At 70.7% G+C, this 92,713-nt stretch carries 79 protein-coding genes, 1 tRNA gene and 4 pseudogenes; 35 read left to right on the top strand and 49 right to left on the bottom strand.

What is annotated here, in order from left to right; translation table 11 throughout:
- Positions 1–216 precede the first annotated feature (216 nt).
- Both EST54_RS11065 and EST54_RS11060 read right to left on the bottom strand, forming a co-directional pair.
- Positions 217–1,014 carry an SDR family NAD(P)-dependent oxidoreductase gene (locus EST54_RS11065; protein WP_129247429.1) on the bottom strand — a complete coding sequence of 266 codons (798 nt, stop codon included), beginning with the start codon at positions 1,012–1,014 and terminating at the stop codon, positions 217–219.
- Positions 1,011–2,354: an enolase C-terminal domain-like protein gene (locus tag EST54_RS11060; protein WP_129247428.1), complete on the bottom strand. Its 1,344-nt coding sequence runs from the start codon at positions 2,352–2,354 to the stop codon at positions 1,011–1,013. Before EST54_RS11060 ends, EST54_RS11065 begins: the two co-directional genes overlap by 4 nt.
- 271 nt (positions 2,355–2,625) lie before the next feature.
- Between EST54_RS11060 and EST54_RS11055 the strand changes: the two genes are divergently transcribed.
- Positions 2,626–3,753 (top strand): PAC2 family protein, encoded by a 1,128-nt coding sequence (locus tag EST54_RS11055; RefSeq protein WP_129247427.1) that lies wholly within the window; start codon positions 2,626–2,628, stop codon positions 3,751–3,753.
- Between the two features lie 77 nt (positions 3,754–3,830).
- Here the strand turns inward: EST54_RS11055 and EST54_RS11050 are convergent, their stop codons facing one another.
- The 5 genes from EST54_RS11050 to EST54_RS11030 form a co-directional block, all read right to left on the bottom strand.
- On the bottom strand, positions 3,831–6,887 hold the full coding sequence (locus EST54_RS11050) for an NPCBM/NEW2 domain-containing protein (RefSeq protein ID WP_129247426.1): 3,057 nt from the start codon (positions 6,885–6,887) through the stop codon (positions 3,831–3,833).
- Between the two features lie 141 nt (positions 6,888–7,028).
- Positions 7,029–8,258, bottom strand: a complete 1,230-nt coding sequence (gene mshC / locus EST54_RS11045; RefSeq protein WP_129247425.1) for a cysteine--1-D-myo-inosityl 2-amino-2-deoxy-alpha-D-glucopyranoside ligase — start codon at positions 8,256–8,258, stop codon at positions 7,029–7,031.
- 148 nt (positions 8,259–8,406) lie between these two features.
- The gene (locus EST54_RS11040; RefSeq protein WP_129247424.1) at positions 8,407–9,321 is read right to left on the bottom strand and encodes an SCO1664 family protein; all 915 of its coding nucleotides are present in this window, start codon (positions 9,319–9,321) and stop codon (positions 8,407–8,409) included.
- Positions 9,285–9,875: a DUF3090 domain-containing protein gene (locus EST54_RS11035; RefSeq protein WP_129247423.1), complete on the bottom strand. Its 591-nt coding sequence runs from the start codon at positions 9,873–9,875 to the stop codon at positions 9,285–9,287. Before EST54_RS11035 ends, EST54_RS11040 begins: the two co-directional genes overlap by 37 nt.
- Positions 9,876–9,995: 120 nt before the next feature.
- Positions 9,996–10,694: a histidine phosphatase family protein gene (locus tag EST54_RS11030; RefSeq protein WP_129247422.1), complete on the bottom strand. Its 699-nt coding sequence runs from the start codon at positions 10,692–10,694 to the stop codon at positions 9,996–9,998.
- 59 nt (positions 10,695–10,753) lie between these two features.
- On the opposite strand from EST54_RS11030, the gene corA reads away from it, so the two are divergent.
- Entirely contained in the window at positions 10,754–11,749 is a 996-nt protein-coding gene (gene corA / locus EST54_RS11025) for a magnesium/cobalt transporter CorA (RefSeq protein ID WP_129247421.1), read from the top strand.
- 36 nt (positions 11,750–11,785) lie between these two features.
- On the opposite strand, the gene EST54_RS11020 is transcribed toward corA, so the two are convergent.
- Together EST54_RS11020 and EST54_RS11015 are read right to left on the bottom strand one after the other, a co-directional pair.
- Positions 11,786–12,574, bottom strand: coding sequence for a ferritin family protein (locus EST54_RS11020; protein WP_129247420.1), 789 nt, complete (start codon positions 12,572–12,574; stop codon positions 11,786–11,788).
- Between the two features lie 311 nt (positions 12,575–12,885).
- Positions 12,886–13,941 carry an LLM class F420-dependent oxidoreductase gene (locus EST54_RS11015; protein WP_129247419.1) on the bottom strand — a complete coding sequence of 352 codons (1,056 nt, stop codon included), beginning with the start codon at positions 13,939–13,941 and terminating at the stop codon, positions 12,886–12,888.
- A 127-nt stretch (positions 13,942–14,068) separates the two neighbouring features.
- On the opposite strand from EST54_RS11015, the gene EST54_RS11010 reads away from it, so the two are divergent.
- Positions 14,069–15,052 (top strand): aldo/keto reductase, encoded by a 984-nt coding sequence (locus EST54_RS11010; RefSeq protein WP_129247418.1) that lies wholly within the window; start codon positions 14,069–14,071, stop codon positions 15,050–15,052.
- Positions 15,049–17,622, top strand: coding sequence for a helix-hairpin-helix domain-containing protein (locus tag EST54_RS11005; protein WP_129247417.1), 2,574 nt, complete (start codon positions 15,049–15,051; stop codon positions 17,620–17,622). Before EST54_RS11010 ends, EST54_RS11005 begins: the two co-directional genes overlap by 4 nt.
- A 135-nt stretch (positions 17,623–17,757) precedes the next feature.
- Here the strand turns inward: EST54_RS11005 and EST54_RS11000 are convergent, their stop codons facing one another.
- On the bottom strand, positions 17,758–18,432 hold the full coding sequence (locus EST54_RS11000; protein WP_093482372.1) for a hypothetical protein: 675 nt from the start codon (positions 18,430–18,432) through the stop codon (positions 17,758–17,760).
- Between the two features lie 47 nt (positions 18,433–18,479).
- Between EST54_RS11000 and EST54_RS10995 the strand changes: the two genes are divergently transcribed.
- Positions 18,480–18,668 (top strand): DUF5703 family protein, encoded by a 189-nt coding sequence (locus EST54_RS10995; protein WP_006607658.1) that lies wholly within the window; start codon positions 18,480–18,482, stop codon positions 18,666–18,668.
- Between the two features lie 87 nt (positions 18,669–18,755).
- On the opposite strand, the gene EST54_RS10990 is transcribed toward EST54_RS10995, so the two are convergent.
- The 3 genes from EST54_RS10990 to EST54_RS10980 form a co-directional block, all read right to left on the bottom strand.
- Positions 18,756–19,559 (bottom strand): chaplin, encoded by an 804-nt coding sequence (locus EST54_RS10990; protein WP_129247416.1) that lies wholly within the window; start codon positions 19,557–19,559, stop codon positions 18,756–18,758.
- A gap of 173 nt (positions 19,560–19,732) precedes the next feature.
- Positions 19,733–19,966, bottom strand: a complete 234-nt coding sequence (locus EST54_RS10985) for a chaplin (RefSeq protein WP_129247415.1) — start codon at positions 19,964–19,966, stop codon at positions 19,733–19,735.
- A 142-nt stretch (positions 19,967–20,108) separates the two neighbouring features.
- Positions 20,109–21,434: a M20/M25/M40 family metallo-hydrolase gene (locus tag EST54_RS10980; RefSeq protein WP_129247414.1), complete on the bottom strand. Its 1,326-nt coding sequence runs from the start codon at positions 21,432–21,434 to the stop codon at positions 20,109–20,111.
- A gap of 231 nt (positions 21,435–21,665) precedes the next feature.
- On the opposite strand from EST54_RS10980, the gene EST54_RS10975 reads away from it, so the two are divergent.
- Both EST54_RS10975 and EST54_RS35335 read left to right on the top strand, forming a co-directional pair.
- A tRNA-Leu gene (locus EST54_RS10975) sits at positions 21,666–21,750 on the top strand.
- A gap of 49 nt (positions 21,751–21,799) precedes the next feature.
- Entirely contained in the window at positions 21,800–22,720 is a 921-nt protein-coding gene (locus EST54_RS35335; RefSeq protein WP_239012195.1) for a DUF1003 domain-containing protein, read from the top strand.
- A 310-nt stretch (positions 22,721–23,030) separates the two neighbouring features.
- Here the strand turns inward: EST54_RS35335 and EST54_RS35330 are convergent.
- The 4 genes and pseudogenes from EST54_RS35330 to EST54_RS10950 all read right to left on the bottom strand — a co-directional run.
- A pseudogene (locus EST54_RS35330) lies at positions 23,031–23,234 on the bottom strand (hypothetical protein); the annotation flags it as partial.
- A gap of 338 nt (positions 23,235–23,572) precedes the next feature.
- Positions 23,573–24,598 (bottom strand): alcohol dehydrogenase, encoded by a 1,026-nt coding sequence (locus EST54_RS10960; RefSeq protein WP_129247413.1) that lies wholly within the window; start codon positions 24,596–24,598, stop codon positions 23,573–23,575.
- A 492-nt stretch (positions 24,599–25,090) separates the two neighbouring features.
- Entirely contained in the window at positions 25,091–25,804 is a 714-nt protein-coding gene (locus EST54_RS10955; RefSeq protein WP_129247412.1) for an SDR family NAD(P)-dependent oxidoreductase, read from the bottom strand.
- Positions 25,805–25,939: 135 nt separating this feature from the next.
- Complete coding sequence (locus EST54_RS10950) at positions 25,940–26,932, bottom strand: alpha/beta fold hydrolase (protein ID WP_372448087.1); 993 nt, start codon at positions 26,930–26,932, stop codon at positions 25,940–25,942.
- An 850-nt stretch (positions 26,933–27,782) separates the two neighbouring features.
- On the opposite strand from EST54_RS10950, the gene EST54_RS10945 reads away from it, so the two are divergent.
- Positions 27,783–28,847, top strand: coding sequence for an NAD(+)/NADH kinase (locus EST54_RS10945; RefSeq protein WP_129247411.1), 1,065 nt, complete (start codon positions 27,783–27,785; stop codon positions 28,845–28,847).
- A gap of 305 nt (positions 28,848–29,152) precedes the next feature.
- Here EST54_RS10945 and EST54_RS35325 read toward each other — a convergent pair whose 3' ends face one another.
- From EST54_RS35325 to EST54_RS10925, 4 genes and pseudogenes are all read right to left on the bottom strand, one after another.
- Positions 29,153–29,428, bottom strand: coding sequence for an SDR family oxidoreductase (locus EST54_RS35325; RefSeq protein WP_244942493.1), 276 nt, complete (start codon positions 29,426–29,428; stop codon positions 29,153–29,155).
- 25 nt (positions 29,429–29,453) lie between these two features.
- Positions 29,454–29,618 (bottom strand): annotated as a pseudogene (locus EST54_RS35320) (SDR family NAD(P)-dependent oxidoreductase); the annotation flags it as partial.
- A gap of 461 nt (positions 29,619–30,079) precedes the next feature.
- Entirely contained in the window at positions 30,080–30,763 is a 684-nt protein-coding gene (locus EST54_RS10930) for an HdeD family acid-resistance protein (protein WP_129247409.1), read from the bottom strand.
- A 299-nt stretch (positions 30,764–31,062) separates the two neighbouring features.
- Entirely contained in the window at positions 31,063–31,251 is a 189-nt protein-coding gene (locus EST54_RS10925; RefSeq protein ID WP_239012197.1) for a hypothetical protein, read from the bottom strand.
- A 201-nt stretch (positions 31,252–31,452) separates the two neighbouring features.
- Here EST54_RS10925 and rpmF point away from each other — a divergent pair, with 201 nt between their 5' ends.
- Entirely contained in the window at positions 31,453–31,623 is a 171-nt protein-coding gene (gene rpmF / locus EST54_RS10920) for a 50S ribosomal protein L32 (RefSeq protein ID WP_129247408.1), read from the top strand.
- A gap of 9 nt (positions 31,624–31,632) precedes the next feature.
- On the top strand, positions 31,633–32,802 hold the full coding sequence (locus EST54_RS10915; RefSeq protein WP_129247407.1) for a GTP-binding protein: 1,170 nt from the start codon (positions 31,633–31,635) through the stop codon (positions 32,800–32,802).
- Between the two features lie 237 nt (positions 32,803–33,039).
- Here EST54_RS10915 and EST54_RS10910 read toward each other — a convergent pair whose 3' ends face one another.
- Positions 33,040–33,666, bottom strand: a complete 627-nt coding sequence (locus EST54_RS10910) for a TetR/AcrR family transcriptional regulator (protein WP_129247406.1) — start codon at positions 33,664–33,666, stop codon at positions 33,040–33,042.
- 146 nt (positions 33,667–33,812) lie between these two features.
- Here EST54_RS10910 and EST54_RS34840 point away from each other — a divergent pair.
- From EST54_RS34840 to EST54_RS10890, 4 genes and pseudogenes are all read left to right on the top strand, one after another.
- Positions 33,813–34,028, top strand: a pseudogene (locus EST54_RS34840) (MFS transporter); the annotation flags it as partial.
- A gap of 53 nt (positions 34,029–34,081) precedes the next feature.
- Positions 34,082–34,471 carry a hypothetical protein gene (locus EST54_RS10900; protein ID WP_129247404.1) on the top strand — a complete coding sequence of 130 codons (390 nt, stop codon included), beginning with the start codon at positions 34,082–34,084 and terminating at the stop codon, positions 34,469–34,471.
- Positions 34,468–35,595, top strand: a complete 1,128-nt coding sequence (locus tag EST54_RS10895) for an FAD-dependent oxidoreductase (RefSeq protein ID WP_129247403.1) — start codon at positions 34,468–34,470, stop codon at positions 35,593–35,595. Before EST54_RS10900 ends, EST54_RS10895 begins: the two co-directional genes overlap by 4 nt.
- A 247-nt stretch (positions 35,596–35,842) precedes the next feature.
- Positions 35,843–36,574, top strand: a complete 732-nt coding sequence (locus EST54_RS10890) for an SDR family oxidoreductase (RefSeq protein WP_129247402.1) — start codon at positions 35,843–35,845, stop codon at positions 36,572–36,574.
- 191 nt (positions 36,575–36,765) lie between these two features.
- On the opposite strand, the gene EST54_RS10885 is transcribed toward EST54_RS10890, so the two are convergent.
- The 8 genes from EST54_RS10885 to EST54_RS10850 form a co-directional block, all read right to left on the bottom strand.
- Positions 36,766–37,734, bottom strand: coding sequence for an alpha/beta hydrolase (locus EST54_RS10885; protein WP_129247401.1), 969 nt, complete (start codon positions 37,732–37,734; stop codon positions 36,766–36,768).
- 384 nt (positions 37,735–38,118) lie between these two features.
- Positions 38,119–38,703 (bottom strand): ATP-binding protein, encoded by a 585-nt coding sequence (locus EST54_RS10880; protein WP_161989273.1) that lies wholly within the window; start codon positions 38,701–38,703, stop codon positions 38,119–38,121.
- 95 nt (positions 38,704–38,798) lie between these two features.
- A complete protein-coding gene (locus tag EST54_RS10875; protein WP_129247399.1) occupies positions 38,799–39,560 on the bottom strand; it encodes a DeoR/GlpR family DNA-binding transcription regulator in 762 nt (253 codons plus the stop codon).
- 253 nt (positions 39,561–39,813) lie between these two features.
- Complete coding sequence (locus tag EST54_RS10870; RefSeq protein WP_129247398.1) at positions 39,814–41,313, bottom strand: FGGY-family carbohydrate kinase; 1,500 nt, start codon at positions 41,311–41,313, stop codon at positions 39,814–39,816.
- A gap of 6 nt (positions 41,314–41,319) precedes the next feature.
- Positions 41,320–42,366, bottom strand: a complete 1,047-nt coding sequence (locus EST54_RS10865; protein ID WP_129247397.1) for a 2-hydroxyacid dehydrogenase — start codon at positions 42,364–42,366, stop codon at positions 41,320–41,322.
- A 24-nt stretch (positions 42,367–42,390) separates the two neighbouring features.
- A complete protein-coding gene (locus tag EST54_RS10860) occupies positions 42,391–43,233 on the bottom strand; it encodes a carbohydrate ABC transporter permease (protein WP_129247396.1) in 843 nt (280 codons plus the stop codon).
- A complete protein-coding gene (locus EST54_RS10855; RefSeq protein WP_129247395.1) occupies positions 43,230–44,162 on the bottom strand; it encodes a carbohydrate ABC transporter permease in 933 nt (310 codons plus the stop codon). The genes EST54_RS10860 and EST54_RS10855 overlap by 4 nt, the downstream gene beginning before the upstream one ends.
- Positions 44,152–45,546 (bottom strand): ABC transporter substrate-binding protein, encoded by a 1,395-nt coding sequence (locus EST54_RS10850; protein ID WP_129247394.1) that lies wholly within the window; start codon positions 45,544–45,546, stop codon positions 44,152–44,154. Before EST54_RS10850 ends, EST54_RS10855 begins: the two co-directional genes overlap by 11 nt.
- Before the next feature lie 946 nt (positions 45,547–46,492).
- Here EST54_RS10850 and EST54_RS10845 point away from each other — a divergent pair.
- The 5 genes from EST54_RS10845 (at position 46,493) to EST54_RS10825 (ending at position 51,746) form a co-directional block, all read left to right on the top strand.
- Positions 46,493–47,800 carry an ABC transporter substrate-binding protein gene (locus EST54_RS10845; protein WP_129247436.1) on the top strand — a complete coding sequence of 436 codons (1,308 nt, stop codon included), beginning with the start codon at positions 46,493–46,495 and terminating at the stop codon, positions 47,798–47,800.
- A gap of 87 nt (positions 47,801–47,887) precedes the next feature.
- Positions 47,888–48,859: a carbohydrate ABC transporter permease gene (locus tag EST54_RS10840; protein WP_129247435.1), complete on the top strand. Its 972-nt coding sequence runs from the start codon at positions 47,888–47,890 to the stop codon at positions 48,857–48,859.
- Positions 48,856–49,767: a carbohydrate ABC transporter permease gene (locus EST54_RS10835; protein ID WP_129247393.1), complete on the top strand. Its 912-nt coding sequence runs from the start codon at positions 48,856–48,858 to the stop codon at positions 49,765–49,767. Before EST54_RS10840 ends, EST54_RS10835 begins: the two co-directional genes overlap by 4 nt.
- 96 nt (positions 49,768–49,863) lie before the next feature.
- Positions 49,864–50,913: an NAD(P)-dependent alcohol dehydrogenase gene (locus EST54_RS10830; RefSeq protein ID WP_244942491.1), complete on the top strand. Its 1,050-nt coding sequence runs from the start codon at positions 49,864–49,866 to the stop codon at positions 50,911–50,913.
- 35 nt (positions 50,914–50,948) lie between these two features.
- A complete protein-coding gene (locus tag EST54_RS10825) occupies positions 50,949–51,746 on the top strand; it encodes a DeoR/GlpR family DNA-binding transcription regulator (protein WP_129247392.1) in 798 nt (265 codons plus the stop codon).
- Between the two features lie 102 nt (positions 51,747–51,848).
- Here EST54_RS10825 and allB read toward each other — a convergent pair whose 3' ends face one another.
- The 5 genes from allB to EST54_RS10800 form a co-directional block, all read right to left on the bottom strand.
- Complete coding sequence (gene allB, locus EST54_RS10820) at positions 51,849–53,189, bottom strand: allantoinase AllB (protein ID WP_129247391.1); 1,341 nt, start codon at positions 53,187–53,189, stop codon at positions 51,849–51,851.
- A 106-nt stretch (positions 53,190–53,295) separates the two neighbouring features.
- Entirely contained in the window at positions 53,296–54,816 is a 1,521-nt protein-coding gene (locus EST54_RS10815; protein WP_129247390.1) for an NCS1 family nucleobase:cation symporter-1, read from the bottom strand.
- Positions 54,817–54,892: 76 nt separating this feature from the next.
- Positions 54,893–55,633 carry an aspartate/glutamate racemase family protein gene (locus tag EST54_RS10810; RefSeq protein ID WP_129247389.1) on the bottom strand — a complete coding sequence of 247 codons (741 nt, stop codon included), beginning with the start codon at positions 55,631–55,633 and terminating at the stop codon, positions 54,893–54,895.
- 295 nt (positions 55,634–55,928) lie between these two features.
- Positions 55,929–56,690, bottom strand: coding sequence for an aspartate/glutamate racemase family protein (locus EST54_RS10805; protein ID WP_129247433.1), 762 nt, complete (start codon positions 56,688–56,690; stop codon positions 55,929–55,931).
- 4 nt (positions 56,691–56,694) lie between these two features.
- The gene (locus tag EST54_RS10800) at positions 56,695–58,188 is read right to left on the bottom strand and encodes an NCS1 family nucleobase:cation symporter-1 (RefSeq protein ID WP_129247432.1); all 1,494 of its coding nucleotides are present in this window, start codon (positions 58,186–58,188) and stop codon (positions 56,695–56,697) included.
- 229 nt (positions 58,189–58,417) lie between these two features.
- Between EST54_RS10800 and EST54_RS10795 the strand changes: the two genes are divergently transcribed.
- Complete coding sequence (locus EST54_RS10795; RefSeq protein WP_129247388.1) at positions 58,418–59,113, top strand: GntR family transcriptional regulator; 696 nt, start codon at positions 58,418–58,420, stop codon at positions 59,111–59,113.
- 144 nt (positions 59,114–59,257) lie between these two features.
- Here EST54_RS10795 and EST54_RS10790 read toward each other — a convergent pair whose 3' ends face one another.
- The gene (locus tag EST54_RS10790; protein WP_129247387.1) at positions 59,258–61,654 is read right to left on the bottom strand and encodes a SpoIIE family protein phosphatase; all 2,397 of its coding nucleotides are present in this window, start codon (positions 61,652–61,654) and stop codon (positions 59,258–59,260) included.
- A gap of 184 nt (positions 61,655–61,838) precedes the next feature.
- Between EST54_RS10790 and EST54_RS10785 the strand changes: the two genes are divergently transcribed.
- The 4 genes from EST54_RS10785 (at position 61,839) to EST54_RS10770 (ending at position 65,701) form a co-directional block, all read left to right on the top strand.
- Positions 61,839–63,329 carry an NCS1 family nucleobase:cation symporter-1 gene (locus EST54_RS10785; RefSeq protein WP_129247386.1) on the top strand — a complete coding sequence of 497 codons (1,491 nt, stop codon included), beginning with the start codon at positions 61,839–61,841 and terminating at the stop codon, positions 63,327–63,329.
- A 153-nt stretch (positions 63,330–63,482) separates the two neighbouring features.
- A complete protein-coding gene (locus EST54_RS10780) occupies positions 63,483–64,430 on the top strand; it encodes a pseudouridine synthase (protein ID WP_129247385.1) in 948 nt (315 codons plus the stop codon).
- Positions 64,431–64,556: 126 nt separating this feature from the next.
- Positions 64,557–65,240 carry an HAD family hydrolase gene (locus tag EST54_RS10775; RefSeq protein WP_129247384.1) on the top strand — a complete coding sequence of 228 codons (684 nt, stop codon included), beginning with the start codon at positions 64,557–64,559 and terminating at the stop codon, positions 65,238–65,240.
- Positions 65,241–65,254: 14 nt separating this feature from the next.
- The gene (locus tag EST54_RS10770) at positions 65,255–65,701 is read left to right on the top strand and encodes an NUDIX hydrolase (RefSeq protein ID WP_244942489.1); all 447 of its coding nucleotides are present in this window, start codon (positions 65,255–65,257) and stop codon (positions 65,699–65,701) included.
- A 136-nt stretch (positions 65,702–65,837) separates the two neighbouring features.
- Here the strand turns inward: EST54_RS10770 and EST54_RS10765 are convergent, their stop codons facing one another.
- A complete protein-coding gene (locus tag EST54_RS10765; RefSeq protein WP_129247382.1) occupies positions 65,838–67,454 on the bottom strand; it encodes an ABC-F family ATP-binding cassette domain-containing protein in 1,617 nt (538 codons plus the stop codon).
- 353 nt (positions 67,455–67,807) lie between these two features.
- On the opposite strand from EST54_RS10765, the gene EST54_RS10760 reads away from it, so the two are divergent.
- The 3 genes from EST54_RS10760 (at position 67,808) to EST54_RS10750 (ending at position 70,389) form a co-directional block, all read left to right on the top strand.
- On the top strand, positions 67,808–68,209 hold the full coding sequence (locus tag EST54_RS10760; RefSeq protein ID WP_174857428.1) for a (2Fe-2S) ferredoxin domain-containing protein: 402 nt from the start codon (positions 67,808–67,810) through the stop codon (positions 68,207–68,209).
- 219 nt (positions 68,210–68,428) lie between these two features.
- Complete coding sequence (locus tag EST54_RS10755) at positions 68,429–69,229, top strand: response regulator transcription factor (RefSeq protein ID WP_129247381.1); 801 nt, start codon at positions 68,429–68,431, stop codon at positions 69,227–69,229.
- Positions 69,226–70,389 (top strand): sensor histidine kinase, encoded by a 1,164-nt coding sequence (locus EST54_RS10750; RefSeq protein ID WP_129247380.1) that lies wholly within the window; start codon positions 69,226–69,228, stop codon positions 70,387–70,389. Before EST54_RS10755 ends, EST54_RS10750 begins: the two co-directional genes overlap by 4 nt.
- An 85-nt stretch (positions 70,390–70,474) precedes the next feature.
- Here EST54_RS10750 and EST54_RS10745 read toward each other — a convergent pair whose 3' ends face one another.
- The 6 genes from EST54_RS10745 to EST54_RS10720 form a co-directional block, all read right to left on the bottom strand.
- Positions 70,475–71,791 (bottom strand): MFS transporter, encoded by a 1,317-nt coding sequence (locus EST54_RS10745; RefSeq protein ID WP_129247379.1) that lies wholly within the window; start codon positions 71,789–71,791, stop codon positions 70,475–70,477.
- Complete coding sequence (locus EST54_RS10740) at positions 71,788–71,964, bottom strand: hypothetical protein (RefSeq protein WP_307825341.1); 177 nt, start codon at positions 71,962–71,964, stop codon at positions 71,788–71,790. Before EST54_RS10740 ends, EST54_RS10745 begins: the two co-directional genes overlap by 4 nt.
- Positions 71,965–72,062: 98 nt before the next feature.
- Positions 72,063–72,833 (bottom strand): cytochrome b/b6 domain-containing protein, encoded by a 771-nt coding sequence (locus tag EST54_RS10735; protein ID WP_239012200.1) that lies wholly within the window; start codon positions 72,831–72,833, stop codon positions 72,063–72,065.
- Positions 72,817–73,569: a molybdopterin-dependent oxidoreductase gene (locus EST54_RS10730; protein ID WP_129247378.1), complete on the bottom strand. Its 753-nt coding sequence runs from the start codon at positions 73,567–73,569 to the stop codon at positions 72,817–72,819. The genes EST54_RS10735 and EST54_RS10730 overlap by 17 nt, the downstream gene beginning before the upstream one ends.
- A gap of 52 nt (positions 73,570–73,621) precedes the next feature.
- Complete coding sequence (locus EST54_RS10725; protein ID WP_244942488.1) at positions 73,622–74,650, bottom strand: hypothetical protein; 1,029 nt, start codon at positions 74,648–74,650, stop codon at positions 73,622–73,624.
- Positions 74,651–74,946: 296 nt separating this feature from the next.
- A complete protein-coding gene (locus EST54_RS10720) occupies positions 74,947–76,602 on the bottom strand; it encodes an FAD-binding dehydrogenase (protein ID WP_129247377.1) in 1,656 nt (551 codons plus the stop codon).
- Between the two features lie 209 nt (positions 76,603–76,811).
- On the opposite strand from EST54_RS10720, the gene EST54_RS10715 reads away from it, so the two are divergent.
- The 7 genes from EST54_RS10715 to EST54_RS10685 all read left to right on the top strand — a co-directional run bounded on the left by EST54_RS10715 (position 76,812) and on the right by EST54_RS10685 (position 82,895).
- The gene (locus EST54_RS10715; protein ID WP_129247376.1) at positions 76,812–77,705 is read left to right on the top strand and encodes a DMT family transporter; all 894 of its coding nucleotides are present in this window, start codon (positions 76,812–76,814) and stop codon (positions 77,703–77,705) included.
- A gap of 238 nt (positions 77,706–77,943) precedes the next feature.
- The gene (locus tag EST54_RS10710) at positions 77,944–78,477 is read left to right on the top strand and encodes an NUDIX domain-containing protein (RefSeq protein WP_129247375.1); all 534 of its coding nucleotides are present in this window, start codon (positions 77,944–77,946) and stop codon (positions 78,475–78,477) included.
- Positions 78,478–78,520: 43 nt separating this feature from the next.
- Positions 78,521–78,928 (top strand): YidH family protein, encoded by a 408-nt coding sequence (locus tag EST54_RS10705; protein ID WP_129247374.1) that lies wholly within the window; start codon positions 78,521–78,523, stop codon positions 78,926–78,928.
- A 3-nt stretch (positions 78,929–78,931) separates the two neighbouring features.
- Positions 78,932–79,291, top strand: coding sequence for a DUF202 domain-containing protein (locus EST54_RS10700; protein WP_129247373.1), 360 nt, complete (start codon positions 78,932–78,934; stop codon positions 79,289–79,291).
- Between the two features lie 132 nt (positions 79,292–79,423).
- On the top strand, positions 79,424–80,452 hold the full coding sequence (locus tag EST54_RS10695) for an MBL fold metallo-hydrolase (protein ID WP_129247372.1): 1,029 nt from the start codon (positions 79,424–79,426) through the stop codon (positions 80,450–80,452).
- Between the two features lie 168 nt (positions 80,453–80,620).
- The gene (locus EST54_RS10690) at positions 80,621–81,673 is read left to right on the top strand and encodes a phosphotransferase family protein (RefSeq protein ID WP_129247371.1); all 1,053 of its coding nucleotides are present in this window, start codon (positions 80,621–80,623) and stop codon (positions 81,671–81,673) included.
- Between the two features lie 7 nt (positions 81,674–81,680).
- On the top strand, positions 81,681–82,895 hold the full coding sequence (locus EST54_RS10685; protein ID WP_129247370.1) for an acyl-CoA dehydrogenase family protein: 1,215 nt from the start codon (positions 81,681–81,683) through the stop codon (positions 82,893–82,895).
- A gap of 62 nt (positions 82,896–82,957) precedes the next feature.
- Here EST54_RS10685 and EST54_RS10680 read toward each other — a convergent pair whose 3' ends face one another.
- From EST54_RS10680 to EST54_RS10670, 3 genes are all read right to left on the bottom strand, one after another.
- On the bottom strand, positions 82,958–83,563 hold the full coding sequence (locus EST54_RS10680; RefSeq protein ID WP_006607683.1) for a TetR/AcrR family transcriptional regulator: 606 nt from the start codon (positions 83,561–83,563) through the stop codon (positions 82,958–82,960).
- A gap of 27 nt (positions 83,564–83,590) precedes the next feature.
- Positions 83,591–85,252 carry an AMP-binding protein gene (locus tag EST54_RS10675; RefSeq protein WP_129247369.1) on the bottom strand — a complete coding sequence of 554 codons (1,662 nt, stop codon included), beginning with the start codon at positions 85,250–85,252 and terminating at the stop codon, positions 83,591–83,593.
- 130 nt (positions 85,253–85,382) lie between these two features.
- On the bottom strand, positions 85,383–86,153 hold the full coding sequence (locus tag EST54_RS10670) for an SDR family oxidoreductase (RefSeq protein ID WP_129247368.1): 771 nt from the start codon (positions 86,151–86,153) through the stop codon (positions 85,383–85,385).
- A 219-nt stretch (positions 86,154–86,372) separates the two neighbouring features.
- Here EST54_RS10670 and EST54_RS10665 point away from each other — a divergent pair, with 219 nt between their 5' ends.
- On the top strand, positions 86,373–87,638 hold the full coding sequence (locus EST54_RS10665) for an exo-beta-N-acetylmuramidase NamZ family protein (protein ID WP_129247367.1): 1,266 nt from the start codon (positions 86,373–86,375) through the stop codon (positions 87,636–87,638).
- Here the strand turns inward: EST54_RS10665 and lspA are convergent.
- From lspA to EST54_RS10650, 3 genes and pseudogenes are all read right to left on the bottom strand, one after another.
- Positions 87,629–88,219 (bottom strand): signal peptidase II, encoded by a 591-nt coding sequence (gene lspA, locus EST54_RS10660; RefSeq protein ID WP_129247366.1) that lies wholly within the window; start codon positions 88,217–88,219, stop codon positions 87,629–87,631. The genes EST54_RS10665 and lspA overlap by 10 nt on opposite strands.
- A 130-nt stretch (positions 88,220–88,349) precedes the next feature.
- Positions 88,350–89,372 carry a LysR family transcriptional regulator gene (locus EST54_RS10655; protein ID WP_129247365.1) on the bottom strand — a complete coding sequence of 341 codons (1,023 nt, stop codon included), beginning with the start codon at positions 89,370–89,372 and terminating at the stop codon, positions 88,350–88,352.
- Between the two features lie 295 nt (positions 89,373–89,667).
- Positions 89,668–92,486: pseudogene (locus EST54_RS10650) on the bottom strand (penicillin acylase family protein).
- Positions 92,487–92,713: the final 227 nt, after the last annotated feature.

The raw sequence follows: 92,713 nt of genomic DNA, 5'->3' as shown, positions 1-92,713 counted from the left end.
CCCCCGAAGGTGGAGGAGGGGGAGGGGGCGGGGGAAGCCCTGCGGGGTCGAAGCGGACGAGGCAATTCAGGTACGAGACGGTTCAAGCAGCGGACGCGGCGGCTCAGGTGACGAGGCGGTTCCGGCAGCGGACGAGCCGATCCAGGGAACGAAGCGGTTCGGCAGCGGACGAGGCGATCCAGGCGACAAAGCAGTTCACGCACCGGACGAGGCGATTCAGGTACCAGGCCGCAACCGCACCCCCTGCATCCCCCCGTCCACGGCGAGGGCCGTCCCCGTGATGCCGGAGGCCGCCGGGGACGCCAACGAGGCGATGGCGGCGGCCACTTCGCCCGCGGTGACCATCCGGCCCATCGGCTGGCGGGCGTGCAGGGCGGCGCGTTCGGCGGCCGGGTCGTCGGCCGCGGCCAGCAGCCGGTCGATCCACGGGGTGTCGGCGGTGCCCGGATTGACGCAGTTGACGCGGATGCCCTCGCGGAGGTGGTCGGCGGCCATGGCGAGGGTCAGCGAGAGGACCGCGCCCTTGCCGGCGGCGTACAGCGCGCGCTGCGGCAGCCCCGCGGTGGCGGCGATGGAACAGGTGTGGGTGATGGACACCCGGCCCGGGGCCCCGGCGGCGGTGCGGCGCAGCGCCGGGAGCGCGGCGCGGGCGCAGCGCACCAGGCCCAGCACGTTCACGTCCAGGACCCGGTGCCACTCCGCGTCGTCGTTGTCCTCGACGGTGCCCACGGCGCCGATGCCGGCGTTGCCGACGAGGGTGTGCAGGGCGCCGAGTTCGGCCACCGCCCGGGCGACGGCGGCCCGTACCGCGCCGTCGTCGGTGACATCGGCCCGGACCGGGATCGTCCCGGCGGGCGCCCCGGAGGGGTCCCGGTCCAGGACGGCGACCCGGGCGCCGCGGTCCCGTAGGAGCGCGGCGGTGGCCGCTCCGATGCCGGAGGCGCCGCCGGTGACGAGGGCGGCCATGCCCGTGAAGTCGGCCGGTGGTGGGCCGGTGTGCGGTGCGGCACTCATGCGGTGACCTCCTGTGCGTCGGGCCGGTCCGGCTGCGTGCGGCGGGCGCGCCACACGGGCCCGTCGGGAAAGCGGTAAGCGGTGAGCGAGGCGGGTTTCATCCGGGCCGAGAAGCCGGGCGCGGCCGGGGCGCGGTAGCGGCCGCGCTCGATGACGACCGGATCGCTGAAGTGGTCGTGCAGATGGTCGACGTACTCGATCACCCGGTCCTCGCGGGTTCCGGAGACCGCCACGTAGTCGAACATCGCCAGGTGCTGCACCAGCTCGCACAGCCCCACCCCGCCCGCGTGCGGGCAGACCGGTACGCCGTACTTCGCGGCCAGCAGCAGGATCGCGAGGTTCTCGTTGACCCCGGCCACCCGCGCCGCGTCGATCTGCACGAAGTCCACGGCGCCGGCCTGCAACAGCTGCTTGAAGACCACCCGGTTGGCGATGTGCTCCCCGGTGGCGACCTTCACGGGCTGGCCGGAGCGCACCGCGGCGTGCCCCAGGACGTCGTCCGGGCTGGTCGGTTCCTCGATCCAGTACGGGGCGTACGGCGCCAGCGCGGTCATCCAGCGGACCGACTCGGCCACGTCCCAGCGCTGGTTGGCGTCGACGGCGATCCGTACGCCGGGGCCGACCGCGTCCCGTGCGAGCCGCAGCCGCCGCCGGTCGTCGTCGAGGTTCGCGCCCACCTTCAGCTTGATCTGTCCGAAGCCGGCGGCCACCGCTTCGCGTGCCAGCCGCACCAGCGTGCGGTCGTCGTAGCCGAGCCAGCCCGGCGAGGTGGTGTAGGCGGGGTAGCCCTCGGCCTTGAGGCGGGCGGTGCGCTCGGCGCGGCCCGGTTCGGCGGCGCGCAGCAGGGCGAGGGCCTCGCCGGGGGTCAGGGCGTCGGAGAGGTAGCGGAAGTCGACGAGCGAGACGAGTTCCTCGGGGGTCAGGGTGGCCAGGAACTGCCACACCGGCAGTCCGGCGCGGCGGGCGGCCAGGTCCCAGGCGGCGTTGACCACCGCGCCGGCCGCCATCTGCATCACGCCCTTTTCGGGACCGAGCCAGCGCAGCTGCGAGTCATGGGTGAGGTCGTGGTGGAGTGCGGCGAGATCGGCGGCGGTGGCGGGCGCGGGGCGGCCGGTGAGGTGCGGTGCGAGCGACCGGATCGCGGCGGCCATGACCTCGTTGCCGCGTCCTATGGTGAAACAGAGGCCGTGCCCCTGCGGGCCGCCCGTGGTGCGGAGCACGACGTAGGCGGCGGAGTAGTCGGGGTCCGGGTTCATGGCGTCCGAGCCGTCGAGCCGGTCCGAGGTGGGGAAGCGGATGTCGTGGCAGTCGAGCGCGGTGAGGGTATCGGAACCGGCCATGCGCATGCCCCCTGAGATGTTGGGGAAGAACATCGGACCTTTCCGGGTCATCCGATGTATAGCCCTTCGCGCGAGACGACGTCCAGCCCCCGTACGGAAGTTGGACCGGCGGAGGGCAACGGACGCGCAAACAGATCGGATGAATCACTACCCCTTGCTGGAAAGGGGCTGCATACCGGCACCACAGAAGCCGTAGTCTTGGGATCGCACGCAAAGGAACTGCTGCCGGCGGCCGCCCCAGGCGGCCGGACCGGTCGGAAGGAGGCGCTGGGTGATCGAGCTCGAGGGGGTGCCCGAGCTGATCGACCCGGTCATGGTGGCCGCGTTCGAGGGCTGGAACGACGCCGGCGACGCCGCCTCCGCCGCGGTCGCGCATCTGGACCGGGAGTGGAAGGGCGAGGTCTTCGCCGCGCTCGACGCCGAGGACTATTACGACTTCCAGGTGAACCGTCCCACCGTCTTCCTGGACGGCGGCGTACGCAAGATCACGTGGCCCACGACCCGGCTCTCCGTCGTCCGCGTGGGCGACGCGAACGGCAAGGGGCGGGCGCGGGACCTCGTCCTGGTCCGCGGCATCGAGCCGAGCATGCGCTGGCGCTCGTTCTGCAACGAAATCCTGGGATTTGCCCATGAGTTGGGTGTGGAGATGCTGGTGGTGCTGGGCTCGCTGCTCGGCGACACCCCGCACACCCGCCCGGTCCCGGTCAGCGGCGTCACCTCCGACGCGGAACTCGCGCGCCGCATGGACCTGGAGGAGTCCCGCTACGAGGGCCCGACGGGCATCGTCGGCATCCTCCAGGAGGCGTGCACCCATGCCGGCGTCCCCGCGGTGAGCCTGTGGGCCGCGGTACCGCACTATGTGTCGCAGCCGCCCAACCCGAAGGCCAGCCTCGCCCTGCTCAACCGCCTGGAGGACCTCCTCGACGTCCGTATCCCGCTCGGCGAGCTGAGCGAGGACGCACGCGCCTGGCAGCTGGGCGTGGACCAGCTCGCCGCCGAGGACAGCGAGGTCGCCGAGTACGTCCAGTCCCTGGAGGAGGCGCGGGACACCGCGGATCTGCCGGAGGCGTCCGGCGAGGCCATCGCCCGCGAATTCGAGCGCTATCTGCGCCGCCGTGACCCGCAGTCCGGTCCCGGTGTGGCGACCGAGGGCGGGCTCGCCGACGGCCGCGACGGCTCCTTCCACCGCGATACCCCGAGCGGCCGCACCCGCCCGCCCCGCCCGGTGCCCAAGGAGCCGCGCGAGCCCCGACCCGGCGACGACCCGGGCAGCGGCCCCACGGACCCGGGCCACGACAAGAACGCCATGGACTCCGCGGACGAGTCCGATCCGTCCGGCGGTGCGGGCTCCGCCGACTCCGCGAAGCCGGAGGACGGCCCGGAGGACAGCGGGCGCTGACCGGTTCGCCAGGGCGCCGGACCGGCCGTCACGCCGGTCCGGCGCCCTGCGTGCGCTCCCCCGGACGGGGGCCGCGCTCACCGCGCGCAGTGGAAGCGCGCCCCCGCCCAGTCGCCGTGATCACCGGACTTCTTGCCGTCCGTATCGGTCACCTTGAGCCGGACGTGCCGGGCGCCGCCGAGCGGTACGTCCACCGGCACCGGCGCCGACGCCCCGGTCAGCTTCGGTGAGGTCCACAGCACCTTGCCGTCCGCCTCCACCGAGAAGGCGACCTCGCCGTAGTCGGCGATCTCGTCGTCGATGCCCACGTCCGCGGTGACGGACATGCAGCGCCCGCCGGTGAAGAACTCCAGGTCCGAGTCGGCGTGCGCGCCGATGCCCTTGGCGTAGGTCTTTCCGGCGAGGGTGAGCGGAGCGCCGTCCGTCGCCCCCGACTCGCCGTTGCTGCGGTCGCGTTCGGCCGGACCGTAGCCGTTGGCCGCGCTCAGCCACTCCAGATCGCTCGCCCAGGTGTCCCCGGCGGGCGCCGGCGGCACGGCCCGTACCTCGAACCGGTGCACCGCCGTCCGCCACGCACCGGCCGCGCGGTAGCGGACGGTCGCGGTGACGGTGACCGGGTCCGCGCCGGCGGCGTCCCGGGGCGCGGTCAGGGTCAGCGTCTCGTGCTGGGTGGCACCGGCCGCAATCCGCCGGTGGTGCACCGGCGCCGAGGTGGTCCAGCCCCTGGGTGCGGACAGCGTCACCGAGACGTCCTGGGCGTCCCGGGTGCCGGCGGTGACGGCGGCCCGTACGGCCGTCGGTGCGCCCTTGGTCACCTCCTGGCCGCCGGGCGTGGCAACGACGGCCGGGGCGCCCGGGGTTCTGCCGCCGACGGCGCTCGCGCCCTTGAGCGTCAGGGCGAAGGCGCGACCGGTGGTGCGGGAGGCGGTCTTGACCTGTACGACGCCCGCGCGGTCCGCGGGGTCGTAGCGCCACCCCTCGTCCGCCGCCCGGAACGCCCGCGCGGACGGGAGCCGCTTCAGCGGCCGCCCGGCCAGCTCGACGGCGCGCGGGGCGTCGCCGGTGTGCACGGTGAAGCGGTAGGGCCGGGCGGTCTGCTTGCCGTGGAATTCACCCCGCAGGGCGCCGACGTCGATCCGCACGTCGCCGCCGCCGGAGCGCGGCGCCGCCACCCGCACCTGCTGGGTGGCGCTGCCGCCCCGCCGGTGCGCGCGGGTGACGCCGTCGTCCTCGTAGAGCGTGAACGAGGAACGGCCCTGCGGATAGACGTCCCAGGCGAGCGGCGAGTGTGCGGTGCGGTCCTGATACGACCTGATGCCCGGCCACATGGGGACGGCGGCCCCGGCCTTGACGAACAGCGGCAGGGTGTCCAGCGGAGCGCTGTAGCCGTTGACGGTCGTCGGGCCCCGGTAGGTGCGCCCGGACCAGTAGTCGACCCAGGTGCCCTTCGGCAGATAGATGCCGTCGCGGGTGTCGCTGTCCCGGTAGACGGGCGCGACGAGGAAATCCTGCCCGGAGAGGAATTCGTACTTCGCGGCGTCGGTGCCGGCTTTCGGGTCACCGGGATATTCGAGCGCCAGCGGACGCACCGGACCGACGCCGGTGCGGGTCGCCTCCGCCGCGTACGAGTACATGTAGGGCAGCAGCGATTCCTTCAGTTTCAGATATCTGCGGTTGATGGAGGTGTAGGGCTCGCCCTGGCGATAGGGCTGTTTGTCACTGGCGGCCCAGCCGTCCATCGTCATCATCGCCGGGAGGAAGGATTTCCACTGCAGATCGCGGACGTAGGTTTTGGGGCTGCCGCCGAAGATGCCGTCCACATCGCCGGTCGTATAGGCGAGTCCGGACATGGTGGCGCCGGCATAGGTCGGAATCTGCCAGCGGATGTAGTCCCAGCTGCCGCTCTGGTCACCGGACCACTGGACGCCGCAGCGCTGGGCGCCCGACCAGCTCTCCGGGGCCCAGGTGAAGCCCCGCGCGTCGCTGTTGTCCTCGATGCCTCGGTAGGCGTCCTTGCAGCCGTCCAGGGCGAATTTGTAGCCGTCACCGACCCAGGCGACGTCGAGTTTCGCGATCCGCTGGCCCGCCTTCACCTGGTCGGCGAGTTTGGCGATACCGTCCTCGGTCCACAGCCCGAGCTTCATCTTCCTCTCGCCCAGCCCCTGTGAGGTCTCGGCGAGATGCTCATAGCCGCAGCCGTAACCGTCGTTGACCAGCATCCAGCCATTGGGCAGATCGTTCTGCGGATAGCCGTCGGCGACCTTCAGGGCGTCGAGAGTATGCCGCTCACCCCGGTTGGCATTGTGCAGATAGCAGTCCGAATCGCCGATCTCCAGCCCGTACAACGGTGGCAGAAAGGGCTTTCCGGTCAGTGCGGTGTACTGGCCGATGACGTCCTTGGCACTCGGCCCGGCGAAGTAATAGGCGTCGAAGCGCCGTTCCTGCGCGCTGGTCGTCACCGGGTCCTGGAAGGCGTAGGTGTTGGGCGCGTAGGTGTTGCGGAAGACGCCGTAGCCGGCGGAGGAAAGGTAGAAGGGGACCGAGTTGGGGTGACCGCCGTCGTCCCAGTGGTAGTCCACCCCGACCTCGGTGGTGTGGCCGCGGTGGGAGGTGTTGCCGCGGCCGTTCTGCATGCCGGCGCCGTAGAACTGCTCACCGGCGCCGCGCGCGAGGGTCTGGGTGGTGGTCTTGTCGTCCCAGCTCAGCCCCTTCGTCTCGGACCACACCAGCGAGCCGTCGGCCCGCCGCAGCTCGAAGCGCAGCGGCGCCTTGAAGGCCTTCAGGGTGACCTGGGAGGTGCTGAGTTCGTAGGCGTCGCCGGTGTCCCGCCAGCGGGTGGCGGGCGGCGCGCCCTGGGGCAGCACGATGTCCTTGCCGGTGGGGTCGGAGAAGGTGCCATCGGGGGCGAGTTCGAGCCGGAAGGTACGGGGGGTGACGAAGCTGACGCGGGCCTCGGCCCGGCCGGCGTGCAGATGGTAGACGGGCCCGTCCGCCGCGAAGCCGGTGATGTCGCCGACGGTCTGTGCGGGCGCCCGGCCGTCGGCCCGTACGCTGCCCGCCGGCCCCGCGACCGTCATCGCGAGCCCGAGCAGCGCGGCAACGACCGCCGCCCGCAGTCCTGTTGGTGTCCTCATGACCGCAAGCTCTAGTCCGCCCGCGGGGCGCGCCACCATGGACTCTTGCGGCGGGCTGCTGGATTTCCGGGCGCGCCGCAGATGAGCAGGGGCGCTTTCACCGGTCGGCGAAAGCGCCCCTGAGGACGGAGCGGACGGGTGTTACAGGGCCACGCCGAGGAGGGCGTCGACCGCACGGGAGACGAGGCCGGGTGCGCCCTCGTCCGTGCCGCCGTCGGCCTGCTGGGCGGCGACCCAGCGGTCCACGGCTGCCAGCGCGGCCGGGGAGTCCAGGTCGTCGGCGAGCGCCGTACGGATCTCCTCGACCAGGGCGTCGGCGGACGGGCCGTCGGGACGGGAGACGGCGGCACGCCAGCGCGCCAGCCGCTCCACGGCCTGCTCCAGCACGGCGTCGGTCCACTCCCAGTCGGCGCGGTAGTGGTGGGCGAGCAGCGCCAGCCGGATCGCGGCCGGGTCGGTGCCGTCGCGCCGCACCGTGGAGACGAAGACGAGGTTGCCCTTGGACTTGGACATCTTCTGGCCGTTCAGGGCCACCATCCCGGCGTGCACGTACGCCTTGGCGAACGGGTGCTCACCGGTGAGCGCCTGGGCGTGCGAGGCGCCCATCTCGTGGTGCGGGAAGGCGAGATCGGAGCCGCCGCCCTGGACGTCGAAGCCCATGCCGAGGTGGTCCAGGGCGATGGCGACGCACTCGATGTGCCAGCCGGGCCGGCCGCGGCCCAGCGAGGCGCCGTCCCAGCTCGGCTCGCCGTCGCGGGCCGCCATCCACAGCATCGGGTCGAGCGGGTTCTTCTTGCCCTCCCGCTCCGGGTCGCCGCCGCGCTCGGCGGACAGCAGCCGCATCGCCGCGGCGTCCAGCCCGGAGACCTCGCCGAAGTGCGGGTCGGACGCGACGGAGAAGTAGATGTCACCGTCCAGCTCGTAGGCGGCACCGGCGTCGCGCAGCCGCTCCACCAGCGGGACGATGCCGGGTATCGACTCGACCGCGCCGATGTAGTGGCGGGGCGGCAGCATCCGCAGGGCCGTCATGTCCTCGCGGAAGAGGGCGGTCTCGCGCTCGGCGAGCGCCGTCCAGTCGTCGCCGGTGGCCACGGCCCGCTCCAGCAGCGGATCGTCGACATCGGTGACGTTCTGCACGTAGTGCACCTGACGCTTCGTGTCGAGCCACACGCGCTGAACCAGGTCGAACGCGTTGTAGGTCGCCGCGTGCCCCATGTGGGTGGCGTCGTACGGCGTGATGCCGCAGACGTAGATACGGGCGACGGGACCGGGGTCGAGGGTTACCCGTCCGCCGGTCGCGGTGTCGTGGATCCTCAGGTCGCGGCCCTGGCCGGGCAGGGCGGGGACCTCAGAAGCGGGCCATGCATGCATGCCATGAGCGTAACCGGACGCAAGTTCCGCATACGAACCGACCAGGACTCTTGGCCGGAAAGGCGGTCTTGTGTTCGACGGACGGACGTGCAAGCCGGACGGACGGGCACAGGAGAGGCCCGGCGTCACCGCCCGGTGGCCGCCCGGTTCAGACGGGCGGCCAGGGGATGGCGGGCCAGTCACCGCTCGGCTCCGGGTGCCGGCCGCCGCGCAGCAGCCCGGCCACCCGCGCGCGCAGCGCCGCGGCCTCGCGGTCCGTGATCAGTTCGGCCAGTCGGGCGGCGAGCGGCCGGCCGTCCGCCAGCGCCGTGTCCAGCTCCCGCAGCGCCGCCAGCGCCTCCTCGGTCAGCGGCTCCCCCGCCCACCCCCACAGCAGCGTGCGCAGCTTGTCCTCGGCATGGAACGTCACGCCGTGGTCGATGGCGAAGAACTCCCCGCCGGCGCCGGGCAGCAGGTGTCCGCCCTTGCGGTCCCCGTTGTTGATCACCGCGTCGAGCACCGCGAGCCGCCGCAGCCGCGGATCGTCGGCGTGCACCAGCAGCGCCGTACGGCCCTCGCCGGTCTGCGCGAAGCCGACCGCCTTCCAGCCCGGCCCCGGCTCCTCGTCCTCGATCAGGGCGAGCAGCTCGGGCACCTCGTCGTCGCTCTCCGGCGGCTCGATCCACTCCTGGACCATGCCGGTGCCGTACGGGCCGTCCCGCAGCACCGTCGGAGGGATCAGGTCCCAGCCGCAGGCCCGGGAGATCTCGTACGCGGCCACCTCACGCTGGGCGAGCGTGCCGTCGGGGAAGTCCCACAGCGGGCGCTCGCCGGCGACCGGCTTGTAGACACACGCGGCGGCGGTGCCGTCGTACGCGACCGTGCAGTAGAGCACGGCGTTGGACGCCTCCTGGATGCGGCCGCGCACGGTCAGCTCCCCCTCGGCGAGGAGGACGTCGCGCGGGCCCGTGACCGGTGGCGGCGCGGCCTGCGGAGCGGCGGGAGAGGGCAGCGGGGCGGCCGGGTGGGCGGCGGGCTCCATGGCGCTCAGGCGTCCCGTCGGTATCCGTTCTGGCGCGGGCATACGTGTCCCTCCGGGTCGAGCGGCAGGCTGCACAGCGGGCACGGCGGGCGGCCGGCGTTGACGACCTCCAGCGCCCGCTTGGCGAATGCCCTGGCCATGGTGCCGGTGAGGCGGACCCGCAGCATCGGCGGGCCGTTCTCGTCGTCCTGGAGCAGCCGCTCCTCGGCGTCGGCGAGGTCCTCGTCGCTGTCCGCGTCCAGCTCGACCAGGGCCTGGGCCTCGACGATCATCCGCTCGTCCTCGCCGTCCCAGGCCAGCGCCATCGTGCCGACCCGGAATTCCTCTTCGACCGGCGATTCCAACGGGGCGGTGTCGGACAGCTCGGCGGGCGACACCGCGGGCACCGGCGCGTTGCCGCCGCTGCGCCGTACGACCTCGTCCAGCAGCTCGTCGATCCGCTCGGCGAGGGCTGCGACCTGGGTCTTCTCCAGGGCGACGCTGGTCGTGCGGCCGGCCGCGGTGGCCTGGAGGTAGAAGCTACGGCGGCCAGGCAGCCCGACCGTACCGGCCACGAAGCGGTCCGGCGCGTCGTAGAAGAACACCTGACGGGACAACGTCCTGCTCCGATTGCTCGACTGCGGGGTCACTGCGGTCGCTGCACGTCCTGCGGTCACTGCGCGGATCGCAGGGGCGTGGCGGGCAGCGCCGTCGCACCACCCTACTGCGCCGACTGATCACGCTGCTCCCGCACCACCACCGACGGCCGCGTCCCGGTAGGCCGCCGCGCTGCCCCCGTCCTCCCGGGGCGCGAGCGATCCGAAGTCACCGGTGTCCCCGAGCCGTACGAGGTAGGGGCGCAGCCGCGTGTAGCGGATCGCGGTGACCGAGCAGGGCTCCACGGAGATCCGCTGGAACAGGTCGAGGTGCATGCCCAGGGCGTCGGCGACCAGCGCCTTGATGATGTCACCGTGCGCACACATGGCGTAGGTCGCCTCGGGGCCGTGCGCCTCCTCGATCCGGGCGTTCCAGTCGCGTACCGCGTCCACCGCCCGCGCCTGCATGGCGCGCAGCGACTCGCCGCCGGGGAAGGCCGCCGCGGACGGGTGCCGCTGGACGACCTCCATCAGCGGCTCGTCGCTCAGCTCGGCGAGTTTGCGGCCCGACCAGTCGCCGTAGTCGCACTCGTTGATCCGGTCCTCGATGTGCAGGGTGAGCCACGGCCGGGCGTCCAGCAGCGGCCCCATGGTCTCCCGGCAGCGCTGCAGCGGGCTGGAGACGACGGCGGTCAGCGGCACCTGCGCGAGGCGGGCGGGCAGCGCGGCGGACTGGGCGGCGCCGCGCTCGTCGAGGGCGACTCCGGGCGCCCGCCCGGCGAGCACCCCGGCGGTGTTGGCGGTGGAGCGGCCGTGCCGCACCAGGATCAGCGTGGGCATGACCGCCAGCCTACGTTCCGCGGTCGCCTTTCTGGCAGGTGGCCGGGCGAGGGGCGAGAATGCCAGATGTGATCGTGGACTGCGCCATCTACCGGGAAGGCCGTCGCAACGAGTGCGCGACGGACTTCTCCGATGCCCTGCATGCGGCGCGGGCCGAGGGACATTCCTTCCTGTGGCTGGGGATGTACGAGCCGACGGAGGAGGAGTTCGCACTCGTCAGGTCCGAGTTCGCGCTGCATCCGCTGGCGGTCGAGGACGCCCTCAAGGCACACCAGCGGCCCAAGCTGGAGGTCTACGACGATTCCCTGTTCATGGTGCTGAAGCCGGTCACCTACGACGACCGGGCGGACACGGTGACCGCTTCGGAGCTGATGGTCTTCGTCGGCGACTCGTTCGTGGTGACCGTCCGCCACGGGGAGGCCAGCCCCCTGACCGCGGTACGGCACCGGCTGGAGGAGCACCCGGAGATCCTGCGGCACGGCCCGGGAGCGGTGCTGTACGCGGTCAGCGACGCGGTGGTGGACCACTACATCGAGGTGGCGGCCGAACTCCAGGTGGACCTGGAGGAGTTGGAGGCGGAGGTGTTCGCTCCGGTGCGCGGCCAGGACACCCGGAACACCGCCGCCGAGATCTACGCCTTCAAGCGCGAGGTGCTCGAATTCCGCCGGGCGACCGGCCCGTTGGCGGAGCCGATGGCCCGGCTGCAGAACCCCGGGGTGCCGTTCGTCCATGACCACGCCCGCCCGTTCTTCCGCGATGTCGAGGACCACCTCACCCGCGCCAACGAGTCGGTGGAGGGCCTGGACCGGCTGCTCTCGGACATTCTCGCCGCCCATCTCGCGCAGATGGGCGTACGGCAGAACGACGACATGCGCAAGATCTCTTCCTGGGCGGCGCTGGCGGCCGTCCCCACGCTGATCGCCGGCATCTACGGCATGAACTTCCACGACATGCCGGAGCTGCAGTGGCACCTGGGGTATCCGGTGATCCTGGGGCTGATGGTCGTCATCGAGGTGTCGCTGTACCGGCTGTTCAAGCGCCGCGGCTGGCTGTGACGCCGGGGAGCCTCCCGGCGCCTCCGGGCGGGAGGCTCAGGCGAATTCCGGTGCCGAGGCCGCCGGCCCGCCCAGCGCGTCTCGCTGCTCGGGCATCTGGAGGCTGACCATCCGCCGCCAGCCGCCCAGCCGCTCATAGGCGTACATCGCCCGGATCCCGGTGGCGAGCGCGGCGGACTTCGCCTTCGGCCACGACAAGATGCGGCCCATGTGGTCCATCACGGCCAGGCTGACGTCCCGGTAGATGGCGATCTCGGCACGGGCACACTCGTGCAGGATGCGCTGGATGGTCCGGCCGTGCCCGGCGCCGGCCAGCCGCAGCAGCTCCTCGTGGCAGTAGGCGAGGTGGTTCGCCTCGTCATGGCCGATCATCCGGATCGCCTTGCCCACCTCGGGGTGGTCGCCGAAGTACCGGGTGAGCATCTCCATCTGGTCGGCGGCGCGCTGTTCGGTGACCCGGCTGTGGGCGAGGTAGGTGATGATGTCGTGCTCGGTGAGCGGCTCGTTGCGGCGCAGCTTGTCGTGCGCCAGACCGATGCCGTGCCGCTCCAGCAGGGCGGTGTAGTCGGTCTCTTCGGGGACCGTGGTGGGCGTCAGGCCGCGCCGGCGCATCAGGGCGTGGAAGATCCGGCCGTGTTTGTCCTCGTCGGCGCCGTGCCGGCTGACCTTGGGCGCCAGCGCGCGCATGGAGACCGGGATCAGCGCGGCGATCCGGCCGTTCTCCCAGCCGCCCTGGGCCTCGCCGCTCGCCGCGATGGAACAGAACAGTCGGTAGGAGTCGTCGTTGTCGACGATCTCCTGGAACAGGCTTCGGGCCGAGAACATCTGCGCCACCTCCGAACGGACACACCCGCAAAGAACGAGTCAAGTGGGGTGTTCCGTGGGCGGCAACCGCAGTCACGGGCCCTTGGCCCGTTCGGGCGGCAGCCGCCCCCGTGGCGGGCGTAACCAGCCTGCCCGCCACCGCGTTGTGCAGCGCGACGGTCGTGGCGGGGAGGTTCCCCCGAGCCCCCACCACGGCCGCTGCGTATGTCCGGTCCGGCGTCATGGCGCCGGACCGTGACGGGACGGGCCGAGCGGCCCCCGCGCAGACCCGGCGCCCCTGAGGGACCAAGGCCTGATCCAAACGACAGACCCTACGCCAGTCCGGCGCGCTCCAGGGCCTCGATGCCCGCCCGCAGCGACGCCAGCCGGTCCTCCAGGGCGAAGCCCGCCGGGGCCAGCGACAGTGTGGTCACGCCCGCCGCCGCGTAGGCCTGCATCCGCTCCGCGATCCGCTCGACGGAACCGAGCAGCGTGGTCTGGTCGATCAGCCGCTCCGGGATCGCGGCGGCGGCGCCCTCCTTGTCGCCGGACAGGTACCTGTCCTGGATCTCGGCGGCTTCCTTCTCGTACCCCATGCGCCGGGCCAGCTGGTTGTAGAAGTTCTGCTTCGGGCTGCCCATGCCGCCGACGTACAGGGCGGTGTACGGGCGGAAGATGTCGGCCAGCGCGCTGACGTCCTTGTCCGCGCCCACGGCCAGCGGCAGCGTCGGACAGATGTCGAACCCGTCCAGCGTCTTGCCCGCCTTCTCGCGGCCGGCGCGGAGGTGGGTGAGCGCGGTCTCCTCCAGATGCTCGACGGCGGGGAAGATCAGCAGCGCGCCGTCGGCGATCTCGCCGGTCTGCTCCAGGTTCTTCGGACCGATCGCGGCGATGTAGAGCGGGATGTGCTCGCGCTGCGGGTGCACGGTGAGCTTCAGCGGCTTGCCGGGGCCACCGGGCAGCGGCAGGGTCCAGTGCTCGCCCTCGTAGGACAGCCGCTCGCGGGTCATGGCCTTGCGGACGATGTCCACGTACTCCCGGGTGCGGGCCAGCGGCTTGTCGAACTTGACGCCGTACCAGCCCTCGGAGACCTGCGGCCCGGAGACGCCCAGGCCCAGCCGGAAGCGGCCGCCGGAGAGCGAGTCCAGGGTCGCGGCCGTCATCGCGGTCATGGCGGGCGCGCGCGCCGGGATCTGGAAGATCGCCGAACCGATGTCGATGCGCTCGGTCTGGGCGGCGACCCAGGAGAGGACCGTTGCGGCGTCGGAGCCGTAGGCCTCGGCGGCCCAGCAGACGGAGTATCCGAGGCGGTCGGCTTCCTGCGCCACCGCGAGATTGTCGGAATCCATCCCGGCGCCCCAGTAGCCGAGGTTGATGCCAAGCCTCATGCCGCTCCCCTTACCGATCGGTAACGTCGCTGTTCCGGGGACTGTAGCGCGCGCCTGCGCCGGCCGTCATCGGCGGGTTGTCCACAGGTCCCCTGATCCTCGCGCGCGGCCAGTAATCTCAAGGCTCATGGAGCAAAGGCACCTCGGCCGTACGGGCCTGCGCGTGACCCGCCTCGGGCTCGGCACCCTGAACTGGGCCCGCGACACGGACGAGCAGGAAGCCGCCGACCAGCTCAAGGCGTTCTGGGAGGCCGGCGGCACCCTCGTGGACACCGCCGACATCTACGCGGACGGCGCTGCCGAATACCTCCTGGGCCGGCTGATGGAAGAGCTCGTGCCGCGCGCCGATCTGGTGATCGCGACCAAGGCCGGCAGCGTCCTGGAGGCGGACCGCCGGGTCGACTGCTCCCGGCGCCATCTCCTCGCCGCCCTGGACGCGTCCCTGGAGCGGCTGGGCACGGACTACGTCGACCTCTGGCAGCTGCACGCGTTCGATCCGCACACGCCGCTGGAGGAGACCCTGGCCGCCCTCGACCTCGCCGTCAGCAGCGGCCGGGCGCGCTATGTGGGGGTGTCGAACTTCTCCGGCTGGCAGCTCGCCAAGGCCGGCACCTGGCAGCTCGCGGTGCCCGGTGGGCGCCACCGCCTGGCGAGCACACAGATGGAGTACTCCCTGCTCCAGCGCGGCGTGGAGCGGGAGGTGCTGCCCGCGGCGCTCGATCTCGGCATCGGCCTGCTGCCGTCGTCGCCGCTGGGCCGCGGTGTGCTGACCGCCAAGTACCGCCATGGGACCCCGGCCGATTCGCGCGGCGGCTCGGATCACATGGCGCCGTTCGTCGCGCCGTATCTCGACGAGACGGCCCGCCGGGTCGTGGACGCGGTCGCCACCGCCGCCGACGGACTGGCCGTCACCCCGCTCCAGGTCGCGCTCTCCTGGGTCCGCGACCGTCCCGGAGTGACCGCGCCGATCCTCGGCGCCCGCACAGCACAGCAGCTCAGCGCGGCATTGTCAGTGGAGGCCCTTAGTCTTCCTGACGAGATCCGCCGGGCGCTGGACGATGTATCGGCTCCGGTGCACCACTACCCCGATCAGGACTGGAGCACGCTGTGAGTACCGACCGCCCCGCCGGCGACACCCCGCCCGAGCAGGAGGCCGCGCCCGGGACCGCGGATGCCCAGACGCCCGGCGCCGCGGCGGCGCCGGGCGGGAAGACGGAGGCCGCGGCTCCGAGCGGAGAAGCCCCGGCCGGTGCGGCGCGGGACACCGCGGCGTCCGGATCTGCCCAGGCGACCGCCGCGGCGCTGGCCGCGGCGGTGCGGGCCGTGGAGAGCGGCGAGCGCTCGGCCGCCTCGTTCTTCAACGACGCCCCGCGCCCGGCCAAGCCGGCCGCGCCCGCCGGCCGGGGGCCCGCCCAGGGCGCCCCGTCGCCCGGCAGCCCTGCCCCCCAGGCTCCCCAGGGCCGCCCGGCCGGCCCGGCCCCGGAAGGGGCCCGGCAGCAGCCCGCCCCCGAGGCCGGCGTCCCGGCCCGTCCTCCCGTCGTGGACGGCGGCGCCACCGGACCGGCCGCCGGGGCAGCCGCCCGCACCGGCCCCACCGGCCCCGCAGCGGCCCCCGGCCCGGCGGCGTACGCGCCCGGAGCCGAGGGCGTACGGCAGGTCCTCGCGGCCGGCGGCGCCCCCGAGACGTTGGCGGACCGGGCCGCCGAGGTGCTCGGGGAGCGGGCCGCCGAGGCGCTGCGCGAGGACCCCTGGCAGCTGCTCGCCGTGCCCGGGGTCCGCCCCGAGCAGGCCGACGGCTTTGCCCGCGCACTGCTCGGCCCCGCCTGCGGGCCGGGCGACGAGCGGCGCGCCCAGGCCCTGGTCGGCTGGCTGTTGGAGCAGGCCGCCGTCGCGGGGCACTCCGCGCTGGAGGCATCCGCGCTGCGCGCGTCGCTCGCCCAGCGCGCGGTGCCCGACCCCGATGACGCCCTGCAGACCGCCATCGCGGACGGTGCCGTGCTGGTCTTCCAGGACGCCATCGAGGAACCGGGCAGGCCACGTCCCGTCACGGACGAGGACGGGGAGGAAGCGCAGCCGGTCCGGATCCTGCTCGGCCTGGACCGGTTCGCGATGGCCGAGGAGAGCGTCGCCGACGGGCTGGCGCGGCTGCTGAACACCTTCGCAGCGGCTGCCGGGCCGGAGGACCGCCCGGCGGACGGCCCGGCTCCGGACGAGGACGCCACGGCTGAGGACGCCACAACTGCCGAGGACACCACGGCCGAACCGGAACCGGCACCGGCACCGGCAGCCGACGAGGAGCGCCCGGCCGCGCCGACCGACACCACCCCGGCTGCCGACACCGACAACGGCACCGGGGCCGGGGCGGCGGCCGTCCGTCCCTCCGACCACGCCAACGGCACCCCACACGACACCACCGACGACACCACCACCGCCGCCCGCCCCGTCCGTCCCTCCGCCGCCGAGTGGGAGGCCGCGGCGGCCGCCGCACCGTCGCCCTCCGCCGCGGAGCTCATCCGCTCCGCCGCCCACAGCGGCCTGGTGGCACACACGGGCGCCGAGGCGGCCCGCGCCGAACCGGCCGCGCTGCTCGCCGCGGCCCGCTCGCTGGGCCTGCGGGCCTTCGGCGCCACGCATACCGAGAACGGCCGCCGGCGCCTGGCCGGCGACCTCACCGAGTGCGCGCCCGGCGCCACGGCCGTCGACACGGCCGCCGTGACCGTGTCCGCCCTGCTGTCCGGGCAGCAGGGCCCCGGGCGGGACGCGGACGGCGCCCTCGCGCTCGATCTGCTGGTGGTGCTGGACGCCCCGCAGCTGGATCTGGAGACCGCCGCGCTGCTCGTCGAGTCGCTGCCCGACGGGACCCGGCTGGTGCTCAGCGGCGACCCGGGCGTCCTGTGGTCGGCCGGTCCCGGCCGGCTGTTCGCCGATCTGCTCGCGGCCCGCTTCTGCCCCCAGGTCGCCTCCCGTACCCCGGACTTCGGCCCGATCGGCGAGCTGGTGTCCGGCATCGGCATCGGCGAGTTGAGCCAGGTCGAAGCGCCCGGCAAGGAGGTGGTGATCGTCCCGGCACGGGATGCCGGGGAGGCGGTGCACCGCACCGTCCAGCTGGTCGCGGACTCCGTGCCCCGGGCGCTGGGTGTCCCCGCGGACCGGACCCAGGTCATCACGGTCGGCCACGGCGGCGCGGCCGGCACCCGTGCGCTGAACGCCGCCCTCAAGGAGCGGCTCAACCCCGGCCCCGGCCGGTTCGGCGGCTTCGACCCCGGCGACCGCGTGGCCTACGCCCCCGCACCCGGCCGTACGGTGCCCGGCACGGTCACCGGCGCGGACGCGGCCGGGCTGCGGCTCGACTGCGACGGCGCCGCGGTCGTGGTGCCGCGCGAGCAGGTCGGCGCGGGAGCCGTACGCCACGGCTGGGCGCTCACCGCGCACCAGGCGGCCGGGATGCGCTGGCCCGCCGCGGTGGTCGTGCTCCCCGGGGATGCCGCCGGCGGCCTGACCCGCGCCTGGGTCTACACCGCCTTCAGCCGCGGCGAGCGCCATCTGTCGGTGGTCCAGGGCGTCGACCAGGCCCTGCCCAGGGCGGTCGCCGAGGTGCCCGTCAAGGAGCGCACCACCCGGCTGCGCACCCTGCTCCAGCAGAGCGTGCAGACCACGCAGGAGCCGTCGGCGGCCGACTGAGCCCGGCCCGCCGGCGCCCCGTACGCCCACTGCCCCGGCGGTCGGCAGGATTCCGCCGACCGCCGGGGCAGCGTCGTACCCGGGGTCGTACCCGGGTCGGAGTGCGGCGCCACGGCAGCGCACCCCGACCCGGACTCACCGCTCGTGGTCGAGCGGCTCCATCAGATCGTCGTCGCCGAGTTCCTCGTCGAAGACCGCGCTGACATCGAAGCGGCAGACGACCCGCTGGGGATCCGCCTGGTCGAAGGGGGCGGACAGCCACTCCCCCGGCTCGGCCGGGTCGTCGCCGGCCGCCACCCACAAGGTGGAATCGCCCTCCTCCAGGCCGAACTCCTTGTGCCGGGAGGCGATCTCGTCCGGTTCGAACTCGCCGAACAGCACACCGAGCGCGGCATGCACGCTGGTGCCGACGACCGCGGCGGCGTCGGCACCCCCGCCCGCGGCCTCGTCGGCGGCGTCCGGATCAAGATCGGCGATGCGCTGTGCCTGGTGCAGCAGCCGCTGCGGTTCGGCGACGGTGTAGTCGCGCCGGATCAGCACGCTCAGCGCACTTGGCTCCTCCGGGCCCGCATAGGCGGGCAGCGCGTCGCTTCCGGGGATCTCGAAGGGGGTGACCTCGTCGTAGGTGTCGTACAGCAGCTCGTCATAGACCTCAGCCGCCGCGGCGAGCTCGTCGAACGCGGCGTAGACAGCCGGATCATCCTGCCCCGAGCGGCGTTCGACCGCGTCGAGGTGACGGTCCAGCGCGGCTTTGACCGCCTCGGCGGCGGCACGTACCTCGGCAGCGGAAGGCTGCGCAGCATCAGACATAGTGCAGACGCTATCCGTACCGGGGCCGGTCCCGCACAATAGATGCGATGCCGGAATACGAATTCTGCGATGTGTATGTGCCCCGGGGAGTGTCCCGGAAGGCCGCCACACGCCTGCTGACCGACCATGCCGAGTACGGACACTGGGAGTTGGACCGCCTGCGTCTGAATCCCGACGGGAGCCGCAAGGTACGCCTGCGCCGCCGGATCATCCGGCAGCTCCGCGCCACGTGGTGACCGCCGGCGGCGGATGAGGACAGCAGAGCGGGCCCCGCCGAGGCGGGGCCCGCTCCGTCGTGCGCCTGGTGCGCTATCCGCGGCCGGTCACCGGCGTGCGGCGCGCGCCCGACGGTAGAGCACGGCGCCCCCGAGCAGCAGCCCGGCGCTGGCCGGCACCGCGTACCCGATCGACCCCGCGCCGGTGTGCGCGAGGTGCCCGACGGGCTTGGCGGGCTTGGCCGGCGTCACGTGCGGGGTGTGACCCTCGGTCGGCGGGTGGACACCCGGCGTGTGCGGGGTGTGCTGGCCCGGGGTGTGCGGCGTCGACGGGTGCTCCGGCGTGCCCGGGTGATGGGGCCTGCCCGGGTGCTCCGGCGTGCCGGGGTGGTGCGGCTTCCCCGGGTGGTGCGGCTTGCCCGGGTGGTGGGGCCTGCCGGGGTGCTGCGGTACACCCGGTCCGGTCGGCGTCTCATTGGCGCAGTGGTTGCCGAAGGCCGGGTTCAGCGCCCCGCCTCCCGAGACCTGGTTGCCGCAGGCGTTCACCGGAACGTCGACCGGGGCCTGGACGTTGTTGCCCGACACGATGCCCGGCGAGTTCGACGCCTGGCCGGCCGCGCCGGCACCGCCGCCGCCACCGTGGTGGTGGACGCCGTGGTGGGCGCCACCGCCGCCGTTGGCGCAGCGGTTGCCGAACGCGGGGTTGAGCAGCCCGACGACATTGACGGTGTTACCGCAGGCGTTCACCGGTACATGGACCGGGACCTGAACATTGTTGCCGGATCCCACACCGGGCGAGTTGGCCGCGCCTCCGGCGGCTCCCGCGTCGGCGTGTGCATAGCCGGCGGCCAGGGCGAGTACGCCACTGGCGGCCGCCGCGGTGATCAGGCCCTTTCGTGCGACCTGTCTCATAGGTTGTTCCCCTGCCTAGTGCCTTACAGGAATACGGACGAGTGGCGAACCTCGAAAAGGTTCACCCGTCCGCCTAAATCCTCAGCGGCTCCGGAATACGGGAAACGCCTTCCGGAACTGGACTGAGTCGGACCCTTACGGGTGCAAGTACAACGCCAAAGGACGTCGGAAAGTCACTTGTTGACGCAGTTCTCGCCGAAGGAGGGGTTCATCAGGCCGACCACGGAGACCGTGTTGCCGCAGGCGTTCACCGGAACGTGCACCGGCACCTGGACGGTGTTGCCGGACACCACGCCAGGGGAGTTCAGCGCCGCACCCTGCGCACCCGAGTCCGCAACGGCCAGGCCCGCACCGGCGAGCACGACACCACCGGCCAGTGCCGCAGCAGCGGCGACCTTCTTGATCATTAGTCCTCCTTGTAGGCAATACGATCCCAGCCGCGGACCGCACACACTGCAACGAAGAAAAGGCCGTTGAAGCTACGAACACATCAGTGCGTTCACTCGTTTCAGCGAACGCGGCGCGAAAGGCGGGAAATCCGCGCCGAATTCAGCTCTGGTCGATGAATCGATCGAGCACCCGCACCCCGAACTTCAGTCCGTCCACCGGCACCCGCTCATCGACACCGTGGAACATTCCCGCGAAGTCCAGCTCCGGCGGCAGCTTCAGCGGGGCGAAGCCGAATCCGCGGATTCCGAGATCGTCGAAGGACTTGGCGTCCGTGCCCGCGGAGAGCATGTACGGCACGGCCCGTGCGATCGGGTCCTCGGCCTGCAGCGCCGACTGCATCGCCTCGACCAGCGCACCGTCGAAGGTGGTCTCCAGCGCCTTGTCGGCGTGCACGTCCTCGCGCTTGACCCGCGGGCCCAGGATCCGGTCCAGGTCGGCCAGGAACTCCTCCTCGTAGCCCGGCAGGAACCGGCCGTCGACATGCGCGGTGGCCTGTCCGGGGATGACGTTGACCTTGTAGCCGGCGCCCAGCTGGGTCGGGTTGGCGGTGTTCTTGAGCGAGGCGCCGATCAGCTTGGCGATGCCGCCGAGCTTGGCCAGGGTCTCGTCCATGTTCTCCGGGTCGAGTTCGGTGCCCAGCGCGTCCCCGAGCTGGTCGAGGAAGGACCGCAGCGTCTTGGTCACCCGGACCGGGAACTCGTACCGGCCCAACCGGCCGACCGCCTCGGACAGTTCGGTGATGGCGTTGTCCTTGTGGATCATCGAACCGTGACCGGCGTTGCCGTCCACGGTCAGCTTCATCCAGTGCATGCCCTTCTGGGCCGTCTCGATGAGATAGAGCCGCACCTGCTCGTTGACGGTGAAGGAGAAGCCGCCGACCTCGCTGATCGCCTCCGTGACGCCCTCGAAGAGGTGCGGGTGGTGATCGACGAGATAGCGCGCGCCGTAGGTGCCGCCCGCCTCCTCGTCCGCGAGGAACGCCAGCACGATGTCACGCGGGGGCTTGCGCCCGGTGCGCAGCCGGTCGCGGACGACGGCGAGCGTCATCGCGTCCATGTCCTTCATGTCGACCGCGCCACGGCCCCAGACGCACCCGTCGGCGATCTCGCCGGAGAAGGGGTGGTGGGTCCAGTCGTCGGCGTTGGCCGGTACGACGTCGGTGTGGCCGTGGATGAGCAGCGCGGGCCGCGAGCGGTCCTCGCCCTCGATGCGGGCGACGGTCGAGGCGCGGCCCTTGTGGGACTCGAAGATCTGCGGCTCCAGGCCGACCTCGGCGAGCTTCTCCGCGACGTACTCGGCGGCGGCCCGCTCACCCGGGCCCGAGTGGTCGCCGTAGTTGCTGGTGTCGATCCTGATCAGATCGCGGCACAGATCGACGACCTCGTCCTCGCCGGTGACCGTACGGCCCGACTGCGACTCGCTCACGCTGCCTCCTAAGGGTTCACGGCCGCGTCACGCGCCCCCGGAGAGCGCGGCCCGCGGCGGGGTCCACCGCCATCCTCCACCCGCCACCGTCTGTGCCCAAGGGCGCAATACTCCCGACATGCCCTGGTCACAGCCCCGCGGCCGGCCAACAGTGCGGGTGATCGACCACCCGCCAGGGTTTGCTATTGTTTTCCACGTCGGAACGGCCGAGGCCGCACCGGCAGACACCTTGTCCGGGTGGCGGAATGGCAGACGCGCTAGCTTGAGGTGCTAGTGCCCTTTATCGGGCGTGGGGGTTCAAGTCCCCCCTCGGACACTCGAATACGCACATCAGCGGGTTGTGACCGTACGGTCACAACCCGCTGATGTGCGTGGTACTCCAGCTCAAGGCCGAAATCGGCGTAGAGCGGGGCTTCGTCTTCCGGGACGGCGGCCGGGAGCCGGTCGGCCATGTCTCCGACGGTCTTGATCATGTGGTGGACCTGTTCCTCGGTGAGGACGTCCCGCTGAGCGTCCGACGCGGCGGCGAGCCGTTAGCGGGCGGCTGTCTGCTCGTTCTGGGCGGCGGTGATCCAGCCGGCCACGACCGCGGGGTCGGCTCCGCCATCCAGCGCGGCGCGGTATCGGTCGATGCGTCCATTTGTCTCGGTGATGGTCCGCCGTGCGGCTTCCAGGGCGGGGGCGTGAGGAACCTCGGGGCGGGTCCTCAATCCACCGGCCCCGATGTCAACTCGCCGAGGCGATCGCTCTTCCGTCGACGCCGCCCGCAGCGCGTGCAGGATGACGGCATGACGTCCCATCACGGCGGTCCGACGGGCGGTCCTTGGCCTCGCCCCGTCATCCGTCTCCCCCATGAGCAGGACCTCTTCGCCCGTGGGCGCGGTGCGCAGGACCACATCGCGGACGCGATCACCGCTTTCGCGGGGTCCATGGCCTTTGTGTATGTGCACATGGTGTGGTTCGCCGGCTGGATCATGATCAACGAAGGGCTCTTCGGCCAGGCCGCGGTCTTCGACCCCTACCCCTTCGGGCTACTCACCATGATCGTCAGTCTTGAGGCGATCTTCCTGTCGACGTTCGTCATGGTCAGCCAGAACCGTCAGGCCGCGCGCGACACGATCCGCGCCGATCTCAACTTCGAAGCCAGCGTGCGTTCGGAGGTCTGGTCGACGAACTTGGGGCGCGCCCTGGGCCTGAACCCCGAAGAAATCGAGCGGCAGACACAGGAGCTCATCGCGACAAGCCGGGTCAAGATGAACGACGAGATGGGACGACCTCAGGCCTGAGCGTTCGTACGCGGCAGGAGCACGTACGCGCGTGATAGAGCCCGGCAGTGCATTGGGGAGTGCCGCTGCTTGAGGCGGCTGGTGCAGCGCAGCACGATGAACAGCCGTACCCATGCCCCGTCGACGCCCACGTGCGCAGCTGGTTGTACACGCGCCACCAGTTGACGCATTGGCGGGCAGGCTTCCCGTGGCCGGCCGGTCTGGAGTTCCAGACGATTGCGTCGATCACCTGATGGTGATGACGTCAGCCCGCTCCGCTTCGGTATCCGATCCAGAAGCAACGACTCTTCATGCCCTTTGCGCAGAGCAGTCAGCTCTCCGGAATGCGTGGGGCGCTCGTCCCCTCACCTGACCCACGGCGCGCTCGGACACTTTGCGCGAGTGCCTCGCTCTTCCGATGCGCCCGGGCCGTGGCCATCAGACCGTCCAACGCGGCCCGGGTCCGCACGAGTTCGTCGATGTGCTCGGAGAGCCGGTTGCGTTTCTGTGCCATCCGCTCAAGAGCGGCATCGAAGGGCGCGGGCAAGCAACACCTGTACGAGGTGCCGCCCCTGGCCGTCGGCGGATGGCCGAGTCGGATTCCGAGGGCGGCCCGCTGGCGACGACTCTCTCTCCCCCCCGACTCCGAGGTCCCCACTCTGCAACTGTCGTGGAACGAACCCCGTGACGCCGTCTGGGACCACCGGGCGAACGTGGTGGTGGCCCGGCTCGCCGACCCGCCCAGCCCTGACAGGTACTCCGCGGAAGGTCAGTTGCCACCCCTGAGCTGAGTGGGGCGGCAACGAAACGAGAGGCGCCGGGGCTCCGGGCCGTGTGGCTCCGCGGTGCACGGCCGGACGTGGGTCGGGGACGTCAGCGGGTGGTGAGCACCATCCGGAAGCGGGCGGCGCCGGACAACATCTTCTGGTAGGCCTCGTCGGCCTGGTCGAGCGGCACGGCCTCGATCATGGGGCGGATCCCGTGCAAGGCGCTGAACGCCAAGGTGTCCTGCACGTCCTGCGCGGTGCCGGACGGGTGGCCGCGGACGGTCCTGCCGCTCATGATCAGCTGAGCCGGGCTGATGCCCAGCGGGGCAGGGTCCACGCCGATGACCACCAGTTCGCCGCGGTGGGAGAGCCCGTCCACGGTCGCCGTGATGGCGTCGGAGTCGGGGGCGGTGGCCAGGACAACCCTGGCGCCGCCGAGGGCCTGCAGAGCGTCGGCAAGAGGAATGTCCGCCGTGCTGTCGATGTAGTGGTGCGCGCCGAGTTGCTTGGCGAAATCGGCCTTGGCGGCTCCGCGGGCGATGGCCACGGTCTCGAAGCCCATCGCGGCCGCATACTGCACCCCCAGGTGGCCGAGGCCGCCGATGCCGAGTACGGCGACCAGGTCGCCCGACCGTGCGGAGCTGCGCCGAAGCCCGTTGTACGTGGTCACTCCCGCGCATGCCAGGGGCGCCGCATCGGTCGCGGTCAGCCCGTCGGGGATCCGAGCCAGGGCATCCGCCGGCGCGATCACGGACTCGGCGTACCCGCCGTCGTACGCCCATCCGGGGACCTTGAGGTTCTCGCACACGATGAAGTCGCCCTGTCTGCACGGCGTGCAGTGGTGGCAGCTGCCGCCGAACCAGCCCACCGCCACCCGGTCACCCACCTGCCGGCCGTGGTCCTGCATTCCCTCGCCGAGCGCCTCGATGCGGCCGGCGATCTCATGCCCGGGAACCAGAGGAAACCGCACACCGGGGAACGCATCGTTCACGAAGTAGACGTCGCTGTGGCAGATCCCGCAGGCGTCCACGGCCACCCGTACGTGCCCGGCACCCGGCCGCTGCACCTCACGGTCGACGATCTCGAACGGACTGCCGGCAGCAGGGACCTGAGCGACTCGGTAGGTGCTCATCTCGATCTCTCCGGGGTATCTGTACGAGGGCCCCTCCACCCAGCACACCAGCTCCGGCCGCATCACGCACGCCGAAAGAGATCAGGTGAACGCCCAGCGACGCCGGGTAATCAAACCCTCCCTCACCAGTGCGTTCTCGGGGATGGAGGTCTCTGTGGCGCATGGCGAACCTGCGCCGGGGAAACGCCCCGTGGGCCTTGTTCATCGTCCAGACTCTCGGAGCCTGCCGTGCCCTGCGTGCCCCAACTCGCGGAAACCTTCTGACCAGAGGGGCATTGGCATTCCACGCAAGGCACCCGAGTGCGGATGATCCTCGAATGGCGAGACGTGTTTCCTTGGACACGCGTCACCAGCTGGCCATTACTGCGTGAATTCGCGCCCCTGAAGGGGTGGTTGGACCGACCAATGGCGCGGTGAAGGATGCTGTCGGAGGCAGAGGGCACTGTCAGGTGAGGGCGGGTCAGCGGTTCGCCGCCTGGACGCCGGCACCGTTCAGTGTCCAGCGCTCTGACCGCCGTCGACATGCAGGATCTCACCGGTGACGAACGAAGCGTTCTCAAGGTAGAGGATCGCTTCGACAACGTCGTCGATCTCGCCCAACCGGCCGATCGGGTGCAGCTCAGCGAGGGCCTCGTACGTCGCGGCGGGGTGCATCGGTGTGCGGATGATGCCGAGCGCGACGGTGTTGACCCTGATGCCGCGGGCCGCGTACTCGATCGCCAGTGCCTTGGTGACCGCGTTCAATCCGCCTTTGGTCAGCGACGTGAGCGCTGAGGGATGCTGCGAGTCGGCATGGTCGACCAGACTGGTCGAGATGTTTACCAGGTGGCCCCCGTCATCCCGGGAGAGCATGGCGGCGACGGCGCTACGGGATACCTCGAAGAAACCCCGTAGATTCACCCCGGCCACGATGTCGTAGTCCTCATCGGTGTATTCGGTGAACGGCTTGGCGATGAAGAGACCGGCATTGTTGATCAGCGTATCGATCCGGCCGAACCGCGACAGAGCCGCATGGACAACACGGGCTCCGACGCCCGGCTCGGCCACGTCGCCACGCACGGTCAGTACCTTGGGATCGCTGGATTCACCGATGGAGCGGGAGACCGCGGTGACCGCGTATCCGAGCTCACGGTAGGCGGTGACCAGGGCGGCGCCAATCCCTTGGGAGGCACCGGTGATGACGGCTACCTTCTGCACGGTATTCATAGTCTGCACGGGATTCATGAGGAGAGGACCACTTACTTTCCCTCAGCAGTATGCGCACAATACGCGACCCGAATCCGGATCCGCACCACCGTGCGCGGGAAGTGTCCTGGCCGGGCCGCGGCCACGACTCCGGCGTCACGTGGATGAGAGCCGCCCGGCCGCGCGAAACCCATCGACTTCCACAACGGCGCGCGCGAAGGCTTCGGGCGCCTCCTGGGGCACATTGTGACCGATACCCTTCAGAGTTCGGTGCGAGTATTGCCCCGTGAACTTGTCGCGATAGGACGAGCCACCGCCCGCAGGTGTGAAGGGATCGGCCTCGCCGTCAAGGGTGACCGTGGGCACCGTGATGACAGGACTCTTGGCGAGTTGCCTTTCGAGGCCGTCGTAGCGAGGGTCCCCCTTGGTCAGGCTCAGCCGCCAGCGGTAATTGTGGATCACGATGCTGACATAATCCGGATTGCTGAATGCCGCCGCGGTACGATCGAACGTGGCGTCATCAAAATTCCATGTCGGGGAGTTGAATTTCCAGATCAGCTTCGTCAATTCGCGCCGATTCCGCTCAAGGCCGAGCCGGCCTCTCTCCGTGGCGAAGTAGAACTGGTACCACCATGCCCATTCGAGCTTCGGCGGCAACGGCTCCTTGTTGGCTTCAAGGTTCGTGATCAGGTAGCCGGTCACGGAGACCAGGCCCTTGACTCGTTCCGGCCAGAGCGTCGCGATGATGTCTGCCGTCCGCGATCCCCAGTCATAGCCGGCGAGGATCGCCTTGTCGATCCTCAATGCGTCCATCAAAGCGATGATGTCGAGGGCAAACACCGACTGCTGCGCGTTCCGGAAAGTCTTGCTCGAAAGAAATCGCGTCGTGCCATGGCCACGCAGATACGGGACGATGACCCGGTAACCCTTGTCCGCCAGCAAAGGCGTGACTGCGACGTAGCTGTGAATGTCGTAGGGCCAGCCGTGCAGAAGAATGACCACAGGTCCATGGGCCGGACCCGCTTCGACGTATCCAACATTCAGGACGCCAGCCCTGACCTGCCTCAATGAGCCAAAAGGCGGTTTCTTCGCTGATTGCTCCTTTCCACGGTCGGTGGCCTGTGGGGCCTGGTTGTTGTCGCCGGACATGGCCGTGGAGCATGCCGAGGAAAGGACGGCTGCCGACGCCACGGCCGCTCCCCTGCCGACGGTCTTCCCGAAGGTTCGTCTGCTGATCATCTCCATACTTCCCGTGAACCGGGGCCGATCAGGCACTCGGGTTTCGTCGATGCTGAATGCACGAATTCCCCTACCCGGTGCGGCATCCGTCACCTCATCGGTTACGGGAACACCAGGCCATCGGCCGAAGCTGCGCGGCTTCTCGAAGGGGGCTGGCGGTGCCCGTTCACGCGACTGTCGCCCCTGACATGTCTCGGGTAATCGGCGGGAGAGGAGTTGCATGGGGGGAGCCCCGGACGCCCGCACGGCCACCGCTCGGCACACCCGACGACCTGGCACGAGCCGGCACCGGTTGCCGCCGGGCAGGTGGGCGGGGCACAGGGAATGGCGGGTCAACACAGTGCGCGGTCGAGGCTGAAGGCGACGCTGATGAGGGCGAGGTGGGTGGCATGCGCTTGAAAGGAGTACCAGTGGGAGTGGGGGTGGCCACAGCGCGATTGCGGGATTCCAGATGGGAAATTACGCCGCTTGGCGTGGCTGCCGCCCGAATGGAGACCAGGGGCGCCCGCTAAGATGCCCCGGGAATGCAAACATCCCCATATGCGAGCTATCGGCCTTCGGGTCGCTGATATCCGGGATGGTGCGTCAGCGCGGGGTCCGGTCCGCTCACGGGGTGGGCGTTCATGGTCGGGCCCGTGCGGTGATGGTGCTCGTGGCACATGGTCGCCAGACGGGACGCGAAGCCCTCGACCGTCCGGACCGGGTACCGGGTGCTCCCACAGCAGCGAGCGAACCGGACACCCGGAGGGAAAGACGCTGTGTGAGCGTGCAACGGGTGGGCATCGTCGTCCACGGGGGCCGTCCCGGCGCCGTGGCGGCCGCCGACGCCGTCCGACGGTGGTGCGAACGCCAGGATGTCGGCTGCGTCGCCATCGACGTGTGGAGTCAGGACGAACAACGGCGCGATGCGCGGGAAGAGGTCGGGGCTGCCGGCAGCCCCGACCTGATCGTCACGCTCGGAGGAGACGGCACCTTCCTGCGCGGAGCACGCCTGGCCGCACAGAACGACGCGCTTGTCCTCGGTGTCGACCTGGGCACCCTCGGCTTTCTGACCGAGGTCCCGGCCGACGACGTCGAGTGTGCGCTGGACACCATCCATCGCGGCCAAGTGAACGTCGAGACCCGCCTGATGCTGACGATGCGGGCGTCCTGTCCGCTGCAACTCCCCGAGGGTATGGAGGCCCTCCTGCGCTACGGCCGGGGTCCCGCGCTGCCGCCTCCGCCGGTGCGCACCGAGTGTGCCGTCGCCCGGGACTGGGGGGTGGCCCTGAACGTGACAGCCCTCAACGACATCGTCCTGGAGAAACTGGCACGCGACCGGCAGGTCTCCCTCGGCGTGTACCTCGCGGGCCGACTGCTCGCCTCCTACTCCGCCGACGCCGTCTTGGTCGCCACCCCCACCGGATCCACCGCCTACAGCTTCGCCGCCGGCGGCCCGGTCATCTCCCCCCGAGCCGACGCCATCGTCTTCACCCCTGTCGCTCCGCACATGACCTTCAACCGCTCGGTAGTTGCCGCACCCGACGAAGCCGTCGCCCTACGCGTCCTAGGACATTCCGGCCGCGCGGCGGTGAGCGTCGACGGTCAGTTGCGCGGCGTCCTGGATCCAGGGGACTGGATCGGTGTCTACGCGGCTCCGCAGCGCCTGCGCGTCGTGCGGCTCGGGCCAACTGACTTCTACGGCAGGCTACGTGAGCGCATGCGCCTGACCGATGCCCCCGCGACCGCCGACGCCGACATCACCCCCATGTGGCCCCACACCAGCCCACCCCCCGATGACCTCGCACACCTGCGCCTTCCGCCCCTGCCCGCGGACGTCGACTGACCTGACTCTCCCGGCAGAGGGGTCCGCAGAAACCGGCGGACCAGCGCGGGCTTTCATGGACGAGACCGTCCATGCGGAAGCGCTCGCGCCGGCAGCCAGTTCCCTCGCTCCCGGCGGCGACCAGCCGTGGGAGGGGGCTGTGTCCAGCACCTCGCAGACGGCATCCGACAGGGATTCCGCCTGTTCGTGGAGATCCAGGCTCATCCAGCGACGGGGGCCAAGCCAAGTTACCCCGCACACGCGGGAGAGCCCCGCCCCCTGGTGACAACAGACCTGCCCCCAGGCCCGGTTCGCTTGAGCCCGTGTCAGGTGGTCTTGATCTGGCCTCCATCGATGACGAATTCGGCACCGGTGATGTTGCCGGCTCGCGGGGAGGCCAGGAAGGCAACGAGGTCAGCCACCTCATGGGGTTCGGTGATGCGTCCGGTGGAGATGCCCATCTGCTGGGGTACGACCTGGTCCAGGGCCTCCTGTGCCGTGCTGCCCGCACTGGCCGCGACGGTTTCGGCAAAGGCGCCGGGGGCGGTCCAGAACGGGGTGCGTACGGGGCCGGGGGGCGACGGCGTTGACGCGGACACCACGGGGAGCGAACTCCTCCGACAAAGCCTTGGTGAGGTTGCTCAGGGCGGCTTTGGCCGCTGAATAGTCCACCACCATGGGGAAGGGCAGTCGGGCGTTGACCGAGCTGATGTTGACGATCGCGCCCTCGCCGTGGGCCAGCAAGTGTGGCAACGACGCACGGCTGGCGCGCACCGCGCTCAGGAATGTCATGTTGAGGCATGCATCCATGCTGCGTCATCGACGTCGAGGAAGCTGGAGCGTGGGCTGGTGGCACCGACGTTGTTGACCAGCCTGATGCCGTGCTGGACGGTGAAGCCGTCACCCTGCCGACTCCCGTGCGGTGCCGGATCAGCCCCGGGACGCTACGGGTACGGGTTCCCCGCCATCGGCCAGGTGCCCCAGCCCGCCGGGCGGCCGCCGGGCTGGGGCACCATCCGGCGGGTGGCCTCGGCTGTCGGGCGAGCTGTTCACGGCCGTCATCACACCGGCTGACCGAAGCCGAACCGGGCAGAGCGCGGACTCCCCCGGTCAGCGATCGTTGCCGCCGTCGCAGCGCGTTCGCTTCGCGGTCGTCCGCGCCGTGCGGCGTCGGCACCGGCCGAGGCGTCTGCCCGGTCCGAGGGGGCGGCCCTTCGCTGTTCGCCGGTGGCCGGCCGATCCGACCCCGGTGATCAGTGCTGGGGGTGCGGACGGTGCGGACGGTGGAACAGGGGGCGCCGCTGGGCGGCGGGGGCCGGAGCGAGACGGCCGACTTCGATGCGGAGCATGATGGCCCGGATCACCTCGGTCAGCCCCAGGACGATGGCCATGACGCCCACCACCAGGGTGAGTGCCGCGATCGAGGCGAACGGCGAGACGATCAGCACGATGCCCGCCAGAGCGCTGATGATCCCGAAGGCCACGTGCCAGCCTCGGGCCGGCATGTCCTGGGCGGAGGCCGCCGCGGCCGTCTCCATGGTGCCGCGCAGCAGCCAGCTGAAGCCGATCCACAGGGCGAGCAGCAGAATCGACTCCATGGTGCCCCGGAAGCAGATCAACCCCAGCAGGATCAAGAGCGCGCCTGTGAGGAAGTGCAACACCCGAAGATGCCGGGGCACGTGCGTGCCGAAGGCGCCGGCCAGCTGGAAAACGCCGGTCGCCAGCAGATAGACGCCGAAGAGCACGCCGAGGACCCGCAGCGTTGCGCCCGGCCAGACCAGGGCGATGACGCCCAGGGCGGTGGTGGCCAGGCCCATGGTGAGCAGGATCTGCCAGCCCTTGTTCGCCAGGAAGGCCATGCCTTCGGCCAGGGGCGTGTCCTGTGGCTCGGTGCTGCGCGGGGGAACGGGGCCTGGGGACTCGGAAGGGGATGCCATGACGTCTGCCTCCTTCTGGGAGCAGCGTGATCACGTCAGTACACGTCCATCGTCACCCGATCGGCTCCGCGTCGCTCGGCGGAGACGGAGGTTGCGGCAGTGATCCGCTGCGGGCAATGGTGGGGTTCGTCCGAATCCGAGGCCCCCGCCGACAGCGGACATGTGGAAGAGGGAACCTGGTGGTCGACCAGCACCACGGCTGCGACTCCACCCATCAGTGGTCGACATCGCACCGACCCTCGCCGCGGCCCAGGAGGGGGCGAACGACGTCCTGGGGACGAGCCGGCCGCGTGATCACCCTAGGTGAAGGCGTCCCGCTCCGCGCTCGCGGAAAAGTGCTGGTGGGCGGCCGAGATCTGGCCGGCCAGGACGGCGAACGGCATGTCCAGCGCGGCACAGACCGCATCGGCCGCGGGATCCGCGTTGTCGGCGTGTGTCTTCACCATGAGCGTGGCGCAGTCGCTGACGATGACTCCGGACTGTTGCATGCGCAGCAGGCCCGCCTCCCGCTTGGGCAACGATCAACCCCGATGCCACGCACGCTCCTTGAGGTGGCGGAGGAGCCGACTGACGGCCCGGGGGAGTTCAGGTTCTTGTGCGGCAGTCGAACCGCTCCACCATCACCAATTTGGAAATGGCATCCATTTTCATATAGCGTGGGGTGTCGCCTAGTCACGCAGGAGGTCGCCATGGCCGTATCCAAGCGCAAGATGTCCCGCAGCAACACCCGCCACCGCCGCGCCCAGTGGAAGGCCAGCACCCCCCAGCTCGTGCCCGTCACCGTCGACGGCACCCCCTACCTCGTACCGCAGCGGCTGGCCAAGGCGTACGAGCGCGGGCTGCTGCGCCCCGATGGCTGAAACGACGACATGACGCACAACCGACTGCCCGTCACGGTCCTGTCCGGTTTCCTCGGAGCGGGCAAGACCACCCTGCTCAATCACGTCCTGGGCAACCGGGAGGGCCTGCGTGTCGCGGTCATCGTCAATGACATGAGTGAGATCAACATTGACGCGACCCTGGTCCGCGGCGGTGAAGCCGCGCTCTCCCGCACCGAGGAACGCCTGGTCGAGATGACCAACGGGTGCATCTGCTGCACGCTGCGCGATGATCTCCTCGAAGAGGTCGACCGGTTGGCCCGTGAGGGCCGCTTCGACTATCTCCTCATCGAGTCCAGCGGCATCTCGGAACCGATGCCCGTCGCGGCCACCTTCGCCTTCCCCCGCGACGACGGAGCGACCCTGGGCGATCTCGCCAGGCTCGACACGATGGTCACCGTCGTCGACGCCGCCAACTTTCTGCCGGAGCTGGCCGGCGGCGACGGGCTGGCCGAGCGGGGGCTGGACCAGTACGAGGAGGACGAACGCACCGTCAGCGACCTGCTGATGGACCAGATCGAGTTCGCCGACGTCATCGTCCTCAACAAGACCGACCTCGTCGATGCGGCCGGCGCCGAACGCCTTCAGGCCGCGCTCACCCGCCTCAACCCGGCCGCCCGCATCGTGCCCGCCCGGCACGGTCGGGTGAACTCCCGCGAGATCCTCGGCACCGGACTCTTCAACCTGGAGCGGGCTCAGCAGGCCCCCGGCTGGGTGCAGGAACTCAACGGCGACCACATTCCGGAGACCGAGGAGTACGGCATCTCCAGCACGGTCTTCCGCGCCGGTGTGCCGTTCCATCCCGGCCGGCTGTGGACCTTCGTCACCGAGGGGCTCGACAGCAGCGCCTACGGTCAGATCCTCCGTTCCAAGGGCTTCTTCTGGCTGGCCAGCCGCCCGGGTGTCACGGGGTTGTGGTCACAAGCCGGGGCCGTCGCGCGCTTCGAGCCTTCCGGGGCTCGTGATGCCGACGACAGCCAGGGCCAGGAACTGGTCTTCATCGGCACCGGGTTGCGCACCGAGGCACTGCAAGCGGCCCTGGCCGACTGCCTCCTGGCCGCGGGGGAACGGCTCACCGGCGACCCGTTCCCCGAATGGGAAACATACGGCCTCGACGACGCCTGCGAACACGAGCACCCGGATCTGGTGCCGCAGACCTGACAAGCTCCGGGTTGGGCAGTGGTCGCAGCCACGGCACTGCCCAACCCGGCACTCACACGAAGGTGCACACGCCGGTGCCCCCGTGCTCACGCGGAGCGCGGGGGCGCCGGTGCATCGGCATGTCAGCGCTAGTGCACCTGCAGCGGCAGAACATCAGGGCGTCACCGGCCGTCCCGGCGAGCAATGTCGTCGCGCGCATGCGTGGTCGTATGCAGGCCCCGGACCCGGCGTTCCTGGTCAACGCGGGAGATCGCCGAGCAGAGGATCAAGGGTGTGCCAGCCGCTTTCGAGGAGGTCGAAGGCGCGGGTGATGGCCTGACGAGGATCGTCGTGGCCACGGGCGGCGCGCGGGGCTTCGAGGGTGAAGTGAGCCAGAGCGGTGCAGGCGGGATCGGCTTCGGACAGGCCGCTCTCCTCCGCGATGACCTGGGCAAGGGCGGCAGAGTGGCGCAGCCACATGCCCTGTAGGTAGTCCCGCAGCGCCGGAGCGTTGTTCACCAGGTCGGCGAAGGCGGTGAAGCGGGCGTCGCCGTCCGCGGCGGGGATGCGGTATCGCAGCGCGTGCTCGCGCAGTGCTGCAGGGATCGACTGGCCCTGTGGGCGTTCGCGGACGGCGGCGAGCAGTCGGGCCTCCTGGTCGGCGTCCTCGTCGAAGACCAGGGCCTCCTTGACCGGGAAGTGCTTGAACAACGTGGTGGTGGACACGTCGGCGGCATCCGCGATCTCGCGGATGCCCACATCGTCGTATCCGCGCTCCAGGAACAGGCGCATGGCGGCATCGGCGATGGCCTGGCGGGTGGCGGCCTTCTTGCGCTCACGGCGCCCCATCTGCGCCGGCGCGGGGCCTGTCTCGGTGTCGGTCATACCCAAGAGCCTATCCTTCGGTTGCACAACTTCAAAAGTGCATCAGTTGCACTTATTGAGTTGGTGTGCTCTTCTGGAGCAGCGGTCGTGGGGTACTCCCCCGCCTCTCCCCTCTCTTCCTCCCTGCCCGAAGGGGGTGATCAGTCATGTCCGCGTCTACATCTGTCCCCTCTACTGGCCCTGCGGCCGTGCCGAAGAACGCGCGCTGGGTCCTGCTCGGCGTCATGCTCGCGATGCTGCTCTCGATGCTCGACAACATGGTCGTCAGCACCGCGATGCCCACGATCGTCTCCGACCTGGGCGGCCTGGAGCACATCTCCTGGGTCGTGACCGCTTACACGCTGGTCACCGCCGTCACCACCTGTCGTCCACCATCGCGCAGAACAGCGTCGCGCTACGGGACATGGGCGCCGCCATGAGCTCGGTCAACGTCTTCCGCACCCTGGGCGGCTCCCTCGGCGTCGCCGTCTTCGGCTCCCTGTTCACCCGCGCCATCCAGTCCCACCTGCCCGGCACCGGCGGCACCGACACCGACCCGAACGTCCTGCAAAAGCTCCCTGCAGGAGCCAGGTACGCCTACCTCCACCCAATCACCCAGGGCACGAGTCACATCTTCCTCACCGGCGCGGGCTTGTGCGTCCTCGCCTTCGTCGCCGCGCTCTTCGTCATCGAAGTCCCACTGAAGACGGCCGGCCGACCGCACCCGCCGACAGCGCCAAGAACACCCCCGTCGGCACCGCCAACTGACACAACCCCCGTGCACGCCAGCACAGTGCCGTGCGACACGAACGGAGCACCACCATGAACACCACTCCCCGCATCACGATCATCGGTGCCGGTCCCGGCGGACTGACCTGCGCCCGCATCCTCCAGCAGCACGGCATCACCGCCACCGTCTACGACCACGAAACCGGTCCCGACGCCCGCAACCAGGGCGGCACCCTCGACCTCCACGAGGACAACGGCCAGATCGCCCTGCGCGAAGCCGGACTGCTGGAGGAGTTCTTCCAACTGTCCCGCCCCGAGGGGCAGGAGATGCGCCAGCTGGACCCGGCCGGCACGATCCTCTTCCACCACACCCCGGAAGAGGGCGAACGCTTCAAGCCGGAGATCGACCGCGGCCAGCTGCGCGACCTCCTCCTGGGCTCTCTTCAGCCTGGCACCGTGCGCTGGGGCCACACCCTCCAGGCTGTCGACGGCCCCGCGGAGGGGCCCCGGCAACTGCGCTTCACCGACGGCACCACCATCGAAGCCGACCTCGTCATCGGCGCCGACGGCGCTTGGTCCAAGGTCCGCCGCGCCGTCTCACCGGCCGCCCCCCAGTACAGCGGCGTCAGCTTCCTCGAAGCCTGGTTCCACGACGTCGAAAGCCAGCACCCCGACGTAGCCGAACTCGTCGGCCAGGGCGGCGCTGCCGCGGCCGACGGCGAGCGTGGTCTGTTCGCCCAGCGCAACAGCGGCGACCACATCCGCGTCTACATCATCCAGCGCGTCCCCGCTGACTGGATCACCGCCCACGGCCTGACCCTTCAGGACACCGACGGCATCCGCTCAATCCTCCTCGCGCAGTACCGCGACTGGTCCCCCCGCCTGCGCCAGCTGATCACCAACAACGACGGCCTCTACGTCGACCGCCCTCTCTACGCCCTGCCTGTCCCCCACACCTGGGAGCACAACCCCACCGTCACCCTGCTCGGCGACGCCGCCCACCTCATGCCTCCGCTGGGCGTCGGCGTCAACCTCGCCATGCTCGACGCCTGCGAACTCGCCCTCGCCATCGCGAACAACAACACCATTGACGACGCCATCCACGCCTACGAGAAGACCATGCTGCCCCGCTCCCACCAGATGCAAAAGCTCCTCGACCACGGCGCCGAGGAGCTGCTGTCCACCGAACTGCCCGACTTCGCCACCGACGACACCCACTGACCACCGCAGCGTCCCTCGGCGCCGGGGGCTCCTTCGAGCGGCACCAGGGGTATCTCGTCGATCATGGAAGAGGGTCGCAGCAACCGCCGGCGTTCCCAGCGATGACGCTTGCGTCGACTGCCATCCGCGATGCCGTAAGCACGCAGCGCCGCCGGCATACCCGGGAGCGCACCGGCCACCGTGCGCCGTGCACGGTATCGCCGCAATCTGGACGTATGGCCTATCGGTGTGCGACGAAGGGTGAGCAATGAAGTTCGCAGTCATCGGCGGTACCGGTCTGATCGGGTCGCAGGTCGTGAAGAAGCTGAACGCCGCCGGGCACGAGGCCGTGCCGCACTCGCCGTCCACAGGTGTCGACGTGATCACCGGCCAGGGCGTGGAGGAGGCGGTGGCCGGAGCAGACTGCATCGTCAATCTGACGAATTCCCCGACCTTCGACGATGCCTCTCCCGCCTTCTTCCAGACCTCGATGGACAACCTCCTGGCCGCCGGCCACAAAGCCGGGGTGGGGCACTTCGTCATCCTCTCGATCGTCGGCGCGGACCAGGTGCCCGACCTCGCCTATTACCGCGCCAAGGTCTTGCAGGAAGACATCCTCAAGGCCGGACCGATCCCCTATTCGATCGTCCACGCCACCCAGTTCATGGAGTTCATCAACGCCTTCATGTCCTGGACCACCGAGGGCGACACCGTCCGCCTGCCCACCACCCCACTCCAGCCGATCGCCGCCCAGGACGTCTCCGACACCGTCGCCGAAGTCGCCGCCGGTACCCCTCTGAACGGAACCCTCAATGTCGGCGGACCCGACGTTCATCCCCTCGACGAACTCGGCCGGATCACCCTGAGCGCCCGACCCGACGGCCGCACGGTCATCACCGACGACACCGCCGGCATGTTCGCCGCCGTCCACGGCGATGTGCTCACCACCAAGGGCGACGCACGCATCGCCCCCACCCACTACACCGACTGGCTCACCTGACCCGGCACGGCCCAGCACTGGAGATCTCGCCATGTCGAAGGACGAACAGGCGGCAGGCAGCGCAGGGTGAGGCAGCGCAGCACCGCTTCCCCTGAGACATTGCAGGAATGGCCGTTCTACGTCCCCAACACGCAGATCTTGGCCTGCCTCTCACGCACCCGGCTCATGGCTCCCTTGCCCTTCGATGCCCACTAGACCTGGGCGGTTCCGAGGGCGTTGCGCAGGAACGCCGTTGCCTGGTCGATGGCTCCGCGGGCGGCTTTGGACTGGCTCAGTGAGTTGAGCAGCATGAAGTCGTGGACCGTGCCGTCGTAGCGCACCGTGGTGACCGGAACGTCGGCTGCTCGGAGCTTGGCGGCGTACGCCTCGCCCTCATCGCGCAGCACGTCGGCCTCGTCGACGATCAGCAGGGCGGGGGGCAGGCCGGAGAGTTGGTCGATGGTGGCGTGGTTGGGAGATGCGGTGATCTCCGCGCGTTGGTTCGGGTCGGTCGTGTAGGCGTCCCAGAACCATTCCATCAGCTTGCGGCTCAGGTAGTAGCCGGTGGCGAACTGGTCGTAGGAACCGGTGTTCATGGCCGCATCCGTGACCGGGTAGTACATCGACTGCTGTATGAACGTGACGTCACCGCGCTCCTTGGCCATGAGGGCGAGTGCGGCGGTCATGTTCCCGCCGACCGATTCCCCGGCCACTGCCATGCGCTGTGCATCCAGCCCCTTGGACGCACCCTCGCGGACGATCCACTGCGCGGTGGCGTAGCCCTGCTCGATGGCCACGGGGTAGTGCGCCTCGGGCGACGGCGTGTACTCCACGAAGGCCACTGCCGTACGGGCGCCGACCGCCAACTCGCGCACCAGGCGGTCGTGGGTACCGGCATTGCCCAGCACCCAGCCACCGCCGTGCATGTACAACACGACGGGCAGCGTTCCGGTGGCGCCCTGCGGCTTGACGATGCGTACCCGAACATCGCCCACGGCCACCGGAACGGTGACCCACTCCTCGTCGACCGGCGGCTTGTCGACCGGCGCGGCCTGGAGGTCGTCGAGCACCTTGCGCGCTGCGGTCGGATCCAGCTCGTACAGGAACGGATGTTGTGAGGTTGCGTCGGCGAGCTCCTGTGCCTCGGGCTCGAGGACGATGGAGGCGGTTTGACCAGCCATGGGAGTGCTCCCTGCGAAATCCGAGAAGCGCAGCGCATGGTGACGAGCGCGGGGCGCTGAAGAGCGCCGCGCTGGGCCCGGGCTGCGGAGCGGTCGGCAGAGCCTCCGCCCTCGCACAAGCCCCTGATGGGTATATATGTCCAGTGTAATTGCCCATCCTCCGCAGATGCATTCCAAGGAACGGCCTCATCCGTGCCGCGGCGCGTGCGCGGCTCGGTGACGACACGGCCCCCAAGGCGACATGCTCACCATCTCGTTCGCCCCTCATCGAGGAATCGAGCCAGCGCAGGGCGGCCCAGTGCCGAGAAGCGCAATCACCACATCAGCCGACCCGCGTCTTCAGCAGACGTGCCGACAGGGTCACTGCGAGCGAATCTCCCCAGGTCACCAGCGGTGTGGCACGACCAGCCCTTGATTGCGGCTCCTGCCCAGGGCTCGCGGGTCGCTTCCGTCGGGAGCGTGACGGGGATGGGTGTCGTCTGCGGCGGCCGGTTGCGGGTGGGTGATTCGCAGGCTGGCGTGGACCTGCCGCCCGGCGCTGCCCTGGTGGATGTCGAGCCGGGCCGTGAGGGCGTGCACGATGTGCAGTCCGCGGCCGTGCTCGTCGGGGTCGTCGTCCGAGTGCGACAGCGTCGGCGGGTCGACATCCCCGTGGTCGGCCACCGCAATGTGCAGCATGTCCGGGGCGAGGGTCAGGCGGATCGTCATGTCGCGGTGTCCGTGCCGAGCCGCGTTGGTCGTCAGTTCGCTCACGATGAGCACTGCGGTGTCCTGATCGTCGGCAGACAGGGCCCACCAGGCGAGCAGGGCGGCGGCGAAGCGTCGGGCGCTGCGAACGCAGGCCTCCTGTGCGGGCAGGACCAGCATGGCGTACTGCGCGGACGGCGACGTGCGGGCGGGCGGCAGCGTGCCGTGTGTCGTGACGCCTTGCCTGCTGGTGCCCCTGGGGCCGGGCACGGTGTCGGACATGATGTCACTTCCATGGTCAGGGGCCGCGGCGGGGACCGAACGCGCTCCGGGACCTGCCGTATGTGGCCGAGCTTGGCCGGTGGGCAGTGCGGTACTCATACGCGCACCACCCGGGGGCCGGCAGCGGCCAGGTCGTCGGCGAGGGTGGAATCCAGACCCGAGTCGCTGATGACCACGTCGACCTCGTCCAGATGGCCGAAGCAGGCGAAGTGGTCGAGGGAGAACTTCGTGTGGTCGGCGAGGACGGCGACGCGCCGGGCGCTGGCCATCATGCACCGCTTGACGGCTGCCTCCGTGGTGTCGGGGGTCGTCAGCCCCCGTTCCACCGAGATGCCGTTCGTGCCCATGAAAGCGACGTCTACGCAGGTGTCGGCGAGGGGGGCACGGGTCCAGTCGCCGACCGTGGCCTGCGTGCGGGTGCGCACGTGGCCACCGATGAGGAAGAGGTTGATGTGGGGGTGGGGTGCCAATTGGACCGCGATGGCCAAGCCGTTGGTGACGACGGTCAGCTCGCGGTCGGTGGGCAGCAGGCCGGCCAGGTGTCCGGTGGTGGTGCCGGCATCGAGCAGGATGGCGCCTGACTCGGGGACCTCGGCAAGCGCCGCTGTGGCGATGCGTTCCTTCTCCTCGGCCAGCATGGTCGCGCGATGGGCGAGTGCGGGCTCGAATCCGAAGCGCTCGACCGGGATGGCTCCGCCGTGCACCCGGCGGAGCTGACCGTGACGCTCCAGCATGGTCAGGTCGCGCCGGATGGTCTCAGGGGTGACGTCGAGCTCAGCCGCCAGCGTGGTGACCTCGACCCGGCCGTCATGCCGGGCCCGCTCCACGATGAGTCGTTGACGCTCTTCCGCGTACATGTTGTTTCACCGCCGTTAGAGGCTCCTTGGCTCCGGTTTACGCCTGCAGGTGGGGAGAATCAAGACATTCGGGCAATAGATTTCACAAATTGCGTGATTTTAGCCTGAAATCCTTGTTAAATTGCTCCGGCCGTGGGCGCGGGAACCGTCGGTGTGGAGGCGCCGGAGCGGCACCCGGCCGCAGCTGGGCCCGTCCGTGAATGCCCGGCCCTCGCTCTCCGTAAGTGAGGCGACACCGGAACGTCACGGGGGTTCAGCCGCCGGCGAGCCGGCTCCACACCGGGCCAAGGGCATCAACGGCTGCCAGGTATGCCTGGTAGGCCTCGCCCAGTACCGCGACCCGGCCGGCGTCCGGTTCGTAGGAGCGGCCGCCCGTGGTGAGGGCGCGGGTGTCATCGATGCCGGTGAACATGCCGATGGCGGTTCCGGCGAGCAGAGCGGCACCGCGGGCCGCACTCTCGTCGACACGGGGTACCTCGATCGGCCGGTTCAGGGCGTCGGAGAACATCTGCGCCCAGGTCTCGCTGCGTGCCGCGCCGCCGGTCAGCCGCGTCGCCCCGGTGATGGGAAGGGCCGAGGACAGGGCGTCGACGTGCCATCGGTGGTTCAGCACGACGCCCTCCAGAAGCGCCCTCAGCAGGTGGCCTCGGGTGTGCCAGCCGCGCAGGCCCAGGAACGTCCCGGAGGCGGGCCAGCTGTGTGGAGAGCCGTAGATGAAGGGGTGGAACAGCACCTCCGACGGTCCGGCAAGGTGGGCGCCGACCTCTTCGGCAATCACGTCGTGCACGCTCTCGCCGGGCGCCGTGGGCACGCCGACCACGCGCAGGAACCACTCAAGGTTGGCCACCGAGGCAGGCGAGGTGGACATGCTCATCCACTGGTGCGGCCGGACGAAGTTGCGTACCTGCCAGCGAGGGTCGATCACCACGCGATCGCTGACCACCTGGTTGACGCTGAACGTCCCGGCGATCAGGCAGAGATCGCCGGGAGTGATGCCGCCGATGCCGATCGCCGCCGCGTCGACATCATGCGCACCTGTGACGATCGGCGTACCCACGCTGAGACCGGTCGCCGCGGCAGCCTCGGCGGTGACCCGCCCGGCCACGGCCTCGCAGGGCAGGACGGGCGGCAGTTTCCCGGCCAGTTCACCGAGTCCGTACAGATCGAGCAGCGGCCGGGAGTAGGCATGGGTATGCACATCGGTGAATGAGGCACTCGCCTCCGTGGGATCGGTGGCGACCTCGCCGGTCAGCTTGAGGCGTAGCCAGTCCTTGCAGAACATCAGCCATCGGGACCGCTCCAGCACGGTCGGTTCGTGGCTCTTCAACCAGGCGAGCACGGCCGCCGGAGACGCGGCGAACGGCACCTGACCGGACCATGCCAGTGCCTGCGGCCAGACGGGGGTGTCCCGCCAGCCGTCGAGCACCGTGTGGGCGCGGGTGTCCATGGCGCTGATCGCCGCCCGTACGGGTTCATGGCGCGCATCGACCGCGTACAGCCCGTCGTTGTGGCCCGAAAGACCGACCGCCGCCACCTCCCGGCCGGTCGTGACCCCGCCGTCGGCCAGGCACCTCCGGATGGCCTGCTGCGCGGCCTCCCACACCTGGTTCATGTCGCGTTCCACCCAGCAGGGACGGGGGGTGTGCAGCGGGACCTTGATGCTGCCCTTCGCCACCTGCCGTCCGGCGGCGTCGAACAGCACCGCCTTGGTCACGGTCTGGCCGGCGTCCAGCCCGAGCAACAGCTTCCGCACCTCCGATTACCCCCATTCCAACGCGCGCGCGTTGACCGCTTCGAGGCATCGACCGGTGCGCGCCAACTCGTCGATGGCCCGCGCGACCAGGCGCGCCGAACGCAGGTTCGTGGTCACGGTGTCACCCGCGTAGTGGGTGGTGAGCGTGACATTGTCCAGTGCGCGCCAGGGGCTGTCGGCGGGCAGCGGTTCCTGGTCGTGCACGTCCAGGCCCGCTCCGGCGATGCTGCCCGTGGCCAGCGCCTCGTACAGGGCGTCGGTGTCGACCAGCCGGCTGCGGGCCGTGTTGATGAAGAAGGCCGTATGTTTCATCAGCGCGAACTGCCGGCGTCCGATGAACCTTTCGGTCTCGGGTGTCAGCCGCGCGAGGACCTGCACGAAGTCGGACTCCAGGAAGACGGTGTCCATATCGGCTCGCAGCGCCCCGTGCTCGGCGATCACCGCGTCGGGCAGGTACGGATCGTGGACCAGGATGCGAGCGCCGAAACCTCGCAGGAGACGGGCCAGTTCCCGCCCTACGTGACCCATGCCGACCAGTCCGATGGTGCTGCCGCCGATCTCGTGACCGGGGCCGCCGAAGTCCTTGCGCCACCCACCGGCCTTGACCGACGCGTCCGCGCGGGCGATGTCGCGGGCTTCGGTGAGCATGAGTCCCAGCGCCAGTTCCGCGACGGCCGAGGCGTTGCGGCCGAACACCGGTACCACTGCAATGCCCCGCTCGGTGGCGGCGGGCAGGTCGACGTTCTCCAGCCCGGTACGTGCCACGCACACCGCACGCAGCTTCGGTGCGGCCGCCAGTACCGCCCGGGAGACCGGAGCGAAGTGCACGGCGAGCACTTCCGCATCACCGAGCGCCGCTACGATCTCGCCGGGCACCGGCACGGCAGCAGGCCCCTCCCGCTCCATGGTCTGCTGGGCCGAGTGCTGGTCGGCCTTGGTACCGGACCAGTCGACGGTACGCACGGGGCCGAAGCTTGTGCCGCACACCTCGGCCAGCGCGTCGATGTAGAGGGCGGCGGGGACGAACTCGTCACCGACGATGAGGGTGTGCATAGGAACCTCCTGAATGTGGCGCCCTCACTTGACGGCACCCATGGACAGGCCGCGCACGAGTTGCCGCTGGGCGGTCCAGCCGGCGAGCAGGACCGGAAGGCAGGCCAGCGTGGCGGCGGCGGACAGCTTCGCCCAGTACAGGCCCTCGCTCGTGATGAAGCCGACGAGGAACACCGGGATGGTGGCGGCGCGGAACGAGGTCAGATTGAGCGCGAGGAAGAATTCGTTCCAGGAGAAGATCAGGCAGATCAGGGAGGTCGCGGCGATCCCCGGCAGGACCATGGGGAGCAGCACCGCGGTCAGTTCCTGGCGCGTGGTGGCACCGTCCACCCGGGCGGCTTCCAGCACTTCGCGGGGGACTTCGAGGAAGAAGGAACGCAGCATCCACACCGCGATGGGCAGGTTCATGGCCGCGTACAAGATGATCAGTGTGCCGATGCCGTCCAGCGCCCCGAGGTCGCGCACGGCCAGGTAGATGGGGATGATCGCGGCCACGACCGGGAGCATCTTGGTGGAGATGAAGAAGAACAGCGCGTTGCGCCACTTCTTCACGGGCCGGACGGACAGGGCGTAGGCCGCCGGGGCCGCCAGGAGCAGCGCGAGAACCGTGGAAATGACCGAGGCCAGCGCGGAGTTGGCCAGGTACGGGCCGATGCCGCTGGAGAACACCGCGCGGAACTGGGTCAGCGTCGGGGAGAAGACGAGCTGGGGCGTGCGGGTGTAGGCAGCGGACTCGGGCTTGAACGCCGTGAGCACCATCCACAGCACCGGGAAGAAGAACACGATCGCGGCCAGCCACGCGCCGGTGGTCCAGGCACTGCGCCCGAGCCGATGGCGGCGCGACCGACGGTGTGTGGGAGGGGTCATCCGGCGCTCCTCTCCGTGCCGGAGAACACGGTGAACAGCAAGCGCAGGGCCACCGCGGCCACCACGATCGTGCCGGCAACGGTGACCACGCCCAACGCGGACGCCTGGCCCACGTCGAAGCCGAGGAAGGCCCGCTGATAGACGTAGTAGGGCAGGTTGGTGGTGCGCGTGCCCGGCCCGCCCTGAGTCATCATGTAGATCACGTCGAAGGTGTTGACCAGATAGATCGCGCCCAGCAGCACGCCCAGTTCGAGGTAGCGGCGCAGATGCGGCAGGGTGATCCACCGGAACGTCGTCCACGGGCCGGCGCCGTCCACCCGAGCGGCCTCCAGGACGTCGCCGGACTGGCTCTGCAGCCCGGCCAGCACGATGAGCATCATGAACGGCGTCCACTGCCACACCAGTACGGTCACCACCGACGCCATGGGGAACCGGCTGACGAAGTCGGTGGCCGGCACGCCGAACCACGACAGGACATAGCTGACGATGCCGTAGACCGGGTCGAGCATCGTGGTCTTCCACAGCAGTCCCGACACCGTCGGCATGATCAGGAACGGCGAGATCAGCAGGGTGCGCGCCACACCACGGCCCGGGAACCGGCGGTCGAGCAGCATCGCCAGGGGCACGCCGAGCGCCATGGCGAAGGCCACCGCGAGCACGGTCATTTCGATCTCGGTGAGCAGGGCACTGCGGAAGGCGTTGTCGGTGAAGACGTTCGCGTAGTTGGCCAGGCCGACCCAGTGTTCCGACCCGGGCCGTACCAGGTTCCAGGACTGGAACGAGTAGAGCACCGTGAAGACGAACGGCGCCTGCGTGACAACGACCATGTAGAGCAGCGCGGGGAGGAGCGGCCATCTGCACCGCCAGGCCGTCGGGGCCGTCGGAGCCGTCGCTACGGCGCCGACGGGCAGGGTGGCGCTACCGGCCATGGGGTCCCTCCTGGTGGCTCGGCCGCCGGTAGCTGCGGCCAACGGTCTGCGCGTACTGCTGCGACTGGTCCAGCGCGGCCCGCACGGACTGCTGCCCGGCGATCGCGGCGTTGATCTGCTGACTCACCCGGGTGCCCAAGTCCTGGAACTCGGGGATGTCCAGGAACTGCACGCCGGTGTACGGCACGGGCTGCACGGTGGGGTGCTCCGGGTCGGCCTGGCGGATGCCTGCCAGAGTCGGTCCGCCGAACGGGCGGGAGATCTCGCGGTACTGCGGGATGGTGTAGGTGGACTCCCGGCTGCCCGGCGGCAGCCTGGACCAGCCCAGCTTGTGCCCGACCAGCTCGATGTAGCCCCGCGAGGTGGCCCAGGCGATGAACCGCCAGGCCGCGTCCTTGTGCACGGTGGCGGTGGGGATGCCGAACGACCAGGAGTAGAGCCAGCCCGACGACGCCGTCGCCTCCACCGGAGCGGCCACATATCCGACCTTGCCGACCACTTTGCTGTTCGCCGGGTCCTCCAGCAGTCCGGCCGCCGAGGTCGCGTCGTACCACATGGCGGCGTTGCCCTGCGCGAAGTGGGTGGCACATTCGGTGAAGCCCGCGGTGGCCGCTGCCGGCTCTCCGTCGCGGCGCACCAGGTCGACGTAGAAGCCGACTGCCCGTTGTACGGCCGGTGACGTGAGCTGGGCGTTCCACCGCATGTCGTACCAGCGGCCGCCGAAGGTGTTGATCACCGTGTCCAGAGGGGCGAGCACCTGGCCCCAGCCGGGGGCGCCGCGCAGGCAGATCCCCGCCCTGCCGTGCCGGGGGTCGTTGAGCCTGTGGGCGAAGGTCGCCACCTGCCGCCAGGTGGGGTGCGGCGGCATGGTCAGGTGGTGGGCGGCGAAGAGATCCTTGCGGTACATCAGGAACGACGACTCGCCGTAGAACGGGACCGAGTAGAGGCGACCGCGGTAGGAGAGGGCCCTGCGGATCGGGCCGATGAAGTCGGAAGGTTCGTAACCAGGGGTTCGGTCGGCCAGCGGCTGCAGATCGGTCAGCCAGCCGTTCCGAGCCCACATGGGCGTCTCGTAATTGCTGATCATGACCACGTCGAACTCACGGCTACCGGTGGCAACGGACTCTGTGATCTTCTGTCGCGCCACGTTCTCCGGCAGCGTCACGTAGTGCACACGGACGCCTGGGTGGGATCGCTCGAATTCCGGCGTGAGGGTTTCCACGTCCTGCATCTGCGGGTTGGCGACGATGGCCACGGTGACGGTCGTCCCGCCGGGCGTGCCACCGATCGCGCCGATCCCGGTGCAGCCGGACGCCAAGAGGCTCAGGAGCGAAACAGCGGCCGCGATTCCGTTCGGCCACCGCGCTCGGATCAGCTGGGACATGACGGTTCCTTCCCCCGTGGGCCGCGCCGAGGGGACCGGTGTCAGGCCCTGCGGCAGCACACCGGGATCCGGGACTCCGGCCGTACCCGGGCGCGTTGTCCGCCGACGGGCACACGCACCGGCCGGCCGTGCAGCGGCTGGTCCGAAGGCCGCGGGCAGGTCTACCGCGGCTCGTGGATCCGCTCGTGGCGCGATCGTCGCATGGCCCCGGTCGGGGCAGGGGACGGACACGCGGGCATGGACCGCATGTCCGTCCCCTGCGCCGGGCCCGCGGCGGGCAGCCGGCCGGCACGGCGTCAGTCGCTGAGACGTTCGCCGGTGGACGTGGAGAAGACGTGGGTCCCGCCGGCCCGGCGGACGACGTGCTTGCACCAGATCCACCAGAGCCTCGCCGACAACAGTGATCATCTGCTCTCTGGAACGGTGACCGACAGTGAGAGGCCTCCGTCGGAGCCGGGGCGCTGAGGACCCCGATCGATTGGCACGACGATAGATCTAGCCATTAATTCTCGCAAGATGTGTTAACAATGCGAGTCTCTTCTGCTAAGAATGCCGTCGACAGTCCTTCGCGCTCTCCCACCCCTGGAGCGCAAGGGTTCATCCCGGCCCCTTCCAGGCCCGTGTCCTCCTTCGGTCAGCAACCGCTGTTCCGGGCCGTTCCTGGACGGGTGAAGTTCAGTGGCGCCTTCCCTCCCCGACCTGGAAAGCGCCACTGGACCCGCCTCACGCGGCAGCGACGGGACGGCGCCATGCGAACCGGTCTCGTGTCTGCTGACTGCTCGTCGCGCCCCACCTGAACGGACCCGTGCGAGCCACCGCGGTCCTGGGCCGCCCCGCCCCCCGGGGCAGGCCCGCGGTTCATGCGTCACTCAGTCCCACCTCTCAAGGAGGAGCAGTGATCAGATTCAGATCAAAGCCGCTGTGCGCGGCTGCCGTTCTCACCGCCATGGCGGTGGTGGCAACCGGTTGCGCAGGTGCCGGTGGTACCGCGGCCGGCGGCGGTGGCCGTTCGATCAGCGTGCTGATGGTGAACAACCCGCAGATGGAGGACCTGCGGCAGCTCACCGCGCAGAACTTCACCCGGCAGACCGGAATCCACGTCAATTTCACCGTTCTCCCGGAGAACGACCTGCGCGACAAGGCCAGCCAGGAGTTCTCCAACCAGGCCGGCCAGTACGACGTGGCCACACTCACCAACTACGAGGCGCCCTTCTACGCCAAGAACGGCTGGCTCACGCCGCTCGACTCCTACGTGGCGAAGGACAAGGCATTCGACCAGGGCGACATCCTCAAGCCCATGGCCGAGTCGCTCACCGCGGCCGACGGCAAGCTCTACGCCGAGCCGTTCTACGGCGAGTCGTCGTTCCTCATGTACCGCAAGGACGTCTTCGCAGCCAAGCACCTGACCATGCCCGCCCACCCCACCTGGCAGCAGGTGGCCGACCTCGCCGCGAAGGCCGACGGCGCCAAGCCCGGGATGCGGGGCATCTGCCTGCGCGGGCAGCCGGGGTGGGGCGAGCTGTTCGCCCCGCTGACCACGGTCGTCAACACCTTCGGTGGCACCTGGTTCACCAAGGACTGGCAAGCGCAGGTGAACTCGCAGCCGTTCCGGAAGGCGACCCAGTTCTACGTCGACCTGGTGCGCAAACACGGCGAATCCGGCGCGTCGCAGGCCGGTTTCACCGAGTGCCTCAACAACATGAGCCAGGGCAAGGTCGCCATGTGGTACGACGCCACCTCCGGCGCCGGCGCCCTTGAAGACCCCAAGCAGTCCAAGGTGGCCGGAAAGATCGGATACGTTGCCGCGCCGACCGACAAGACCGACAGCGCGGGCTGGCTGGCCACCTGGGCCTGGAGCATCGAGAAGGCGAGCAAGCACCAGGACGACGCCTGGAAGTTCATCTCCTGGGCGTCGAGCAAGGGCTACGAGAAGCTGGCCGGAGACAAGCTCGGCTGGTCCCGTATCCCCGCGGGCAAGCGCGCCTCGACGTACTCGAACGCGGACTACCGCAAGTCCGCTTCGGCTTTCGCGGAACCGACGTTGAACGCCATCAGCTCGGCGGACCCGCGCCACCCGGGCGTGCAACCCCGGCCGACCGCCGGCATCCAATTCGTCGGCATCCCGGAGTTCACCAGCCTGGGCACCCAGGTCTCACAGGGCGTCAGCTCTGCCATCGCCGGTCACACGACGGTCCCGGCCGCGCTCGACAAGGGCCAGAAGCTCGCTGAACAGGTCGCCAAGAAATACCGCTGACCCAAGGCTGTCCGGCCCGCCCCCCGGCCGGGCCGGACAGCCTTCGGATCCCCCCTTCAGCCCGGATGAGAGACGGACATGAGTCTTATGAGCCGCGCCACCAGCACGACCGCGCGGGTGGCCGCAAGCAGCCGGTCACCCGGCCCCGAACCGCGCACCCGACTGGCCAGAACGGGCTCCTGGGCCCGGCGCGCTCCGCTGCTCCCCGCGATGATCTTCCTGGTCGTCGTCACGCAGCTGCCCTTCGTCGTGACCCTGGTGATCTCCTCGTTCAGCTGGAACTCCCTCGATCCCACGTCCCGTCACTTCGCCGGGCTGTCCAACTACGCGCGGGTGTTCACCGACAACGAGTTGCGCTCCGCGGTCGGCACGACGGTCATCATGACCGTGTCCATCGTCGCCGTCTCCCTGGTGCTCGGACTGATCATCGCGCTGCTGCTCAACCGGGCATTCCTCGGTCGCGGCATCGTGCGGACCCTGTTCATCGCACCGTTCCTGCTCGTGCCGGTGGCCGCGGCGCTGCTGTGGAAGGACGCCCTCTACAACCCCAACTACGGCCTGCTCAACGGGCTTCTCACCTGGGTCGGCCAGCTCTTCGGCAGTCACCACCCGGCGCAGCCGGACTGGCTCTCCACGATGCCCAAGACCGCGGTGGAGACCTCCCTGATCTGGCAGTGGACGCCGTTCATGATGCTGATCCTGTTGGCCGGCCTGCAGAGCCAGCCCACCGACGCGATCGAGGCCGCCCGGGTCGACGGCGCGGGCCCCTTGCAGATCTTCCGCTACCTCACCCTGCCGCACCTGCGCCGTTACCTGGAGCTGGGCACGCTGCTCGGGTCCATCTACATCGTGCAGAACTTCGACGCCGTCTTCACCCTGACGTCCGGTGGGCTCGGCACCGCCAACCTGCCCTATTCGATCTACGAGACCTTCTACCAGGCGCACGAGTACGGCCAGGCGTCAGCCAATGCCGTCGTCGTCCTCGTCGCCACGATCGTCATCGCGACCTTCGCCCTGCGCGTGGTGTCGTCGCTGTTCCGCGAGGAGACCCAACGATGACCACCCACCTCCCCACCGTTGCCAGCGCGCCGCCGCCCACCAGGAACCCGCGCCACCGCCTGCCGCAGCCTCCGTCGGCTCGGCGGAGGAAGGGATGGAACACAGCCTGGGGGCTGACCGCCTGGGGCGCCGGGCTCTTCTTCTTCCTCCCGGTGGCGTGGATGGTGCTCACCTCCTTCCACTCCGAGACGGACGCCGCGACCAATCCCCCGTCGCTCGCGGCCCACCTGACGCTGTCCGGATACCGGGAATTCTTCGGCAGCGCCACCGGCCAAAGTCCGCTGCCCGCGCTGATCAACTCGGCGACCGCCAGCATCGGCTCCACCCTTCTGGTGCTCCTGCTGGCGGTTCCGGCGGCCTACGCCCTGGCGATCAAGCCGGTACGCAAGTGGCGGGATGTGCTGTTCTTCTTCCTGTCCACCAAAATGCTGCCGACGGTGGCGGGTCTGCTGCCCATCTACCTGTTCGCCAAGAACACGGGCCTGCTGGACAACATCTGGCTGCTCGTCATCCTCTACACGTCCATGAACCTGCCGATCGCCGTGTGGATGATGCGGTCGTTCCTCGCCGAGGTGCCGATCTCGATCCTGGAGGCCGCCCAGATCGACGGCGCAGGTCTGCTCACCACCCTGCGCCGCATCGTGGCGCCGATAGCGGCCCCGGGCATCGCCGCGACCGCGCTCATCTGTTTCATCTTCAGCTGGAACGAGATGCTGTTCGCCCGTGTCCTCACGGGCGTGGCGGCGATCACCTCGCCCGTCTTCCTGACCGGCTTCGTCACCGGCGAAGGACTCTTCCTCGCCCAGGTCTGCGCCGCAGCCACCCTGATCTCCCTCCCCGTGCTCGCCGCCGGCTTCGCGGCCCAGGACAAGCTCGTCCAGGGGCTGTCCCTGGGCGCCGTCAAGTAAGGGGCCGAAACCCCCGGGCCGGCCATCCAGCCGGCAAGACCTCGCCCACATCCGCCAGCTCCGACCGTCCCTGCCGACCGCGCCCGAAGGACGACTGTGAATCCTCTGCCCTCGCACATCCCCGCCACCATGCGCGCCGCCGTGCTCCGCGCACCCAAGGACCTCGTCATCGAGGAGCGGCCGGTCCCGGTTCCGGGACCCGGCCAGGTACTCGTCCGCGTCGAAGCGGTCGGCATCTGCGGCTCCGACGTCCACTACTACGAGCACGGCCGGATCGGAGACTTCGTCGTCCGCACCCCCATGGTGCTCGGTCACGAGCCCAGCGGCACGGTCGTCGCCCGCGGACCGGGCGCCGGCTTTCACCCCGTCGGCCGACGCGTGTCCCTCGAACCGGGCATCCCGTGCGCACGCTGCACCCAGTGCCGTACGGGCCGCTACAACCTCTGCCCCGACGTTTCCTTCTACGCCACCCCGCCCGTCGACGGCGCACTGTGCGAATACGTGGCCGTGGACGAGGACTTCGCCCACCCCGTCCCCGACAGTCTGAGCGCGGATGCCGCCGCTCTGCTGGAGCCGTTGTCCGTCGGCATATCGGCCTGCCGCAAGGCCCGCATCTCCCCGGGATCGCGGGTGCTGGTCACTGGCGCCGGCCCCATCGGCCTGATTGCCGCGCAGACCGCCCGCGCCTTCGGCGCCGCCGAGGTCATGGTCACCGACATCGCCCCGCACCGCCTCGACCTGGCCCGCGAACTGGGCGCCACACACACCGTGGACGCCCGCACCACCCGGATCTCCGGGACCGGATTCGAGCCCGACGTACTTCTGGAGTGCTCCGGAGCCCCGGCAGCCGCGGACGAGGCGATACGTGCGGTGGGCCGCGCCGGGCAGGTCATCCTGATCGGCATGGGCGGCGACACGATCCCGCTCCCGTTGGCACATGTGCAAAACTTCGAGATCGAGGTCACCGGCACATTCCGCTACGCCAACACCTGGCCGACGGCGGTCTCACTGGCTGCCTCCGCCGAGGTCGAACTCGACCGGTTGGTGACCCACCGCCACCGGCTGGGGGACACCGAACGAGCACTCACCGCGGGTGCTCTCGACCGGACCGCGATCAAGACCGTCGTGCGTCCGCAGGAGAACTGACCGCCCTGTCGGCAGGGCCGGGAAGGGAGACATACGTGCCCAACAAGGCACGGTCGTCGCACGCCACCCTCGAACAGCGACGCCAGAGCATCCTGCGCTACGTCGTCGAGCACGGCGAAACCCGTATCGACGAGCTGGCGGACCACTTCCACGTGAGTCTGATGACGATGCACCGCGACCTCGACGACCTGGCCGGCCGGCATCTGCTCCGCAAGAAGCGCGGCCGGGCCGCCGCCTTCCCCGCCCTGACCATGGAGACCGCCACCCGCTTCCGCGAGGGCGAGAACCTCCCGGCCAAGCAAGCCATCTGCGAGTTCGCGGCGGCATGGATCCAGCCCGGCAACACGGTGGTGATGGATGACTCCACCACGCTGTACCCCCTGGCTGCTTCCCTCACGGGCATTGCGCAGCTCACCGTGATCACCAACTCCGTTGGCATCGCCCAACTCCTGGGTACCGCACCGGACACGACGGTCACCTTGCTGGGCGGCGAGTACCGCGGTGAGTTCAACTCGTGCACCGGACCCGAGGTGGCCCGCGCCCTGTCCCGGATCCAGGCCGACATCGCCCTGATGTCCGCCACCGCCATTCTCGAAGGGCGGCTCTTCCACCCCTTGCGGGAGTACGCGGACGTCAAGGAGTCCATGATCGCCTGTTCCGACCGCGCCCTCTTGCTCGCCGACCATTCCAAATTCGGCAAGACCGCTACCCACGCGTTCGGAGCAATCAGCGCCTACGAGGCCGTCATCACGGACTCCGCCACTTCCGAAAGTGAGATCGCGGCCATCCGCGACCTCGGGGTTCCGGTCGAGGTCATCGAGCCCGCAGGGTGACCTGCGCAGTTCCGAGGACATCGGTATCGGGTCGGGGCCTGTTGTGCCCCCGAACGCGAGACCGGCCAGAACGCTGCCCAGCCGGGCCCAAGGCCGCATCGGTCACGCCATCCCCCTTTTCAGGAGCCGTCCGCGCGGTTCGTCGCCGATGTCGATCTGCACACCGTTCAGCCAGGTGCTGCGCACCGTGCCGGCGAGCGCTCGGCCGCAGTAGGCGGATACCGGGTTCTTGTGCTGCAGGTTCGCGACGTCCACGACGGCTGCCTCGTCCGGGGCGAAGACGCAGAAGTCGGCGGCGCCCCCGAGCGCGATGCGGCCCTTATGAAGCAATCCGGCCTGTTGGGCGGGGCTCTCCGCCATCCACCGCACGACGTCGGTCAGGGCGTAGCCGCGCTTGCGGGCTTCGGTCCAGACGGCGGGCAGGCCCAGTTGCAGGGAGGCGATCCCGCCCCATGCGACCCCGAAGTCACCGATGTCGAATCGCTTGAGTTCCTCGATGCACGGCGAATGGTCGGAAACGACCATGTCGATGACGCCGGCGCCCAGGCCTTGCCACAGCAGCTCGCGGTTGGCCGCCTCCCGGATCGGCGGGCAGCATTTGAACTGTGTCGCACCGTCGGGAATCTCCTCCGCGGTGAAGGACAGGTAGTGCGGACACGTCTCGACCGTGAGCTGTACGCCATCGCGCCGGGCCGAAGCGATCATGGGCAGAGCATCGGAACTCGACAGGTGCAGGATGTGCACCCGGGCCCCGGTCCATCGTGCCGACTCGATGACCTGCGCGATGGCGAGGTTCTCCGCGCCGCGCGGCCGGGAACGGAGGAAGTCCTGGTAGCTCTCTCCATGGGGTGTGGCCGCTCGATCGATCGCGTGCGCGTCCTCGGCGTGCACGATCATCAGCGCGCCGAAGGATGCGGTCTCCCGCAGGGCGCGCTCAAGCTGCTCCGGCTCCAGATGCGGGAACTCGTCGACGCCCGAGTGCAACAGGAAGCACTTGAACCCGAACACTCCTGCGTCGTGAAGGGCCCGCAGGTCGGCGAGGTTGTCGGGCAGCGCACCGCCCCAGAAACCGACGTCGACCCACGACTGCCCTTCCGCGGCCTTGCGTTTGACCTTCAGGGCGCTGGTGTTGGTCGTGGGGGGAACGCTGTTGAGCGGCATGTCGATGAGAGTGGTGATCCCACCGGCGGCGGCCGCGCGCGTCGCGCTGGCGAACCCCTCCCACTCGGTGCGGCCCGGCTCGTTCACGTGAACATGGGTGTCCACGAGGCCGGGCAGAAGGACCACGTCCTCGCCGAGCGCGATGACCCGCTCCGCCGGCAAGTCCGCATCGAGCGGCTCGATGGCCACGATCCGCCCCTCGGCCACGCCGATGCAGCGCGCAACCTCGCCGGCTGCGGTCACCACCCGCGGGGCTCGGAATACCACATCAAGGTCTGGCATGCGGGCTTCCGCCCTTTCTGTCTCACGGCCGGGCACGCGACGGTGCACGTGCTCGGCCGACGGGCCCGGAGGCGCTGCCTTCGGGGTGTCCGGTGGTGAGCGGAGTTCAGTGCTCCGTGGAGGGAACCTCTTCACGGACTTGTGCCGTGTCAGGGCCGGACGGTGCCAGCTCGGAGGCGATCATGGTGTGGTCGAGCTTCCCGACAACCCGGGAGGCCGCGGACCGCCAGTAGTACAGCGCCCCACCGATCACCAGGCCGAAGACCCAGGAGAACGGTGCGACGTCCTGGAAGTCCTTGTCGAGCGCCAGCACCGCGCAGATGACCGCTGCCGGCACGAACGCGATGATGCCGTTCGGATTGAACCCCTTGCGGTAGTAGTACGCACCAGCCCGGTCGGCGCGGAACAGCGCATCGACGTCGATCCTGCCGCGGCGGATCAGGTAGTAGTCGACGAGGAGGATGGCGACCAGCGGACCGAGGAACGCGCCCAGCGCACCGAGGAAGTACTGGATCACCACCGGGCTGGAGTAGAGCTTCCACGGCATCACCACGATCGCCAGCACTGCTGTGATCATGCCGCCGCGCTTGAAGTTCAGGTACTTCGGTACCAAGTTGGCGAAGTCGTAGGCCGGTGAGACGAAGTTGGCGACGACATTGATGCCCACGGTGGCGATCATGAAGGAGAGCGCGCCGATCACCGTCACCCACGGGTTGTCGATCCGGTGGATCACCTCGACCGGGTCGGAGATCGCGTCGCCGAAGACGGCGATGGTGCCTGCCGTCATCAGGACGGAGACAACCGCGAAGGCGGTGAAGTTCACCGGCAGTCCGAGGAGGTTCCCTCGTCGGTAGGAACGGTGGTCGGGCGTGAAGCGGGCGAAGTCGGCGTAATTGAGGACGAGCGTCAGGAAGGTGGCCACGGTCAGGCTCACCGCGATCACACTCTGGTGGAACTGCTCGCCTCCACCGAGGCCGGTCAGGCTCTTGGTCAGTGAGATGTCCCCGTCGGCCTTCACCAGCAGCCAGATGGCGAGCGCGACCATGACGAGCCAGACCACTGGGCCGGTGGCGAAGTCCTGAATCCTGCGGATGAACTCCATGCCGCGGGTCAGCAGCAGCGCCTGCAGGCCCCACATCACCAAGAAGGCGATCCAACCGAGGGTGGACAGGCCGAGGATGGAGTTGTGGTCGTACTGCGCGAGACCCGGCGCGATCTGGATGCCCAGGAGCACCAATGCCTCCGAGGCGAGCCAGGTCTGGATGCCGTACCAGGCGACTGCCATGATCGCGCGGATCAGTGCGGGTATGTTCGCTCCGAAGACGCCCCAGCTCGCCCGCGCAAGCACCGGAAAGGGTACGCCGGTGCGGTGACCGGCGTGGCCCATCCGGTTCATGAACCCGTACACGATCGTGATGCCGACGAGCAGTGCGACGAAGACCTCCCAGGGGGGCAGGCCGATGACGAAGAGGCTTGACGCGAAGGCGTAGTTGCTGATCGCGTGGGTGTCGGACATCCACAGCGCGAAGATGCTGTACGTACCCCACTTGCGCTCACGCGCCGGGCCGAGGTCTTCGTTGTAGAGGCGGGGATCCGGGTTGTTCGGTGCTGACACGCTGTCCTCCATCGAACGGGGTGGAGTATTTCCGGGGAACGGTGACGTGCGGGTGGTGCGTGTGCGAGGCGCGGGCGTAACCCGGGCCTCAGCGGGCGTCACGTAGGTGTGTCGAGAGCGGCCAGGAGCCGATCGTCTTGGGCCGGGGGCCGGCGAAGCTTCGGACCTTGGAAGTGGAGAGCCCCAGTTCGTGGCACGCCTCGGCGAATTTCACGGCAGCAGCGACGCCGTCCACGACCGGGACGCCGAGAGCGGCGGACACCTTCTCCTGCAGGCCGGCCATCCCTCCGCAGCCGAGGCAGATCACCTCGGCCCGGTCCTCCTCGATCAACCGCCGGGCGGTCGCGATGACCGCCTTGACGGTGACCTCCGGGTCCTCCTCCAGCTCCAGTACTCCGAGGCCGGTGGCGCGCACCGACGCACAACGCTGAAGGAGTCCGGCGGTACGCAGTCGGTCCTCGATCTGGGGGACGGCCCGGTCGAGGGTCGTGACCACGCCGTAGGAGTGCCCGAGCAGCATCGCCATCTGCGCCGCGCACTCCGCGATGTCCAGGACAGGTCCGTCGAGGACTTCCTGCGCACCCTCGCGGCCGGGTTCGCCGAACCCCGCCATGACGAGGGCGTCGAAGGGGACGTCGATGGTGGTGAGCCGGTCCAGGACGGCGGCGGCGCTGAGGTAGCCCTCGAAGTGCCCCTCGATCGACTCGGGCCCCCAGAGGGGCTCGGTCGCAAGGATCTCGGTACCGGGGGATGCACTCGCTTCGGCGATCGCCCGGATCGAGGCGGTCATCGAAGCCGTGGTGTTCGGATTCATGACGAGGATGCGCACGAAGAACTCCGCAGGGGGGAGATTTAGAGGTTTCCACAAAGCGGAAACCAAATTCCGTTGCGCTGACCGTAGCTTTACCCAAGACCTCGGTCAAGAGCGATGACCAGGGGGAACGCGAGACGTTCGAGCGCCCTGCCCAGGAGCAGCAGCGGGGGCACACGGGCGCCACGGCATCCCCGGAACGCCGGGCCTCGGCCTCTCTTCGCCACCGCCCCATGGGCCCTGGTCGCCGGGGACCCACCTGTCGCTGAGCTGCCGTCAAAGGTGCAGCTTTGCTTGGCGGTTGGCCGAGGCGTCAGCGTGGACGTCGTCCCTCACCGGCCCGGGGGCCGGCGGCCGGCTCATCGGGAGGCGGCGACCAGCTGCGCCGCTTGGACAGAGGTGTGGCGTATGAGCCGACGCGGCTGGTGGTCAGGCCCAGACCGACGAGCGATTCGGCGAGTTTGACGGCCGCGGCGACACCGTCGACGACGGGCATGCCCAACTCGGCCGCGGCGGTCTGCATCAGCCGGGTCATGCCGGCGCAGCCCAGGACCAGTACCTCTGCGCCGGCCTGACGGGCGCGGGCACCGGCGGCGGTGACGGCGGCCAACACTCTTGGCTCATCGGCGAGTTCCAGGACGCCCAGGCCGGTGGCGACGACGGCCGCACAGTGCTGGGCGACACCGGCGGTGAGCAGGCTGTCCTCGATCTGGCCGCAAGAGCGCTCCAGGGTGGTGACCACGCCGTAGCGCCGCCCGAGCAGGCAAGCGAGGTGGGCGGCGGCCTCGGTGATGTCGACCACCGGAACGCCGAGCAGTTCCCGGGCACCTTCCCGGCCGTGTTCACCGAAGCCCGCCATGACCACCGCATCGAACGGTTCGTCGAGGTCGCGCAGCAGGTCGAGCACGGCGGCGGCGGACAGGAAGCTGTCGACCCACCCCTCGGCCGACTCCGGCCCCCACCTCGGGGTAAGACCGACGATCTCGGTGCCCGGGCCGGCCGCCGCCCGCGCGCGGGCGCAGCTCTCCTCGGTCATCGCGACTGTGGTATTGCAGTTGGTGACCAAGATGCGCATCGCGTCAGGCATGGCTGCTCTCCACCACCGGGGCCGGGACAGTCATCACGGGCTGACGGCCGGCCACCAGCCTGTACAGCAGAGCGGCACCGGCCGTACCGATGAACCAGGAGTACGCCGCTATCGGCGAGAAGACCGGAACCAGTGCGATCACCGCGCTGAGAACGGCGGTGGGGATGAAGGCGATCAGCGCCTTGCGGTTGAAGCCCTTGCGGTAATAGTACGGCGACGACTCGTCCGCGACGAAGAGTTGGGCCACGTCGACCTGCCCGCGCTTGATCAGGTAGTAGTCCACCATCATCACGCCGTACAGGGGGCCGAGGAAGGCACCCAGGCCGCCGAGGAAGTAGTTGATCACGACCGGGTTGGAGAACAGATTCCACGGCAGGACGACGAGCGCGGCCACCGTGCTGATCATGCCGCCGGTCTTGAAGGAGATCCGCCGCGGGCAGACGTTGGCCAGGTCGTAGGCGGGCGAAACGAAATTGGCCACGATATTGACACCCATGGTGGCGACCGCGAAGGTCACCGCGCCGATGACCAGGATGAAGGGATTCCCGACCTTGGCGATCAACTCGGCCGGATCGGTGATGGCCGTACCGAAGACCTCCACGCTGCCTGCCGTGACGATCACCGACAGCAGGGCGAAGGCCGAGGAGTTGATCGGCAGGCCCCAGAAATTGCCGCGCCGCACCGTCCGCTCGTCAGGGGCAAAGCGAGCGAAGTCGCAGAAGTTGAGCATCAGCGTGCCGTAGGTGGCCAGGATCAGGCCGACGCCACCGAACCACATCCGGACCTGCTCGCCGGTTGAGATGTGCCGGAGACTGCTGGTCAGCGAGATGTGCCAGTCGGCCTTGATCATGATCCACACGGCCAGCACGATCATCACGAGCCAGATGGCCGGTCCGCAGAAGTCCTGGAACTTACGGACGGCCTCCATTCCCCGGCTGATGATCAGCGCCTGGAGGACCCACAGGACGAGGAAGGAGATCCAGCCGAGCTCGTTCAGCCCGAGGAAGCTGCGCGTCGTCCAGGACCTCAGGGCAGGATCGGCGGTCAGGATGAGGACATTGACGGCCACCGAGGCCAGGTAGGTCTGAATGCCGTACCACATGATGGCGATCACGGCACGGATCAGTGCGGGAATATTGGCGCCCCAGACGCCGAAGCTGATGCGCGCCACCACGGGAAAGGGCACGCCGGTGCGCTGACCGACGCGTCCCATGAGGTTCATGCCGATGTAGATGATCACGAAGCCGGCCAGCAGCGAGGAGAATATCTGCCACGCGCTCATGCCCAGGACCAACAGGCCGGCGGCGAAAGTGTAGTTGCCGAGGTTGTGCACGTCGGACATCCACATGGCGAACAGGTCGAAGACCTTCCATCTTCGGCCTTGCGCAGGGGCCAGGTCCGCGTTGTGGAGTCTCGGGTCGGCGGTGGGGAGAGAGTCGGCGGTGGGAAGAGTGGTGCCGGACTCGGCGGGTTCGGTGGGATTCATGGTCACCAACGCCTCCAGACAGGCGGTCCGAGGAATTCGCGCGGAGGTGGGTGCGCCCGTAGCGCGAATTTTGGGATCCCAAACTTGCCAACGATGATGCGCCCCTCGTGGCGGCTGGTCAACGGATGTGAGTTTCCGTTCTGGAAAAGTCCGGTCGCGCAGTGGTCACACGGCTCTACGATGTGGTATCGGACCTGGAGGTCACCGCACCATCGACGGGAAGTGAGACGTGTCCGCTGCCGCACAGTCGCCACAGCCCCTGGCCGCCGTCCGGGAACGCGTCCACGCCGAACTACGAGAGCGCATCATCAGCGGTGAGCTGGAGCCGGGCAGCCGCCTGGTCGAGCGCGAGGTCGCCGAGCGCTTCGGCGTCTCGCGTCTGCCCGTCCGTGAGGCCATCCGGACCCTCACGGCGGAGGGGTTCCTCGCCGCGGAGTCGGCGCGCCGCATCGTGGTCCGCCGACTCACCCGCAAAGACGTGGATGAGCTCTTCGAGCTGCGGGAAGCACTGGAGGGCTACATCGCCGGACTGGCCGCGAAGCGCGCCTCCCCCCACGACCTGGAGGCTCTGCGGGACCTGCTCGACCAGGCGGCGAGGGCCACCGAGCGGCAACGGGCGCCCGAGATCCTCGATATCAACAACCGGTTCCACGAGCGGATCCTGGCGCTGGCCGACAACAGCGCGATCGCCAAGGCGCTGCACTCGGCCGAAGGCCGAATGCGGTGGATCACCAGGCAGAACCGCGAATGGAGCCACCTGCTGGAGGAGCACCAGCAGCTCTACGAGGCGATTGCCTCGCGAGACGTACGGCGGGCCACGGCATATGCGCTGCAACACGTCAGGGTCAACCGCCTCGTCACACTGCGCACTCTCTTCGGTCCCGAGGACGGCCCGGGTACGGAGCACAACCATGGCAAGCGGTGACGGACTCCAGAAGAGACCGCCGGCCGGCACGTGCGCGGACGTCGCCGCCTGCCCACCGCCCCGGGAGACCTCTGTTCAGCGCCGCGCCGGGCACGGTCTGTCGCTTCTGCCGGGCCGGGCCCAGGCCGAAGACGACGCACGTGCTCAGTCGCCGGAATCGGCGGTGAGGGCCTGCTCGGCCCAGATGGTCTTGCCGTCGTTCCCGTAACGCACGCCCCAGCGCTGGGTGAGCTGAGCGACGATGAAGAGCCCGCGGCCGCCTTCGTCGACCGTGCGGGCATGCCGCAGGTGGGGGGCGCTGCTGCTGCCGTCCGACACTTCACAGGTGAGGGTGCGGTCCCGTATCAGACGCAGCCGCACGGGCCCCCGGGCATGCCGGATCGCGTTGGTGATGAGTTCGCTGATCACAAGCACCGTGGTGAACGCTGTCCCGGTCAGGTCCCACAGAGCCAACTGCTGTTCCGCCAGCGCGCGTGCCGTGCCGACCACAGCGGGGTCCGTCGGCAGGTCCCACGTTGCGACCTGGTAGGGAGCCAGGGCACGGGTGCGGATGACGAGCAGCGCCGCGGCTTCCTCCGGCGGCAGTGCCTGCGTGATGCGGCGGCATCCCTGTGCGACCGAACGGCCCGGGCGGGTGAGAACGCGTGCGAGCTCGGCCGGCCCGGACCGTGGGTCACCGTCCTTGGCGCGTAGCAGGCCGTCGGTGGACAGGGCCAGCAGGGCTCCCTCGGGCAGTTCGAGGTCGACCTTCCGGAACGGCTCTTCGCCCACGCCGAGCGCCGGGCGGGCGGGGCAGTCGGAGGCCTGCACCGCGCCGTCGGGAAGGACGACGACCGGGGCAGGACTGCCTGCCCGGGCGAAGGTGCACTGCCGCAGGACCGGGTCATAGACGAGGTACAGACACGACGAGCCGGCCAGCACGCAGCCCTCCTCCGCAACCTGGCTTTCCAGGTCACGGCGCACGACCAGGTCGTTCATGCGGGCGAGGATTTCGTCCGGGGGCAGGTCCAGGTCGGCGAGCGCGGACAGGGCTGCCCGCAGCTGGGCCATGCCGGCAGCGGCCTGCAGGCCGTGCCCCTGCGCCTCGCCGATCACGAGGGCCACTCGGGCCCCGGACAGCGGTACGACGTCGAACCATGCGCCGGTCGTGTCCGACGGGGTGTAGCCGTAGGCGATCTCCACGGCGCTCTGCGTGGGCACGTCGTGGGTGCACAGGCTCCGCTGCAGGACGAGCGTGGCGTTGCGTTCGTGCGTGTACCGCAACGCGTGATGCAGGCAAACGGCCGTCCGGTCGACGAGCTCTGTGGCCAGAGACAGATCCTCCTGTCGGTAGGGGCCGGGCTGCAGTGCGCTTCGGTAGAAGCTCACGATGCCCAATACGGCTCCTCGCACACACAGCGGCACCACCATCAGGGAGTGAATCCCCTCGTCGATGATGCGTCTGCTCCGCACCGGGTCCTGCGCGAGCCACTCGGCTCCGGGGTCCAGCGAGCTGATCAGACGTGGCCGTAGGTCCGCCAGGCACTGGTTGTGCGGTGTGGGGACGGTGGCCGGCACCGTGGTGAGCTCACCCACGGGATAAGCCGTGGAAGACATCGTTCGAGTGGACCGGGAAGCAGCGCGGCGCAGCATGAGGCCGCTCCCCACCGTCTCCAGGGCGGGTTCCTCCCCGCGTAGCACCGCGTCCACCGCATCGACGCAGACACTGTCGGCCAGCCGGGGCACGGCCATCTCGGTCAGTTCACGTGCGGTGCTCAACACGTCCAGGCTGGTCCCGAGGCGTGTGCCGGCCTCGGCGAGCAGTGACAGACACTCCTGCGCCTGGCGGCGGTCGGTGACATCGACCACCGCCAGGGCCGCTCCGACCGGCCGGCCTTGCCCGTCGTGGAGGGGGAAGGCCGAGGCCTGGAAGATGTGCTCGCGTCGTGGGTCCCGGGGCGGGGGAAACCGCATCTCCATGGCCGCCGGCGCACCCGATGCCAGGGCCCGCTCAAGCGCTTCCTCCGCGCGTTCACCCAGGAGGCCGGGCCACGCCTCGCTCAACCGCCGCCCTGCGGCGGCCTTCTGCTGTGGGATGGTGTGCAGGGCTTCAGCGGCGTGATTGATCCGCAAGAGCCGAAGGTCCGGTCCGCACACGACCAGCGCGACCGGGGAGTGACGGAGCAGCGACTCCACGATCGTGGAGTCGAAGCCGTCGGGCGGCCACGCCTCGGTGGTGGTGAGCGCGACGCTCCAGCGCAGGTGATCGGCGCTCGTCCGGTCAGGGCGCAGTTGAAGTTGGCATGCCACCCGGTGGCCGTCGCGGTGCCGTACGTGCACGCTGGTCGGCAGGTCCGCCTCGAACGGCCCGGCCAGCAGGGACACCGCCGGCCGGCCCAGCACTTCCGACCGCGGATAGCCCAGCAGGTTCTCTGCTTCACGGCTCCATGCGACCACCACGCCGCGCGAGTCGACCGTGACCATGGCCGTGCGCGCCGCGGAAGGGGCACCACCACGCCCCCTACCGTCTCCTACAACTGGTGCGACCGGTGAGGTACTCATGGGATCGGCCCGTCCGTACGGCTACGCCCGCGGGTGCCGGCGCCAAAGGCGGAATCTAGAATACGGACAATAGGTGGCATTTCGCCACCCGCGAGGAAGTTTCCGCATTGCGGAATGAAGACCCGTTGTGTGTGGGCCTGGTTCCGTTTCCCTGTCGTCAGCAAGCCTGCAGGATCGGGTGCCCATGAAGAGCGGTCGCGAGCCTGATCAACCAGATCACGCCGCGCTCGCCGCTGCCGACCCGACCGGGCGTCTGTACAACGAGGACTTGGCGCCGGCACCGCCGGACCGGCGGTCCTGGAACGCCTACAGCCTCCTCGCGCTGTGGATGTCGGACGCCCACAACATCGGGAACTACACCTTCGCCGCTGGGCTCTTCGCCATCGGCATGGCGCCGTACCAGATCGCGATCGGCATCCTGGGCGGAGCACTGATCATCTTCCTCGGTTGCACGCTCAGCGGGTTCATCGGCCACAAGACGGGCGGACCGTACCCGGTCGTGCAGCGTCTGAGCTGGGGAGTGTTCGGTGCGAACATCCCGGCGCTGATCCGAGCGATTGTCGCCATTGCCTGGTACGGAATCCAGACTTACCTGGCCTCGGTAGCGGTCAGCGTGCTGCTGTTGCGCCTCGCACCCGGCCTCACCACGATGACTCAGCACAGCTTCCTCGGCCTGGACTCCTTGAGCTGGGCCTGCTTCCTGTTCCTGTGGCTGCTCCAACTGGTCGTACTGACCAAGGGCATGGAGGTGGTGCGACGGTTCCAGGACTGGGCCGGCCCGGCGATCTGGGCAATCATGATCGTGCTCGCGGTATGGCTGATCATCCAGGCACACGGGCACGTGGCGTTCTTCACCGGGGTGCAGCACCTGTCCGTGGGCGAGCAGGTCTATCGGACCTTCGCAGCGGTGGGGCTGACCGTCAGCGTGCTGGCCACCCTCATGCTGAACTTCTCCGACTTCGCGCGCTTCGCACCGAGCCGCAAGGCCATTGTGGTCGGCAACTTCTGGGGCCTGCCGATCAATTGGACCGCGTTCGCGGTCACCTCCGCGGTTGTCTCAGCAGCCACGGTTGCCGTCTACGGCAAGGCGATCCTGGAACCCGCCCAGTTGCTGGGCATGGTCTCCAGCACGCCACTGCTCATCGTCGGCGTCATCATGTTCATCATCGCCACCATCGGGGTGAACATCGTTGCGAACTTCGTCTCGCCCTCATACGACCTGGCCAACGTCTGGCCGAAGATGATCACCTTCCGGCGGGGAGGCATCATCACGGCCGTGGTCAGCGTGGCAGCCCTGCCCTGGAAGCTGTACTCCTCGCCGGCAGTGATCGACGGCTTCCTCGGAACGCTCGGCGCGTTCCTCGGCCCGCTGTTCGGGATCATGATGACGGACTTCTACGTGGTCAAGCGACAACTCGTCAGCGTGAGCGACCTCTACAGCCCCGACCCTGGCGGCACCTACCACTACCGCAGGGGTGTCAACCTCCGGGCCCTTGCGGCCTTCCTGCCGTCGGCCCTCGTGGCCGCGGTCATCGCTCTCGTCCCCGTCTTCGGGCGCATCGCCCCTTTCTCCTGGTTCGTCGGAGTCGCGGCGGCCGCCGTCCTGTACTACGCACTCAGCCGCCATCACGAAAATCGGCGGCGCCGGCCGACGTCGGCCCGTCGGGCCCACTGATCGGGCGTCGGTCGTTTTCCGGCCGGTCCGTGGCGCGCGGCGCCGGGCGTAACGGCCCGATCGCGCCGTTCGGCGGCACGGCCGGGCCCCCGCACCATCGGGCCGCTCGGGCCGCGACTTGAGCGGGCGGCCGTGCCGGTGTTCTCTTGGCGGGTGAGACGCAGATCCCCGGTTCCTCCTGCCCCGCTCCCCCAGCGCGACGGCATCGATCCCGTACGGGTGCGGCTGCCCGCCGATCCGGAGGGGCGGTGGGGCACGGTCCGGGCGCATCTCGTCGACCGGTTCCAGGGGGCGATCGGGGCCGGGCGGGTGGTCGCGATGCTGGACGCGGGGCGGTTCGTCGGGGCGGACGGGGTGCTCAGTGGCGGCGAACCGTATGTGCCGGGACGGTACGTGTGGTTCCACCGGGACTTCGCGCCGGAGGTGCCGGTGCCGTTCGAGGTGGGGATCGTCCACCGGGACGACCGGATCGTGATCGCCGACAAGCCGCACTTCCTCGCCACGACCCCGCGCGGGCGGCACATCACCGAGACCGCGCTGGCCCGGCTGCGGCGCGCGCTCGGGCTGCCCGCGCTGCAGCCCGCGCACCGGCTCGACCGGCTGACGGCGGGGCTGGCGCTGTTCGTCGTACGGCCCGAGGACCGGGGCGCGTACCAGAATCTGTTCAGCGGGCGGCGGGTGCGCAAGGAGTACGAGGCGGTGGCGCCGTACGACGGGCGGGTGGCGCTGCCGGTGACGGTGCGCAGCCGGATCGTGAAGGAGCGCGGGGTGATCGCCGCGCGCGAGGAGGCCGGTGCGGCCAATGCGGAGAGCCGGATCGAGCTGGTCGAGCGGCGCGGCGGGCTCGGGCGCTACCGGCTGCTGCCGGCGACCGGCCGTACGCATCAGCTGCGGGTCCATATGAACGGCCTCGGGCTGCCGATCCGCCACGATCCGGTCTATCCGGTCGTCCGGGACCCGGCTCCCGACGACTTCACCGCGCCGCTCCAACTGCTCGCCAGGGTGCTGGAGTTCACCGATCCGGTCGACGGGCGGACCCGGCGGTTCGAGAGCCGGCTGCGGCTGGCGGAGTGGGACGGCGGCGCGCTGCCGCGAGAGTGAAGACCTGGGGCGCGGCGCCGTCCCGTTCTTCCACGGCCCCGGACGCGCCGAATTTCCGGTGCGGCCGGAGCCGGTCCGTGCGTAGGGTGCGCGGGTCGGTGACGTGGGAGAAGGGCGTGCTGCCGGATGTTGATCTTCGATGCGGATGACACGTTGTGGGAGAACAACGTGATCTACGAGCGGGTGATCGAGGAGTTTTTGGAGTGGATGACCCCGATGGCCCCTCCCGGACTCGACCGGGCCGGGGTCCGGGGCGTGCTCGACGGGATCGAGGCGGCGAACGCGGTGACCCTCGGCTACGGCAGCAAGGTCTTCCTGCACAGCCTCGGACAGTGTGTGGCACAGCTGCGGGGGCGGGCCGCGACGGCCGAGGAGTCGGCGCGGATCTCCGGGTGGGCGGCGGCCTTCGCCGGTGAACGGGTGGAGCTGATGCCCGGGGTGGCCGAGACGCTGGCCGAGCTGGCCCGGCGGCATGAACTGCTGCTGCTGACCAAGGGCGACACCGAGGAGCAGCGGCGGAAGGTCACCGCGTCCGGGCTGACCCGGCACTTCCGGGACGTGCACATCGTGGCGGAGAAGAACACCGCCACGTACGAGGAGCTGACCCGCGCCTACGACCTGGTGCCGTCCTCGGCCTGGATGATCGGGAACTCCCCCAAGTCGGACATCCTGCCGGCCCGTGCCGCCGGCCTCAATGCGGTGTTCATCCCCCATCAGCACACCTGGGTGCTGGAGCACGGCGACCTCGACCCGGCCGACGAGAAGGTGCTGCGGCTGTCGGCGTTCGGTGAGTTGCTGCGGCATTTCTGAGGGGGGAGAGGGACGTGTCGGTGGAGGGATCCAAGGGGCCCAGGGTGTCCTGTGTCTTCGTGTGTCATGACGGCGCCGGGCGGGTGTTGTTGGCCCGGCGCGGCGCGGGAGCCAGGGACGAGCCGGGGACCTGGGACTGCGGCGCGGGGGCGCTGGAATTCGGTGAGTCCTTCGAGCGGGCCGTGGCGCGGGAGGTGCACGAGGAGTACGGCGTGCGGCCGCTCGACATCGAACAGATCGGGGTGCGCAATGTGCTGCGCGGTGACCCGGTCGACTCGCACTGGGTCGCGGTGGTCTTCGCCGTACGGGTGGCGCCGGACGGGGTGACGATCGGCGAACCGCACAAGTTCGACGCGCTCGCCTGGTTCGCTCCGCACGCGCTGCCGATGCCGCTGCATTCACAGTGCGGGGCGACTCTGGAGTTGTTCGGCACGGGTGCCCGGGCCACTGTCCACGGGTGACCGTGGACGGTCCACGGGTGGCCGTGGACAGTGGCCCGGGCGTCGGCACGGCTGATCGGCGCGGTGGACGGATCGGTGGACGGATCGGTGTGGGGGCGGAGGGCCGAAGCCCGCCCCCCCACACCGGTTCGGGCGCCTACAGCGGTGCCGTGCCGGTCAGTTCGCCGTCCTCAAGGGCCAGCCATCGCGTGATGCCGATCTCCCGCAGGAACGTCAGATCGTGGCTGACCACGACCAGGGCGCCCTCGTAGGACTCCAGGGCCGTGACGAGCCGGCGGACCGACGCGATGTCGAGGTTGTTCGTCGGCTCGTCGAGCAGCAGGAGCTGCGGGGCCGGTTCGGCCAGCATCAGCGCGGCGAGCGAGGCACGGAAACGTTCGCCGCCGGAGAGCGTGCCGACCGGCTGGTCGGCGCGGGCCCCCTTGAACAGGAAGCGGGCAAGCCGGGCCCGGATGTGGTTGCGGGTGGCGTCCGGGGCGAAGCGGGCGACGTTCTCGGCGACGGTGAGCGCCTCGTCGAGGACATCGAGGCGCTGCGGCAGGAACCGGTAGGGGACATGGGCCCGGACCGTGCCGCCGGCCGGCGGGATCTCGCCGGCCACGGTGCGCAGCAGGGTGGTCTTGCCGGAGCCGTTGCGGCCGGTCAGGGCGATCCGTTCGGGGCCGCGTACCTCCAGGTCGGCGGGTGCGCCGTAGTGGGTGTGCAGGGCGTCGAGGCTGAGCACGGTGCGGCTCGGGGGCACGGCGGTGTGCGGCAGGTCGATGCGGATCTCGTCGTCGTCCCGGACCGCTTCGGCCGCCTCGTCGAGGCGCTCCCTGGCCTCCTTGAGGCGTTCGGTGTGCATGATGCGGTGTTTGCCGGCGGATACCTGGGCCTCCCTCTTGCGCTCGTTCATGACGATCTTCGGCTCGCGCTTGTTGGCGTTCATCTTGTTGCCGTAGCGGACCCGGCGAGCCAACTTGACGTGGGCGTCGGCAAGTTCGCGCTTCTGACGCTGGACATCGGCCTCGGCGACGCGCAGCATCCGCTCGGCCGCCTCCTGTTCGACGGCCAGGGCCTGTTCGTAGGCCTGGAAGTTGCCGCCGTACCAGTGGACCTCTCCGTCGCGGAGGTCGGCGATCCGGTCGACCAGCTGGAGGAGTTCGCGATCGTGGCTGATCACGACGAGCACCTTGGACCAGCCGGTGACCGCGGCGTACAGCCGCTCCCGGGCCGCCCGGTCGAGGTTGTTGGTGGGCTCGTCGAGCAGCAGCACGTCCGGCCGGCGCAGCAGCAGGGCCGCCAGCCGCAGCAGGACGCACTCGCCGCCGGACACCTCGCCGATGGTGCGGTCGAGGTCGATGCCGGGCAGCCCGAGCTGGTCGAGGGTGGCGCGGGCGCGCTCCTCGACGTCCCAGTCGTCGCCGAGGGTGGTGAAGTGCTCCTCGCGTGCGTCGCCGCCCTCGATGGCGTGCAGGGCGGCGCGGGCCCCGGCGATACCGAGGACCTCGTCGACCCGCAACTGGGTGTCGAGCGGGGCGTGCTGCGGGAGGTAGCCGATCTCGCCGGCCACCTTGACGCTGCCCGCGGTCGGGGCCAGCTCGCCCGCGATCAGCTTCAACAGGGTTGATTTTCCTGCCCCGTTGAGGCCGATCAGGCCCGTACGGCCGGGGCCGATGGTCAGCGGGAAGTTCTCCAGGACGGTGCTGCCGTCGGGCCAGGCGAAGTCGAGGCCGGTGCAGACGATGGAGGCGGAGGCGGGGTGCATGGACATACGGGTCTCCTGGGCGCGGGTGGAAGGGAGGGGACTGCGCGGGGAGACACCGGGCCGGGAGCGCGGGGGTGCGCCGGGGTACGCGGTTGCGGTACGCCGAGGTCACGGACAGGCTGCGCCGGGCACGATCCGCCGCTCCGGAATGCCGGGAGCACGGGACGGATCCGCCGCTTACGGGCGCGGTGTCTCAGGACCTCAGACGAGCAACGGCCTTCTCCGATCGGCGGCAATGGAACGGGGATGACGGTACGGGGGCACGGATCAAAACGCAAACGCATTTTTCGTTGCGTTTATGCGCTCGGCGGCCGGATCCCCGTGCCGTGCGCCGGAGCTGCCCCCGTAGCATGAGCCGAATGATCAACAAGCGTTCCGGCCGGGCGGCCACCGCGTCCCCGTGCCGGGTCACCGTGTGCCGCGGCTGTTGCTGCGGCGACGCGGCCAAGATTCCGGGGGTCGACCACGCCGGGCAGATACCCCGGTTGCGCGCCGCGCTGGACGGCGCGGCGCCCGTGCGGGCCTCGGAGTGCCTGGACGTCTGCGACCAGGCGAATGTGGTCGTGGTCCAGCCGTCGGCCGCGGGGCGGGCGGCCGGCGGGCGGCCCGTCTGGCTGGGGCTGGTCAACGACGACGACGCCCTGGCGGACATCGCCGCCTGGATCCGCGCCGGCGGCCCCGGCCTCGCGGAGCCGCCGGGCGTCCTCGATCTGTACGCGATCACGGTGTCGCGGCGGGTACGGGAAGGGCTGGAGGGCTGATCCGCCGGGCCGCCGCGGCCCGCCCGGCGGCGCACGGGAACACCGTCACCGGCCACCGGGGTCGTACGCCACCGGCCACCGAAGTCGTTCGTCACCAGCTACCGGAGTCCTGCGTCGCCGGTTACGGGAGTCTTACGGATACGGACCCGGTGGCCCGCCGCCGCGGGTGCTGGTGTTGGCTGGCACCATGACCTGCCTCCCGGGAACGGCACGCTGACCGTGCACCCCGCCACGCCGCCCTCCGCGCCACCGCCCGTCCTCGTCCCCGGGCCGCCGCGTCGTGTCCTGGTCGTCGAGGACGATCCGACCGTCGCCGAGGTCGTCACCGGCTATCTCTCCCGCGCCGGCTACGCCACCGCGCACGCCGCCGACGGTTTCGCCGCCCTCGACCGGGCCGCGGACTTCCGCCCGCATCTGGTCGTGCTCGATCTGATGCTGCCGGGCCTCGACGGCCTGGAGGTGTGCCGCCGGCTGCGCCGGTCCGCCGACGGCCCCCCGGTGCCGGTGGTGATGCTCACCGCGCGCGGCGAGGAGGCGGACCGCATCGCGGGCCTGGAGCTGGGCGCGGACGACTATGTGACCAAGCCGTTCAGCCCGCGGGAGCTGGTGCTGCGGATCGGCTCGGTGCTGCGCCGTGCGGAGTCCGCGCCGCCGGCCGCGTCGGCGGCCTCCGTACTGCGGGCCGGGGACCTCAGCGCCGACCCCGCCGGCCGGCGGGCCGCACGCGCGGGGCGGGAACTCTCCCTGACCGCCCGCGAATTCGATCTGCTGGTCTTCCTGATGCGCCACCCCGGGCAGGTCTTCTCGCGGGACGAGCTGCTGCACCGGGTCTGGGGCTGGGAGTTCGGCGACCTGTCCACGGTGACCGTGCATGTGCGGCGGCTGCGCGAGAAGATCGAGGCGGATCCGGCCGCGCCCCGGCTGGTGACGACGGTCTGGGGCGCCGGCTACCGCTTCGACCCCGTGCCGAGCGAGCCGCCACCGGACGGCCCGCTGCTGGAAGGCGATCTGCCGTCATGATGGACTTCCTGCTCATCGTGGCGCTGGCGGCGCTCGGTGCGGCGCTGGCGGGACTGCTCGCCGCGCCCGCGGTACGGGTGCTGCGGCGGCGTTCGGTCGCGCTGTCGCTGTTCGCGGTGGCGGCGCTGGCGGTGGCCGCGATGGCGGCGGGCACGGTGGCGGTCGCCCAGGCGATGTTCCTGTCCGGGCACGACCTGGGCGTGGTGATGGCCGTGGTGGCCGTCTCCGGAGTGGTGTCGCTGGCGGCCGCGCTGCTCTTCGGGCGGCGGATCGCGGCGGGCAGCGAGGAGCTGGCGCGCTCGGCCCGTACGGTCGGCAGCGAGGGCGGCTTCGTGGCACCGGCCGAGCCGCCCACCACCGAACTGGCCGCGCTGTCAAGGGCGTTGGAGGAGACCAGCGGGCGGCTCGCGGAGGCACGGGAGCGCGAGCGGGCACTGGATGCCTCCCGGCGGGAGCTGATCGCCGGGATCTCCCACGATCTGCGCACCCCGCTCGCCGGGCTGCGGGCGATGGCCGAGGCGCTGGAGGACGGGGTCGCCGAGGACACCGCGCGCTACCACGCACGGATGCGGATCGAGGTGGACCGGCTGGCCGCGATGGTCGACGACCTCTTCGAACTCGCCCGGATCCAGGCCGGTGCACTGGCTCTGACGCTGTCCCGGGTGTCGGTCTACGACCTGGTGGACGAGGCGCTCGCGGGCGCCGGGCCGCTGGCGCGGGCGAGCGGGGTGCGGCTGGTGGCCGGCGGGGTGGTGCCGCTGCCGGTGCGGGTGGACGCCCAGCAGATCACCCGCGTCCTGGGCAATCTGCTGGTCAACGCGATCCGTGCGACCCCGGCCGACGGGACTGTCGCGGTCAGCGCACGGCAGGAACAGGGCCGGGTGGTACTGGCGGTGGAGGACGGCTGCGGCGGTATCCCGCCGGAGGATCTGGGGCGGGTCTTCGACACCGGCTGGCGCGGCGGTGCGGCGCGCACGCCCCGGGCGGACGGCGAGAGCGGCGCCGGGCTGGGGCTGGCGATCGTGCGCGGCATCGTGGAGGCGCATCAGGGCCGGACGACGGTGCGCAACGCCGGAGCGGGCTGCCGCTTCGAGGTCGAACTGCCCACCGTGGGGCCGCCGCCGGCCACGGACGCACCGGCGCTGCAGCCGGCCGGGTGACGCGGCGCCCGCGCCGACACCCGGCCTCGGGCCCCGGCCTCAGACCGCCGGCCTCGCTGGCTCCCGGCCTCGCGGGCCCCCGGTCTCAGGCCCCCGGCAGTGGTGTCACGCCGTCCCGCCCCGCCGGCTCCGGGCCGCGCGCACCGGGCTCCGGCCGGTCGTCCTCCGCGGGGCGTACCGGCAGGTCGCGCACGCGCCCGATCGGTGAGAAGAGCAGGATCAGCGCGGCCAGCGGCACACCGGCCGTCATGATCCACATGGCCGGGCGGACACCGAGGGCCGAGCCGAGCGCCCCGCCGAGCAGCGCCCCCAGGGGCAGCGTGCCGTAGTTGAGGAAGGCGCTGCCGGCGATCAGCCGGCCGAGCAGGGCAGGCGGGCAGTAGCGCTGCTGGAAGCTCACCTTGAGGACGTTGCCGGCCACCACCCCCGCGCTGACGCCGAAGCTGCCCGCGACGTAGAGCAGCGCCCCCGCGCCGTGGACGGCGAGCGGCATGAGCAACGCGGCACTGGACAGCCCGAATTCGGACAGCAGCAGCGCGCGGGCGGTGCCGAACCGGCCGGCGGCGCGGCGCGCCAGGAAGGCACCCGCGACACCTCCCGACGCGCCCAGCGCCAGCAGCCCGCCGACCGCGCCGGGCGCCAGGCCGACCTCGCGGACCAGGAAGACGGCCGCGATCGACTGATAGCCCATGAGCGCAAGGTTGGAGACGGCGCCGAAGAGCGTCAGCGTACGGAACCACACATCGCCGGCGACCAGCCGCAGCCCCTCGGCGAGCTCCGCGGTCAGGGTCCGCAGACCGCGGTCGCGAGCTGCCGGGCGCGCCTCACGGTGCCGGATGCCCCGCAGACACAGCAGCGCGATCAGGAAGGTGCCGGCGTTGACGGACAACGCGTTGACGGAACCGGCGAGTTGGGCGAGGAGGCCGCCCGCCCCCTGCCCGGCGAGCTGCGCCGCCGAGGCGCTGCCGTGCAGCTTGGCGTTGCCCTCGGCCCGGTCGGCCGGGGCGAGCAGCGTGGGCAGATAGGCGCTGTAGGCGGTCTGGAAGACCACCGCCGCCGCGCCGGCCAGCAGTGCCACGGCGATCAGCAGACCGAGCGGGAGCCGGCCGGACCGGGCGAGGAGCGGGACGGCGGCGAACAGCACCAGCGACAGACCGGCGGCGCCCAGCATCAGGGGACGCCGCCGCAGCCGGTCCACCCATACGCCGACCGGCAGACCGATGAGCAGCCACGGCAGCCAGCCGCAGGCGCCGAGCAGTCCGACCGCGAAAGGGGACGCGTGCAGGGTGGACACCGCCACCAGCGGCATCGCCACAGTGGTGAGGGCCGCGCCGAACTTGCCCGCGGTCTCCCCGCACCACAGCAGCCGGAAGTCGCGGTGCCGGCGCAGCAGTCCGCTCATCGCTCGCCCCGTTCCTTGCGCGGGAAGGACTGCAGCTGGACGAGGACCGGCTGCCCGTCCGCCTCCCCGGCACCGGACGCGCGCCGCGCCGCCGTCCGGTGCCGGTCGACGACCTCGGCCAACTCCGCGTTCAGCGCCGCCAGTTGTGTGGGGCTGAGCCGCAGGTCGGTCATGGACGTCAGCGTAGGACCGCAGAGAGTCCTTTGCAGAGGGTTCTCTGTAAAGGACTGGGGGAAGTTGACGCCCCGGCAGGTCGTTCGGGCGGGGCGGGTCAGGCCCGCGGCTCGCGCCACTTCCCGTCGTGCTCCGCGTCGTGCTCCCCGCCCGACGTCCCGTCGTGCTGCCCGTCCCGTTCCCCCTCCCCCCTCTCCTCCCGTTCCCCGTCCCCGTGACGCCACAGCGGGTGCTCGCGCCGGGCCCACTGCGCATCGACGGAGCCGGTCCGCATTCCCCGGCGGGACTCGGGATCGCCGTACGCCTTGCCGACATGACCGGCGATCACGAGGATCACGGCGAGTGCGAGCCAGTCGTGGACGAACGTGGCGCCGGTGCGCCAGACCAGGGGCACGGGCGTCCCCGCCCGGACGAGGCCGAGCGCCTGCGGGAGGGTGGACCACATCAGCAGGCCGGTGCCGAGCATCACCAGCACGGCGCCGGCGATCCAGGCGGCGTAGAGCTTCTGGCCGGCGTTGAACTTTCCGGCCTGGCGGCCCCCGCGGCGGCGCAGCGCGGCCGTCAGCCACCGGCGGTCGTGCGGGCCGTAGCGGTTGAGCAGGGTGAGGTCGGCGCGCAGGGCCCGGGAGAAGAGGCCCAGCAGCACGGGCACCGGCAGCAGGATGCCGGACCACTCGTGGACGGTGACCATCAGGGCGCGGCGGCCGACGAGTTCGGCGAGGAAGGGGAGGTAGAGACAGCCCGCGGTGAGCACGCAGACGGCCATCAGGGCGGCGGTGGCCTGGTGGACCCGGTGTTCGGCGGGGGTGAAGCGCCGTACCCGGGGGCGGGCGGCGGCCGCGGACGGACCGTCAGGTGGTGGGGGCATCGTCGCGTCCGTTCGACCGGCCGACCCAGGCATCGACGTCATATCCGAGGTTCTCCCAGTATCCGGGCGCGACATGGTCGGTGACGGTGATTCCGGAGAGCCACTTCGCCGACTTGTAGAAGTACATGGGCGCGACATAGAGGCGGACCGGGCCGCCGTGTGCATGGGCCAGCGGTTTGTCCTGCATCCGCAGGGCGACCAGGACGTCGTCGCGGCGGGCCTGGGCGAGGGTGAGGGATTCGCTGTAGGACCCGTCGAAGCAGGTGAAGCGGACGGCCTTGGCCTCGGGGCGGACGCCGGCGGCGTCGAGGAGCGCCGAGAGGCGGACGCCCTCGAAAGGGGTGCCGGGCACTCGCCAGCCGGTGACGCACTGGACGTCCCGTACGAGCCGGGTCTGCGGCATCCGGCGCAGGTCGTCGAGGCGGTAGCTGGTGCGGTGGCGGACCAGGCCGTCGACCGTGAGGCGGTAGGTGCGGGCGTCCTTGGGCGGTACGGAGCCGGTCACCGAGTAGTAGCGGAAACCGCCGCCGGCCGGGAGCAGACCGGACAGCCCGGTGGGGTCCTTCTGGGCGGCGGCGCCGAGCGTCTCGTCGTAGGCGCGCTGGAGGAAGGGGGCCGCAGCGACGCCGGCGGCACCGGTGGCGAGCATGCCGAGCAGCACGCGGCGGCCCACGGGGGCGCCGCGCCCGTCCTCGCCGCCGCCCGCCGCGCCGGCCGGATTCGCGTCCTTGGTCATTCCTCGATTCGAACACCCCGCGGCCGCCGGGGCCAGTGTCCGGGCCCCGACGTCAGACTTTCGTCATCGGCGTCGGAGTCATCAGCGCCGCGGGGTCAGCGGGCGGCGGCGTCCCGGCGCGGCGCAGGGCGGTGGCGCGGGCGGCCCGGAACGCGCCCTCGGCGTCCCGGCCCGCGTACGACCACGGAGCGCGGGTGGGGTGCGGGCCGATGCGCTGGAAGAGCGCGGCGGCCTCGGCCATCCGCCCCTCGTGGAACATGGCGTGCGCGAGGAAGTTGAGATCGATGGTGCGGCGCGGATGGTCCTCGCCCTCCCACTCCAGCCACCAGTCGAAGGCGGCCTGCAGGACCTGATGGGCGTGCCGGGTGGACCAGTGGCCGGAGTCCGCGGGGTCGGGCGGTGCCAGGCCCGCGGCGGCCAGCGCGCGGTAGCGCTCGGCGTGCGCCACGACGGGCAGCAGGGCGAGCGGGGAGTCGGCGGGGGCGCGTTCGGCGGCCCGGGCGGCGAAGTCGTGGGCCGGGTGCCGGGGGCCGTCGCCGCCGTCCGGCTGCCGTTCGGCCAGCGCGGCCGTCATCAGGTGGTGTGCGTGGTGGTGGTCGCGGTGCCGGGCGCGGATCTGCCGGAAGGCGTGCTCCTGTCCGTCCGGGGTGCCGCAGCGGCGGGCGAGGATCAGCGCGCCGAGCCAGGGGGTGGGGTCGTCGGGCAGCATCCCGGCGGCGGTGGCACACGCCCGGGCGGCTGCCGTGGTGCTGCTCGCGCCGCGCAGCGCGAGCCGGACGGTGGCGAGGGCCAGGAGGGTGGCGGCGTCGCCGCTGTCCGGTTCGGCGAGCAGCCAGTCGGCGGCCCAGGCGGCGCTGCTGGGAGAGGTGGCCAGGACGGTTAATCGGTGGCCGCGCAGATCCCAGTCGGCGCCGGTGCCGGTGAGCAGGGTGCGCACCCGGGCCCACTGGCCGAGCGCCAGCGCGTCGGCGGTGACCGCCAGTTCGGCATCGCCGAGGGCCGGGGCGAGGGCCCGGAGGTCCGGGCAGGGGGTGGGCACGAGGGACGACGGAGGGGACGGTGGGGACGGGGTAATCGACATCACGGGTCAGCGGGCTCCATGACGCGCCGCACCGGCCGTTCGCCGTACCGAGCCGTCCTCGGCGGGTGGGGCCGGATCTGCGCGCGCCTCTACAGAGGGTGATGACGTGGTCCGCACCAGTCATCACGGACAGCAAAGCGGTACGCAGAGCTCCGCGTCAAGACGGGAAGGGGAATGGCTGGATCCGCCAACCCCGCTTGCGTATCACGGTATTGGGCGGGCGGGCCACCCGGACCCGGTGCCGGGCGCCCCTCCCCCGGCCCTGCCCGGCCCGCTCGGCACACCGCCCCGCCCGCTCAGGACACCGCCCGGGCCGCCGCCCGCCCCGCCGTCCGCCCGGAGAAGAGACAGCCGCCGAGGAAGGTGCCCTCCAGCGAGCGGTATCCGTGCATCCCGCCGCCGCCGAAACCGGCCGCCTCACCCGCCGCGTACACACCCGGCAGCGGCGTGCCGTCGTCGGTCAGCACCCGCGACGAGAGGTCGGTCTCCAGCCCGCCGAGCGTCTTACGGGTGAGGATGTGCAGCCGTACCGCGATCAGCGGGCCGGCCTTGGGGTCGAGCAGCCGGTGCGGCGCGGCGGTGCGGATCAGCCGGTCGCCGAGGTATTTACGGGTCCCGCGCACCGCGGTCACCTGGAGGTCCTTGGTGAAGGGGTGGGCGAGCTCGCGGTCCCGCGCCACGATCTCGCCGCGCACCGCCTCCTCCGTGAGCAGCGGCTCCACGGTCAGTTCGTTCATCCGCCGGACCAGATCGGTCAGCGACCGCTCGACGACGAAGTCCGCACCGCGTTCCATGAACGCCCGCACCGGGCCGGGCGCGCCGGACCGGGCCCGGCCCAGCACCTCGCGGATGCTCTTTCCGGTCAGATCGGGGTTCTGCTCGGAGCCGGAGAGGGTGAACTCCTTCTCGATGATCTTCTGGGTGAGCACGAACCAGGTGTGGTCGTGGCCGGTCGACATGATGTGCTCAAGGGTGCCGAGGGTGTCGAAGCCGGGGAACAGCGGCACCGGCAGCCGCCGGCCGCGGGCGTCCAGCCACAGCGGGGACGGGCCGGACAGGATCCGGATGCCGTGCAGCGGCCAGATGGAGTTCCAGTTCTCGATGCCCTCGGTGTAGTGCCACATCCGGTCACGGTTGATGAGCCGGCCGCCGGCCGCCTCGGCGATGCCCAGCATCCTGCCGTCCACATGCGCCGGCACCCCGGAGAGCATCCGCCGCGGGGGCTTGCCGAGCCGCTCGGGCCAGTTGGCGCGCACCAGCCCGTGGTTGCCGCCGATGCCGCCCGAGGTGACGATCACGGCCTGGGCCCTGAGCTCGAAGGCGCCGACCACCTCACGGCTGCTGGGCCGACCGCGCACGACGTCCGAGGGCTCCAGGACCTCGCCGCTGACGGTGTCCACGCCCCCGGCGCTGCGCGACAGTCCGGTCACCCGGTGGCGGAAGCGCGACTCGACCAGGCCGCGGGCGGCCCCGGCCCGCACCCGCCGCAGGAACGGGGCGAGCAGCCCCGGCCCGGTCCCCCAGGTGATGTGGAAGCGGGGGACGGAGTTGCCGTGCCCCGTCGCGCCGTAGCCGCCGCGCTCGGCCCAGCCGACGACGGGAAAGAGCCGTACGCCCTGCCGGTGCAGCCAGGAGCGCTTCTCACCGGCCGCGAAGTCGACATAGGCCTCGGCCCATTTGCGCGGCCAGTGGTCCTCGGGCCGGTCGAACCCGGCGGTGCCCAGCCAGTCCTGCCAGGCCAGTTCCTGGGTGTCGCGGATCCGCAGCCGGCGCTGTTCGGGGGAATTCACCAGGAAGAGGCCGCCGAAGGACCAGTGGGCCTGCCCGCCCAGGGACTGCTCGGGCTCCTGGTCGAGCAGGATCACCTTGCGTCCGGCGTCCACCAGTTCCGCGGTGGCCGCCAGGCCCGCGAGCCCCGCTCCGATCACGATCACATCAGCGTCGTACGCCATCTGCTTCTCCTCAACGGGGCACGCCCGGCGCCCCGGCCGCCGTGGTGGAACGATCCTCAGCGCACCCGACTGCCGCGTCAACCACAGGGTTACTGCGCGGTATGGCAGGGCGCGCGGGAGAATGGTGGGTGACGAGGGCCACCCCACGCCCGACGCCGGATGACTATCCTCAGGCGCAATCCCCCACCCCGCGCGATACGAGGTGCGACGTGACGGTGATACTGCTCGCCCTTGGAGCGGCCTGCTGTCTGGGACTCGGCTTCGTGTTTCAGCAGGCCGCGGCGCAGCACGCCCCGATGAAGGACTTCCTCTCGGTCCGTCTGCTGCTCGATCTGGTGCGGATGCCGCTGTGGGTGGCCGGTATCGGGCTGATGGTGGCCGGGATGGCGCTCGGCGCGGTCGCGCTGGGGATGGGCGACATCACTCTCGTGGAGCCGCTGCTGGCGACCAATCTGCTGTTCGCGATGGCGCTGTCCCGGCGGCTGACCCGGCAGCGGCTCGGCCGCACCGGCTGGGCGGGGCTGTGGCTGCTGGCCGGCGGGGTGACGGCCTTCATCGTGGCCGGCCGTCCGCAGGGCGGGCGCACCAGCGCCGACCAGACCTGGCAGTGGCTGATCATGGGCATGGTGCTGGGCACCGCCCTGGTGCTGGCGGCGGTCGCCAAGCGGGAACGGGTGCATGTGAGCCTGGAGGCCGCCCTGCTGGGCGTCGCCGCCGGGCTCCTCTACGGGCTCCAGGACGCGCTGACCCGGATCAGCGGGGAGCACTTCGGGCGCGGCGGCTGGGGCGCCCTGCTGACCAGCTGGCAGCCGTACGCCATCGTCGTGCTCGGGGTGCTGGCGCTGGTGCTGGTGCAGAGCGCCTTCGAGTCGGCGCCGCTGCGGCTCTCGCTGCCCGCGCTGACCGCCGCCCAGCCGCTCGCCGGGATCGCCTGCGGGGTGGGATTTCTCGGCGACCGGCTCCAGGTGACGGCCGGGGCGCTGGCCTGGGAGGTGGCCGGGATCGTGGCCGTCGTCGCGGGGATCGTGCTGATCGGCAGCCATCCGGCGATGCCGCCGGGAGCCGGCCGACGGGAGGACGTCCGGGAGCTGGAGCCGCGCTGAGGCCGGGGGGGTTCGGCTGCGGCCGCGCCGAGGCCGGGCGGCCCGGCGCTTCGTCCGGAGCACGCTCCCCCGTCCCCCCTCGCCCGGGACGTCCCGTGAACGCCCCGTGACCCGTCCGGCCCCGCGCGCACTCCGCCGTCCGGGCCCTCCTCGTGCCGTGCCCCGGGGCCCGGGCCCGGCCCGGCGGGACCGGCGCCCCGCGGGGTGCGGTCCCCGCTCCTGGTGATTGCATGGCCTCATGACCGATCAGCAACCGCTCAACGCGGACGAGATCCTCGATGTCGTGGACGAGAACGATCAGGTCGTGGGGCAGGCCCCACGCGGCGCGGCCTACGCCCGCAGAATGCGCACCCGCTGCTCCTTCATCCTGGTCCGGGACGCCGAGGACCGGATCTTCGTGCACCGCCGCACACCGCAGAAGCTGGTGTTCCCCGCGCACTACGACATGTTCGTGGGCGGGGTGGTCGGCGCCGGCGAGAGCTATGACGAGGCGGCGCTGCGCGAGGCGGAGGAGGAGCTGGGCGTCCAGGGCCTGGACCGGCCCGAGCCGCTGTTCAAGTTCCTCTACGAGACGGCCGAGCACACCTGGTGGTCGGCGGTCTACCAGGTGCGCTGCACGCTGCCGGTCGCCCCGCAGGAGTCGGAGATCGACTGGTACGCCTTCCTGACCGAGGAGGAGCTCAGCCGGCAGCTCGACGTCCGGCCGTGGACGCCGGACGGGCTGGCCGCCTACCGGGAGCTGCTCGCCCGGCGGGAGGCGGGGGACCTCTGATGCGACCGGGGAACGGGACGGGGCGGCCGCTAGGGTTTCGGCCATGATCACTGACGGGCTGCGTTCGGCCGGCGCGGCCGTACGGCTGTGGTTCGCGCCCGGGCGGATCCGCGCGGAGGGCACCACCCCCGACTACCGCTTCTCGCTCGCCAATGAGCGCACCTTCCTCGCCTGGCTGCGCACCGGGCTGGCGCTGATCGGCGGCGGGTTCGCGGTGGACCAGTTCCTGCCCCGGCTGCACCCGGGGCTGCGGGTGACGTTCACCGTGGTGCTGCTGGCCGGCGGGGCGCTGTGTGCGCTGCGGGCGGTCAATCACTGGGTGCGCTGCGAGCGGGCGATGCGGCGCGGCGAGGACCTGCCGGTCACCCGCTTCCCCACGGCGCTGGCGCTGGCCGTCGGCGTGCTGGCGGTGGCGGTGGTCGTACTGGTGCTGCTCGGCCGGACCGGCTGACCGGTGGCGGGCGGAACGCGGCCGGACGCGGGGGCGCCGCGGCCGGCTCCCGACCGGGACCCGGGGCTGCAGCCGGAGCGGACCAGGCTTGCGTGGCGGCGTACGACGCTGTCGGCGACCGCGATGGCCGTGCTGGCCGGCCGCCAGCTGCTGGGCAGCCGGGCGCCGGGGGCGGTGGAGGTGGTTCTGGTGGTGCTGATGGGGCTGTTCTGGCTCGCCTTCGTGGCGCTTGCGCACCGCCGGATGCAGGCGATGACCACCGGCCGCCCGCCGGCCCTGCCGCCGCGGACCGCCCTGCTGCTGGTCGGCTGCACCCTCGCGCCGGCGCTGTGCGGCGGGGTGATCCTGGTGCGGCATGGGTGAGGACGACGGGGCGCGGTGCCGCCGCGGCGCCCGGCGGCGGTAGCGTGACGCGACCCCCGCGGCACCGGGGTGTGCCCGGCCCCCGGCCCGGGCCACGGGGCTGACGGGTCATCGGACGAGGGAGACACCCGCATGGGCGACGAGACGGCACGGACCACACCGCCGCGGCACTCCGCGGACCCGGCCACGGCACGGAGCACCGGGCCGGACGCCGCCGGGCCGGACCCGGCGGCACCGCCCGCCGCCGGGTCCGCCGTGCCCGAGCCCTATCTCACCGAACTGGCCGCCGGGGTCCATGCGTTCATCCAGCCGGACGGCGGCTGGTGCCTGAACAACGCGGGCTTCGTCACCGACGGGGACGACACCCTGGTCGTGGACACCGCCGCCACCGAGCGCCGGGCCCGTCTGCTGCGCCGGCGGATCGACGGGAGCGGCGCGCCGGCGCCCCGCACGCTGGTCAACACCCATCACCACGGCGACCACACCTACGGCAACGCCGTCTTCGCACCGGAGGCGACGGTCGTCGGGCACGCCTCCTGCCGCCGTGAGCTGCTGGCCGCCGGGCACCAACTCCATGCGGTGTGGCCGCAGGTGGCGTACGGCGACATCCGGCTGACGGCCCCGGAGGTCACCTACACCGACGAACTGACCGTGCACACCGGCGGTATCGAGGTGCGGCTGATCCATCCCGGCGTGGCCCACACCACGGGCGACACCCTCGTCTGGCTGCCCCGGCAGCGCATCGTCTTCGCCGGCGACCTGGTCTTCCACGGCGGTACCCCGTTCGTCCTGATGGGTTCGCTGACCGGCTCGCTGCGCGCGCTGGAGCTGCTGCGCTCCCTGGACGCGGTCACCGTCGTCCCCGGGCACGGGCCGGTGACCGGCCCCGAGGTGTACGACGGCATCGAGCGCTATCTGCGGTTCGTCGGCCGGCTGGCGCAGGAGGGCCGGGCGGCCGGCCGTACGCCGCTGGAGATGGCCCGCGAGGCGGATCTCGGGCCGTTCGCCGAGCTGGCCGAGAGCGAGCGGCTGGTGGCCAACCTGCACCGGGCCTATGCGGAGCTGGCGGGCGCGGCGCCGGGATCGCCGCTCGATCCGATCGCCGCGTTCGGCGACATGACGGCGCTGAACGGCGGGGTGCCGATGGCCTGTCACGCCTGAGCTCCGCCCACCCGCCGCGGGCGCCCCGGGAGGCCGGGGCCGTGGGCGAGGGCGGGAAATCCGCTGCGTGACGGACGCCCCACGCCGGGCCACTGGACGCCATACCGACTAGTCGGCATGATCGTGCCCAGCGACCGATGGACCGTCCACTCCGCATGGAGGAGCACGATGAGCAACGGCACCCCTCCCCCGCAGGCCCCGGGCCGGGAGCAGCCTCCCGGCCTCGACCTGGAACGATTGCGCGCGCATCTGGACCGGGAGCGGCCGGGGCTGACCGGCGGGCCGCTGCGGGCGCGGCTGATCGAGGGCGGGCGGTCCAACCTCACCTACCGGATCACCGACGGCACCGGCTCCTGGGTCGTGCGCCGGCCGCCGCTGGGCCATGTCCTGGCGACCGCGCACGACATGCGGCGCGAGCACCGGGTCATCAGCGCGCTGCACGGCACACCCGTGCCGGTGCCCGAGGCGCTGCTGCTGTGCGAGGACGAGTCGGTGATCGGGGCGCCCTTCTACGTGATGGAGCTGGTGGAGGGGGTGCCGTACCGCACGGCCGCACAGCTCGCCCCGCTCGGGCCCGAGCGCACCCGCGCCGTGGTCCTCTCCCTGGTCGACACGCTCGTGGAACTGCACGCCGTGGACCCGGAGGCGGTCGGGCTCGGCGACTTCGGCCGCCCGGAGGGCTTCCTGGAGCGCCAACTGAGGCGCTGGGGAAAGCAGTTGAGCGCCTCCAGGAACCGCGAGCTGCCGGGGATCGACGAGCTGCACGAGGCGCTGGGCCGGGCGCTGCCCGCCTCCCCCGCGCCCACCGTCGTACACGGCGACTACCGCCTCGACAACGTCCTGGTCGGGGCCGATGACACCCTCAAGGCCGTGCTGGACTGGGAGATGTCCACCCTCGGCGATCCGCTGACCGACCTCGGCCTGCTGGTGATGTACAGCTCGGACCTGGGCCTGCCGGAGTCCCCGGTCAGCACGACCAGCGGCGCGCCGGGCCACCCGACCCCGGCGGAGCTGATCGAGCGCTACGCCGCGCGCTCGGGGCGGGACACCTCGGCCCTCGCCTGGTACACGGCGTTCGCCTGGTTCAAGCTCGCGGTGATCCTCGAAGGCATCCACTACCGCTTCACGCTCGGCCAGACCGTCGGCGCGGGGTTCGACCGGATCGGCGAACTCGTCCCCGTCTTCATCGACCACGGACTCACCACCCTCAAGGAAGGCTGAGGCATCCATGGACTTCGCATTCGACGCCCGTACCGAAGAGCTGCGCGAGCGGCTCCTGACGTTCATGGACGAGCATGTCCACCCGGCCGAGCAGACCGCCCATGAGCAGCGGGCCGCGCTCGCCTCGCCGTGGGACACCCCGGCGATCGTCGAGGAGCTGAAGGCCGAGGCCCGTGCGCAGGGACTGTGGAATCTGTTCTTGCCGGACGCCGAGCACGGTGCCGGGCTGACCAACCTCCAGTACGCACCGCTGGCCGAAATCACCGGCCGCAGCCCGCAGTTGGCGCCCACCGCGCTGAACTGCGCGGCGCCGGACACCGGCAACATGGAGGTGCTGGCGCAGTTCGGCAACGAGGCGCAGCGCAAGCAGTGGCTCCAGCCGCTGCTGGCCGGCGAGATCCGGTCGGCGTTCGCGATGACCGAGCCGGAGGTGGCCTCGTCGGACGCCACCAACATCGAGACGCAGATTGTCAGGGATGGCGACAACTACGTCATCAACGGCCGTAAGTGGTACATCTCCGGGGCGATGAACCCGCTGTGCCAGATCTTCATCGTGATGGGCAAGACCGACCCGGACGGCGCGGACATCCGCCGTCAGCAGTCGATGATCCTGGTCCCGCGCGACACCCCCGGCCTGGAGGTGAAGCGCGCCATGCAGGTCTACGGCTACGAGGACCACTACCACGGCGGCCATGCCGAGGTGGTCTTCCACGACGTACGGGTGCCGGCCGGCAACCTGATCGGCGAAGAGGGCGGCGGCTTCGCCATCGCCCAGGCCCGGCTCGGCCCCGGCCGGATCCACCACTGCATGCGGCTGATCGGGATGGCCGAGCGCGCCATCGAGCTGATGTGCCGCCGGGCGGTGGGCCGGACGGCCTTCGGCCGGCCGCTGGCCCGGCAGGGCGTGGTCCAGGAGTGGATCGCGGACGCCCGGGTGGCCGTGGAGCAGCTGCGGCTGCTGGTGCTGAAGACGGCCTGGCTGATGGACACCGTCGGCAACAAGGGCGCACACACCGAGATCCAGTCCATCAAGATCGCCACCCCGCGCGCCGTCGTGGACATTCTCGACAAGGCGGTGCAGCTGCACGGCGCCGCCGGGGTCAGCCAGGACTTCCCGCTGGCGGAGCTGTGGGCCGGGGCCCGCACGCTCCGATTGGCGGACGGTCCGGACGAGGTGCACCAGCGGTCGCTGGCCCGCCGTGAGCTGAAGAAGTACCTCTGAGGCCGCAGACCGGCGAAGGGCCCAGCGACCACCGATGGTCGCTGGGCCCTTCGCCGTGCGCGCTACGGCCGCAGCGCCCGCAGCAGCAGTTCCGCGAGGTGGTCGGCCACCTGCTGCGGGCTGAGCGGTCCGTCCTCGCGGTACCACGTGCCGAGGTGGTGCACGGAGCCGAAGTGGTAGTCCACGACGAGGTCGGCGGGGATGTCGGCGGCGAACACGCCGGTGCGCTGGCCCTCCTCGACCAGGGCGCGGAACCGTTCGTGGTAGCGCCGCCGCTCGGCGCGTACCTGCTTGTCCTTCTCCGGGGCGAGGTGGTGCATCGAGCGGAAGAAGATCTTGGTGTCGTCGAGGTTCTCGATGGTGGTGACGACGACATCGGCGGCGGCGTCCCGCAGTCGCTGCTCGACCGGTGCGTCGGCATCGGCGAAGTGGTCCAGCCGCTCCTGCTGGAGGCGCAGCACCCGGCCGTAGACCTCGTGCAGCAGATCGTCCTTGGAGCCGAAGTAGTGGTAAAGGGCGCCCTTGGTGACGCCCGCCGCATCGACGATCTCCTGGACGGAGGTGCGGTCGTAGCCCTGCTCCGCGAAGAGCCGGGTGGCGGTGGCCAGCAGCCGCTGGGCCACCGGCTTCGCCCCGCCGTTGCCGTTGCCGTCCTTCGTGCCGGCCATCGCCCTCACCTGTCCTTCGTGCTCTCATCATGCGCGGTGGCGCAGCTCCCGTCGGAGGATCTTGCCACTCGTGGTCTTCGGAAGCTCGGCCAGGATCTCCACCTCACGGGGATATTTGTACGCCGCCAGCCGCTCCTTGCAGTACGCGGCCAGCTCGGCGGGTTCCGGGGCGGACCCGGGCCGCAGGCTGACGTACGCCTTCACCGACTCGCCGCGGTAGGCGTCGGGCACCCCGACGACCGCGGCCTCGCGCACCGCGGGATGGCTGTAGAGGACGTCCTCGACCTCCCGCGGCCACACCTTGAAGCCGGCCGCGTTGATCATGTCCTTCTTGCGGTCGACGACATAGAGCCAGCCCTCGGTGTCCATGAAGCCGATGTCGCCGGTGCGCAGCTCACCGTCCGGCATGCCCTGGGCGGTGGCGTCCGGGCGGCGCCAGTAGCCGGGGACGACCTGGGGGCCGCGGACCGCGATCTCGCCCTGTTCACCGAACGGCAGGTCCCGGCCCTGCTCGTCGATGATCCGTACGACGGTGTCGGGACCCGGGACGCCGACGGCCAGTGTGCCGGAGACCTTGTCGACCGGCGCTCGGCTGCCGGGCGGGACGCTGGCGCAGGGGGCGGTGCACTCGGTCAGGCCGTACCCGTTGTGGAGGTAGGGGCCGAAGTCGGTACGGAACGTCTCGACGAGGGCGGGCGGCAGCGGCGCGCCGCCGGAGGACATGGTCGCGAAGGACGCGAAGTGCTCGCGGGTGACCCCGGGGTGGGCCATCAGCGCCATATAGGCGGTGGAGGGGCCGACCGTGTAGGCGGGCCGGTGTTCCAGGAACGCGTCCAGGACGACGCCGGCCTCGAAGCGGTAGGCGAGCGCGAGGGTGCCGGAGTTGACGAGGCAGGCCGCCAGTTCGCAGACCAGGCCGGTGATGTGGAAGAGCGGGGCGAGCGCGAAGTAGGTGGCGCCGTCGGGCAGGCCCAGACCGGTGCGCTGTCGCTCGGCGTTGTACGTGATGTTGCCGTGGGTGTTGGTCGCGCCCTTGGGGGTGCCGCTGGTGCCGGAGGTGTAGCTGATCAGCGCAAGGTCGTCGGCGGTGAGTTCCGGGTCGGCGGGTACCGCGCGTATCGGGCCGGCGGTGCGGGCGACGGTCAGCAGATCGTCGGCGCCCTCCTGCGGCCCGAGCCGCGCGCCGCGCAGCACCCGCCGGTCGTCACGGGTCTGCAGATCCCGCTCCCACGCGGTGAGCGCGATCCGTACGGACGGGGCCCCGTCGGCGATCAGCCGCAGAAAGCCGTCCCAGGTGCGGTCGGCGCAGATGACGGCGGCGACCTCGGCGTCGTCCAGGATGTGCCGCATCTCGGCGGACTTGTACATGGGGTTGACCGGGACCACCACCCCGCCGGCCTTCCACACCCCGAGCACGGCGAGCACGAAGTGCGGGGTGTTCTGCAGCATGACCGCGGCCCGGTCGCCGCGCCGGAAGCCGCGCCCGGCGAGATGGGCGGCGATGCCGTCGGAGAGCGCATCGGTCTCGGCGTAGGACAGCCGGCCGTCGAAGTAGGCGAGCGCCGTGCGGTCGGGGACGCGGCCGACCGCGGCCCTGAAGGCGTGCAGCGTCGAGGGGGGCGGCTGGACGGGGGCGCGCTGGGCGTCGGTGAGCTGTGCCAGCCACGGCTTTTCCTGGTAGGAGGTCATCGGGTGCGGCCCTTTCTTCCTGATCGCCTGATCATCCCTGCGGGGGAACACCTGGGGTGTGGCGGGGTGGCGCACCGGGCCGGCCGGCGCGCACCCGTCCCTACGGGCGGTATCCGCGCTCGGGCCTCCCTCAGGAGCGGCCCTCGGCCTGCTCCAGCTTCTGCTGGAGGTGGTTCATCCCGGCCAGCCAGCGGTCGGGCTCGGCGGCCCGGGTCGCGTAGTAGCCGCCGACCTCCGGGTGCGGCAGGACCAGGAAGCGGCCCTCCTCCATGGCCGCGAACAGCGCCTCGGCGACGTCCTCGGGCTCCACGGCGGTGGGCGTGAGGACCAGGTCGCCGGCGGCGCCGGTGGCGGCCAGCATGTCGGTGCGGACGCCCTGGGGGCAGATGGCGTGCACGTCGATGCCGCGGTGGCGGTAGGTCAGCGAGAGCCATTCGGCGAAGGCGTAGGCGCCGTGCTTGGTGACGCTGTAGGGGGCCGCGGCGACCATGGTCAGCAGGCCCGCGGCGGACACCGTGGAGACGAAGCGCCCGCTGCCGCGCTCCAGCCACTCGGGCAGTAGCGCACGGGCGGCCCGGACATGGGCCATGACATTGACGTCCCAGGCCAGCGTCCAGTCCTCCTCGGACGCCTCGGGCCCGCCGCCGGTGCCGACCCCGGCGTTGGCGCAGAAGATGTCGATGGCGCCGCCGAGCGCCGCCCTGGCGGCCGGAACGACGCCGGAGGCGTCCCCGGCGACCGCGAGCGCCCCGATCTCCGCGGCGGTCCGCTTCGCCTTGGCCTCGTCCAGATCGTTGACCACGACCCGGGCGCCCTCGGCGGCGAACCGGCGGGCCAGCGCGGCGCCGATCCCCCCGCCCGCCCCGGTCACGACAACGGCCTTGTCCCGTACGGCTTCCACTGCGCTGTCTCCCTCGGTCGCGCCGATTCGGCTGCAGGCAGACTAACCAGTCGGTATGTCTCGACGGAAGAGGCCCGTTTCCGTCACGGCGGCCTTCGTTCCGCAGCGGGGCGGGCCCGGTGTCACGGCCGGGTCCGTTCCGCGGCGGGCCGGTGCGCGTTAGCGTGCACACGACACGTAACCGGTGGATGACCGGCTGTTGATCACGGAGGTGTGCGGATGGCTCTGTCGAGACGTGTTCTGCTCGGGCGGCTGGCGGCGACCGGAGCGGCCCTGACCGCGACCGCGGGCCCGGCCGCCGCACGGCCCGCGCACGGCGGCCGGCGGCGGGTGCACACCGGCTTCGACCGGCTCGCCGCCGACGGCTACCGCCTCGTGGACGGCCACACCGTCGGCGTCGTCACCAACCCCACCGGCGTCACCCAGGACCTCAGGCACCTCGTCGATGTGATGCACGCCGACGACCGGGTGCGGCTGCGCGCCGTCTTCGGCCCCGAGCACGGCTTCCGGGGCACGGCCCAGGCCGGCGGCTCCCAGGGCCGCTACGACGACCCGGCCACCGGGCTGCCGGTCTACGACACGTACAACAAGAGCGGCAGGGAACTCGCCGCCGTCTTCACCGCCTCCGGTGTGGACACCGTCGTCTTCGACATCCAGGACGTCGGCGCGCGCTTCTACACCTACATCTGGACGCTCTACGACTGCATGGTGGCGGCGGTCCTCGCCGGCAAGCGCTTCGTGGTGCTCGACCGGCCGAACCCGGTCACCGGCCGCGCGGCCGCCGGCCCGGTGCTCGACAAGGCGTACGCCTCGTTCATCGGCCGGGAGCCGATCGCCCAGGCGCACGGGATGACGGTGGCGGAGCTGGCGCTGCTGTTCAACGGCGAGTTCGTCCCGCAGGCCGCCGGGCGCCCGGTGGAGCTGGAGACCGTCCGGATGACCGGCTGGCGGCGCACCGACTTCTTCGGGGTGACCGGCCTGCCCTGGGTGCCGCCGAGCCCCAACATGCCCACCCCCGACACCGCCCTCGTCTACGCCGGGACCTGCCTCTTCGAGGGCACCAACCTCTCCGAGGGACGCGGCACCACCCGCCCCTTCGAGCTGCTGGGCGCGGACGGGATCGACCGGCGGTGGGCCGCGGCCGCCACGGAACTGGACCTGCCCGGCGTCCACTTCAGGGAGGCGTACTTCACCCCCACCTTCTCCAAGTTCCAGGGCACCACGATCGGCGGCGTCCAGCTGCACGTCCACGACCCGGAGGCGTTCGACCCGGTACGCACCGGCATCGGCCTCCTGGTGACCGCGAAGCGCGTCTGGAAGGGCTTCGCCTGGCGGCCGGACCACGGCATCGACCGGCTGACCGGCTCCGCGACCGTACGGACGATGATCGACGCGGGCGCCGGACCGGACGAGATCGTCGCGGCCTGGCAGGAAGGGCTGCGGCGCTTCCGTACGGTGCGGGAGCGCTATCTGCGCTACCGCTGAGAGCGCGCCGGGGAGGGCCGGCGGCCGCCGCCGCTGCGGTGGACGGTGCCGTCGGGGTCCAGACCGCGGAAGGCGAGCAGCACCACCAGGAATCCTCCGCAGCAGATCGACACGTCGGCGAGGTTGAGGACGGCGAAGTGGGCGGGGGCGATGAAGTCGACCACCCCGCCCTGGAATCCGCCGGGCGCGCGGAAGAGCCGGTCGGTGAGGTTGCCCAGCGCCCCGCCCAGCAGCAGGCCGAGCGCGAGGGCCCAGCGCACGCTGTAGAGCTTGCGGGCCAGGCGCACGATGACGACGATCACGACCGCGGCGATGAAGCTGAAGATTATGGTCATCGCCTCGCCGTAGCCGAAGGCGGCGCCGCGGTTGCGGATGACCCGGAGCTGCAACAGGGTCCCGATGACCTGTACCGCGTCGTGGTGTTCCAGCTTCGCGACCACGAGCAGTTTGCTGCCCAGGTCGAGGAGGTAGGCCAGGGCGGCGACCGCGAAGAGCACCGGAATGAGCCGTTTGCCCCGCACCGCTCCGCGCGCCCCGGCGGCGTCCGCGGGTGCACCGGTGGTCTGCTGTGTTTCCGTCACGGGAGTCCCCCCAACGTTGTCCCGCCCCAGGCCCCCCTGGTCGGGAACGAGCGTACGGCACCCCGGTCCGCCACCGGGCGGGCGCCACGGCCGGTTCCTGACGGCACCTCACAACGGCGGATGCGCTGCCTCACGACCGGAACCACCACCGGCCGCTCTCCCGCGCCAGGGCGTCCCACAGGAGGTTGAGGGGGTGGCCGGGGGCACAGGAGCCGCGCTCCCCGCGGCGGGTGAACACCCCGACCAGCACCTCGGTCCGGGGACCCGCCTCGCCGACCAGCTCCAGGGTGCGCAGTCCGCCGGCTTCCGGGAGACGGCCGTCCGCGGCCGCCTCCCCGATACCCCGGGTGACCAGCATCGCCCCGCTCACCACCCCGGACCGCAGCAGCTCGAAGCCGTAGTGGGCGGCCTCGATCTCGGCCGCGATGGACAGCTTCTGCCCGTAATCCGGGCCGTACCACGAGGTCAGGAAGCGGTCTATCAGGCCGCGCGCCGAGACGACCAGAGGCAGCCCTGGCAGTTCACGGGCGTCGAAGGAGGTCCCGGGGAGCGTCTCCGGCGGCAGGTTCGTCAGCAGGGAAAGCCCGCTGCGCCGCCATTGCATGACCTCGTACGGACCAAACAATTCCGCTTCTTCGCCCTCGGTGACGACCACGCTGCCGCAGACCAGATCGAGCTCCTTGGAGCGCAATTTGGCGAAGAGGTCGCCGGTGCGGACATGAGTCACTTTCAGCTCGACATCGTCGCGCCCGAATTCCCCGGTGACGCGTTCCACCGCGTCCAGCAGAAAGCCGAGCGTATAGCGGGTGGTGCCGACGGACAGCGTCCGGCCCAGTCGGCGGCGGGCGTCGCGCACCCCGTCCGACCACTCCCCCAGAGTGCGCCGCGCCAGCTCCACCAGCGCCTCGCCGGTCGCGGTGAACAGGGCGTCCTTGCCGCGCCCCTGCTTGAGGACCAACTCCTCGCCGCACAGTCCGGAGAAGGTGCGGTTCATGGTGTCCAGCTGCTTCTGCACACTGGACTGTTCCCGGCCGAGCCGGCGCGCGGCCCCCAGCGCGGTGCCCGCCTCGTGGACGACGATCAGCGTGCGCAGCTGGTCCATGGTGGTGTCCAGCAACTCCGTCGGGTACTGCCGCGGAACTGACAAAGCCATGCGCCCCTACTCGCCTTCCCATCCCCGGAATTCAGGACGGTGCAGCATAACCCCAGGGGAAATCCGCCCGGTCACCGCCGGGATCACGGGGGGTTTCTTCCGGAAAATGCGGGATGCGTTCTCGGTGACCGTCGAATGGTCAAGTAAATCCCCGGTTCGCCGGACGCGCCGCGCGGGAGGATGCACAGCACCGCCCGCCGGACCGGCCCCGGACGGATACCGGCCCCGGGCGCCGCGCCCGGGGCCTGCCCGCCGGTATCCGGTCCGCCGGACCGGCCGGCATCCGTACCTCCCGCTACCGGTGTGCGGGGAATTCCACGACCTGCTGATAGGTCGGCCGGTTCTGCCAGCTGATGGTGTCGTGGGTCAGCCCGCCGACCGCACGGTGGATGATCGCGTCCGCGCACCACTGGTCGCCGGCCTTGCAGCTGCCGTCGCCGGGATAGACCTGCTCGGCGGTCTTCCCGGTCGCCTGCTGGAGGGTGGTCAGCAGGGTGTCACGGCAGGCGGACAGGTCACCGCCACCGCAGTACGGCTCCGCGAGCCGGCCCTGCACCGTGTCGCCGAGCACCGCCCGCAGGTCCTTGTCCGCATAGCTCCACCAGCCGTACTGGAAGGCCGAACCGGCGTGCCCCCGGTCGGGCCGTGGCCGGCCGACGGTGATTCGTCGATGCCGAGGTTGGCCCGCAGCGCGTCGTAGAGGTCGCCGCCCAGCCGGGGCTTGAAGACCGCCTCGATCATCTGCGGCCACCAGGCGTCCATCAGCCGCACCGCGTCGGAGTGGGCGTAGGTGTGCGAGCCCGCTGCGGTCTCCCGTCGCTGGGCGCCGTCCTTGCGCCAGGCCTCCAGCTGCTGCACCGCGGTCTTCAGCGCCGGGTCGGTGACGGGCTTGCTGTTGAGGACCCGCAGGAGTTCGGGGAGCACGTCCTCGCCGCGCAGATCGGTGACCGCGGCCTGGGACATGGCGCGGGTCAGCGACGCCCGGGTCACCCCGCCCTCCTTGGTCAGGGCGCGCACCCGGTCGTCCAGCAGATTGCCGCGGTGCACCGAGCCGTTGCCGAAGCCCGCCGAGTCGTAGTCCTTGGCCTGCTTGTTGTTCCAGGAGATGTAGTAGTCCTGGTCGACGGACTGCGGGTGCTGGGCCGGCGGGGTGTAGTCGGTGGTGTTGGTGGCGGGGTCGTAGCCCTTCCACTCGTAGGCGTCGTCCGCCTTGATGGGCAGCGACGGATCGACGTCCGGGTTGCGGACCGGGTTGAGGCCGCTGTTGTAGTACGCGATGTCCCGGGAGTCGGCGTAGAACCAGTTGAAGGCGTAGCCGATGTGCCCGGCGGCCTTCTGGAAGGAGGCGGCGTCGGTGACGTAGGACGGGTCGTTGAACATCTGGAAGCCGATGATCGAGTCGGCCTCGTGGCGGTAGGTGGAGCGCTGCGCGGTGTAGGCGACGGGCTTGCCGTCGACGGTGGCGCGGTGCGTGACGATCCCGTACTTCGTCCGGAAGACCTGCATCCGGTAGGAGCCGGCCGCGGTCGGGTCGGCGACGGTGGGCTTCCAGGAGTTGGTCCGCTCCAGCTTCTCCATGGGGACGCAGCCACCGTGGTAGCGGTAGGAGGTGGAGTCCTTGGTGGGCGCGGAGCCGTCCGCGTTGCACAGCTCGACGGCGTAGGTGTCGGTGATGTCCTGGCCGGCGGAGGTGGCGCTCCAGGCGTAGTCCTGGCCGCGGCCGAGCTGGACGTACATCCCCACGCCCGCGAAGGAGGCGCCGCGGGCGCTGATGCCGGGCCCCTGGATCTCCTGGAGCATCAGCAGCTGGGGCGCGAAGTAGCCGGTCTGCGGGCCGAAGACGGCGACGGGGTGGCCGCTCGCGGTGTGCTTGCCGGAAACCAGCAGGGCGTTGGACATCCCGCGGTGCTGCGTGGGGTCGAAGCTCCCCTTGGGCAGCACCCCGTCCTTGAAGAGGCCTTCCAGCTTCTTGTACTTCTTCGGGGCCTTGACCGGGTCCCGCGGCGGGGTGCCGCTCTTGACGGTGGCCGCACCGGTGCGGTCGAAGACCAGCGGCTCGGCGCTGACCGAGCCGCGGTCGGGCAGCGCGGTGCCCTTGGCCTTGGCCGGCTTGACCGCGTACGGGAAGCTGCTCCCGTCGTGCAGGGTCTTGGCGGCCTCGGGGTCGTTGCGCTCCCGGAAGGACTCCCAGACCGCGGTGCCCTTCTCGACGCCGTACTTCTGCTGGGCGGAGAGCAGCGCGAGGGCCGAGGGGACCTCGCCGCCACCGCCGTTGCCGAACAGCCCGCCGACGACGGAGGCCAGGGCTATCAGGTCGGTGAGCTTGAAGGGCTGGATCTCCCCGGCGTTGGTGATCGCGTCGACATGGCCGGTGAGGACGTACTCACCGGGGAAGTAACGGCCGTTCTTGGACTGTTCGCGGTAGGCGTTGATGCCGTCGACATAGGCCTGGGCGTCCTGCATGGCCAGCTTGCCGCGCTCGCCGTTGTGGTCCTTGATGTAGTCGACCTGCTGTTGCAGATCCTCCTCGGTGTACGGCGCCTGCGGCCAGAACTGCTGCTCCAGGCCCTGGTTGGCGAGCGCGCCGCCCGCGAAGGAGGTCAGCTCGCCGCGGCCGATGTGGCGGAAGAGGTCCATCAGCCAGAGCCGGTCCTGGCCCGCGGCGTAGCCGGCGCCGTATTCGGTGCCGTAGCGGGTGGTGCCCTTGATGTGCGGGACACCGGTCTTCTTGTCCCGGGTGATGGTGACGTCGGCACGGGGTGTGGTGACCTTGCCGACCTGGTCCTGGGGGACGCCGAACGAGGCGTCGTTGAAGAACTGGGTGAGGGTGGAGTCGGTGAGCGACTGATACCCGCTCGCCAGCGCACCGTACGGGGCGAGTTGGTCGGTGGAGTGCTCGGGGTGGGTACCGAACAGCTTGTTGCCGAGGATCTCCACCAAGGTGGCGTTGCCGGTGGCGCCGGGCGGCAGGATGTCGGCGCACTGGCCCTGGCAGTAGTCGTCGGCGTCGTGCACGGCCGCGGCCGCGGTGGGGGGCGGTGCCAAGAACGTGGCACCCAAGGCGAACAGGGCCGCCGCGGCGGCGGTCCTGAGCCTTCCGGTACGTCGTCGCATTCCTGCTCCTCGATGGGGGTCCCCGGCTCTGCGAGACCTTGGGGGAAGGTGGGCGGGACGTTACCGGCGGTTATCCCAGGCCGGAAGATGAACAACAGTCAACTTTTTGCTTTCTCGCAGGACTTCGGGACAACGACCACCACTGCATCCCCGGGGTGGGCTCGGCCCCATACCCCGGGGATGCAGTGGTGGTCGTTGTCCCGAAGTCCTGCGAGAAAGCAAAAAGT

This window comes from Streptomyces sioyaensis (assembly GCF_004122735.1).
GTDB lineage: Bacteria > Actinomycetota > Actinomycetes > Streptomycetales > Streptomycetaceae > Streptomyces > Streptomyces sioyaensis.
The sequence above is the reverse complement of the archived record's forward strand: the minus strand, read 5'-3'. Positions and strand labels throughout refer to the sequence as shown.

What these genes read in the sequence shown, in the direction of transcription:
- EST54_RS11050 (WP_129247426.1), bottom strand. Translation starts at nt 6,887, where the DNA reads ATGAGGACACCAACAGGACTGCGGGCGGCGGTCGTTGCCGCGCTGCTC.
- EST54_RS10815 (WP_129247390.1), bottom strand. Translation starts at nt 54,816, where the DNA reads ATGGAGGACAGCGTGTCAGCACCGAACAACCCGGATCCCCGCCTCTAC.
- EST54_RS10690 (WP_129247371.1), top strand. Translation starts at nt 80,621, where the DNA reads ATGAGCAACGGCACCCCTCCCCCGCAGGCCCCGGGCCGGGAGCAGCCT.
- EST54_RS10665 (WP_129247367.1), top strand. Translation starts at nt 86,373, where the DNA reads ATGGCTCTGTCGAGACGTGTTCTGCTCGGGCGGCTGGCGGCGACCGGA.
- EST54_RS11065 (WP_129247429.1), bottom strand. Translation starts at nt 1,014, where the DNA reads ATGAGTGCCGCACCGCACACCGGCCCACCACCGGCCGACTTCACGGGC.
- EST54_RS10915 (WP_129247407.1), top strand. Translation starts at nt 31,633, where the DNA reads ATGACGCACAACCGACTGCCCGTCACGGTCCTGTCCGGTTTCCTCGGA.
- EST54_RS11060 (WP_129247428.1), bottom strand. Translation starts at nt 2,354, where the DNA reads ATGGCCGGTTCCGATACCCTCACCGCGCTCGACTGCCACGACATCCGC.
- EST54_RS10835 (WP_129247393.1), top strand. Translation starts at nt 48,856, where the DNA reads ATGACCACCCACCTCCCCACCGTTGCCAGCGCGCCGCCGCCCACCAGG.
- EST54_RS11040 (WP_129247424.1), bottom strand. Translation starts at nt 9,321, where the DNA reads ATGCCCGCGCCAGAACGGATACCGACGGGACGCCTGAGCGCCATGGAG.
- EST54_RS10960 (WP_129247413.1), bottom strand. Translation starts at nt 24,598, where the DNA reads ATGAGCACCTACCGAGTCGCTCAGGTCCCTGCTGCCGGCAGTCCGTTC.
- EST54_RS10775 (WP_129247384.1), top strand. Translation starts at nt 64,557, where the DNA reads ATGTTGATCTTCGATGCGGATGACACGTTGTGGGAGAACAACGTGATC.
- EST54_RS11015 (WP_129247419.1), bottom strand. Translation starts at nt 13,941, where the DNA reads ATGAGGCTTGGCATCAACCTCGGCTACTGGGGCGCCGGGATGGATTCC.
- EST54_RS10675 (WP_129247369.1), bottom strand. Translation starts at nt 85,252, where the DNA reads ATGACCTCCTACCAGGAAAAGCCGTGGCTGGCACAGCTCACCGACGCC.
- EST54_RS10790 (WP_129247387.1), bottom strand. Translation starts at nt 61,654, where the DNA reads ATGAGTACCTCACCGGTCGCACCAGTTGTAGGAGACGGTAGGGGGCGT.
- EST54_RS10750 (WP_129247380.1), top strand. Translation starts at nt 69,226, where the DNA reads ATGATGGACTTCCTGCTCATCGTGGCGCTGGCGGCGCTCGGTGCGGCG.
- EST54_RS10765 (WP_129247382.1), bottom strand. Translation starts at nt 67,454, where the DNA reads ATGTCCATGCACCCCGCCTCCGCCTCCATCGTCTGCACCGGCCTCGAC.
- EST54_RS10725 (WP_244942488.1), bottom strand. Translation starts at nt 74,650, where the DNA reads ATGTCGATTACCCCGTCCCCACCGTCCCCTCCGTCGTCCCTCGTGCCC.
- EST54_RS10865 (WP_129247397.1), bottom strand. Translation starts at nt 42,366, where the DNA reads ATGCACACCCTCATCGTCGGTGACGAGTTCGTCCCCGCCGCCCTCTAC.
- EST54_RS10720 (WP_129247377.1), bottom strand. Translation starts at nt 76,602, where the DNA reads ATGGCGTACGACGCTGATGTGATCGTGATCGGAGCGGGGCTCGCGGGC.
- EST54_RS10805 (WP_129247433.1), bottom strand. Translation starts at nt 56,690, where the DNA reads ATGCGCATCTTGGTCACCAACTGCAATACCACAGTCGCGATGACCGAG.
- EST54_RS10710 (WP_129247375.1), top strand. Translation starts at nt 77,944, where the DNA reads ATGACCGATCAGCAACCGCTCAACGCGGACGAGATCCTCGATGTCGTG.
- EST54_RS10745 (WP_129247379.1), bottom strand. Translation starts at nt 71,791, where the DNA reads ATGAGCGGACTGCTGCGCCGGCACCGCGACTTCCGGCTGCTGTGGTGC.
- corA (WP_129247421.1), top strand. Translation starts at nt 10,754, where the DNA reads ATGCCAGATGTGATCGTGGACTGCGCCATCTACCGGGAAGGCCGTCGC.
- mshC (WP_129247425.1), bottom strand. Translation starts at nt 8,258, where the DNA reads ATGCATGCATGGCCCGCTTCTGAGGTCCCCGCCCTGCCCGGCCAGGGC.
- EST54_RS10740 (WP_307825341.1), bottom strand. Translation starts at nt 71,964, where the DNA reads ATGACCGACCTGCGGCTCAGCCCCACACAACTGGCGGCGCTGAACGCG.
- allB (WP_129247391.1), bottom strand. Translation starts at nt 53,189, where the DNA reads ATGCCAGACCTTGATGTGGTATTCCGAGCCCCGCGGGTGGTGACCGCA.
- EST54_RS10685 (WP_129247370.1), top strand. Translation starts at nt 81,681, where the DNA reads ATGGACTTCGCATTCGACGCCCGTACCGAAGAGCTGCGCGAGCGGCTC.
- EST54_RS11000 (WP_093482372.1), bottom strand. Translation starts at nt 18,432, where the DNA reads ATGTCTGATGCTGCGCAGCCTTCCGCTGCCGAGGTACGTGCCGCCGCC.
- EST54_RS10800 (WP_129247432.1), bottom strand. Translation starts at nt 58,188, where the DNA reads ATGAATCCCACCGAACCCGCCGAGTCCGGCACCACTCTTCCCACCGCC.
- EST54_RS10735 (WP_239012200.1), bottom strand. Translation starts at nt 72,833, where the DNA reads ATGCCCCCACCACCTGACGGTCCGTCCGCGGCCGCCGCCCGCCCCCGG.
- EST54_RS10885 (WP_129247401.1), bottom strand. Translation starts at nt 37,734, where the DNA reads ATGGCTGGTCAAACCGCCTCCATCGTCCTCGAGCCCGAGGCACAGGAG.
- EST54_RS10855 (WP_129247395.1), bottom strand. Translation starts at nt 44,162, where the DNA reads ATGGCCGGTAGCGCCACCCTGCCCGTCGGCGCCGTAGCGACGGCTCCG.
- EST54_RS10995 (WP_006607658.1), top strand. Translation starts at nt 18,480, where the DNA reads ATGCCGGAATACGAATTCTGCGATGTGTATGTGCCCCGGGGAGTGTCC.
- EST54_RS10860 (WP_129247396.1), bottom strand. Translation starts at nt 43,233, where the DNA reads ATGACCCCTCCCACACACCGTCGGTCGCGCCGCCATCGGCTCGGGCGC.
- EST54_RS10990 (WP_129247416.1), bottom strand. Translation starts at nt 19,559, where the DNA reads ATGAGACAGGTCGCACGAAAGGGCCTGATCACCGCGGCGGCCGCCAGT.
- EST54_RS10730 (WP_129247378.1), bottom strand. Translation starts at nt 73,569, where the DNA reads ATGACCAAGGACGCGAATCCGGCCGGCGCGGCGGGCGGCGGCGAGGAC.
- EST54_RS10875 (WP_129247399.1), bottom strand. Translation starts at nt 39,560, where the DNA reads ATGTACGCGGAAGAGCGTCAACGACTCATCGTGGAGCGGGCCCGGCAT.
- EST54_RS10925 (WP_239012197.1), bottom strand. Translation starts at nt 31,251, where the DNA reads ATGCAACAGTCCGGAGTCATCGTCAGCGACTGCGCCACGCTCATGGTG.
- EST54_RS10845 (WP_129247436.1), top strand. Translation starts at nt 46,493, where the DNA reads ATGGCGGTGGTGGCAACCGGTTGCGCAGGTGCCGGTGGTACCGCGGCC.
- EST54_RS10950 (WP_372448087.1), bottom strand. Translation starts at nt 26,932, where the DNA reads ATGTCCGGCGACAACAACCAGGCCCCACAGGCCACCGACCGTGGAAAG.
- EST54_RS10930 (WP_129247409.1), bottom strand. Translation starts at nt 30,763, where the DNA reads ATGGCATCCCCTTCCGAGTCCCCAGGCCCCGTTCCCCCGCGCAGCACC.
- EST54_RS10680 (WP_006607683.1), bottom strand. Translation starts at nt 83,563, where the DNA reads ATGGCCGGCACGAAGGACGGCAACGGCAACGGCGGGGCGAAGCCGGTG.
- EST54_RS10760 (WP_174857428.1), top strand. Translation starts at nt 67,808, where the DNA reads ATGATCAACAAGCGTTCCGGCCGGGCGGCCACCGCGTCCCCGTGCCGG.
- EST54_RS10985 (WP_129247415.1), bottom strand. Translation starts at nt 19,966, where the DNA reads ATGATCAAGAAGGTCGCCGCTGCTGCGGCACTGGCCGGTGGTGTCGTG.
- EST54_RS10655 (WP_129247365.1), bottom strand. Translation starts at nt 89,372, where the DNA reads ATGGCTTTGTCAGTTCCGCGGCAGTACCCGACGGAGTTGCTGGACACC.
- EST54_RS10705 (WP_129247374.1), top strand. Translation starts at nt 78,521, where the DNA reads ATGATCACTGACGGGCTGCGTTCGGCCGGCGCGGCCGTACGGCTGTGG.
- EST54_RS11010 (WP_129247418.1), top strand. Translation starts at nt 14,069, where the DNA reads ATGGAGCAAAGGCACCTCGGCCGTACGGGCCTGCGCGTGACCCGCCTC.
- EST54_RS10955 (WP_129247412.1), bottom strand. Translation starts at nt 25,804, where the DNA reads ATGAATACCGTGCAGAAGGTAGCCGTCATCACCGGTGCCTCCCAAGGG.
- EST54_RS11030 (WP_129247422.1), bottom strand. Translation starts at nt 10,694, where the DNA reads ATGCCCACGCTGATCCTGGTGCGGCACGGCCGCTCCACCGCCAACACC.
- EST54_RS11020 (WP_129247420.1), bottom strand. Translation starts at nt 12,574, where the DNA reads ATGTTCTCGGCCCGAAGCCTGTTCCAGGAGATCGTCGACAACGACGAC.
- EST54_RS10880 (WP_161989273.1), bottom strand. Translation starts at nt 38,703, where the DNA reads ATGTCCGACACCGTGCCCGGCCCCAGGGGCACCAGCAGGCAAGGCGTC.
- EST54_RS10850 (WP_129247394.1), bottom strand. Translation starts at nt 45,546, where the DNA reads ATGTCCCAGCTGATCCGAGCGCGGTGGCCGAACGGAATCGCGGCCGCT.
- EST54_RS10895 (WP_129247403.1), top strand. Translation starts at nt 34,468, where the DNA reads ATGAACACCACTCCCCGCATCACGATCATCGGTGCCGGTCCCGGCGGA.
- EST54_RS10910 (WP_129247406.1), bottom strand. Translation starts at nt 33,666, where the DNA reads ATGACCGACACCGAGACAGGCCCCGCGCCGGCGCAGATGGGGCGCCGT.
- EST54_RS10900 (WP_129247404.1), top strand. Translation starts at nt 34,082, where the DNA reads ATGAGCTCGGTCAACGTCTTCCGCACCCTGGGCGGCTCCCTCGGCGTC.
- EST54_RS10695 (WP_129247372.1), top strand. Translation starts at nt 79,424, where the DNA reads ATGGGCGACGAGACGGCACGGACCACACCGCCGCGGCACTCCGCGGAC.
- EST54_RS10840 (WP_129247435.1), top strand. Translation starts at nt 47,888, where the DNA reads ATGAGCCGCGCCACCAGCACGACCGCGCGGGTGGCCGCAAGCAGCCGG.
- rpmF (WP_129247408.1), top strand. Translation starts at nt 31,453, where the DNA reads ATGGCCGTATCCAAGCGCAAGATGTCCCGCAGCAACACCCGCCACCGC.
- EST54_RS35335 (WP_239012195.1), top strand. Translation starts at nt 21,800, where the DNA reads ATGTGCGTGGTACTCCAGCTCAAGGCCGAAATCGGCGTAGAGCGGGGC.
- EST54_RS10785 (WP_129247386.1), top strand. Translation starts at nt 61,839, where the DNA reads ATGAAGAGCGGTCGCGAGCCTGATCAACCAGATCACGCCGCGCTCGCC.
- EST54_RS10890 (WP_129247402.1), top strand. Translation starts at nt 35,843, where the DNA reads ATGAAGTTCGCAGTCATCGGCGGTACCGGTCTGATCGGGTCGCAGGTC.